General features: G+C 71.3%; 111 protein-coding genes (1 of these 111 cut by a window edge). 59 read left to right on the top strand and 52 right to left on the bottom strand.

Annotated elements, in window-relative coordinates; all coding sequences use genetic code 11:
* Nucleotides 1-88: 88 nt before the first annotated feature.
* Complete coding sequence (locus tag AB0I28_RS11090) at nt 89-892, bottom strand: pentapeptide repeat-containing protein (RefSeq protein WP_357492007.1); 804 nt, start codon at nt 890-892, stop codon at nt 89-91.
* Nucleotides 893-973: 81 nt separating this feature from the next.
* Entirely contained in the window at nt 974-1,768 is a 795-nt protein-coding gene (locus AB0I28_RS11095; RefSeq protein ID WP_357492008.1) for an SDR family NAD(P)-dependent oxidoreductase, read from the bottom strand.
* Between the two features lie 88 nt (nt 1,769-1,856).
* On the opposite strand from AB0I28_RS11095, the gene AB0I28_RS11100 reads away from it, so the two are divergent.
* Nucleotides 1,857-2,423: a helix-turn-helix domain-containing protein gene (locus AB0I28_RS11100; RefSeq protein ID WP_357492010.1), complete on the top strand. Its 567-nt coding sequence runs from the start codon at nt 1,857-1,859 to the stop codon at nt 2,421-2,423.
* A 436-nt stretch (nt 2,424-2,859) separates the two neighbouring features.
* Here the strand turns inward: AB0I28_RS11100 and AB0I28_RS11105 are convergent, their stop codons facing one another.
* From AB0I28_RS11105 to AB0I28_RS11115, 3 genes are all read right to left on the bottom strand, one after another.
* Nucleotides 2,860-3,516, bottom strand: coding sequence for a response regulator transcription factor (locus tag AB0I28_RS11105; RefSeq protein WP_357493255.1), 657 nt, complete (start codon nt 3,514-3,516; stop codon nt 2,860-2,862).
* A 32-nt stretch (nt 3,517-3,548) separates the two neighbouring features.
* A complete protein-coding gene (locus tag AB0I28_RS11110) occupies nt 3,549-5,126 on the bottom strand; it encodes a GAF domain-containing sensor histidine kinase (RefSeq protein ID WP_357493257.1) in 1,578 nt (525 codons plus the stop codon).
* A gap of 115 nt (nt 5,127-5,241) precedes the next feature.
* Nucleotides 5,242-7,035: an AMP-dependent synthetase/ligase gene (locus tag AB0I28_RS11115; RefSeq protein WP_357492012.1), complete on the bottom strand. Its 1,794-nt coding sequence runs from the start codon at nt 7,033-7,035 to the stop codon at nt 5,242-5,244.
* Nucleotides 7,036-7,129: 94 nt separating this feature from the next.
* On the opposite strand from AB0I28_RS11115, the gene AB0I28_RS11120 reads away from it, so the two are divergent.
* The 4 genes from AB0I28_RS11120 (at nt 7,130) to AB0I28_RS11135 (ending at nt 9,646) form a co-directional block, all read left to right on the top strand.
* A complete protein-coding gene (locus tag AB0I28_RS11120; RefSeq protein WP_357492014.1) occupies nt 7,130-7,489 on the top strand; it encodes a hypothetical protein in 360 nt (119 codons plus the stop codon).
* Nucleotides 7,490-7,555: 66 nt separating this feature from the next.
* Complete coding sequence (locus AB0I28_RS11125) at nt 7,556-8,002, top strand: SRPBCC family protein (RefSeq protein WP_357492016.1); 447 nt, start codon at nt 7,556-7,558, stop codon at nt 8,000-8,002.
* A 3-nt stretch (nt 8,003-8,005) separates the two neighbouring features.
* Nucleotides 8,006-8,950, top strand: a complete 945-nt coding sequence (locus AB0I28_RS11130) for an ROK family glucokinase (protein ID WP_357492018.1) — start codon at nt 8,006-8,008, stop codon at nt 8,948-8,950.
* Between the two features lie 78 nt (nt 8,951-9,028).
* Entirely contained in the window at nt 9,029-9,646 is a 618-nt protein-coding gene (locus AB0I28_RS11135) for a hypothetical protein (protein WP_357492020.1), read from the top strand.
* A 116-nt stretch (nt 9,647-9,762) separates the two neighbouring features.
* Here the strand turns inward: AB0I28_RS11135 and AB0I28_RS11140 are convergent, their stop codons facing one another.
* Nucleotides 9,763-10,446, bottom strand: coding sequence for an iron dependent repressor, metal binding and dimerization domain protein (locus AB0I28_RS11140; RefSeq protein ID WP_357492021.1), 684 nt, complete (start codon nt 10,444-10,446; stop codon nt 9,763-9,765).
* A 771-nt stretch (nt 10,447-11,217) separates the two neighbouring features.
* On the opposite strand from AB0I28_RS11140, the gene AB0I28_RS11145 reads away from it, so the two are divergent.
* Nucleotides 11,218-12,516 (top strand): S8 family serine peptidase, encoded by a 1,299-nt coding sequence (locus AB0I28_RS11145; RefSeq protein ID WP_357492023.1) that lies wholly within the window; start codon nt 11,218-11,220, stop codon nt 12,514-12,516.
* A gap of 35 nt (nt 12,517-12,551) precedes the next feature.
* On the opposite strand, the gene AB0I28_RS11150 is transcribed toward AB0I28_RS11145, so the two are convergent.
* Nucleotides 12,552-13,484: a carbohydrate kinase gene (locus AB0I28_RS11150; protein WP_357492025.1), complete on the bottom strand. Its 933-nt coding sequence runs from the start codon at nt 13,482-13,484 to the stop codon at nt 12,552-12,554.
* Between the two features lie 65 nt (nt 13,485-13,549).
* A complete protein-coding gene (locus tag AB0I28_RS11155; protein ID WP_357492027.1) occupies nt 13,550-14,731 on the bottom strand; it encodes an MFS transporter in 1,182 nt (393 codons plus the stop codon).
* A gap of 74 nt (nt 14,732-14,805) precedes the next feature.
* On the opposite strand from AB0I28_RS11155, the gene AB0I28_RS11160 reads away from it, so the two are divergent.
* Nucleotides 14,806-15,357 carry a CGNR zinc finger domain-containing protein gene (locus AB0I28_RS11160; protein ID WP_357492029.1) on the top strand — a complete coding sequence of 184 codons (552 nt, stop codon included), beginning with the start codon at nt 14,806-14,808 and terminating at the stop codon, nt 15,355-15,357.
* A 55-nt stretch (nt 15,358-15,412) separates the two neighbouring features.
* Here the strand turns inward: AB0I28_RS11160 and AB0I28_RS11165 are convergent, their stop codons facing one another.
* Nucleotides 15,413-16,876 carry a glycosyl hydrolase family 18 protein gene (locus tag AB0I28_RS11165; RefSeq protein ID WP_357492031.1) on the bottom strand — a complete coding sequence of 488 codons (1,464 nt, stop codon included), beginning with the start codon at nt 16,874-16,876 and terminating at the stop codon, nt 15,413-15,415.
* A 131-nt stretch (nt 16,877-17,007) separates the two neighbouring features.
* On the opposite strand from AB0I28_RS11165, the gene AB0I28_RS11170 reads away from it, so the two are divergent.
* The 3 genes from AB0I28_RS11170 to AB0I28_RS11180 are packed head-to-tail and all read left to right on the top strand — an operon-like array spanning nt 17,008 to nt 18,169.
* Nucleotides 17,008-17,610: a TetR/AcrR family transcriptional regulator gene (locus tag AB0I28_RS11170; RefSeq protein ID WP_357492033.1), complete on the top strand. Its 603-nt coding sequence runs from the start codon at nt 17,008-17,010 to the stop codon at nt 17,608-17,610.
* Nucleotides 17,607-17,981: a VOC family protein gene (locus AB0I28_RS11175; protein WP_357492035.1), complete on the top strand. Its 375-nt coding sequence runs from the start codon at nt 17,607-17,609 to the stop codon at nt 17,979-17,981. Before AB0I28_RS11170 ends, AB0I28_RS11175 begins: the two co-directional genes overlap by 4 nt.
* Nucleotides 17,982-18,013: 32 nt before the next feature.
* Complete coding sequence (locus AB0I28_RS11180; protein WP_357492037.1) at nt 18,014-18,169, top strand: hypothetical protein; 156 nt, start codon at nt 18,014-18,016, stop codon at nt 18,167-18,169.
* Nucleotides 18,170-18,252: 83 nt separating this feature from the next.
* Here AB0I28_RS11180 and sigB read toward each other — a convergent pair whose 3' ends face one another.
* The gene (gene sigB, locus AB0I28_RS11185; RefSeq protein WP_357492039.1) at nt 18,253-19,233 is read right to left on the bottom strand and encodes an RNA polymerase sigma factor SigB; all 981 of its coding nucleotides are present in this window, start codon (nt 19,231-19,233) and stop codon (nt 18,253-18,255) included.
* 219 nt (nt 19,234-19,452) lie between these two features.
* Between sigB and AB0I28_RS11190 the strand changes: the two genes are divergently transcribed.
* Entirely contained in the window at nt 19,453-19,827 is a 375-nt protein-coding gene (locus AB0I28_RS11190) for a BlaI/MecI/CopY family transcriptional regulator (RefSeq protein ID WP_357492041.1), read from the top strand.
* A gap of 25 nt (nt 19,828-19,852) precedes the next feature.
* Nucleotides 19,853-20,773 carry a M56 family metallopeptidase gene (locus AB0I28_RS11195; RefSeq protein WP_357492043.1) on the top strand — a complete coding sequence of 307 codons (921 nt, stop codon included), beginning with the start codon at nt 19,853-19,855 and terminating at the stop codon, nt 20,771-20,773.
* A 61-nt stretch (nt 20,774-20,834) separates the two neighbouring features.
* Here the strand turns inward: AB0I28_RS11195 and AB0I28_RS11200 are convergent, their stop codons facing one another.
* The 4 genes from AB0I28_RS11200 to AB0I28_RS11215 all read right to left on the bottom strand — a co-directional run bounded on the left by AB0I28_RS11200 (nt 20,835) and on the right by AB0I28_RS11215 (nt 24,612).
* Nucleotides 20,835-21,671 carry a MetQ/NlpA family ABC transporter substrate-binding protein gene (locus tag AB0I28_RS11200; RefSeq protein WP_357492045.1) on the bottom strand — a complete coding sequence of 279 codons (837 nt, stop codon included), beginning with the start codon at nt 21,669-21,671 and terminating at the stop codon, nt 20,835-20,837.
* 62 nt (nt 21,672-21,733) lie between these two features.
* Complete coding sequence (locus tag AB0I28_RS11205; protein WP_357492047.1) at nt 21,734-22,396, bottom strand: methionine ABC transporter permease; 663 nt, start codon at nt 22,394-22,396, stop codon at nt 21,734-21,736.
* Nucleotides 22,393-23,367, bottom strand: coding sequence for an ATP-binding cassette domain-containing protein (locus AB0I28_RS11210; RefSeq protein ID WP_357492049.1), 975 nt, complete (start codon nt 23,365-23,367; stop codon nt 22,393-22,395). Before AB0I28_RS11210 ends, AB0I28_RS11205 begins: the two co-directional genes overlap by 4 nt.
* Nucleotides 23,368-23,679: 312 nt before the next feature.
* Entirely contained in the window at nt 23,680-24,612 is a 933-nt protein-coding gene (locus AB0I28_RS11215; RefSeq protein WP_357492051.1) for a LysR family transcriptional regulator, read from the bottom strand.
* A gap of 71 nt (nt 24,613-24,683) precedes the next feature.
* Between AB0I28_RS11215 and AB0I28_RS11220 the strand changes: the two genes are divergently transcribed.
* Complete coding sequence (locus tag AB0I28_RS11220; RefSeq protein WP_357492053.1) at nt 24,684-25,301, top strand: LysE family translocator; 618 nt, start codon at nt 24,684-24,686, stop codon at nt 25,299-25,301.
* 1 nt (nt 25,302) lies between these two features.
* Here AB0I28_RS11220 and AB0I28_RS11225 read toward each other — a convergent pair whose 3' ends face one another.
* Nucleotides 25,303-26,709, bottom strand: a complete 1,407-nt coding sequence (locus AB0I28_RS11225) for a DUF2252 domain-containing protein (protein ID WP_357492054.1) — start codon at nt 26,707-26,709, stop codon at nt 25,303-25,305.
* Nucleotides 26,710-26,777: 68 nt separating this feature from the next.
* Here AB0I28_RS11225 and AB0I28_RS11230 point away from each other — a divergent pair, with 68 nt between their 5' ends.
* Nucleotides 26,778-27,389: a trimeric intracellular cation channel family protein gene (locus tag AB0I28_RS11230; RefSeq protein WP_357492056.1), complete on the top strand. Its 612-nt coding sequence runs from the start codon at nt 26,778-26,780 to the stop codon at nt 27,387-27,389.
* Between the two features lie 7 nt (nt 27,390-27,396).
* Here AB0I28_RS11230 and AB0I28_RS11235 read toward each other — a convergent pair whose 3' ends face one another.
* Nucleotides 27,397-27,639: a DUF3039 domain-containing protein gene (locus AB0I28_RS11235; protein ID WP_357492057.1), complete on the bottom strand. Its 243-nt coding sequence runs from the start codon at nt 27,637-27,639 to the stop codon at nt 27,397-27,399.
* A gap of 50 nt (nt 27,640-27,689) precedes the next feature.
* On the bottom strand, nt 27,690-28,043 hold the full coding sequence (locus AB0I28_RS11240; RefSeq protein WP_357492059.1) for a DUF3099 domain-containing protein: 354 nt from the start codon (nt 28,041-28,043) through the stop codon (nt 27,690-27,692).
* 85 nt (nt 28,044-28,128) lie between these two features.
* Here AB0I28_RS11240 and dtd point away from each other — a divergent pair, with 85 nt between their 5' ends.
* Both dtd and AB0I28_RS11250 read left to right on the top strand, forming a co-directional pair.
* Nucleotides 28,129-28,551 (top strand): D-aminoacyl-tRNA deacylase, encoded by a 423-nt coding sequence (gene dtd, locus AB0I28_RS11245; RefSeq protein WP_357492061.1) that lies wholly within the window; start codon nt 28,129-28,131, stop codon nt 28,549-28,551.
* Between the two features lie 56 nt (nt 28,552-28,607).
* Nucleotides 28,608-30,323 (top strand): DEAD/DEAH box helicase, encoded by a 1,716-nt coding sequence (locus AB0I28_RS11250; protein WP_357492062.1) that lies wholly within the window; start codon nt 28,608-28,610, stop codon nt 30,321-30,323.
* Between the two features lie 2,067 nt (nt 30,324-32,390).
* On the opposite strand, the gene AB0I28_RS11255 is transcribed toward AB0I28_RS11250, so the two are convergent.
* Nucleotides 32,391-32,966, bottom strand: a complete 576-nt coding sequence (locus tag AB0I28_RS11255) for a CGNR zinc finger domain-containing protein (protein WP_357492064.1) — start codon at nt 32,964-32,966, stop codon at nt 32,391-32,393.
* A 79-nt stretch (nt 32,967-33,045) separates the two neighbouring features.
* On the opposite strand from AB0I28_RS11255, the gene AB0I28_RS11260 reads away from it, so the two are divergent.
* Both AB0I28_RS11260 and AB0I28_RS11265 read left to right on the top strand, forming a co-directional pair.
* Nucleotides 33,046-33,927, top strand: coding sequence for an alpha/beta hydrolase (locus AB0I28_RS11260; protein WP_357492066.1), 882 nt, complete (start codon nt 33,046-33,048; stop codon nt 33,925-33,927).
* An 85-nt stretch (nt 33,928-34,012) separates the two neighbouring features.
* A complete protein-coding gene (locus AB0I28_RS11265) occupies nt 34,013-34,450 on the top strand; it encodes a hypothetical protein (RefSeq protein WP_357492068.1) in 438 nt (145 codons plus the stop codon).
* A 1-nt stretch (nt 34,451) separates the two neighbouring features.
* Here the strand turns inward: AB0I28_RS11265 and AB0I28_RS11270 are convergent, their stop codons facing one another.
* Nucleotides 34,452-34,790, bottom strand: coding sequence for a hypothetical protein (locus AB0I28_RS11270; RefSeq protein ID WP_357492070.1), 339 nt, complete (start codon nt 34,788-34,790; stop codon nt 34,452-34,454).
* 17 nt (nt 34,791-34,807) lie between these two features.
* On the bottom strand, nt 34,808-35,587 hold the full coding sequence (locus AB0I28_RS11275) for an IclR family transcriptional regulator (protein ID WP_357492071.1): 780 nt from the start codon (nt 35,585-35,587) through the stop codon (nt 34,808-34,810).
* A 136-nt stretch (nt 35,588-35,723) separates the two neighbouring features.
* On the opposite strand from AB0I28_RS11275, the gene AB0I28_RS11280 reads away from it, so the two are divergent.
* From AB0I28_RS11280 to larA, 5 genes are all read left to right on the top strand, one after another.
* Nucleotides 35,724-37,058 (top strand): MFS transporter, encoded by a 1,335-nt coding sequence (locus AB0I28_RS11280; protein WP_357492072.1) that lies wholly within the window; start codon nt 35,724-35,726, stop codon nt 37,056-37,058.
* Nucleotides 37,059-37,087: 29 nt separating this feature from the next.
* Nucleotides 37,088-38,383 (top strand): L-fuconate dehydratase, encoded by a 1,296-nt coding sequence (locus AB0I28_RS11285; protein WP_357492074.1) that lies wholly within the window; start codon nt 37,088-37,090, stop codon nt 38,381-38,383.
* A 70-nt stretch (nt 38,384-38,453) separates the two neighbouring features.
* The gene (locus AB0I28_RS11290) at nt 38,454-39,200 is read left to right on the top strand and encodes an SDR family oxidoreductase (RefSeq protein ID WP_357492076.1); all 747 of its coding nucleotides are present in this window, start codon (nt 38,454-38,456) and stop codon (nt 39,198-39,200) included.
* Between the two features lie 41 nt (nt 39,201-39,241).
* The gene (locus AB0I28_RS11295) at nt 39,242-40,075 is read left to right on the top strand and encodes a fumarylacetoacetate hydrolase family protein (protein WP_357492078.1); all 834 of its coding nucleotides are present in this window, start codon (nt 39,242-39,244) and stop codon (nt 40,073-40,075) included.
* Nucleotides 40,076-40,077: 2 nt separating this feature from the next.
* A complete protein-coding gene (gene larA / locus AB0I28_RS11300; RefSeq protein ID WP_357492080.1) occupies nt 40,078-41,349 on the top strand; it encodes a nickel-dependent lactate racemase in 1,272 nt (423 codons plus the stop codon).
* An 817-nt stretch (nt 41,350-42,166) separates the two neighbouring features.
* Here the strand turns inward: larA and AB0I28_RS11305 are convergent.
* Nucleotides 42,167-42,406 (bottom strand): hypothetical protein, encoded by a 240-nt coding sequence (locus tag AB0I28_RS11305; protein WP_184787728.1) that lies wholly within the window; start codon nt 42,404-42,406, stop codon nt 42,167-42,169.
* A gap of 357 nt (nt 42,407-42,763) precedes the next feature.
* Nucleotides 42,764-44,401, bottom strand: a complete 1,638-nt coding sequence (locus AB0I28_RS11310; RefSeq protein ID WP_357492082.1) for an RNA polymerase sigma factor — start codon at nt 44,399-44,401, stop codon at nt 42,764-42,766.
* A 272-nt stretch (nt 44,402-44,673) separates the two neighbouring features.
* On the opposite strand from AB0I28_RS11310, the gene AB0I28_RS11315 reads away from it, so the two are divergent.
* Nucleotides 44,674-45,501 carry an inositol monophosphatase family protein gene (locus AB0I28_RS11315; protein ID WP_357493258.1) on the top strand — a complete coding sequence of 276 codons (828 nt, stop codon included), beginning with the start codon at nt 44,674-44,676 and terminating at the stop codon, nt 45,499-45,501.
* Here the strand turns inward: AB0I28_RS11315 and AB0I28_RS11320 are convergent.
* Nucleotides 45,491-46,006 carry a LytR C-terminal domain-containing protein gene (locus AB0I28_RS11320; protein ID WP_357492084.1) on the bottom strand — a complete coding sequence of 172 codons (516 nt, stop codon included), beginning with the start codon at nt 46,004-46,006 and terminating at the stop codon, nt 45,491-45,493. The two genes, AB0I28_RS11315 and AB0I28_RS11320, sit on opposite strands and share 11 nt — an antisense overlap.
* Nucleotides 46,007-46,337: 331 nt before the next feature.
* Between AB0I28_RS11320 and AB0I28_RS11325 the strand changes: the two genes are divergently transcribed.
* On the top strand, nt 46,338-46,637 hold the full coding sequence (locus AB0I28_RS11325) for a DUF4193 domain-containing protein (protein ID WP_184787731.1): 300 nt from the start codon (nt 46,338-46,340) through the stop codon (nt 46,635-46,637).
* A gap of 35 nt (nt 46,638-46,672) precedes the next feature.
* Here the strand turns inward: AB0I28_RS11325 and AB0I28_RS11330 are convergent, their stop codons facing one another.
* The gene (locus AB0I28_RS11330) at nt 46,673-47,161 is read right to left on the bottom strand and encodes a DUF3093 domain-containing protein (protein WP_357492086.1); all 489 of its coding nucleotides are present in this window, start codon (nt 47,159-47,161) and stop codon (nt 46,673-46,675) included.
* 29 nt (nt 47,162-47,190) lie between these two features.
* Between AB0I28_RS11330 and dut the strand changes: the two genes are divergently transcribed.
* The 4 genes from dut to AB0I28_RS11350 all read left to right on the top strand — a co-directional run bounded on the left by dut (nt 47,191) and on the right by AB0I28_RS11350 (nt 49,676).
* The gene (gene dut, locus AB0I28_RS11335) at nt 47,191-47,676 is read left to right on the top strand and encodes a dUTP diphosphatase (RefSeq protein ID WP_357492088.1); all 486 of its coding nucleotides are present in this window, start codon (nt 47,191-47,193) and stop codon (nt 47,674-47,676) included.
* An 8-nt stretch (nt 47,677-47,684) separates the two neighbouring features.
* The gene (locus AB0I28_RS11340; RefSeq protein WP_357492090.1) at nt 47,685-48,392 is read left to right on the top strand and encodes a DUF3710 domain-containing protein; all 708 of its coding nucleotides are present in this window, start codon (nt 47,685-47,687) and stop codon (nt 48,390-48,392) included.
* A gap of 251 nt (nt 48,393-48,643) precedes the next feature.
* The gene (locus AB0I28_RS11345; RefSeq protein WP_357492092.1) at nt 48,644-49,009 is read left to right on the top strand and encodes an OB-fold nucleic acid binding domain-containing protein; all 366 of its coding nucleotides are present in this window, start codon (nt 48,644-48,646) and stop codon (nt 49,007-49,009) included.
* A gap of 16 nt (nt 49,010-49,025) precedes the next feature.
* Nucleotides 49,026-49,676: a DUF3159 domain-containing protein gene (locus tag AB0I28_RS11350; protein WP_357492094.1), complete on the top strand. Its 651-nt coding sequence runs from the start codon at nt 49,026-49,028 to the stop codon at nt 49,674-49,676.
* Here the strand turns inward: AB0I28_RS11350 and AB0I28_RS11355 are convergent.
* Nucleotides 49,673-50,344 carry a TrkA family potassium uptake protein gene (locus AB0I28_RS11355; RefSeq protein ID WP_357492095.1) on the bottom strand — a complete coding sequence of 224 codons (672 nt, stop codon included), beginning with the start codon at nt 50,342-50,344 and terminating at the stop codon, nt 49,673-49,675. The two genes, AB0I28_RS11350 and AB0I28_RS11355, sit on opposite strands and share 4 nt — an antisense overlap.
* Nucleotides 50,344-51,009 (bottom strand): TrkA family potassium uptake protein, encoded by a 666-nt coding sequence (locus tag AB0I28_RS11360; RefSeq protein WP_357492097.1) that lies wholly within the window; start codon nt 51,007-51,009, stop codon nt 50,344-50,346. Before AB0I28_RS11360 ends, AB0I28_RS11355 begins: the two co-directional genes overlap by 1 nt.
* A gap of 166 nt (nt 51,010-51,175) precedes the next feature.
* On the opposite strand from AB0I28_RS11360, the gene AB0I28_RS11365 reads away from it, so the two are divergent.
* Nucleotides 51,176-53,143 (top strand): APC family permease, encoded by a 1,968-nt coding sequence (locus AB0I28_RS11365; protein ID WP_357492099.1) that lies wholly within the window; start codon nt 51,176-51,178, stop codon nt 53,141-53,143.
* Nucleotides 53,140-54,348: a TRAM domain-containing protein gene (locus AB0I28_RS11370; RefSeq protein WP_357492101.1), complete on the top strand. Its 1,209-nt coding sequence runs from the start codon at nt 53,140-53,142 to the stop codon at nt 54,346-54,348. Before AB0I28_RS11365 ends, AB0I28_RS11370 begins: the two co-directional genes overlap by 4 nt.
* Nucleotides 54,349-54,448: 100 nt before the next feature.
* On the opposite strand, the gene AB0I28_RS11375 is transcribed toward AB0I28_RS11370, so the two are convergent.
* From AB0I28_RS11375 to AB0I28_RS11400, 6 genes are all read right to left on the bottom strand, one after another.
* The gene (locus tag AB0I28_RS11375; protein ID WP_357492102.1) at nt 54,449-55,153 is read right to left on the bottom strand and encodes a dipeptide/oligopeptide/nickel ABC transporter ATP-binding protein; all 705 of its coding nucleotides are present in this window, start codon (nt 55,151-55,153) and stop codon (nt 54,449-54,451) included.
* Nucleotides 55,150-56,055, bottom strand: a complete 906-nt coding sequence (locus tag AB0I28_RS11380; protein WP_357492104.1) for an ABC transporter ATP-binding protein — start codon at nt 56,053-56,055, stop codon at nt 55,150-55,152. Before AB0I28_RS11380 ends, AB0I28_RS11375 begins: the two co-directional genes overlap by 4 nt.
* A complete protein-coding gene (locus tag AB0I28_RS11385; protein WP_357492106.1) occupies nt 56,040-56,855 on the bottom strand; it encodes an ABC transporter permease in 816 nt (271 codons plus the stop codon). The genes AB0I28_RS11380 and AB0I28_RS11385 overlap by 16 nt, the downstream gene beginning before the upstream one ends.
* Complete coding sequence (locus AB0I28_RS11390) at nt 56,852-57,790, bottom strand: ABC transporter permease (RefSeq protein ID WP_357492107.1); 939 nt, start codon at nt 57,788-57,790, stop codon at nt 56,852-56,854. Before AB0I28_RS11390 ends, AB0I28_RS11385 begins: the two co-directional genes overlap by 4 nt.
* Nucleotides 57,787-59,340, bottom strand: a complete 1,554-nt coding sequence (locus AB0I28_RS11395; RefSeq protein ID WP_357492108.1) for an ABC transporter substrate-binding protein — start codon at nt 59,338-59,340, stop codon at nt 57,787-57,789. The genes AB0I28_RS11390 and AB0I28_RS11395 overlap by 4 nt, the downstream gene beginning before the upstream one ends.
* A 61-nt stretch (nt 59,341-59,401) precedes the next feature.
* Nucleotides 59,402-60,607: an ROK family transcriptional regulator gene (locus AB0I28_RS11400; protein WP_357492109.1), complete on the bottom strand. Its 1,206-nt coding sequence runs from the start codon at nt 60,605-60,607 to the stop codon at nt 59,402-59,404.
* A gap of 227 nt (nt 60,608-60,834) precedes the next feature.
* Between AB0I28_RS11400 and AB0I28_RS11405 the strand changes: the two genes are divergently transcribed.
* The 5 genes from AB0I28_RS11405 to AB0I28_RS11425 all read left to right on the top strand — a co-directional run bounded on the left by AB0I28_RS11405 (nt 60,835) and on the right by AB0I28_RS11425 (nt 65,403).
* Nucleotides 60,835-62,124, top strand: coding sequence for an ABC transporter substrate-binding protein (locus AB0I28_RS11405; RefSeq protein WP_357492110.1), 1,290 nt, complete (start codon nt 60,835-60,837; stop codon nt 62,122-62,124).
* Nucleotides 62,125-62,193: 69 nt separating this feature from the next.
* A complete protein-coding gene (locus AB0I28_RS11410) occupies nt 62,194-63,081 on the top strand; it encodes a sugar ABC transporter permease (RefSeq protein ID WP_357492111.1) in 888 nt (295 codons plus the stop codon).
* A complete protein-coding gene (locus AB0I28_RS11415; RefSeq protein WP_357492112.1) occupies nt 63,078-63,980 on the top strand; it encodes a carbohydrate ABC transporter permease in 903 nt (300 codons plus the stop codon). The genes AB0I28_RS11410 and AB0I28_RS11415 overlap by 4 nt, the downstream gene beginning before the upstream one ends.
* 46 nt (nt 63,981-64,026) lie before the next feature.
* Nucleotides 64,027-64,206: a hypothetical protein gene (locus tag AB0I28_RS11420; RefSeq protein ID WP_357492113.1), complete on the top strand. Its 180-nt coding sequence runs from the start codon at nt 64,027-64,029 to the stop codon at nt 64,204-64,206.
* 3 nt (nt 64,207-64,209) lie between these two features.
* Nucleotides 64,210-65,403, top strand: coding sequence for an ATP-binding cassette domain-containing protein (locus AB0I28_RS11425; protein WP_357492114.1), 1,194 nt, complete (start codon nt 64,210-64,212; stop codon nt 65,401-65,403).
* Between the two features lie 58 nt (nt 65,404-65,461).
* Here AB0I28_RS11425 and AB0I28_RS11430 read toward each other — a convergent pair whose 3' ends face one another.
* The gene (locus AB0I28_RS11430) at nt 65,462-66,127 is read right to left on the bottom strand and encodes a response regulator transcription factor (protein ID WP_357492115.1); all 666 of its coding nucleotides are present in this window, start codon (nt 66,125-66,127) and stop codon (nt 65,462-65,464) included.
* Entirely contained in the window at nt 66,124-67,254 is a 1,131-nt protein-coding gene (locus tag AB0I28_RS11435; RefSeq protein ID WP_357492116.1) for a sensor histidine kinase, read from the bottom strand. Before AB0I28_RS11435 ends, AB0I28_RS11430 begins: the two co-directional genes overlap by 4 nt.
* 197 nt (nt 67,255-67,451) lie before the next feature.
* Between AB0I28_RS11435 and AB0I28_RS11440 the strand changes: the two genes are divergently transcribed.
* Entirely contained in the window at nt 67,452-67,943 is a 492-nt protein-coding gene (locus AB0I28_RS11440; RefSeq protein ID WP_357492117.1) for a class I SAM-dependent methyltransferase, read from the top strand.
* Nucleotides 67,944-67,947: 4 nt separating this feature from the next.
* Here AB0I28_RS11440 and AB0I28_RS11445 read toward each other — a convergent pair whose 3' ends face one another.
* From AB0I28_RS11445 to AB0I28_RS11465, 5 genes are all read right to left on the bottom strand, one after another.
* A complete protein-coding gene (locus tag AB0I28_RS11445) occupies nt 67,948-69,966 on the bottom strand; it encodes a hypothetical protein (RefSeq protein ID WP_357492118.1) in 2,019 nt (672 codons plus the stop codon).
* Nucleotides 69,963-72,020 (bottom strand): hypothetical protein, encoded by a 2,058-nt coding sequence (locus tag AB0I28_RS11450; RefSeq protein WP_357492119.1) that lies wholly within the window; start codon nt 72,018-72,020, stop codon nt 69,963-69,965. Before AB0I28_RS11450 ends, AB0I28_RS11445 begins: the two co-directional genes overlap by 4 nt.
* Nucleotides 72,017-74,107, bottom strand: coding sequence for a hypothetical protein (locus AB0I28_RS11455; protein ID WP_357492120.1), 2,091 nt, complete (start codon nt 74,105-74,107; stop codon nt 72,017-72,019). Before AB0I28_RS11455 ends, AB0I28_RS11450 begins: the two co-directional genes overlap by 4 nt.
* Entirely contained in the window at nt 74,104-74,433 is a 330-nt protein-coding gene (locus tag AB0I28_RS11460) for a helix-turn-helix transcriptional regulator (protein WP_357492121.1), read from the bottom strand. The genes AB0I28_RS11455 and AB0I28_RS11460 overlap by 4 nt, the downstream gene beginning before the upstream one ends.
* An 87-nt stretch (nt 74,434-74,520) precedes the next feature.
* Nucleotides 74,521-75,651 carry an epoxide hydrolase family protein gene (locus tag AB0I28_RS11465; RefSeq protein ID WP_357492122.1) on the bottom strand — a complete coding sequence of 377 codons (1,131 nt, stop codon included), beginning with the start codon at nt 75,649-75,651 and terminating at the stop codon, nt 74,521-74,523.
* Nucleotides 75,652-75,810: 159 nt separating this feature from the next.
* Here AB0I28_RS11465 and AB0I28_RS11470 point away from each other — a divergent pair, with 159 nt between their 5' ends.
* The gene (locus AB0I28_RS11470; protein ID WP_357492124.1) at nt 75,811-76,956 is read left to right on the top strand and encodes an anhydro-N-acetylmuramic acid kinase; all 1,146 of its coding nucleotides are present in this window, start codon (nt 75,811-75,813) and stop codon (nt 76,954-76,956) included.
* A 31-nt stretch (nt 76,957-76,987) separates the two neighbouring features.
* Here AB0I28_RS11470 and AB0I28_RS11475 read toward each other — a convergent pair whose 3' ends face one another.
* Complete coding sequence (locus AB0I28_RS11475; protein WP_357492126.1) at nt 76,988-78,013, bottom strand: hypothetical protein; 1,026 nt, start codon at nt 78,011-78,013, stop codon at nt 76,988-76,990.
* A gap of 112 nt (nt 78,014-78,125) precedes the next feature.
* Between AB0I28_RS11475 and dxs the strand changes: the two genes are divergently transcribed.
* From dxs to AB0I28_RS11500, 5 genes are all read left to right on the top strand, one after another.
* On the top strand, nt 78,126-80,057 hold the full coding sequence (dxs, locus tag AB0I28_RS11480; RefSeq protein ID WP_357492128.1) for a 1-deoxy-D-xylulose-5-phosphate synthase: 1,932 nt from the start codon (nt 78,126-78,128) through the stop codon (nt 80,055-80,057).
* Nucleotides 80,058-80,086: 29 nt separating this feature from the next.
* Nucleotides 80,087-80,752: a response regulator transcription factor gene (locus tag AB0I28_RS11485; RefSeq protein WP_357492130.1), complete on the top strand. Its 666-nt coding sequence runs from the start codon at nt 80,087-80,089 to the stop codon at nt 80,750-80,752.
* Nucleotides 80,745-81,806: a HAMP domain-containing sensor histidine kinase gene (locus tag AB0I28_RS11490; RefSeq protein WP_357492132.1), complete on the top strand. Its 1,062-nt coding sequence runs from the start codon at nt 80,745-80,747 to the stop codon at nt 81,804-81,806. The genes AB0I28_RS11485 and AB0I28_RS11490 overlap by 8 nt, the downstream gene beginning before the upstream one ends.
* A gap of 17 nt (nt 81,807-81,823) precedes the next feature.
* Nucleotides 81,824-82,123: a YciI family protein gene (locus AB0I28_RS11495; protein ID WP_357492134.1), complete on the top strand. Its 300-nt coding sequence runs from the start codon at nt 81,824-81,826 to the stop codon at nt 82,121-82,123.
* A 93-nt stretch (nt 82,124-82,216) separates the two neighbouring features.
* Nucleotides 82,217-83,065 (top strand): hypothetical protein, encoded by an 849-nt coding sequence (locus AB0I28_RS11500; RefSeq protein WP_357492136.1) that lies wholly within the window; start codon nt 82,217-82,219, stop codon nt 83,063-83,065.
* A gap of 57 nt (nt 83,066-83,122) precedes the next feature.
* Here the strand turns inward: AB0I28_RS11500 and AB0I28_RS11505 are convergent, their stop codons facing one another.
* Entirely contained in the window at nt 83,123-83,527 is a 405-nt protein-coding gene (locus AB0I28_RS11505; RefSeq protein ID WP_357492138.1) for a RidA family protein, read from the bottom strand.
* Nucleotides 83,524-84,333: an NAD(P)-dependent oxidoreductase gene (locus AB0I28_RS11510; RefSeq protein ID WP_357492140.1), complete on the bottom strand. Its 810-nt coding sequence runs from the start codon at nt 84,331-84,333 to the stop codon at nt 83,524-83,526. The genes AB0I28_RS11505 and AB0I28_RS11510 overlap by 4 nt, the downstream gene beginning before the upstream one ends.
* Nucleotides 84,334-84,440: 107 nt before the next feature.
* On the opposite strand from AB0I28_RS11510, the gene AB0I28_RS11515 reads away from it, so the two are divergent.
* The 4 genes from AB0I28_RS11515 to AB0I28_RS11530 all read left to right on the top strand — a co-directional run bounded on the left by AB0I28_RS11515 (nt 84,441) and on the right by AB0I28_RS11530 (nt 88,565).
* Nucleotides 84,441-85,346, top strand: coding sequence for a LysR substrate-binding domain-containing protein (locus tag AB0I28_RS11515; protein WP_357492142.1), 906 nt, complete (start codon nt 84,441-84,443; stop codon nt 85,344-85,346).
* 209 nt (nt 85,347-85,555) lie between these two features.
* A complete protein-coding gene (locus tag AB0I28_RS11520) occupies nt 85,556-85,945 on the top strand; it encodes a VOC family protein (RefSeq protein WP_357492144.1) in 390 nt (129 codons plus the stop codon).
* Nucleotides 85,946-86,095: 150 nt separating this feature from the next.
* Nucleotides 86,096-87,628, top strand: a complete 1,533-nt coding sequence (locus AB0I28_RS11525; RefSeq protein WP_357492146.1) for an alkaline phosphatase D family protein — start codon at nt 86,096-86,098, stop codon at nt 87,626-87,628.
* A 133-nt stretch (nt 87,629-87,761) separates the two neighbouring features.
* Nucleotides 87,762-88,565, top strand: coding sequence for a class I SAM-dependent methyltransferase (locus AB0I28_RS11530; protein WP_357492148.1), 804 nt, complete (start codon nt 87,762-87,764; stop codon nt 88,563-88,565).
* Between the two features lie 67 nt (nt 88,566-88,632).
* Here the strand turns inward: AB0I28_RS11530 and AB0I28_RS11535 are convergent, their stop codons facing one another.
* The 3 genes from AB0I28_RS11535 to AB0I28_RS11545 form a co-directional block, all read right to left on the bottom strand.
* A complete protein-coding gene (locus AB0I28_RS11535) occupies nt 88,633-90,708 on the bottom strand; it encodes a 3-hydroxyacyl-CoA dehydrogenase NAD-binding domain-containing protein (protein ID WP_357492150.1) in 2,076 nt (691 codons plus the stop codon).
* A 1-nt stretch (nt 90,709) separates the two neighbouring features.
* Nucleotides 90,710-91,897 carry a thiolase family protein gene (locus tag AB0I28_RS11540; protein WP_357492152.1) on the bottom strand — a complete coding sequence of 396 codons (1,188 nt, stop codon included), beginning with the start codon at nt 91,895-91,897 and terminating at the stop codon, nt 90,710-90,712.
* A 73-nt stretch (nt 91,898-91,970) separates the two neighbouring features.
* Entirely contained in the window at nt 91,971-93,209 is a 1,239-nt protein-coding gene (locus tag AB0I28_RS11545) for a ribonuclease D (protein ID WP_357492154.1), read from the bottom strand.
* Nucleotides 93,210-93,416: 207 nt separating this feature from the next.
* On the opposite strand from AB0I28_RS11545, the gene AB0I28_RS11550 reads away from it, so the two are divergent.
* Complete coding sequence (locus tag AB0I28_RS11550; RefSeq protein ID WP_357492156.1) at nt 93,417-94,094, top strand: hypothetical protein; 678 nt, start codon at nt 93,417-93,419, stop codon at nt 94,092-94,094.
* Between the two features lie 19 nt (nt 94,095-94,113).
* On the opposite strand, the gene AB0I28_RS11555 is transcribed toward AB0I28_RS11550, so the two are convergent.
* Nucleotides 94,114-94,668 carry a DUF3000 domain-containing protein gene (locus AB0I28_RS11555; protein ID WP_357492158.1) on the bottom strand — a complete coding sequence of 185 codons (555 nt, stop codon included), beginning with the start codon at nt 94,666-94,668 and terminating at the stop codon, nt 94,114-94,116.
* Between the two features lie 127 nt (nt 94,669-94,795).
* Here AB0I28_RS11555 and hemE point away from each other — a divergent pair, with 127 nt between their 5' ends.
* The 4 genes from hemE to AB0I28_RS11575 all read left to right on the top strand — a co-directional run bounded on the left by hemE (nt 94,796) and on the right by AB0I28_RS11575 (nt 99,567).
* On the top strand, nt 94,796-95,845 hold the full coding sequence (gene hemE / locus AB0I28_RS11560; RefSeq protein WP_357492160.1) for a uroporphyrinogen decarboxylase: 1,050 nt from the start codon (nt 94,796-94,798) through the stop codon (nt 95,843-95,845).
* Nucleotides 95,842-97,236, top strand: coding sequence for a protoporphyrinogen oxidase (gene hemG, locus AB0I28_RS11565; protein WP_357492162.1), 1,395 nt, complete (start codon nt 95,842-95,844; stop codon nt 97,234-97,236). The genes hemE and hemG overlap by 4 nt, the downstream gene beginning before the upstream one ends.
* Before the next feature lie 26 nt (nt 97,237-97,262).
* Complete coding sequence (gene hemQ / locus AB0I28_RS11570) at nt 97,263-97,970, top strand: hydrogen peroxide-dependent heme synthase (RefSeq protein WP_357492164.1); 708 nt, start codon at nt 97,263-97,265, stop codon at nt 97,968-97,970.
* Nucleotides 97,971-98,091: 121 nt separating this feature from the next.
* The gene (locus tag AB0I28_RS11575; protein WP_357492166.1) at nt 98,092-99,567 is read left to right on the top strand and encodes an APC family permease; all 1,476 of its coding nucleotides are present in this window, start codon (nt 98,092-98,094) and stop codon (nt 99,565-99,567) included.
* 94 nt (nt 99,568-99,661) lie between these two features.
* Here the strand turns inward: AB0I28_RS11575 and AB0I28_RS11580 are convergent, their stop codons facing one another.
* Nucleotides 99,662-100,147: a hypothetical protein gene (locus AB0I28_RS11580; RefSeq protein WP_357492168.1), complete on the bottom strand. Its 486-nt coding sequence runs from the start codon at nt 100,145-100,147 to the stop codon at nt 99,662-99,664.
* A 257-nt stretch (nt 100,148-100,404) separates the two neighbouring features.
* Nucleotides 100,405-100,848, bottom strand: a complete 444-nt coding sequence (locus tag AB0I28_RS11585) for a GNAT family N-acetyltransferase (protein ID WP_357492170.1) — start codon at nt 100,846-100,848, stop codon at nt 100,405-100,407.
* 197 nt (nt 100,849-101,045) lie between these two features.
* On the opposite strand from AB0I28_RS11585, the gene AB0I28_RS11590 reads away from it, so the two are divergent.
* From AB0I28_RS11590 to AB0I28_RS11600, 3 genes are all read left to right on the top strand, one after another.
* Nucleotides 101,046-102,374, top strand: coding sequence for a C1 family peptidase (locus tag AB0I28_RS11590; protein ID WP_357492172.1), 1,329 nt, complete (start codon nt 101,046-101,048; stop codon nt 102,372-102,374).
* Between the two features lie 261 nt (nt 102,375-102,635).
* Complete coding sequence (locus AB0I28_RS11595; RefSeq protein WP_357492174.1) at nt 102,636-103,685, top strand: serine hydrolase; 1,050 nt, start codon at nt 102,636-102,638, stop codon at nt 103,683-103,685.
* 170 nt (nt 103,686-103,855) lie between these two features.
* A complete protein-coding gene (locus tag AB0I28_RS11600) occupies nt 103,856-105,745 on the top strand; it encodes a hypothetical protein (protein WP_357492176.1) in 1,890 nt (629 codons plus the stop codon).
* 9 nt (nt 105,746-105,754) lie between these two features.
* Here AB0I28_RS11600 and msrB read toward each other — a convergent pair whose 3' ends face one another.
* Nucleotides 105,755-106,144 carry a peptide-methionine (R)-S-oxide reductase MsrB gene (gene msrB, locus AB0I28_RS11605; RefSeq protein ID WP_357492178.1) on the bottom strand — a complete coding sequence of 130 codons (390 nt, stop codon included), beginning with the start codon at nt 106,142-106,144 and terminating at the stop codon, nt 105,755-105,757.
* Nucleotides 106,145-106,180: 36 nt separating this feature from the next.
* On the bottom strand, nt 106,181-106,558 hold the full coding sequence (locus tag AB0I28_RS11610; RefSeq protein ID WP_357492180.1) for a MerR family transcriptional regulator: 378 nt from the start codon (nt 106,556-106,558) through the stop codon (nt 106,181-106,183).
* Nucleotides 106,559-106,612: 54 nt separating this feature from the next.
* On the opposite strand from AB0I28_RS11610, the gene AB0I28_RS11615 reads away from it, so the two are divergent.
* The 4 genes from AB0I28_RS11615 to AB0I28_RS11630 all read left to right on the top strand — a co-directional run bounded on the left by AB0I28_RS11615 (nt 106,613) and on the right by AB0I28_RS11630 (nt 110,124).
* Nucleotides 106,613-107,731, top strand: a complete 1,119-nt coding sequence (locus AB0I28_RS11615; protein ID WP_357492182.1) for an alkene reductase — start codon at nt 106,613-106,615, stop codon at nt 107,729-107,731.
* A 157-nt stretch (nt 107,732-107,888) separates the two neighbouring features.
* Nucleotides 107,889-108,386 (top strand): hypothetical protein, encoded by a 498-nt coding sequence (locus AB0I28_RS11620; protein ID WP_357492184.1) that lies wholly within the window; start codon nt 107,889-107,891, stop codon nt 108,384-108,386.
* Between the two features lie 26 nt (nt 108,387-108,412).
* The gene (locus AB0I28_RS11625) at nt 108,413-108,949 is read left to right on the top strand and encodes a GNAT family N-acetyltransferase (RefSeq protein ID WP_357492186.1); all 537 of its coding nucleotides are present in this window, start codon (nt 108,413-108,415) and stop codon (nt 108,947-108,949) included.
* A gap of 2 nt (nt 108,950-108,951) precedes the next feature.
* On the top strand, nt 108,952-110,124 hold the full coding sequence (locus tag AB0I28_RS11630; protein ID WP_357493260.1) for a cytochrome P450: 1,173 nt from the start codon (nt 108,952-108,954) through the stop codon (nt 110,122-110,124).
* Here AB0I28_RS11630 and bioD read toward each other — a convergent pair.
* Both bioD and AB0I28_RS11640 read right to left on the bottom strand, forming a co-directional pair.
* Complete coding sequence (gene bioD, locus AB0I28_RS11635) at nt 110,072-110,731, bottom strand: dethiobiotin synthase (protein ID WP_357492188.1); 660 nt, start codon at nt 110,729-110,731, stop codon at nt 110,072-110,074. The genes AB0I28_RS11630 and bioD overlap by 53 nt on opposite strands.
* A protein-coding gene (locus AB0I28_RS11640) for an aminotransferase class I/II-fold pyridoxal phosphate-dependent enzyme (RefSeq protein ID WP_357492190.1) crosses the window boundary here: on the bottom strand, nt 110,728-110,887 show its 3' portion. Its footprint extends 968 nt past the window's final position; only the last 160 of its 1,128 coding nucleotides appear in the window; its start codon lies beyond the right edge, outside the window; it ends in the stop codon at nt 110,728-110,730. The genes bioD and AB0I28_RS11640 overlap by 4 nt, the downstream gene beginning before the upstream one ends.

The raw sequence follows: 110,887 nt of genomic DNA on the forward strand, positions 1-110,887 counted from the left end.
AGCAGAACCGACAGCACATCCCACTCGGCATCCGACAACTCATACCGACGAATCACCACACCATCATCCACCACTTTGACGACACGCCCTAGGGCGTGTGGGACGGCCAGTGCGCGGGCCGCTCACGGCCTTTCGGCAGGCGGGTCGCGCGGTCGCCGCGGGCGGCGTCGAGCTGCGCCTGTGTGCAGAACAGCGCGCCCGACAGGTCGGCCCCGGCCAGTTCGGCGCCCCGCAGATCCGCGCCGGTGAGATCGGCGCCGCGCAGGTCGGCACCGCGCAGGTCGGCGCCGATCAGCAGGGCGCCGCGCAGGCTCGCGTCGCGGAAGCGCGCCTTGCGCAGGGACGCACCGGCCAGGTCGGCACCGCGGCAGTCGCGTCCCTTTCCGCGTGAGAGTTCGCTGGCCCGCTGGAGCAGCGGGTTCACCGTCGCGCGCTGTTCCATGACGTCGACGGTCGCGAGTTTCTCCGGTGAACCCTCGGTGAGGCGCCGCAGTTCGTCGCGGGCGCGGGCGAGTTCGCGGTGGACGGGCCGGGCGGCGGGCAGTTCGAGGGCCTCGGTGAGGTACCAGAGGAGTTCGCGCAGGCCCCGCACGATGGGGAAGACGGTGAACATCGACCGTGCCCTGGCGGGGTCGTCCCGCCAGCCCTGTCCGCCGAAGGTGACCTGGGAGACCTGCTGGCCCGCGCCGAAGCAGTCGAAGACCGTACAGCCCGGGAAGCCTCGTTGGCGCAGTTCGGAGTGGATGCCGCAGCGGTGGTCGGGGAGGAGGTTGAGGCAGGGTTTCCCGGCGGGTTTGTCGATGGCGAAGTCGCTGGAGGCGGCGAAGGCCGGCGCGACGCAGCACAGCGCGAAGCAGCGCGAGCAGTCGGCGCGCAGGTCCGGGTCGGCCATCTCTCTCCCGTCGGGTGGATCGGGGCACCACTTTACGTCCGGTGACCGGCGGGGCATGGGCGGTGCCCCGCCGGCGTGGCCTCAGCCATGAGGCTCGGTCAGGCTCCGGGTCCGCGTCCACAGCCACTCCGCCTCGGCGACGTCCTCGGCGCTCGCGCCCAGTTCGACCCGGCGGTCGCGGTCGAAGGCGCTGTGGGGTTCGGCGGGCGGGTCGGCCAGGAGCGCCGCGGCCCTCGCTGCCGCCTTGGCGGGCGGGGTGCCGAGCAGGGCCGCCATGACGGTGACGCCCAGCCGCGCGAACCGGCCGAGCGAGCCGGCGTGGCTGCTGCGCACGAAACCGGGACTGTAGAGGATGTGCCGCGTGCCGCCCGGCCCTTGGGCGAGGTGGAGGCCGAGGAGTTCGTTGGCGCGGCGGCTGAGCTGGTTGGCGGTCTTGAAGGCGAAGCCCTCGCGGAGCTGGAGGTCGTCGTGCGGGATGGCGTCGCGGGCGGCGCCGGGGACGGACGTGTTGAGCACGAGGCCCGGCCGCAGCCCGGTCACCAGCAGCGCGCGGCTGAGGTAGTAGAGGGCGAAGGTGTGCTCGAAGCCCTCGGCGGTCTCGACGCGGTCCCAGCGCGCGTAGGCGGCGCACAGGATGAGGACGTCGACGGCGCCCACGAGCCGGGTGACGGTCTCGACGACGCGCTTGTTCTCGGCGACCAGGGTCAGATCGGCGGCGACGAAGTGAGCGGTGCCGGCGACGGCGCCGGCGGCCAGGGCCTCGAACTTCGCGCGGCTGCGGCCGACGACGACGACGGTCTGTCCGGCGTCGAGGTAGTGGAGCGCCAGGGCGCGGCCGAGGCCGTCGGTGCCGCCGGTGATGACGATGGTGGCCATGAGGGGACTCCCGGAGAAGTAGCGGAACATGCGTTCCGGAACGCTAACATGTTCGGAACGCATGTTCCGCTTCGGTTAGGCTCGACACATGACCGCACCGCCCGAGCCCCGCCGCAAGGACGCCCGCCGCAACCGCGCCCAGATCCTCGGCACCGCGCGCGAAGTCCTCGCCGACCGGGGCCTCGCCGCCGACATGCGCGAGATCGCCGCCGCCTGCGGTGTCGGCGTCGGCACCGTTTACCGGCACTTCCCGACCCGCGACGCCCTCCTGGCCGCCGTGCTCGCCGACGACGCGGCCGCCTGGACGGCCGCCACCACCCCCGCGCTCGCCGACCCCGACGCCTGGCGCGGGCTGCGCGCCTTCGCCGAGGCGACTCTGGGCATGATGGCGCGCCACCGGGCCATGCTCGACGGTCTGTCGGCCGCCGAGACGCAGGCCGCGTTCGACGCCTGCCGCGAACACCTCGCCGGGGTCCTCGGCGAACTGGTCGGACGCGCTCAGGAGCAGGGCAGGCTGCGCGTGGACGTGTCGGCCCGCGACGTGGTCGTGCAGGTCATGGCGCTGGGGCGCGCGGTGGAGATGACCGAGGCGGATGAGCCGGGTGCATGGCGCCGCCACCTCACGGTCGTGCTCGACGGGCTGAGGGCCGCTTAGGCGGGCGCGTCCAGCGCGGGAGCGAGCATGGCGAAGCGTTCCAGGGAGCGGGCGTGCGGCGCGGTCTCCCGGATCAGCCCGACCACCGGCCGTGCGTGCGCTCTACAACATGCTGTCGCAGCTGATCGCGGCCACGGCACCCGGAGTGCGGGGGGAATTCAGCGGGCCCGGCGGCCCGGCCGAGCTGCGAGGTCGTCCGGCACGCGTGAAGCCGTCCGCGCCGGCGGCCGATGGGGAGAACGGGCGCCGGCTGTGGGAGTTGCCGCAGGACGCGACGGGAGCCATCGGCTGGGCGGCGAGGGCGGCCGGGGTCCGGGGCCATTGAGGCGCCGCAATGGGTGAGCGTTCACCCGTTCGGGGTCCGGTTCTAGCCGGTTCGCTTAACTCGCGAGGCGGGGGGCCGGACCCTCTCGGGCCCGCCCCCGCTCACGGGCGGCTAGAACTTCGGGGCGTCGGGTGCTTCGAGCAGCCCGAGCCGCAGTGCGGTCATGAGGGCCTGAGCGCGGTTTCCGGCGCCGAGCTTCTCGTAGAGCTTCGAGATGTGGGTCTTCGCCGTCGACTCCGAGACGTAGAGCTGCTTGGCGATCCCCGCCACGCTCATGCCGTCGGCGAGCAGCTTCAGTACCTGCGACTCGCGCGGGGACAGCTGCGGGCCGGTGGGCGTGAGCCGGCGCTTCATCGCCTCGGCGAGGTCGCCGGCGGTGAACGCGTTGGGCGTGGCGGCGGCGTGGCGGGCGGCGGAGACGACGTCGTCGGCGGGCGCGCTCTTGGGCACGAACGCGCTGGCACCGGCCTCAAGGGCACCGAAGAGCTGGTCGTCACCGGCGTACATGGTCAGCACCACGATGCCCATCGACGGGTGTGCCTTGCGCAGTTTGCGGGTGGCCTCCAGGCCGCTGCCGTCGGGCAGACGGAGGTCCATGATCACCACGCTGGGCTGGAGCGCGGCGGCCTTGCGCAGCCCCTCGGCGACACTGGCCGCCTCACCGGTCACCTCGAACTGCGGGTCGCGCTCGAACGCGTGCCGCAGACCCTTGCGGATGAGGTCGTGGTCGTCGACGAGCAGGATCGTCATACGGTTGCCGGTCGGCATGGGGTTCGTCGCTGAGGTCATGGTCGATTCTCTCAATTCTCTTCTACCGTGTGTACGCTACCGCGTGCAGTGGGCGCGGCGAGGATGACGGCGACCGTCGTGCCGTGCGGCTCACGTGGACGGATCTCCAGTGACGCACGGATCCGCTCGGCGCGTTCGGACATGATCGTCAACCCGTATCGGCCGTCGGCGCCCGTTCCGGCGATCCCGCGCCCGTCGTCGCTGACTTCGACGCGCGCGTAGGGCGGGTCGACCTCACAGGTGACCCAGAGGTTGTCGGCACGTGCGTGCTTGCGGGCGTTGGTGATCGACTCCTGGGCGATGCGCAGCAGTTCGGCCTCGGTGGCCGCGGGAAGCCGCGCGGTGGACTCGTCGAGGGACAGGTGCACGCGCAGACCGGCCGACGCGCCGACCGTGCGCGCGTAGTCGGCGATCGCGGCGGTCAGGCCGCCGTGCCGGTCGACCTCGCTGCGCAGTTCGAACAGCGACAGCCGCAGCTCGGTGATGAGCCGCGTGACCTCCGTGCGCAGATCCTTGAGCTCCCCGGCCGCCTCGCCCGCGTGCGGTGGGAGCAGACCGAGGGCGTTGTCGATGCCGTAGCCGACCATGGCCAGCTCCTGCGCGACGCCGTCGTGGATCTCGCGCGCCAGCCGCTGCCGCTCCTCGGTGGTCGCCAGCGACCTGACCTCGTCGAACAGCAGCGCCGTCTCCAGCCGCAACGCGCCACCGGCGGCCGCGTCGGCCACCTCGCCGACCATCGCGGGGGTGTAGGCGCCGGGCTGGTCGGTCTCGCAGACCACCAAACCGACCGTGCGGACACCGGCGACCAGCGGCACGACGAGCACCGACACCGCGCCCACCGAGGACCGCGACCGCGACAGTGAACGCGCCGAGGTCTGCGGCTGCTGGCTCGCCCACGCGTCGGCGAGCGTCCCGTCGGTATTGAGCGAGGTCTCCCAGTCGACCCGGTCGGGCGCGTTCTGCGCCAGGATGACCAGCCGGTCGCCGCCGCCCCCGGTGAGGACGGCCGACCGCTCGGCCGGGACGTTGGCACGCACCTCGTCGAGCAGGTGCGTGGCGATCCCGCCCGGGTCGAGCGTGCCGCCCGGAAGCTGCCGCGCGACCGCCCGCAACTGCGTGAGCAGCGCGGTGGCCTCCTCGTACGGCTGCGGATTGGTCGAGGTGCTCGCCTGGAGCGCCCGGCGCAGCCAGCTCGCGGCGGCCGCGAACAGCGCCGCCAGCACCAGCCACTCCAGCGCGCTGACCCAGAACCTCTCACCGCCGCCCGGCGCCAGCACCGCCAGGCCCGCGGCGGTCAGCAGGAGCAGGGCGAGAGACTCGCCCAGGCCGTCCTTGATGCGGCGGCCGCCGAACAGCGCGGCCCCGCCGAACGGCACGGTCAGGAACGGCAGCAGCCATCCCGCGTGGTCGCTCGAAGCGGTCCCGAGGACCACGACGGCGACCTCCGCGACCCGCCCGAGCCGCCCGATCACCGGGTGGGCCGGCGCGAGCGTGCCCGGCACGTTCGCCGCGGCCAGCAGCGCACACCAGGTCAGAGTGTGCCACCAGCCGGTCTCGGCGAGACCGAGACCGGCGACGACCAGGAACATCGACAGCCGCAGCAGGAGCGTGGGCACCCGCCAGCGCTCCCTCGGAGTCGGCCACGCGCGATCGTTCATATGGCCAGTTCCATAGGTGACGGTGCCCCCGTTTCGGCGACGGCGGCTACCTGCCGCCGTAGATGACGTCGATCTCCCCCGCGTACTTCTCCAGCACTACGTTACGTTTCACGCTCTGCTTGGGAGTGACCTCCCCGGTGGCTTCGGTCAGATCGGCCGGAAGAATGCGGTAGGCCTTGATGCCCTCGGCCTTCGAGACGGTCGCGTTGGCCGCGTCGATGGCCTCCTGGATCTCGGCCTTGAGCTCCGGATCGTCGCGCAGTTCGGTGACGGGCGTCCCGGCGGGCTTGTCGTTGCGCTCCAGCCAGCCCGGCAGCGCCTCGCTGTCGATGGCGACCAGGCAGGCGATGAAGGGCTTGGCGTCGCCGATCACCAGCGCCTGGCTGACCAGCGGGTGCGCCCGGATGACGTCCTCAAGGGGAGCCGGGGCGACGTTCTTGCCGCCGGCGGTCACCAGGATCTCCTTCTTGCGGCCGGTGATGCGCAGGAAGCCGTCCTCGTCGATGCTGGCGAGGTCCCCGGTGTGCAGCCACCCGTCGATGACGGTCTCGTCGGTGGCCTCCTGGTTGCGCCAGTAGCCCTTGAAGACCTGGTCGCCCTTGATCAGCAGCTCCCCGTCCTCGCCGAGGCGGGCGGTGGTGTTCGGGACCGGGCGTCCCACCGTGCCTACCTTGTTGGCGGTGTCGAGGTTGAGCGAGATGACCGGCGAGGTCTCGGTCAGGCCGTAGCCCTCGTAGATCGTCACGCCGACGCCCCGGAAGAAGTGCCCCAGGCGCTCGCCGAGGGGGGCGCCACCGGAGATGGCGCGGTCGCAGCGCCCGCCGAGGGCGGCGCGGAGCTTGCCGTAGACGAGCTTGTCGAACAGCTTGTGGCGCAGGCGCAGCCCGAGCCCGACACGGCCGGAGTCGAGGGCCTCGCTGTACTCGATGGCGGTCGCGGCGGCCTTGTCGAAGATCTTGCCCTTGCCGCCGTCGGCGGCCTTCTGGCGGGCGCCGTTGAAGACCTTCTCGAACACGCGCGGGACAGCCAGCAGGAAGGTCGGCTGGAAGGTCGGCAGGACCGTGGCGATCTTCTTGGCGTCGGCGAAGTGGCCGAGCCGGACGCGGGCCTCGACGGCGCCGAGCTGCACGATCCGGGCGAAGGAGTGCGCCAAGGGCAGGAACAGGATCGTGGTGGCGTTCTCGTGGAACAGCGAGCCGACGCCGGTGATGGTGTTGGAGATGTCGCTGTACATGTTGCGGTGGGTCAGCATGCAGCCCTTGGGCCGGCCGGTGGTGCCCGAGGTGTAGATGATCGTGGCGAGGTCGTCGGCCTTGGCCGAGCGGCGCAGCTCGTTGATGTCGGCCGCGGCGGTGCCGCCGGCGGTCCGCAGGTCGTCGAGGCCGCCGGACTCGATCGTCCAGATCTGCTTGAGCTCGGGCAGGTCGGCGCGCACGGAGGCGATCGTCTCGGCGTGGGCGTCCTTCTCGGCGAAGATCGCCACCGACTCCGAGTTCGACACGATCCAGCGGACCTGGTCGGCGCTGGAGGTCTCGTAGACCGGGACGCTGACGGCGCCGACGGCCCAGATCGCGTAGTCGATGAGCGTCCACTCGTACCGGGTGGCCGACATGAGGGCGATGCGGTCGCCGGGCTGAATGCCCGCGGCGACCAGCCCGAGGGCGATCTCGACGACTTCGTCCCGGAAACGCGTGCTCGTCACGTCGCTCCACGTGCCGTCCGCCTCGGGCTTGGCGAACAGGACCGACTCGGGATAGTCCTCGGCGTTGGTCCACAGCGGATCGGTCAGATTGGCGTCGTCAGGGACCGTCACGGCTCGCGGCACTGAAAACTCGCGCACGGTTGTCTCCAAAATTTCCGGGGCGTTCCGGGGTGATTAATAAACGCTACCGCCTGGTAGGCGCAGGTTGGAAGACCCGGGGGACAATACGACCGTGCCCGTACTCGATCTGATCGACGACACGTACATGGCGTGTAGTCCCGAAACACTCGCCCCACTGGTTTCCCGACCGGGTCTGGCCGCCGAATTGTGGCCGGAATGGCGCGTTTCCGTTACCGAGGAACGCGGTGTCGAAGGAGTCAGATGGGAAGTCGGCGGCCCGGTCGTGGGGAGCACCGAGGTCTGGATTGAACGGTACCGCGATCGGGGGTCGCTGGTCCACGTATACGTCCGGGTGGATCCGGTGGGAAGGCCCTGGTCGGCCCGTGCGGCCGAGCGTCACCGGGAGCGCACGCGCCGCCGGGTGAAAGCGGTGATGTGGGAGTTGAAAGACCGTGTCGAGCGTGACTCCTGAGCCCGGCGGGCCGAGTGTGCGGTGCTGCACCGATCGCGCCTGGAGGGTCGAGTAACCTTCGTGCACATGACGGACTCGTCGACACAGTCAATAGGTGTGTCAGCCTCCCCGGGGCAAGTCGCGGCGGTGATCCTCGACTTCGCGGCCTACCCCGAGTGGGCGGCTTCGATCAAGTCGTCGGAGGTTCGCGAAACCGACGATCAGGACAGGCCGGCACTGGTCGGATTCGTCCTCGACGCGGGAGTGCTCAAAGACGAGTACGAGTTGCGTTACGACTACACCGAGGATCTCGGCCGGATCAGCTGGACCCTCGCCGCGCCCTCGGCGCTGCAGAAGTCCCAGCAGGGCTCCTACGAGATCACCGGGAACGCCGACGGCACCTCGACGGTCACGTACACGCTCGCGATAGACCTGAGCATGCCCATGCTGGGCATGTTCCGCCGCAAGGCCGAGAAAATGATCATGGATACCGCGCTGAAGGAACTCAAGCGCCGCGTCGAGTCGAGGGGATAGCCGATGTCACTGGCGATCGGAGTGGACATCGGGGGCACCAAGGTGCTCGGAGCCGTCGTCGACGACGAGGGCAAGGTCCTTGGTGAGGCCAGGCGGGACACCCCCGCCGACGACGTCTCCGGGGTGCACGACAGCATCATCGAGGTCATCCGCGAGCTGAGCGACACCCACGACGTCACGTCGGTCGGGATCGGCGCCGCCGGCTGGATCGACGCCGAACGGGCCACCGTCCTGTTCGCGCCCAACCTCGCGTGGCGCAACGAGCCCCTCCGCGACAAGATCGCCGCCGACGTCGACGTCCCCGTCGTCGTCGAGAACGACGCCAACGTCGCCGCCTGGGCGGAGTTCCGCTACGGCGCGGCCCGCGAGGCCGACTCGGCGCTGTTGTTCACCGTCGGCACCGGCATCGGCGGCGGAGCCGTCATCGACGGCCGCCTGCTGCGCGGGGCGCACGGCGTGGCCGCCGAGTTCGGCCACATGCTCGCCGTGCCCGGCGGGCACATCTGCGGCTGCGGCCGCTACGGCTGCATCGAGCAGTACGCCAGCGGCAGCGCCCTGGTGCGCTTCGCGCGTGAGCACGCCACGCACGACCCGGCCAAGGCCGCCGCCCTGCTCGAACTCGCCGGCGGCGACGTCGCCGCGATCGACGGTCCGATGGTGACCGCGGCCGCCCAGAACGGCGACCGGGCCGCCTGTGAGGCCTTCGCCCGCATCGGCGCCTACCTCGGTGAGGGACTGGCCGACATGGCGCAGGTCTTCGACCCGGAGGTGCTGATCATCGGCGGCGGCGTCATCGAGGCCGGGGAACTGCTCCTCGACCCGGCGCGCGCGGCCTACGGCAAGGCGCTGGCCGCCCGTTCGCGGCTCCCGGTTGCCGAGGTGCGCGCCGCGCAGCTCGGCGTGCACGCGGGAGTCATCGGCGCCGCTGACCTGTCGCGGGTTCGCTGACGCACGCTAACGTGGTCCGCGCGGTCGAAACGCCGTTCCCCTGCCGCCGTGAAGGCGGGTCCCCCCGAGGAGAGAACCGTGTCCCGTAAGCGCCTGCGCCGGCTTGCCGGCGTGTCCACGCTGCTGCTCGTCCTCGGCGCGGCGGCCGCCTGCGGCGGTGAAGGGGGCGGACAGCCGAGTTCGGCGGGCTCCTCCTCGGCGCCGGGGGCAGAGTCCTTCGCCGACCCCTCGGGCGAGCCCGAGGAGGAGAAGGACTCCGACGACGAGGCGACTGGTGCCTGTGAGTACCTCGACCCCGCGAAGGTCGCCGAGGCGATCGGGGTGGAGTTCCCGGTCGTGCAGCCCGCCGAGGGCAAGAACGCCCAGGTCTGCGTGCTGCAGACCACCAAGGGCTCCTACCCCGACCTGACGCTGGCCACGGCCAAGACGAAGGCCGACCCGGAGAGCTTCAAGGCCACGATGATGCCCGACTCGGCCGAGGAGGTCGGCAAGCTGGGCAAGTCGGCCTACCAGGTCGTGCTCAAGGCCGCCAAGGGCGGCGGGCCGGTCGCCGAGATCGGCTGGCTCTCCGAGTCCGACCGGTTGTTCACGCTGCGGTACACCTCCGCGGAGGGCACCAAGAAGGACACCGTTTCCAAGGACCTCAAGCCGCTGGTGGCGCTGGCCAAGGAGATCGAGAAGAAGGCCAAGGGCTGACCCTCCCTGTACAAAGTCGACCGCGGTCCCCGGTTCTCACCGGGGACCGCGGTCGTCTCACAGAATCTCCGAGCCCACCGGGCGAGGCCGTCGCTGCGGGGCGTGCTCGGGTCCGCTCAGGCGGCGGGTGCGACGAAGACGCGCGTGGCGGCGTCGCGCGAGAGCCGGACCGACTCCCCGCTGTGGGTGATCAGTACGGTGCCCTCCTCCTGCTCGACCTGCACGGTGGCGCCCGGGTTGACCCCGGCCTCGTGCAGCTCGCGGAGAAGGATGGCGTCGGTCTGGACGCTCTCGCAGATGCGCGTGACGGTCACCGAGCCGGGCAGACCGGACGAGGCCAGGTGCTGCTCGCCCTCGGGGGCGACCTCGACGTCGATGGCGCCGAAGGCGTCCAAACCGGGGATCGGGTTGCCATAGGGGGAGCGGGTCGGGCGCTTGAGCAGCTCGAACACCTTCTCCTCGACGGCGTCGCTCATCACGTGCTCCCACCGGCAGGCCTCGTCGTGGGCCTCCTCGTAGGACATGCCGATCACGTCGACGAGCAGCAGCTCGGCGAGTCGGTGCTTGCGCATCACGGAGACGGCCTGCTTGCGGCCGAGCTCGGTGAGTTCGAGGTGGCGGTCGCCCTGGACGGTCAGGAGCCCGTCCCGCTGCATGCGGGCGACGGTCTGGCTCACCGTCGGGCCGCTCTGGTGCAGCCGCTCGGCGATCCGGGCGCGCAGCGGGGTGACCCCCTCCTCCTCCAGTTCGAGGATCGTGCGCAGGTACATCTCAGTGGTGTCGACCAGGTCGGTAGTCATCTGTTGCGGCCTCTTCTCCCGTTGCGACGTCGCCACCTGCGCACTCGCCGGTCGCCGTGTCGGACGGGCGTTCGATGTTCGGGCTCTTATCTGGAGTGGGTCCAGTCTAGCCAGCGCTGACGGGACGATCGTGTTCCGCCGCTCACAGGTCTCCACCAGGGTCCCATGAGCCCCTTCGGCATCCGTGATCGAGGCTACCGGCCTGGTCTGACAATACCGGGGCCCGGTACGGCTCATCCCTCCCGGCGTCTCCGCAGCAGAAGGTACTGACCCTCCTCACCGGCGACCGCGTCCACATGACCGCGCCCGACAGCTTCACCTTCGAGCCCGCCCCCGGCCGCGAGAACGTCGGTCACCGCGCCACCACCGCCTGGAATGGCGACGAGCGCGACATCATGGTCGTGCCCACCGACGCCCCGCCGCTGCCGGCCGCCGGACGCCTCGACCCGCGCCTGTTCGACGTCTTCCGGCTCCTCCGCGAAGACCACACGGCCGACCTCCCGTTGATCGTGCGCACCTCCGGCGGAGCGCACCGGTCCTTCGGCGCGTCGGAATCACGCTCGCTTCCCGCCATCGACGCCGAGGCCGTGACCCTACCGCTGAGCAGGCCGGCGACATGTGGGCCGACATCACCGGACCCGACCCGCGCGCCCTCACCGGGGGAGTGGAGAAGGTCTGGCTCGACGCGGACTCGCACGTGTCCCTCGACCAGAGCGTCCCGCAGGTCGGGGCGCCGACGGCGCCTGCGCCGACAGCGACGTCATCGCGGGCATGCAGTGGGCCGCCGACAACGATGCCGCCGCGGTCAACCTCAGCCTCGGCGGCGACCCCACCGACGGCACCGACCCGCTCTCCCCCGCCGTCGAGGATCTGACCGCCGACACCCGTAATGACGGTCCGCACGTCAGCGCCGACGGCACCTCCATGGCCACCCCACACGTCACGGGCGCGGTCGCGATCCTCAAGCAGCGCCATCCCGACTGGACCGCCGCGCGCCTGACGTCGGCGCTCATGGGCGGCAGCGCCGGACTCGACGGGCTCGGCGCCTTCCAGATCGGCGCCGGCCGGCTCGACGTCGTGGTCACCGCCCACCCAGGCGGGAAACCCGACGGCGCCCATGGCGGCACGCTCGTCGCGGCCGCCGACGGCACGACCGTCCGCACGTCGCTGGGCATCTACGTGGAGCCCGAGATGTACGACCTCACCCTGAAGACCATCGGCCGCGACGGCGGAGAAGTCGCCGACTTCTACGCCGCCGTCTTCAACGTGGAGACCTGCGAGATCTACGAGATCGCACCCGGGACCGGCACGCTGCACATTCCGGCCGCCCGCTACGCGGTCTTCGGCGGAGTCGTCGAGACCGGCGGCACCCCCTCGCAGACCTCCTTCTCCGACGACGTCTACCTGACCGACGACACCACCGTCACCGGGGAGGCCGCCGAGGGCCGCCGCAACGGCGTCGACCTCGACCACGACGACGCGGTCCTCCACGCCGGCCTGTTCGACACCGCCGAGCGGGACTACTACACCGGCGACGGTGGTAGCGGGACGACGGTCGTCGCCGCCGACGGCGAGGAGATCCTCCGCTACGAGGAGGCGGTCTGCAGCGGGTACGGCGCGCCCCTGCCCGCGGGCTTCGACGGCACCGTCGCCGTCACCTGCGAAGCGCACCGGGACGTGGGCTGGTCGACGATCGGAACGGCGGCGAAGGCGGAGTGGACCTTCGCGTCCAAGCCGGGTGAAGACGCCCCGGCGGCCAACGCGGTGCGCCTGGACGCCTCGCTGGTGGTTGACGGCTACGCGCCCGCGAAGCTGCCGCAGGTCATCGGACTGGAGGTCTACCGCCAGGTCGGCGCGGCTCCGGCCAAGACCAAGTCGCTGACCTTCGAGGTCTCCTACGACGAGGGGAAGACCTGGAGGAAGGTGACCGTCCAGCGCAGCGGTGACCACGCCGTGGCGGTCCTGCGGCACCCGGCGGGGGCGACCTCGGTCTCCACCCGCCTGTCGGCCGTCGACGACACCGGGAGCACCGTCACGCAGACGATGATCCGCTCCTACGGCCTGAACTGAGGGAGACGGGTGTGCCGCGCACGCGGCACACCCCGTCAGGTCGCCAGCTCACGTGCCCAGGGCGGGTTCGCGCCTTCCGTGGCGCAGGTACGCGCCGAGACCAGCGCGGCGAAGTCGAGTGCCTCGCGCAGTTCGGTGGCGGTGAGCGCGTCGAGCCGCCCGCCCAGCCGCCCGAGCCGGCCGAGCGTGTGCAGCAGCCCGGCGGTGAAGGAGTCGCCCGCCCCGACGGTGTCGACCAAGTCCACCGGAACGGCCGGAACCTCCACGCGCTCCCCGCGAAGGGAGGCCGTGGCGCCCTCGCCCCCGCGCGTGACGACGACCAGCGCGACGCCCTGCTCGTGCCAGCGGTCGCAGACGTCGAGCGGGTCCTCACCCGGGTGGATGTAGGCCAGGTCCTCGTCGCTGACCTTGACGATGTCGGCCAGCGGCAGCCACAGCGGAAGCCGCTCGCGGTAGGTGGCCGCGTCGACGATGCCGGGCCGGGCGTTCGGGTCGACCGAGACGGTCGCGGAAGTGCGGGCCTCGGCCAGCGCGTCGCGGATCGCCCCGGCGCCCGGCGGGAGCGCCAGGGCGAGCGAACCGGTGTGAACCGCCTCGACCGGGACCTCCGCCAGCCGGGCGAGCTCCGCGGGTGTCCAGTGCCAATCGGCCGTGCCCTCGGCGTAGAAGTCGTAGTCCGCGCGGCCGTCGGCGTCGAGCGCGGCCACGGCGAGCGTCGCCTTCCGTTCGGTGTCCACCGACGCCGACAGGTCGACGCCGGACTCCGTCAGATGCCCCCGCAGCAGCCGCCCCAGTGGACCCGTCGACAAGCGGCCCAGGAAACGCGCGGAGGTGCCGAGGCGCGACAAGGCCACCGCGGTGTTCGCCGGACTGCCGCCGGGCGTGATGCGCAGATCGAGGCCGCCGGCGGCCTCGGCGGGAAGGAAGGCATCGGCGACGGCCTCACCGATCACCGCGATCACGGGCATGGGGACTCCAGCGTGGATTCTGTTCGTGGCGCGGTCCTCCGCCGGGCGGGGTCGCTCGCGGTGGGTCACGTTGTGGTGGGTCGGGTCGACGGTACTTTCGGCGAGGGCTTTCGCCTCAGGCGGGTCAGCGGGGATGCGGCCAGCACGATCACACCGATCCCGGCGAGCAGTGCCGGCGCGGGCAGGCCGCCCGCCAGGCCGACGAGGGCGGCACCCACCGAGGCCGCCGAGATCTTCAGCGCCGCCCCCAACGTGAAGACCTGCGCCCGGGTGCCCGGCGGTGCGTGCTCGGCCCGCAGATGAAGAGTCGCGCCGAGCAGTGGCCCGTCGCAGAAGCCGGCGACGGCGAATCCCACCAGGCTCAGCCAGTACACCGGCGCGAAGGCCGTGGCCGTGAGCACGGCGCCGGCGGCCAGCAGACACAGGCCGGCCAGGCGCAGCGGTGCCGGGGGCTTCGGCAGGCGGGTCAGGAGCATCGACCCGGCCAGCGCGCCGACCGCGAAGACCGTGAGCAGCGGACCGGCGCCGCTCGGGTCGCCGAGATGGGCGGCGAACAGCACGGTCGTCAGGGTCAGACCGCCGAGGCCGATGAAGGCCGCGGTGGTCGCGGCGGTGATCGCGCGCAGTTCGGGCACCGTCCACAGCGCGCGCAGCCCTGAGAGAAGAGCGGCCACCGTCGGCTGGGGCTCGGCCTCGACCCGGTAGGGGAGCGTCGTGACCAGCACGGCCGCGGCGAGGGCGCCTGCGGCCAGGACGGCGGTCGCCGGGCCCGGCGACCATAGGTGGGCGGCGCCGGCCGCGAGGGCCGGGCCGAGGATCGAGGCGGCGTTGTAGGTCGCGGCGTCCCACGCGTAGGCGCGGCGGGCCGCGGACCCCGCGATCCCGGCGACCAGACTGGACAGCCCGCCGGTGACCATCGGCCCGCACGAGCCGCCCGCGACCGCCACCGTCACCACGACCCAGGCCGGTGCCCGCCCGACGAGTCCGGCGAGGGCGACCAGGGAGGTGCCGAAACCGGTGAGCGCGGCCGCGTACAACCAGCGTGGGGATCGCACCCGCGCGGCGAGGGCGCCGGCGAGGGGGCCGGCGAGCAGGTGCGGCGCGGTGAAGGAGGCGAGGACGAGCGCGGCGAGCCCGGCGCTTCCGGTGCGCTCGACGGCGAGCAGGGCGATGGTGACGCCCACTCCGTCGTCGGCGAGGCGGGCGAGGAAGGCGGCGGCGAGGTAGCGGGGGAGGGCGGCGAACACCGGAACACTGTAACGTGTTGGAAGATAAAGACGTTACTATGTGCGTCCCGGCAGGTGAGGAGGACAATCGGCCCGTGAGCACCGGATTCCAGCCCGCGCGCCGTCTGGTCGACCTGGCCAACCTCGTCCACTCCCGGCCCGCCGCGACGCGCTGCGACTTCGTCGCCGTCCTCGCCGAGCACGGCGAGCGCTCCGCCGACCTCGTCGACAGCGCCCTCACCGACGGCGACCTCGACGAGCTGCGGGCCGCCGTCGTCCGGCTCACCGGCCTGCTCGCCGAGTCCGACGTGGACGAAGCGGCGAGGGTCGTCAACGAGGTGCTGGCCGGCAGCGGTGCCCGGCCGCGCCTGTCCCGCCACGACGGGCATCCCTGGCATCTGCACGTCGACGGCGAGGACGCCGGTTGGGGCGACTGGCTGCTGGCCTCCTCGGCGCTGTCGCTGGCGCAGCTGCTCAGCGAACGAGGGCGCCCCGCGTGGGGCCGCTGCCCGATGGACGGCTGCGCGGCCCCCTACTTCATCGACGACGGGCCGGGCTCGCCCCGTCGCTACTGCTCGACGACGTGCGCCAGCCGTGCCCGCGTCGCCGCGTACCGGCAGCGCAAGCGCGAGCAGGCGGCCGAGTAGCCCGCGCCATCGTTGTGAAGGCGCGGGCCACCGGTCAGGGCGGGGCGGTCCTGTGTCAGGGCAGGGCGTGCACGTGCGGGCCGACGGTGTTGGAGAAGGCCTCCCCGCCGTGCTTGTCCCAGTTGATCGACCAGGTCATCACGCCGCGCAGGCCCGGGTAGGTCCGCGGGGGCTTGAAGGAGCCGCAGTTCGTGCCGCGCGCGAGGCAGTCGACGGCCTGGTTGACGACCGAGGGGCCGACGTATCCGCCGCCGGCGGCCGAGGACGTCGCCGGGACGCCGAGGGCGACCTGGTCGGGCCGCAGCCCGTTCTCCAGCTGGATGCAGGCCAGCGCGACGATGAAGTTCACCGTGCCCTGCGAGTACGCCTGGCTGTTGTCGCAGCCGAGCATGGTGCCGGAGTTGTAGAACTGCGTGTGGACGGTGGTCAGGATGTCCTTGATCGCCAGCGCCAGCCGGAAGTAGGAGCCGCCGGTCGACTGCATGTCGATCGTCTGCGGGGCCATCGTGATGATCAGGTTCGCGCCGACCTTCGCGCGGATCTGCCGCAGCGCGTTGCCCATCGCGTCGGGGTTGAGGCCGTTCTCCAGGTCGATGTCGACGCCGTCGAAGCCGAAGGACGTCATGATCGCGTGGATGTTGCTGGCGAAGGTGGTGGCCGCGCCGGAGTCGCCGACCGCGACGTTGCCGCGTTCCCCGCCGACGGAGATGAGCACCTTGACACCCCGGGCGCGCAGGGTGGCCACGTCGGACCTGAACTGCGCGTCGGTGTAGCCGCCGAGCGCCGAGGACAGGCCCGGGTCCACGGTGAAGGAGACGCCGCCGGGCTGGCCGGTCGCCTCGGCGAAGGCCACGATGACGACGTCGTAGTCGGTCGACACGTCCCGCAGGCGCAGGTTGGTCGAGCCGTTGACGAAGTTGTGCCAGTAGCCGGTGAGCGTGTGCTTCGGGAGGGTGCCGGTGGGCGGCGGGTCCGTGGGGCTCGGGCTGGGACTGGCCGTGGGGCTCGCCGTCGGGGTCGGGCCGGGGCCGCCGGGGCCGTCGAGGGCGATGTCGTCGGCGTAGAAGGTCGGCTGGCCGTACCAGCCGTGCACGTAGACCGTGACGCTCGACGTCGACGGGGTGAAGGTCAAGGTGAGGGCGGCGTACCCGGTGCCGGTGCCGGGAGTCCAGGTCGAGCCGCCGCCGTTGACGCCGATGTAGACATAGGAGCCCTTGACGTGGGCGGTGTAGGTGTACGCGGTGCCGGGGGTGACGGTCACCGTCTGCTCGCAGCGGGCGTTGGACGAGCCCGCGGGTGAGCCGGCGAGCGCGTAGCTGCCGGTGCGGGCCTGTCCGGAGGCGACGGCGGCGCCGGTGCCGCAGGCCCAGCCGCCGAGGGTGCCGCTCTCGAAGCCGCCGTTGGTCAAGACGTTGGCGGCCCCGGCCGGGAGCGTGGTGACCAGGACGGCCGTAACGGCGGTCACCACGACGGCGAGGGCGGCGATTAAGAGCCGGAATCGTTGCTTTCGGTGCTGCATGGCGAGCTCCTTCATGAGTCGTTGCGGATAATTGAACACTTTCTTGGCTGTTTCTCAAGAGTTTCCCGCCGATCAGTTTCGGTGGGTGCTCGCGGTTGCCGGAGTGAGTACTCACTCCGTACAGTCGGATCATGACCGAGACCCGAAAACGCGCGCCCGGGATGACCCCCGACCAGCGCCGCGACATGATCGTGCGGGCCGCCCTGCCACTCGTCGCCGAGCTGGGCGCGGCCGTGACCACCGGAAAGATCGCCCGCGCCGCAGGGATCGGGGAGGCCACCGTCTTCCGGGTCTTCGCCGACAAGGACGAACTCCTGCGCGCCTGCCTCACGCAGGCCTTCGACCCTGAGCACGTCCTCGCCGAGATCGCCGACATCCCCCTCGGCCAGCCCCTCGCCGACCGCCTCACCGAGGCCGCCGAGTCCATGCGCGCCTACATGGAACGCATGGGCGCCCTCATCGGCGCGATCGGAGCCACCCGCCGCCCTGCACCCGACGACGACCGCCCCCACCCCGGCGCCGACCGCGACGCGGCCATGGCCCGGACCGTCGAGGCGCTCGCCGGCCTGTTCGAACCCGAGCGCGACAGTCTGCGCCTCACTCCTGAGGAAGCGGCCGAACTGTTCCTGCGCCTGACCTTCACCCGCCCGGCGCCCGAGGGCGTCCACGCCCTCGACCTGCCCCGCACCATCGACGCCTTCCTCAACGGCGCCGTCGAGAGAGGATCGGCATGACCGTCACCCTCAACCACACGATCGTCCCCGCCGTCGACAACGAGCGCGCCGCCGACTTCTTCGCCGAGGTCATGGGCCTGCCTCGACTGCCCGCCGTTGGGATGAACGGCCACTTCGCGCCCGTGCGCGTCAACGAGCAGCTGACCCTCGACTACATGACCGTGGAGGAGCCGGAGGGGCACCACCTCGCCTTCGACGTCGACGAGGCCACCTTCGACGCGGTGCTGGCCCGGCTGCGCCGGATGGGCGTCGCCTACGGCAACAGCCCACGGGACCCCGCCAACGGCCGGGTCGACCACCCGTTCCGCTCGCGCGGACTGTTCTTCGTCGACGACGCCCGCAACCTCTACGAGGTGATGGCGCCGGAGTGAGAGGTGTCGCAGGCGTGACGCAGGATGGCGACATGCCCGTCACCTACCTTCGCGGCGACGCGACCTCCCCGCAGGCGAAAGGCCCGAAGCTCATCGCCCACATCTGCAACGACGCCGGCGGCTGGGGCAAGGGCTTCGTGCTCGCGGTCTCGAAGCGCTGGCCCGTCCACGTCTACGACCACGACTGACCCTCGCCCGGCACCTTGCCCAACGCCCGAGCCCACGACCAAGGGCCGCCCCTCACAGGGCGGCCCTTGGTCGTCTGAAGGCGTCAGCAGCCGACGTACTCCGACAGCCGCTCGGCGCGCGAGGGGTGACGCAGCTTCAGCAGCGTCGTCTTCTCGATCTGGCGGACCCGCTCACGGGACAGCCCGAAGTCGCGGCCGACCTCCTCGAGGGTGCGCTGGCGACCGTCGTCGATGCCGAAGCGCAGCTTGATCACGGCCTGCTCGCGCTCGGTGAGCGTGGTCAGGACCTCGGCGATCTCGTTGCGCAGCAGCGCGTACGAGACGTTGTCGGAGACCGGACGGGCCCGGTCGGAGCAGTCGAGCAGGTCCGACAGCGGAGTGTCGGAGTCGTCGCCGACCGTCTGGTCGAGCGAGAGCGGATCGCGGTCGTAGGACATCAGCTCCAGCACCCGGAAGGGCTCGACCTCGAGTTCGGCGGCGATCTCGAAGTAGCTCGGCTCACGGCCGATGCGCATCGTCAGCTCGCGCCGCACCCGCGCCATCTGGTTGACCTTGTCGAGAGTGTGGGCCGGGATGCGGATCGTGCGGGCCTGGTCGGCCATGGCGCGGGTGATGGCCTGTCGGATCCACCACGTCGCGTAGGTCGAGAACTTGAAGCCCTTGGTGTAGTCGAACTTCTCCACGGCGCGGATGAGACCCAGATTCCCCTCCTGAATCAGGTCCAGCAGCGCCATTCCCCGCCCGGTGTAGCGCTTGGCGACGCTCACCACGAGCCGAAGGTTCGCCTCAAGGAGGCGGTTCTTCGCCGCGCGCCCCTGCGCGGCGATGGTCTCGAGATCTTTACGCAGCTGCTCTTCGAGCACCGGGCTCTCCGGGTCGGTGAGCCGTACCTGCGCGAACAATCCGGCCTCGATGGCCTTGGCCAGCTCGACCTCTTCGACGGCGGTGAGCAGCTTGTGCTTGCCGATACCGTTGAGGTACGCACGGACCAGATCCGCGGAGGTTCCCCGTTCGGTTCGGTCAACCGTCGACGAGACTTCGTGTTCGGTAACCGGAAGTGCCACGTTTCTTCGCCTCCCCAAGTTCTCAGCACGCCTTTCGTGCCGGGCTTGGTCCCAGCTTGCCGAGTAGCGCGTGAAACCCCGGTGAGTCAAGCCTCGCCGTGGCACAAACACGGGAGACACAAGTCGGAGAAGTCGGGCAATTCGGTCGGTGCGGCGACCTTTCTACCAGCGGTAGAATCGTCCTGAGCCGTCCGCCACCCGCCGGAGAGACACCACAACATGGCCCGACTTGGAGAGCTGGAACGCGCCGTCATGGAGGTCCTGTGGACCGCCGGACGTCCCGTCACCGCACGTGAGGTAGTCGACGCGCTACCCGACCGCAGCCTCGCCGCCACCACCGTCCTGACCGTACTGTCCCGCCTTGAGCACAAAGGATTCGTCGCCCGTGATCGTAACGGGCGCGCGCACCACTACCGCCCCGTCGCCGGACGCGAGGAACACGTCGCCGCTCTCATGCGCGAAGCCCTCGACACCGCCTCCGACCGCGGAGCGGCGCTCGCCCGTTTCGCCGAGGAGGTGAGCCCGTCGGAGGCCGCCGCGCTCGCCGACGCCCTGACCGAGGCGGTGCGACGCCGAAGCGACGGCGAGCCGTGACCGCCCTACGCCCCGGCGGTGGGTCATGAGCGTCTCCGTCGCCGGATACTCCCTGGCCGTCCTCGCCGTCGCGCTCATCGGCCCCGTGCCCGCCCTGCTGGCCCGGGCCCGCTGGACGCACCGCGAGCCGCGAGCCGCGCTCGTCTGCTGGCAGGCCATCGGCCTGTCCGGCGGTCTCGCGTTGCTCGGATCGATCACCGCGATGGCCCTGGCACCGCTCGGCGGGGGCCTCCTCGCCGCGCTCGGCACCTGGGTGACCCGCCTGGCCGGAGGCGACCTCACCGGTGGCCTCGGCACCTGGCACCAGGTGCTGCTGGTCGCCACCTTCGTGGTCTACGCCCGGCTCGTGGGCGTGCTCGCCGCGACGGTGTACCGGACCTGGAACGACCGCCGCCGCCACCGCGACCTCGTCGACCTGGTCGCCGATCCGTGGCCGACCGGTCGCCCCGGTAACGGGCACGTGCTCCAGCACCCCGGCGCGGCCGCCTACTGCCTGCCGGGACGCGCTCCCCGGGTCGTGATCACCTCGGGTGCCCTCGACGCCCTCGACGACGCCGAACTGCGCGCCGTGCTGGCTCACGAGGACGCGCACCTGCGGGAGAGGCACGACCTGGTCGCGCTGCCCTTCGCCGCGTGGACCCGGGCCCTGCCCTGGTTCCCGGGCATCCGCCGCGCCCGCTCGGCGGTGGACTCGCTGCTGGAGATGGTCGCCGACGACACCGCCGTGCATCGCTGCGAACGCAACGCCCTGGCCTCGGCCCTGGCGCGCATCGCGACGATCGGCGGCGCGGCGACCCCCGACGGGGCCTTCGCCTCGACGGGTGGGACGACTCTCGCGCGCGTCCGGCGGCTGCTCGACCCGCCGGAGCGTTCAGGTGCACTGCGCGCTGTTTTGTACGGGACGGCGGCACTGCTGTTCGTGCTGCCGGCCTTGGTGCTGTTGTAGAGGTAGAGAACGCAAAAAGGGCCGTCCCCTCCGCTTGCGGAGGGGACGGCCCTTTTTCAGGCTAGAACGCGGGAATGACGGACCCCTGGTACTTGTCCTCGATGAACTTCTTCACCTCGGGCGAGGTCAGCAGGGTCGCGAGCTTCTGGATCCGCTCGTCGTTCTCCTGTCCGGTCTTGGTGACCAGCAGGTTGGCGTACGGGTTTCCTTCGGCCTTCTCGATCACCAGGGCGTCCTTGGCCGGGTTCAGGTCGGCCTGGAGTGCGTAGTTGCCGTTGATGATGGCGATGTCGACGTCCTCCAGCGAGCGGGGGAGCTGCTCGGCGGCGAGGGGCTGGAACTCGAGGTTCTTGGGGTTGCCGGTGACGTCCTTCTCGGTGGCGTTGGTGCCGACGCCGTCGGCGAGGGTGATGAGGCCGTTGTCGGCGAGCAGCTTCAGCGCGCGGCCGCCGTTGGTGGCGTCGTCGGGGAAGGCGACGGTGGCACCGTCGGGGAGCGCCGCGAGGTCGGTGACCTTCTGGGAGTAGGCGCCGAGGGGTTCGACGTGGACGGGTTTCACGCCGACGAGGCTGGTGCCGTTCTCCTTGTTGAACTCGTCGAGGTAGGGCTGGTGCTGGAAGTAGTTGGCGTTGATCTCGCCGGTGTCGACGGCGGTGTTGGGCAGGACGTAGTCGTCGAAGATCTGGACCTCGAGTTCGAGGCCGGCGCCCGAGGCGAGGGCGTCGCGGACGTATTCGAGGATCTCGGCGTGGGGTACGGCGCTGGCGCCGACGATCAGTTTGGCGTTGGGGTCGTCGCTGGCGGCGTCGTTGCCCGCGCCGCAGGCGGAGAGCAGACCGACGGACAGGACGGCGGTGGCGGTGATGGCGGCGGTGCTGAGCAGCCGGCGGCGGTTCATCGTGGTGCCTTTCGGTTTCGTGTGAGTGGGACGTTGCGTGTTCGTGGAGGTCGGGCGGTGGTTCACCGGCGGTCGAGGTGCCGGGAGACGAGGTCGCCGGCGAACTGGATCAGCTGGACGAGAACGACCAGGATGATCACGGCGACGATCATGGTGTCGTACTGGAAGCGCTGGTAGCCGTAGCGAACGGCCACGGCGCCGAGTCCCCCGCCGCCGATCGCGCCGGCCATCGCGGAGTAGCCGATGATGGCGACGACCGTGACGGTGAGGCCGCGGATCAGCGAGGGCAGCGACTCGGGGATGAGGACGCGGGAGACGGTGCCGAAGCCGTGGGAGCCCATGGCGCGGGAGGCTTCGATCAGGCCGGGGTCGACGTCGAGGAGTGAGGACTCCACGAGCCGGGCGAAGAAGGGGACGGCCGAGACCGCGAGCGGGACGACGGCGGCGGCGCTGCCGATGCTCGTGCCGACCAGCAGTCGGGTGAGCGGGATGATCGCCAGCATCAGCAGGATGAAGGGGACCGAGCGCCCGACGTTGACGATCAGGCCGAGGACCTTGTAGACCGAGCCGACGGGCCGCAGTCCGCGCGGGGACAGGGAGAACAGGGCGACGCCGAGGGGGAGTCCGGCAAGGACCGTCCACAGTGTCGCCAGGCCGACCATCTGGAGGGTCTCCAGACACGCGGGGCCGAGCAGTTCGGCGAGTTCGCTCCAGTCGAGGTTCATCGCTCCTCCACCCCGTATCCGCGCGTCCGCAGCCAGGTGAGGGCGTCCTCGGTGCGCGGGCTCTCGGGGACGGCCAGGCGCAGGCGCCCGACGGTGACGCCGCCTTCGGCCGAGGCGGTCTGGACGGCCGCGTCGAGGATGGACACGTCGAGGTCGAAGCGGCGGACGAGCGCGGCGACGACGGGTTCGCCGACTTCGGCGCCGGTGAAGGTGATGTCGACGGTGCGCGCGTTGCCGGGGGCGCCGGCGTCGCCGAGGTGGAAGGCCTGGCGGCCGAGCTCGGATCCGGGTTCGGCGAGCAGGTCGACGACCTTGCCGGTCTCGACGACGCGGCCGGCGCGCAGGATCGCCGCGGAGTCGCAGATGCGGGTGACGACCTGGAGTTCGTGGGTGATGAGCAGGATCGTCAGGCCCAGGTCGCGGTTGAGCCGGCGCAGGAGGTCGAGGATCTCGACGGTGGTCTGCTGGTCGAGGGCGCTGGTGGCCTCGTCGGAGAGCAGCACGTCGGGTTCGGCGGCCAGGGCGCGGGCGATGGCGACGCGTTGCCGCTGCCCGCCCGACAGCTGCGCGGGGTAGGCGTCGGCCTTGTCGGACAGGCCGACGACGTCGAGGAGCTCGCGGACGCGGGGTTTGCGGTCGGCGCGCGACTTGCCGGCGATGCGCAGCGGGAGGGCCACGTTGGCCGCGACGGTCTTGTTGCGCAGCAGGTGGAAGTGCTGGAAGACCATGCCGATGCGCGAGCGGGCCGCGCGCAGTTCGGCGCCGCCCAGGGCGGTGATCTCGGTGCCGGCGACCTTCACCGAGCCCGAGTCGGGGCGTTCGAGGGCGTTGACGGTGCGCAGGAGGGTCGACTTCCCGGCGCCGGAACGGCCGAGGACGCCGAAGACCTCGCCTTTCCCGACGGTGAGGTCGACGCCGTCGAGGGCGGTCGTGTCCCGGTATTTTTTGCGCACTTCGGACAGTTCGATCACAGTGTGGTCCTTCGACGCGTCCATGCGGACGTGGGGGATCCATGGCTGTGGTCAGCTCATGGATTTGCGCGCGGATCCGTCAGGGACGGTCGGCTCGCGGGGATGCCTGCTTCGGGGCGCTAGCGGAAGGGGGCCCTCAGCACTCGCACATTCGGCGCATCATGCGCCGGCGGGAACACTGGCACGCGCTCATCGCCGGCATCGAGACGCGCTTGGCGGCGTCGCGGCGGCAGGAGGGGGTGCTGTGGGTGTTCACGGCTGGAAGTCTGCCAGTGCGATCGCGCGGGCTCCAAGGACTAGTGAGATATGTCGCTAGCCGTGCCCGTGGCGCCATCCAGCGTCCTCGGCGACGTCGTGCAGGAGGCCGAGGAACTCCGCGACGAGGGGTGTCGCGGACGTGTCGGCCAAGGTCACGGCGAACAGTTCCCGGTACGGGCCGGGCTGCGCGAGCTCGCGGTAGGCCGTGCCGGGGACGCCGGTGAGAGCAAGTCGGGAGACCAGGCCCACACCGATTCCGGTGGCGATGAGGGCCTGCATGACGTCGTAGGACTCGGTCTGGAAGCGGACGCGCGGGGTGAACCCGGCCTCGGCGGCGGCCTTGTCGAAGTGCCGCCGGGCGGCGTACCCGGCGAGGATCGTCACCCACGACTCGTCGCGCAGCTCGTCGAGGTGCAGCGCAGCGCCGGCGGACCGGGCCGCGGCCAGCGGGTGGTCGTCGGGCAGCACGACGACCATGGGGTCGACGAGCAGCCGGTGCACGGCGACCTGGTCGGGCGGCACGAGTGGCGTTCCCCAGGAGGCGATCACGGCCATGTCGAGCGCGCCGTCCGCGACCTGGTCCATGCCCTGCGTCGACACGATGTCCATGACCGACAGCTCGGCGTGGGGCCGTCGGTGCCGCAGTGCGGTGAGGGCCGGCGGGAGCAGGTGCAGCGCGGCGGCCTGGAAGGAGCCGATCCGCAGTCGCAGCGAAAGATGGCCCAGCAGGGTCGCCAGCCCCTCGGCGGCCTTCACCGACTCCGCGTCGACGACCCGGCCGTGCGCGGCCAGCAGGGATCCGGCGGCGGTCAGCGACGCGCCGCGCGGCCCGCGCCGGACCAGCGGAACCTGCCACTCGCGCTCGGCCTTCGCGACCTGCTGCGTCACCGCCGCGGGCGTCAGCCCCAGTTCCCCGGCCGCGCCGGAGAGCGAACCGTGCCGCTCGATGAGCGCGAGCAGCCGCAACCGTCCTGGATCGATCGCCATTCATAAATCTTAAGGCCGACCGTCATCAAATTAACTTCTCTAAGGGGCCGTACCTGGGCAGTCTTGGCCGCATGCTCGCCAACCTGCCCGTGTTCGTCCTCACCACCGGGCTGCTGGCCATGCTCCCCGGCGTCGGCCAGGCCCTCATGGTCCGCCAGACCCTCCACGGCGGACTCCGCACCGCCTGGGCCAGCGTCGCGGGCACCTGCACCGGTCTCCTGATCTGGACCACCGCGGCCGCCGTCGGCCTCTCGGCCGTCCTGACCGCCAACCCCGGCGCCTACACCGCGCTGCGCGTCGGCGGCGGCCTCATCCTCGCCGTGCTGGGCGCGGCGACCCTGTGGTCGGTCCGCAAGACCGCACCCGCCAAGGTGAGACCTGAGCGCCGTTTCGGCCCCTGGGGCGCCTACGCCGTCGGCCTCGCCACCAACCTCGGCAACCCCAAGGCGGGCGTCTTCGCCGTCTCGCTGCTCCCGCAGTTCATCACCCCCGACGGCCCAGTGCTCGCCGAGAGCCTCGTCCTCGGCGTCACCTGGGCGGTCGTCACGGGCAGCTGGTATCTGCTGTTCACCTGGGCGGTCGACCGCGGCCGCGTCCTCATGGCGAGGCCCGCCGTGCAGCGGCGCGTGCAACTCGCCACCGGCGGCGTCCTCATCGTCCTCGGCGCGGCGGTCGCCGCCGGTGCCTGAGCTAGCCGGCGTCGATCTCGCCCCGCCGCACCGCCGCGGCCAGGTCGGCGTGGTCTTGCTCGGTCCGCTCGGCGTACGCGAGGGCGTAGCCGACCATCGAGTCGTCGAGGCCGTCGCCGTCGCTGCAGTAGCCCGCCAGCAGCCGCGCGTCGAGCGAGCGGGCGTGCGCCCGCGCGAGCAGCGCGCCGGCCAGGCGGCCGTAGTCGTCGAGGTCCTCGCGGTCGAGGGACTCGGGGTCGATCTTCCCCTTGCGGTTGCGGAACTGCCGCACGATGTAGTGGAGGCCGTCGATGGTCGTCCAGCCGAGCAGGACGTCGGTGTCGGCCTGCACCAGCCGCGCGCCCCGCACGATCCGTTCACCGTCGTGGGCTGCGGGCGAGGAGGTCAGGTACGGCGTCAGGGCCGAGGGAATCGCCTGCTTGACCTGCAGGATCAGCGGCTCGTCGCCGTTGCCGCGCAGCAGGATCAGGTAGTTGCGCAGACCGACGCTGCCCGTCCCGACGATGCGGAAGGCCACGTCGCACACGGCGTACCGGTTGATCAGCTCGTGCAGCGAGTCGGGGAGAGTGTCGGCGTAGTCGTCGAGGCCGCCGATCACGTGCTCGGCCGTCCGGGGCGTCACGGCGGTCAGGACCGGCGGGTCCGGCACGAACCTCCACACGCCGTTGCCGTCGCGGCGGGTCCACTTCGCGGCGGCCTTGGCGCTGGTGTTCTTCCGGGCCTTCGCCGTCGCCACGCCGATCTCGTCGAGGAGGTCGGTGGTGTCGACGCCGGCGAGCACGGAGCGGTCGCCGAGGGCGTACCAGGAGTCGAGGAAGGGATGGCCGGCGAGCAGCCCGACGACCGTCCGGTAGGAGTGGACGGTGTCGGCGACGGCCCCGCGGCAGCCCCTCTCCGACACGCCGCCGGCGCGCCCGGCGAGCACGAGGCTCGTCACGAGGCGCTTGAGGTCCCACTCCCAGGGACCGGGGACGGTCTCGTCGAAGTCGTTGAAGTCCATCACGATCTCGCCGTCGGGACGCCCGAAGAGGCCGAGGTTGGCCGCGTGGGCGTCGCCGCACAGCTGCGCGGTGATGCCGCTGGTGGGGTCGTCGGCGAGGTCTTGGGCCATGAGCCCGGCGGCGCCCCGGAAGAACGCGAAGGGGGAGGCCAGCATCTTGCCGGTCCGCACCGGCACCAACTCGGGGATGCGCCCGCGCGCCGAGGCCCGGATGAACTCCGCCATCGTCGGACGGCCCGGCGTGGGGCTCACATGGCGATGGGCCGCGTGCTCGACCTTGTCCCGCAGGGCCCGGCCGTGCGCGAAGACCTCCCGTGGGTCGGTCCAGCGCGTCCAGTGCGTGTTCGTGGCGTCCTCCTCGTGTCGGCTGCCGGCCCGTGCGGGCCCTTGTGTGCGACGCAACGCCACCGCCCGGTTTCCCGGGGCGGGCGACTGCGCACACATAGTCTGATCGGAGCGCAAACCTGGGAGTGGCCATGCTCGTACTCGACCTGCTCGGCGTCGCCGTGTTCGCCGCATCGGGTGCCTCGGCCGCGGTGGCCAAACGCCTCGACCTCTTCGGCGTGGTGTTCATCGGCATGGTGACCGCGCTCGGCGGCGGGGTCGTGCGCGACCTGGTGATCGGAGCGGTGCCGCCGCTGGCCTTCACCGACTGGGAGTACGTGACCACCGCCTCGGTGACCTCGCTGGCGGTGTTCTGGCTGCACCCGCAGGTGGACCGGCTGCGGAGGACGATGCTCGTCCTCGACGCGGCCGGACTCGGGTTGTTCAGCGTCGTCGGCGCGCTCAAGGGCGTCGACTACGGTGTGCCGTTCGTGGGGGCGATCCTGGTCGGGATGATCACCGGTATCGGCGGCGGCGTCCTGCGCGACGTGCTCACCAAGGAGATACCGGTCGTCCTGCACCGGGAGATCTACGCCTCCGCCTCGCTGCTCGGCGCGGCCGTCATCGTGGCCAGCACCAGTCTCGGCTGGCCGAAGCAGGTGCCCATGGCCGTGGCGATCGCACTCGTGTTCGGACTGCGACTGCTCTCGCTGTACCGTCGCTGGTCGGCGCCGACCCCGAAGGTCGGCCCGACGTCGGGGTAGGGCGGCGTCAGTCGCCGAGCATTCCCTCGTGGATCTCCTTGCACTCCGGGCAGATCGGGAAGCGCTCGGGATCGCGCGAGGGCACCCACAGCTTGCCGCAGAGTGCCCGGATCGCGGTTCCGTTCACCATCGCCTCCATGAGCTGGTCCTTCGGCACGTAGTGCGCGAACCGCTCATGGTCACCCTCGTCGTAACGGAGATCGGCGTCGGTCCGCTCCTGGATGATCGTGCCGCCGTCGGGGTTGGTCACGTGTGGCTCCAAAACTCTGTCGCAGATCTGTCACAACTAGTGTCGCACGCCTATTCGTCCGGATCGACAACCTGGTGTTCGCGCTGCGTGAGCGCTCGCGGGTCGTCCGGGGAGGGCGTGCGTCGCAGCCACGAGCGCATCCGGTGCTGCTCCTTGGGCGGACGGTCGTTGGCGACGAGGACGGCGACCCACGGCAGCAGCGCGCCGCCGGCGACGCACAGCGGGATCCACACCCACAACAGGGGCGCCTCCGCCATCACCAGCACCGTCGCCACGATCAGCAGCACGACGCGAGTACCCATCAGCAGCACGTACCGGACCTTGCGGTCGTGCAGCTGTTCGTCCTGGCTCTTCTCCGCGCTCGTGATGAGCACGGGCTTGCCTTCGGACCGGGCTGTGGCCATGCCTTCAGCCTGCCAGATCGCGGCCGGGACCGGCGTGCCAGGATCGCGCGTACGGGTGGTGTGATTTCGCAGGGGAGTTGATGTCGTGCGCGCCGTGGTGCAGACGGTCGGGGAAGCAAGGGTCACCGTCGAGGGCGAGATCGTCGGCGAGATCGGGGAGGGACTGCTGGTCCTGGTGGGTGTGACGCACACCGACGGGCCGGCGGAGGTCGAGAAGGTCGCGCGCAAGATCTGGGAGCTGCGCATCCTCGACGGCGAGAAGTCCGCCTCCGACGTCGGCGCGCCGATCCTCGTGGTCAGCCAGTTCACACTTTACGGTGACGCGCGCAAGGGCCGCCGCCCCACATGGACCGCCGCCGCGCCCGGGCCGGTCGCCGAACCGCTGGTCGAAGCCGTGGTGGAATCCCTGCGCAACAGGGGTGCCACGGTCGAGACGGGACGCTTCGGAGCCTTCATGTTGGTGTCGAGCGTCAACGTAGGTCCCAGGACCGTCCTCCTCGATGTCTGAGGACTCTTAGACTCGTACGGCCGTCCGAATAACCGCCGCCGTCCGGGAGCTGATGCATGTCCACGACCGTCGATATCGATGCCCTGCCGCCACTGCGTGCCTGGCAGCGAAAGGCTCTCGTGATGTACCTGCGGCAGCGGGACCGCGACTTCCTCGCCGTGGCCACGCCCGGCGCGGGAAAGACGACCTTCGCGCTGCGCCTGGCCGCCGAACTGCTCGCCGACGGGACGGTCGAGCAGGTCATGGTGGTCGCCCCCACCGAGCACCTGAAGGTCCAGTGGGCCGGGGCGGCGGCGCGGGTGGGCATCTCACTCGACGCGGCCTTCCGCAACGCCGACATGCACCAGTCCCGCGACTTCCACGGCGCCGTGGTCACCTACGCGCAGGTCGGCGCCGACCCCGGCGTCCACCGCCGCCGCACGATGACCCGCAAGACCATGGTCATCCTCGACGAGGTCCACCACGCCGGCGACTCCCGCAGCTGGGGCGAGGGCGTCCGGCTGGCCTACGAGCACGCCGAGCGGCGCCTCCAGCTCACCGGAACGCCGTTTCGCTCCGACGACAACCCCATCCCCTTCGTCCACTACGAACGCGGCCCCGGCGGTGTGCTGACCTCGCGCCCCGACTCCGTCTACGGCTACTCCGAGGCGCTCGCCGACGGCGTCGTGCGGCCGGTGATGTTCCTGGCGTACTCCGGCGAGGCACGCTGGCGCACCAAGGCCGGCGACGAGCTCGCCGTGCGGCTGGGCGAGCCGTTGACGAAGGATCTGACCTCCCAGGCGTGGCGGACGGCGCTCGACCCGACGGGGGAGTGGATCCCGCAGGTGCTGCGCGCGGCCGACGCGCGCCTGACGGCGCTGCGCACCGCCGGTATGGGCGACGCCGGAGGGCTGGTCATCGCCTCCGACCAGACCGCCGCGCGCGCCTACGCGCGCATCATCGAACGTGTGACCGGGCTGCCCCCGGTCGTGGTCGTCTCCGACGACGCCGGCGCCTCGGAGCGGATCGCGAAGTTCACCGAGTCCGACGAGCGCTGGATGGTCGCGGTGCGCATGGTCAGTGAGGGCGTGGACATCCCCCGCCTGGCCGTCGGCGTCTACGCCACCAACGCCCACACGCCGCTGTTCTTCGCGCAGGCCATCGGCCGTTTCGTGCGCGCCCGCCGCACCGGGGAGACCGCGACGGTGTTCGTGCCGAGCGTCGCGCCGCTGCTGGAACTGGCCGCCGACCTCGAACGGCAACGCGACCACGTCCTCGGCGGCCCCAAGGACGACGACCCCGAGGCCCTCCTTCGCGAGGCGAACCGCGAGGAGAAGGAACTCGGTGAGGACGACCGCAAGACCACCGAGACCCTCTCCACGACCGCCGAACTCGACCAGGTCATCTTCGACGGGACATCGTTCGGGACGCCCGTCGGCGCGGGTTCGGCCGAGGAGGAGGAGTTCCTCGGCCTGCCGGGACTGCTGACGCCCGACCAGGTGTCGATGCTGCTCAACAAGCGCCAGGCCGAGCAGATGGCCCGCAACGGCGGCCGCACGAACGCCGACCGCGGACTGGCCCCGTCGAGCGTCATGCGCTCCCAGACCGCCGCCGAGAAGCGCATCCTGCTGCGCAAACAGCTCAACGCCCTGGTGGCCTCACGACACCACGCGACCAACGAGCCGCACGGCAAGATCCACGCCGAGCTGCGCCGCCTGTGCGGCGGGCCGCCGAGCGCGCAGGCGAGCATCGAGCAGTTGCAGGAGCGGATCGAGAAGATCCGGGAGTGGTGACGGGGACCGGATGAAGGGCGGGGTGGGGCGGAGGGGGCAGGCGGGGTGAAGGGGTTAGGTGGGGTGAGCGGGACGGTTGCGGAGGGGCAGACGTGACGGGGCGGGCTTCGGAGGGGCAGTTCTCGCCGGCTCGGCGGAGGTGATTCGCTGCCTGCCCTGGCTCGTGCACCTTGGGCCGGCCTGGGCCGCGCCACCCAGCCGCCCGCGCTCGCCCTGACCCAGTTGACTGCGCAGCATCCGCCCACGCGTCCACGCCCGCGCTCGCGCTCGCGCGCGTCGTGCGCCCTGGTTCGCCCTGGGCCGCCCCACCCACCCTGGCCCGCCCTGCGTCGCGCCACACACCCTGAGCCAGTTGACTGCGCAGCATCCGCCCACGCGTCCACGTCCACGCCCGCGCTCGCGCGCGTCGCGCACCTCCGCCCGCACTGGGCCGCGCCCACTCGCACCCGCCCACCCGTACCCGCGCTCGCGCACCCGCCTACCGCCCCACCCACCTTGGCCCGCCCTGGGCCGCGCCACCCAGCCGCCCGCGCCCGCCCACACACCCTGGCGCGTGCTCGCCCTGGCCCGGCTGACTGCGCCTCGCCGGATGCGGGCGCGCGCGGTGGGAGTGATGTTGCGGGACTCGTGGCACTGCGAACACAGCGGCACGGCCGGTGTGACGTGTTCGGTTTGGAAAGTCCGGCGGGCTGGCCAGGTTGGCCAGGCTGGGCCGCCGGCTCCTTCGTGCGGCCGGGCCACTTGTCGGCAGCTCGCGGGGGCGGGTTGCTGTGCGGCGAGCGGCCCACGAAACGGCTTCTGTTCGGGTTCGTCGCCGTGCGCGCTGGCCCGGCTCAGCAGACGCCTCCTTCGCGCGCGGGCCGGTTGCGCCGAGGCCACCGGCTTCGGCGAGGCGAAACGCGGCTTCTTCGCGCGCGGGCCGGTTTCCCGGCAGCCCGCGCAGGCGGCTCGCTGTGCGGCGAGCGGCCCACACGGCATGGGCCCCGCCAAGCCGCCACACGGTAGAAGCCGGTCCACATGGCCGTCATGCTCGCGGCCGCCGGAGCCGACTGCGCCCCTCAGGCCAGCCTCGCCGCCGAGCCGAGGCCGCCTGCCAGCCTGCCCGCAGGCGCTCGCCTTGACCGGCCCACTGCGCCGCGTCCAGGCCGCCGCACGTGAGCGGAGGCCGCGTGGTGCGGGCAATGCGGGCCGCCGGTCATCACACTCTGCCGGGCGCTCGTGGAGCCGTCGCCGATCCGATATATGCGCGACGCCGGTCCGCCGTTGAGGTGCCGGGCCTCACTTCGGATCGGCTGTTTCGCCGGGCGACCGAGTGGGTGGCCACGGCAGGGCGGGGAGTGCCGCGCAGAGCCGTTGCCAGGCCGTCTGACTGCCGACGCGGACCCGCGCAGACCTTTCCGTGGTGCCCGGCGGCGAGTTGGGCGGTCTCCGCCGACTGGGCCCCGTCGGTCCGTCGCACGGCGGGGACTTTCCGACCCGTCTCGTCGCGCGTGGATCTCCGGGCGTGAGCGGTGGCGCTGCGTGGGAAGCCGGGACCGCTGCGGAGTCGCTCGCCACGCGTGCCCAGCCGGACGGCGGGCGGCGGGTGGCGGTGGGGGTGGACAGCCTTTGCAGCTGGTCCAACCGCAGCTGGTCCCAAGACACTTGCTGCTCCCCGCCTTCCCGCCTGCGGGCGCCGTGCTTCGCGCTCAGGCGTGTCCGTCCGGCCTCGTCCAGGCCGGACACCGGCGGACGGCTGCGCTATGAAGCGTCTTCGGGATGATCTCTCGGCTCGGCGTCGGCCCGCCTAAGGACGCCGGTCGCCCTTGGAAGGTCGGCTTGCGCTGACCTTGCGCCGCGACTCGTCGACGCGTGAGCGGTGGCCGCAAGGCGTGTGGCGCCGGGCGGCCGGTCGCCGCCGGTCCAGGTTGACGTTGGTCAGCGCGGCGGCAACCGCTTCCCACCCTGCCCTGCCGCTCTCATCCATCCCCTTCACCCCGCCGCGTCGCGCTGACCCTCACCTATCGCGCCCCCGCCTCCCAGCGCGCTTCTTCACGCCACCCGGGCCACCCACCCACCCCGCCGCCCCTACCCCTCCCGCCGGCGCCGGTAGTGCCGCGCAACCCGCACGCGGTTCCCGCACCGCGCCGCCGAGCACCACCGTCGGCGCGGGTGCGCCGGCACGAAGAGCAGCACGCAGTCGCCCGCCTCGCACTCGCGCAGCCGCGCGACGGCGGGGTCGGCGGCCAGCTCCGCTGCGGCCTCGGCCAGCGCGGCCGCCAGCCGCGCACCCGGCCCTCCGGCACGGCGCCGAGTCGTGACCACGGCGGAGCCGTCCCACGCCGGAGCCGTCACTGCCGGCGCGGCGTGTTGGGCGTCGGTGAGGCCGGCGAGGGCGGAGGCGGGGGGTTCGTGCCCGTCGAGGAGTGCCCTCAGCACGGCGGCGGCGTCATCGCGCACCGAGCGCACCGCCAGGAGGTCGGCCTCCGACAGGTCCGCCGCCTGGGTCCCGGTGAGCTCGGTGAGCTCGGTGATCCGCGCGCCTTGGAGTGCGAGCCAGTCGCGAAGCTGTTGCGGCGTGGCCAGCACGTCGCCGTCGGCGGTGCGGGTGTTCACCAGGTCGAGGGCGAGGTGCTCGCCGGTGAGGGGTGTGGCGTCGGTCATGCACTAATGCTAACTCACCCCCTTGACGCATTAGGTTTCCCCGACTAGAAATTGAGCCGACACCCCAGGAGGAACCGAGATGACCCACCCCGCCATCGCCCGCACCGCCCACCGCAGCATCGACGTCGACGGCGTCGAGGTCTTCTACCGCGAGTCCGTCCCCACCCGCCCCGACGCCCCCGTCCTGCTGCTCCTGCACGGCTTCCCCTCGGCCTCCCACCAGTACGCCCGCCTCATCGACACCCTCGGCACCGACCACCGCCTCATCGCCCCCGACTACCCCGGCTTCGGCCGCACCACCGCCCCCGCCGACTTCGCCTACGACTTCGACGCCCTCGCCGAGGTCACCGAAGCTTTCGTCCAGGCGCTCGGCCTGACCCGCTTCGTCATGTACGTCTTCGACTTCGGCGCCCCCGTCGGCTTCCGCCTCGCCCTGCGCCACCCGGAGTGGATCGCCGGCATCGTCGTCCAGAACGGCAACGCCTACACCGACGGCCTCACCCAGGGCGCCCGCGACTTCATCGCCCTGCGCCCCGAGGACGACGGCGCCGAGGAGACCATCCGCGGGCTGCTCACTCTCGAAGGCACCAAGGGCCAGTACCTCGCCGGCACCCGCGACCCCGCCTCGATCGCACCCGACGGCTGGACCCTCGACCAGCACTACCTCGACCTCCCCGGCCGCAAGGAGGCGCAGATCGCGCTCGCCTTCGACTACCGGACCAACGTGAACTGCTACTCCGCCTGGCAGGCGTGGCTGCGCGCGCACCGGCCGCCGACGCTGATCGTGTGGGGCACCGGTGACCCCTTCTTCGGCCCCGACGGCGCCCGCGCCTTCCTGCGCGACGTGCCCGGCGCCGAACTGCACCTCCTCGACACCGGCCACTTCGCGCTCGAAGAGGACCTCGGCCCGATCGCGGCGCTGGTCGGCGACTTCCTCGACCGGACCTGGCCCCGGGACTAGCGACGGTGTCGCCTTGCGCACAATCGTTTGTCCGGCGTGAGGCCACTGGAGACGATGACCTTCCGGCGAGGGAAAGGCCGCTCACATGAGGATCCGCTACTCCGGACGCGTGGCGCTGCTCGTCTCGGCGCTCATCGTCGCGATCACCGCGGCCGTCAACGCGTTCCGCTCGGCGCCGGAGCCGTTCTGGCCCTTCGTCGTCGCGGGGCTCGCCGCGGTCCTCATCGTCTTGGTGAACCTGTTCTTCCTGGCCTACGGCTGGGCGAAGGTCGACGAGAGCGGTGTGGCCTACCGGGGCAGGTACGGGGGCTTCCAGAGCGGGCGGTTCCTGGCCGAGGGCGAGTGTCTGGTGATCGCCGGTGCCCGGGTGTTCGTGCGCAAGCCCGACGGGACTCTGGAGGGGACGGGGCTGGTCCGCTGGATGGTCGCCGGCCGCGACTGGCGCCGCCTGGAGGGCATGCTGCCGACGGTGGAGCGCGGCTCGGGCCCGGTCGTCCCCGCGTCCCGGCCCACGTCGCGCTGACTCAGTCGCAGCACCACGGTCCGTCGCAGGGGTCGCCGCGCTCGCTGCCGTAGGCGGCGAACCCGGAGATGGGAGCCACGGCCTCCCATGCCTCGTCGGCGTCGAGCGGCGGCGCGGCGCGCGAGGCCGGTGAGCGCAACGATGCCGGGGTGCTGTCCAGGTCGCACAGCGGTACTCCGCCGACGAACAGCGTCCACATGGGATGGTCGGGGAAGCCGTTGAGCCGCAGGACGCACCACGCCCCGCCGGCCCGCAGTGCGGCGGGGAAGCGCCCCTGTCCGGTCTCGCGCCAGACCGCCCGTTCGCCGGTGAGACCGTTGAGCCCGGTGAGTTCGTCCACCCGTCGAGTCTGCCGGGTCAGACGTGCCCCATGCCGCCGACCAGTCCGCGAATCAGCCCCACCAGGGTCTCGATCCGCTCGCGGGTGGCGTGCCCGGTCAGCAGTGAGGTGCTGACCGCGAACGGCTGCGTCTCGGCGGGAAGGCCGGGGACCGCGACGGCGAGGCAGGTGATGCCGTCGGTGGTCTCCTGGTCGTCGACGGCGTAGCCGCGCTCCCGGGTCTCGTGCAGTGCTTCGATCAGCGCGTCGATGCCGGTGATGGACCGGCCGGTGTAGGCGGGAAACGGCTCCAGGCCGGCGAGCATTTCCCGGACGCGGTCGTCGGGGAAACCCGCGAGCATCGCCTTGCCCAGCGCGGTGCAGGTCGCCGAGATCCGCGACCCGACGCGGCTGGTGATGCGCAGCGGCTGGCGCCCTCCGTGGATGGCCAGGTAGACCACGTCGGTGCCTTCGAGGGTGCCCAGCTGGAGGGTCTCGTCGATGGGCGTCATCCGCCGCGTCCAGGTGCCGAACTCGCGCACCGGGTCGAGGGTGTCGAGGTAGGCCTGGGACAGGGCGACCAGGCCGGGACCGAGGACGAAGCCGTTGCCGCCTGCGCGGATCAGCCCGATGGCGGCCAGGGCCGTGCACACGTTGACCGTCGAGGAGCGCGGGATGCCTCCGGCGGCCTTCGCGAGTACGGCGGGGGTGAGGGGCTGTCCGCCGGCGTCGGCGAGCGCTCGGAGGATGGCTCCGGCGCGCAGGACGGCGGGTGCGGGGGTGGCGCTGTCCCAGCCGTTGAGGTCATGAGTGCCCATGGTCGCCCAATCTACGAGGCGGAGGCGAGTCCTCTGCCGTCAATATATTGACAGGTGTGCAGTATATTGACAACCCTGGTCGTGATCATTACCGTCGTGTGGCACCGGACTCGATCCCCGAACAAAGGAGTTCGCGATGTCATCCCCGGCACCCGCCGCCGCACCGGCGTCCCGGCCGGCACCCCGAGGCGCGAGCCGCATGCGCTGGGCGATCATCTGGCTCGCCTTCGCCGGCCTCACGATCAACTACCTCGACCGCTCCAGCATCAGCGTCGCGCTGCCCTTCATGGGCGAGGACATCCACCTCGACAAGACCCAGCAGGGCCTCATCCTCGCCGCGTTCTTCTGGTCGTACGACTTCTGCCAGCTCGCGGCCGGCTGGTACGTCGACAAGGTCGGCCCCCGACGCTCCTTCAGCATCGCCGCCGTGTGGTGGTCGATCTTCACCATGGTCACGGCCGCAGTGCACAGCTTCTGGACCCTCATCGCCGCCCGGCTCCTCCTCGGCATCGGCGAGAGCCCGGCGCCGGCCACCTCCGCCAAGGTCGTCGCGACCTGGTTCCCCCAGCGCGAGCGCGGCCTGGCCACCGGCATCTGGGACTCCGGCTCCCGCGTCGGCGCGGTCATCGCCATTCCGGTGGTCACCCTGATCATCCACTTCGCCGGCTGGCGCACGACCTTCATCATCATCGGCATCCTCGGCCTCGCGTGGGCCCTGGGCTGGTGGAAGGCCTACCGCGACCCCGACAAGCACGCCCGCGTCAACGCCGAGGAGCTCGCCTACATCCGCGAGGGCGGCGCGCGCGTCGCCGAGGCCGACGACGAGGCGGCCGCGAAACTCCCGTGGCGCAGGCTCTTTCGCTACCGCACGGTCATCGGGATGATGTTCGGCTTCTTCTGCCTCAACAGCGTCATCTACTTCTTCATCACCTTCTTCCCGACCTACCTCGTCGAGGAGCGCGACTTCAGCCTCCTCAAGCTCGGCTTCTTCGGGATGATCCCCGGCATCTGCGCGGTGCTGTCGGGCTGGCTCGGCGGCTGGCTCGCCGACCGGGCGATCCGCCGCGGCGTGTCGGTCACGAAGGTCCGCAAGACCATCATCGTCGCCGGCATGGCGGGCGGCTCGGTCATCATCGCGGCCGTGATCGTCCCGCAGGCGTGGATGGCGCTGGCCCTGCTGTCGCTGGCCTACGCCTCCCTCACCTTCGCCGGGACCGGCATCTGGGCCCTGCCCGCCGACGTCGCGCCCAGCTCCGCGCACGTCGCCTCGATCGGCGGTATCCAGAACTTCGCCTCGAACTTCGCCGGGATCCTCACCCCGATCATGGTCGGCTACCTCGCCGACGAGACCGGCTCGTTCGTCATGCCGCTGACCATCATCGGCGTCATCGCGCTCATCGGCGCGCTGAACTACCTGTTCGTCGTCGGCAAGATCGAACCCCTACCCGTGGCGCGCGCCGCCACCCGCTAGACAGTTCAGAGAAGAGAGGAAGCACCCGCATGCCACGCATCACGGCGATCGACACGCACGACGTGCGATTCCCGACCTCGGCGGAACAGGCCGGCTCGGACGCCATGCATCCCGACGGCGACTACTCCGCCGCCTACCTGACCCTGCGCACCGACCACCCCGAAGGGCACGAGGGGCACGGGTTCACGTTCACCATCGGGCGCGGCAACGACATCTGCGTCGCCGCGATCGAGGCCATGGGAGCCACCCTCATCGGCCTCGACCTCGACGAGGCCTTCGCCGACATGGGCGCCTTCGCCCGCCGCCTCACCGGCGACTCCCAGTTCCGCTGGCTCGGCCCGGAGAAGGGCGTGGTGCACCTGGCCGCCGGCGCCCTGATCAACGCGATGTGGGACCTCTACGCCCGCGTCGAGGGCAAACCGGTCTGGAAGCTCCTCGCCGACATGACCCCCGAGCAGATCGTCGCGCTCGTCGACTGGCGCTACCTCTCCGACGCGCTCACCCCCGCCGAGGCCCTCGAACTGCTGGCCGCCAAGGCAGGCGGAAAGGCCGAACGCGAGGCCGAACTCATCGCCACCGGCTACCCCGCCTACACCACCTCCCCGGGCTGGCTCGGCTACGACGACGCGAAGATGGTCACCCTCGCCAGGCAGGCCGTCGCCGAGGGCTTCACCATGATCAAGCTCAAGGTCGGCGGCAACGTCGAGGACGACGTGCGCCGCTTCCGCGTCGCCCGTGAGGCCGTCGGACCCGACATCCGCCTGGCCAGCGACGCCAACCAGAAATGGGACGTCGCCGAGGCCATCGACTGGATGGGCCGCCTCAAGGAGTTCGACCCGTACTGGATCGAGGAGCCCACCGCGCCCGACGACATCCTCGGCCACGCCGCCATCCGCCGAGGCGTCGCGCCGATCAAGGTCGCCACCGGCGAGCACGCCCACAACCGGATCCTGTTCAAGCAGCTTCTCCAGGCCGAGGCCCTCGACGTCGTCCAGATCGACGCCGCCCGCGTCGCCGGCGTCAACGAGAACATCGCGATCCTGCTGCTCGCCGCCAAGTTCGGTGTCCCGGTGTGCCCGCACGCCGGGGGAGTGGGGCTGTGCGAACTGGTGCAGCACCTGTCCATGTTCGACTTCATCGCCGTCTCCGGCAGCCGCGACGACCGCGCCATCGAGTCGGTCCCGCACCTCCACGAGCACTTCGAGGACCCCATCGTCGTCGAGAACGCCGCCTACCGCGCGCCGACCGCCCCCGGTTTCAGCGCGAAGATGAAGGAGACCTCCCTGAGCGCCCACGCCTTCCCCGGCGGGAAGGTGTGGTCGTGACCATGTCGAAGCAGCACGCGGCCCTCGCCCCTCGCACAGCGGATCCGGTGACCGCGGGAAAGGACAAGTCATGAGCGACCGGCCCCTCGCGTTCGTCACCGGTGCCGCCTCCGGCATCGGCTACGCCACCGCCCTGCGCCTCGCGCGCGCCGGCTACGGCATCACCGCGGCCGACGTCGACGCCGTCGGCCTCCAGCGCACCGCGCACGCCATCGAGGAAGCGGGCGGGTCGGCGACCGTCCACGCCTTCGACATCCGCGACGACACCGCCCTGGCCGCCGTGCTCGACGAGACCGGCACCCCCGCCGTCCTGGCCAACATCGCCGGCGTGGGCGTCGCGGCGCCGCTGGCCGACACCAGCACCGAGGACTGGGACCGCATCATCTCCATCAACCTCACCGCGGTCTTCACCACCTGCCGCGCCGTCATCCCGCGCATGCTCGAAGCCGGCGGCGGCAACATCGTCAACGTCGGCTCGGTCGCCGGGGTCGTCGGCGTCGCCAACCGCGCCGCCTACTGCGCCTCCAAAGGCGGCGTCATCTCCCTGACCCGCTCCATCGCCGCCGACTACGCCGCCAAGGGCATCCGCGCCAACGCCATCTGCCCCGGCACCGTCGCCAGCGAATGGATCGGCAAGATCCTCGCCGACGCGCCCGACCCCGAGGCCACCCGCCGCGCCATGGAGGCCCGGCAACTCGACGGACGCATGGGCAGCCCCGACGAGGTCGCCGCCGGAATCGCCTTCCTCGTCAGCGAGGACGGCCGCTTCGTCAACGGCACCGCCTTCGTCATGGACGGCGGCATGACCTCCGTCTGACCCGCGGCCCCCCACCCACAGCCTCCACAAAGGACACCACCATGCACCTCGTCACCCACGACGACAACGGCACCGAGACCCTCGGCGTCCTCCGCGACGGACACGTCCACGCCGTCACCGGCGCCGCTACCATGGCCGAACTCATCGAAACCCCCGGCGCCCTCGACAAGCTCACCGTCGCGCCCGAAGGCACACCCCTGGCCGACGTGCGCCTCCTCGCGCCCCTCCCGCGTCCCCGCAACGTCATCTGCATCGGCCGCAACTACCGCGAACACGCCGACGAGGAGGGCACCGAGACACCCGCCGAACCCGCCGTGTTCCTCAAGACCACCACCAGCGTCGTCGGACCCGGCCACGACATCACCTGGGACCCCGCCTATACCGCCCAGGTCGACTACGAGGCCGAGCTCGCCGTGATCATCGGGCGCACCGCCCGGCACGTCGACGAGTCGCAGGCGCTGTCGTACGTCTTCGGGTACACCTGCCTCAACGACGTCAGCGCGCGCGACCTCCAGTTCGGCGACCTCCAGTGGTCGCGAGGGAAGTCCCTCGACACCTTCTGCCCGATGGGGCCCGCGCTGGTGACGGCCGACGAGGTCGCCGACCCGCAGAGCCTCGACATCCGCTGCGTCCTCAACGGCACGACCGTCCAGGAGGCCAACACCGAGGTCATGTACCACTCGGTCGCCAAGATCATCGCCCACTGCTCGCGCGCCTTCACCCTCCACCCCGGCGACGTCATCGCCACCGGGACCCCGGGCGGCGTCGGCATCTTCCGCGACCCGCCGCTGCTGCTCGGCGACGGCGACGAGGTCGTCATCGAGATCGACGGCATCGGGCGCCTGGTCAACCGCTGCCGCACCGAGAAGGCCTGACCGTGCGCGTCCGCCTCGCCTACGGCGAGCACGGCCTCGATGCCGACTTCCCCGCCGAGCGGACCGTCGTCGTCGAGCCCGCCTACGTCGACGGCGCTCCCGACCCCGCCGCGCTGCTGCGGCGGACCCTGCGCGAACCCGTCGCCGGGCCGCCTCTGCGCGAGATCGTCCGGCCCGGGCAGACCGTCGCCATCTCCATGTGCGACGGCACCCGGGCGCAACCACGGCATCTGATGATCCCGGCCGTCCTCGCCGAACTCGACGGGATCGTCGACCTCGACGACGTCGTGATCCTCGTGGCGACCGGCACCCACCGCGGCAACTCGCCCGAGGAGATCGCCGCGATGCTGGGCACCGACCTGGCCGCACGGGTGCGGGTCGTCAATCACGACGCCCGCGACGAGTCGTCGCTGGTCTGGTGCGGAACCCACGGCGACGGGGTCCCCGTGTGGCTGAACCGGCTGTGGGTCGAGGCGGACGTGCGGATCACCACCGGCTTCGTCGAGCCGCACTTCTTCGCCGGCTTCAGCGGCGGACCCAAGCTAGTCGCCCCCGGCCTGGCGGGCTTGGAGACGGTGCTGACGCTGCACGACGCCAAGCGGATCGGCCATCCCTCGGCGACGTGGGCGATCTGCGAGGGAAACCCCGTCCACGACGACATCAGGGCCGTGGTCGCCGGTGCGGGGAAGGTCGACTTCGCCTTCGACGTGCTGCTCAACCGGGAGCAACAGGTCGTGGCCGCCTTCGCCGGGGAGTTGTTCGCCATGCACGCCGCCGCCCGCTCCGCGGCCAGAGAACTGGCGATGCGTCCCGTCGACGGACTCTTCGACGTCGTGGTGACGACGAACTCGGGTTTCCCGCTGGATCAGAACCTTTATCAGGCGGTGAAGGGCATGACCGCCGCCGCGACCGTCGTCAAGGAGGGCGGCGTGATCGTCTGCGCCGCCGAATGCCGCGACGGTTTCCCCGACCACGGGTCCTACCGCGAGGTGCTCTCCTCGGCGGAGTCGCCGAGAGCGCTGCTCGACGGGATCATGGCCAGGCCGGACACGCGGCCCGACCAGTGGCAGGTGCAGATGCAGGCGAAGGTGCAGTGCAAGGCGCGTGTGGTGGTGTGCGCCGACGGGTTGGGGGAGGAGGACCTGCGCGCGGCGCACCTGGAGTGGACCGACGACGTGGGCGCGACCGTGCGGGAGGCCCTGGCGACGGCGGGGGAGGGAGCACGGGTGTGCGTGCTGCCGGAGGGGCCGCAGACGATTCCGTACGTGGGGTAGCGCGGGTAGGGCGGGGCAGGTGGTCAGGACGGGATGAGGCAGGGGCAGGCATGCGGTAGGTGCCTGGGTGGAGTGGCGTCTGGGCCGGCGGGACTGGCGTGCTCGGAAATGCCGGTGGTGGGCGCGGAGGGGACGGTTGTAATCTAGTCGGTCGATAAGGCTTAGTTATGTCATACCCTGCATCCATGCGGAGTGTTCCACGAAGGAAAGCCCGCAACGGCTGGAGAGGCCCATTTGTCCCGGTCGGCGACGGGTAGGAGTGGCGGCGGCCGCCGGGGCGTCGGGCCGTGCTTCGCCGCCGACGCCAACACGGACGGCGGCGTCGACTCGCGGGCGCCCTCGCGCCGTCTCCGCCGGACGATCCGCGGCGGCCTCCTCCCGCAACTACCGAGAGCGAATCCCGGGTCAGGCCGTGCATTCGCCCCAGCGCCCGGCTGAACCTCTATCCCTCGCGCGCGACCATCCCACGCCCGTCACCATTTCGTCCCGCGCCTCCCACGAACGCTGAGGCGAACGCGGAGCCGGCGCGCCGCCCGGCTCCACTCCCGCAACCTCAACCGATCCAGCCGGCTCGGCCCAACCTCACCTTGCTCGACCCACCCCCACCCGCCACCTGACCTGAGCCGGCCCCGCCCGCCTTGGCTCAACCCCCTCCGCCCACCTGCCTTTCAATCAGCCCCGCTTGGCATGCGGCCCAGCCCCGCCCGCCCGCACGCATCACTCACACGCACCCCCCGCCCACGCAAAACACCACGCCCCCGGCCGAAGCCGGGGGCGTGGTGGTCAGTCTCGCCGGGAGAGTCTTTGTGGACCCAACCTAGTTCTTAGACATCAGGTCGCTGCCGCGCCAGGTGAACTCGGGGTCGGCGACGAAGTCGACCGCGATCTTCACCAGCTGCTCGGCGTACTTGTTGGCGTGGTGTCCGCAGAACACCAGGTCGCCGGCTTCGTCGGCAAGGACAATACGTACCTTGGCCGCTGCGGAGCACCGGTCGCAGCGCTCACCGGTGATAGGACGCGCCGCCGTCTCCGGCGGGGGCATCAGGGTCGGGGTCATTGACTCCTCCTCGTCCGCTGTGACCGGTCAACGCCACTCGTCCTGACGTGGGCTGGTCCGGGGGTTACATGACTCAAGGTCCAACACGCATCCGACGCCAATGCCTTCCCCAATCTCGTCGTCGGCGACGTGTCTCACACCGCCTTGCGCTTTCTTCTTCCATTGTCACCGATCGGACCGACAGTTCCGTGGGCCCGGCGTGTACGAAGTGGGTACCCGATCTGACGACCGGGCATACCTCTCGTAGCGCCATGACCACTGGCAGATCACGGTATACAACCGATGCCATGATCGGCAACCCATGACCACGGACGATCCGCGTACCGATGACGGACAGTGACCGAAGGGTTGAAATACTCAGTCCAAATAGTCGCGAAGTACCTGCGAACGTGACGGGTGCCGCAACTTGGACATCGTCTTCGACTCGATCTGGCGGATCCGCTCGCGGGTCACACCGTAGACCTGGCCGATCTCGTCGAGGGTGCGCGGCTGGCCGTCGGTCAGACCGAACCGCAGCCTGACGACACCCGCCTCCCGCTCCGAGAGCGTCTGCAGAACCTGCTGAAGCTGGTCCTGAAGCAGAGAGAACGACACCGCATCGACGGCGACGACCGCCTCGGAGTCCTCGATGAAGTCACCGAGCTGGCTGTCGCCCTCGTCACCGATGGTCTGGTCCAGCGAGATCGGCTCGCGAGCGTACTGCTGGATCTCCAGAACCTTCTCGGGGGAGATGTCCATCTCCTTGGCGAGCTCTTCCGGGGTGGGCTCGCGGCCCAGGTCCTGGAGGAGTTCACGCTGTATGCGGCCGAGCTTGTTGATGACCTCGACCATGTGCACCGGTATACGGATGGTGCGGGCCTGGTCTGCCATCGCCCGTGTGATGGCCTGTCGGATCCACCATGTCGCGTAGGTCGAGAACTTGAAGCCCTTGGTGTAGTCGAACTTCTCGACGGCACGGATCAGGCCGAGGTTCCCCTCCTGGATGAGGTCCAGGAAGGCCATGCCGCGACCGGTGTAGCGCTTGGCGAGCGATACGACCAGGCGGAGGTTGGCCTCCAGGAGGTGGTTCTTGGCGCGGTCGCCGTCGCGGGTGATCCACGACAGGTCCCGGCGAAGCTGCATCGGCAGCTTCTCGCCGGCCTCCTCGGCGGTGCGCAGTCGTTCGACCGAGTAGAGCCCGGCCTCGATGCGCTTGGCGAGCTCGACCTCCTGCGCCGCGTTCAGCAGAGGCACTTTGCCGATCTGCTTGAGGTAGGCGCGGACGGAGTCGGCCGAAGCGGTCATCTCGGCGTCTTTACGAGCCTGCTTGAGGGCTTCGGAGTCCTCGTCGTCCCAGTCGAAGTCGAGACCGTCGGACCCGAGGTCGGGTTCGTCGTCGTCCTTCTTCGAGCTCGTCTTCTTGGCCGTGGTCTTCTTCGCGGTCTTCTTGGCGGCGGTCTTGCGTGCCGTCTTGCGCGGAGCTGCGTCCTCGGCCGCCATTTCGGCTTCGAAGGCGGCCTCGTCGAAGTCGTCGCCGGGCTCGTCGACCAGGTCGGGGTCGGCGGGCTTTGCGGCGGCGGTCTTCTTGGCGGTCGTCTTCTTCGCCGCGGCCTTCTTGGCGGTGGCCTTCTTGGCCGCCGCCTTCTTCGCCGGTGCGGAGGTCTCGTCCGGGGAGTCGCCCTCGGGGTCGGCGTTGACCGAGCTGGTCGTCACCTTCGCCGGGGTCGCCCGCTTGCGGGTTGTGCGCGCGGTGGTCGCCTTGGACGCCGGTGTGGCGGCCCTGGCGGCCGGCACCCGGCGGCGGGAGGTGTTTGCCGAGCCGTCGACGACGACGGTGACGTCGGCGTCGGCGAGCGCGCGGAGGATCTTCTTCCCCTGTGCCGGGGTCACCCCCGCGCTCTCGAGTGTGTGGGCGACTTCTCCGGAGGTGACCTGCCCGCCGTTGTTGGCGGCCTGCTCCAGAATGGACTCAGTGAGAGAGCGGATGTCAATGCCGGTGGGGCGCGCTGCTGTCACGAACTACCTTCCGAGGCGTTGGCGGGCACACCGAACCGTAGCCGGTTCGATTGGGTTTCTTGGTCTGCGAACCCCCGCGTCGCTTCGGCGTCGCGTGGGCAGGCGTGAATTGTAACGCCCTACTGCCCCGATCATCTTCTGTCAAGGCCGCTGTGATGAAAAAACCCACCTGAAGATCGACGTGGGTCCTCACTTGGCACGATGGGTCCGTGGACAGCGAAGAATTCTCCGATCATCCCATCACGCCTGAGTGGCCCCTGCCTTTCGGGTCGATTCCGGGCGAATACGACATCGATCTGCTTCTGGATCTGGCTCTGGAGGTGGCTGCCGAAGCGGCCGGCCTCGCCCGGGCCGAGCGGCTCGCGGCGGTGTCGCAAATCAGCACGAAGTCGACAGTTAACGATGTGGTCACAGCTGCCGACAAGGCGGCCGAGGAGCTGATCGTGTCCCGGCTGTCGGCGGCGCGCCCTCACGACGCCTTCATCGGCGAGGAGGGCGGCGCCCGGACGGGTTCGGGCGCCGACGGGGTGCGGTGGATCGTCGACCCCATCGACGGGACGGTCAACTACGTCTACGGGATGCCCTTCTACGCCGTCTCGCTGGCCGCTGAGGCCGGCGGGAGGCTGCTGGCCGGGGTGGTGCACAACATCGCCACGGGGACCGTCTATCACGCCTCGGCGGGGTCGGGCGCGTTCCGCGACGGCGAACGGGTCACCTGCAACGCGCCGGTTGACCTCGGGCGGTCGATGCTGGCGACGGGGTTCGGTTACGACCCGGAGCAGCGCGCCCGTCAGGGGGCGGTGCTGGCCGGTGTGCTGCCGCATGTGCGCGACATCCGGCGCACGGGGTCGGCGGCGCTGGACCTGTGCATGGTCGCCGACGGGACGGTCGACGCCTACTACGAGAGCGGCCCGAACGTGTGGGACTACGCCGCCGGGGGGATCATCGCCGCCGAGGCCGGTGCCGTGGTGAGCGGACTCGACTCGGACGTGCCCGGGCGGGCGATGATCCTCGCGGCGGCTCCCGGTGTGCACGGTCCACTTCGTGGACTTCTGCGAAGTCGGAAAGCCGACAGTGCCTTCCGGAGTGTCACGGGTTGATCGGGCAGGTTCCCGTCGGAGCGGTCGGCCGGCCGATCTCTCCGAGGGACTGCACCTTCTCGCTCTCGGTGTTGACCTGGCGGAAACCGGTGCCGATGATCACATCGACGACGGCGTCATCGCGCTCGGGATCGAACTTGCGGGCCGAGTCGAGGAAGTAGGCGCTCAGCACGTGGCCGGCGCCGACCGCCTGCGGTCCGAAGCGGACCTCGGCGCTGACCTCCAGGTCATCGCGCTTCTTGTTGCCGACCTTGACGACCTTGTAGCCGTACTCTTCGAGATCGCCCTTGACCTGCTCGGCGAGTCCCGGTTCGCCCGTTCCGTTGAACACGCGGACCTCGACGTCCTTGGGTTCGGGCATCTCCAGGCTCACGCGGACCTTGTCGCTGGCACATCCCCCGAGGTCGGCCTGCGAGTCGTTGAGGATCGCCCAGCCGGCGGTCGCGGTGGCCACCAGAGCGAGCACGCCGACGATGATCAGCGCCCGGACGCGAGCGAGCCGCATGAGGCCTCCCCTTTAGTTGACGACGGCAAGAGGCTATCTTGTCCCGGCGCCCCTACGGATTCGCATGGTCGACTCCGGCGCGCCGAACTTCCCTCTGACCGCGCGAACACCTAACCTTCTGAGTCGCCTGGGTCACATTGGGAACATTTTTTGGGCGGCGGGTGTAACTAGGATGCGCTGACGCGGTAAGGTACCGCGCCTCAGGGGGAACCCCGCCGGGTGACCGTGGACCGCAGTGTTGTCGACAAGGGACGGCGCGGGAGCTTGCCGCGGGCAGGAATATCAGTGCTCGGATGCCGGGCGCGAACAAGACATGGGAGTGTGAACACCAATGGCTACCGACTACGACGCGCCGCGTCGGGACTCGGACGACTCGAGCGAAGACAGCCTCGAAGAGCTCAAGTCGCGTCGTACCGATGCGCAGTCGGGCAGCGTGGATGTTGACGAGGCGGAGGTGGCCGAGAACTTCGAGCTGCCCGGGGCGGATTTGGCCGATGAGGAGCTGACGGTCAAGGTCCTGCCGATGCAGACCGACGAGTTCCGTTGCTCAAGTTGCTTCTTGGTCCATCACCGCAGTCAGCTTGCCTCGCAGAAAAAGGGAAAACTCATCTGCCGAGACTGCGCCGCCTAACGCGGGGCCGTCACCGGGGCGTGGGGCCCGACAGATCAGGACACAGGGTGTGCGTCGTCCACGGGACGGGGCGCACCCTGTGCGCTACGCAAGGCCTCGGCCAGCCGTTCGGGACGGCGGGTCGACACGATCCAGTACGGGGTGGGGTCGTCGGCGTCGTTCACCTCGACGCGGACGGCGCCGCGCACCCACGGACGCTGAACCACGAAGGCCAGGGGGTGCAGGCCGACGCTGAGGGCGTCGCGCAATGCCGTCCCCTCCAGGGGCGTCACCTCGCCGATGAACTCGACGGGGAGGTTGGCGTCGTCGACCTCGAGGCGTCCCCCGACCACCGACACCCGCAGGCGCCCGAGCCACAGCAGCAGCGCGGTCGCGGCCGGCAGGCCCACGGCATAGGGAAGCCACACGCGCACGCCGGGCGCGCCCATGTGGATCTCGGCGGCCAACAGTGCGACGATCGCCAGGGTCACTGGCCAGGCCCACCATGGCACGTACATGCGTTCACGAAACGAACCGTCGGTCACGGTTCGAGGTTAGCGAGAGGCTTGACGACATGTCGGAGCGGACCGAAGAGGTCACGGTCGGGTTGCGGTTGATCGACGCCGGGCTCCCCGCGCCGGCCTACGCCCACGACGGCGACGCCGGTGCCGACCTGTACGCCGCGCAGGACGTCGAACTGCCCCCGGGACACCGTGCCCTGGTGCCCACCGGTGTGGCCGTCGCGCTGCCGGACGGTTACGTAGGGCTGGTCCATCCCCGCTCGGGGCTCGCCGCCCGGCTGGGCGTGACCGTGCTCAACGCACCGGGTACGGTCGACGCCGGTTACCGTGGCGAGATTCTGGTCAACCTGATCAACCATGACCGAGACGACACCGCGAAAATCGCCCGCGGTGACCGCATAGCGCAGCTAGTCGTCCAGCGCGTCGCGCGAGCCCGGTTCAACGTCACCGAGACGCTGCCCGACACCGAGCGAGGCGCCGGCGGGCACGGATCGACCGGCGGCCACGCGGCGCTGGACCGGACTGATCGGAAGGACTGAGGGAAACGGTGTTTGGACGCCGCAAGAAGAAGGACGCCGGCCGCGGCGAGCCCACGCCGGTGGAGAAGGACGTCGCCGACGACGACCTCACCGAGACCGAGGACGAGGAAGGCGGCGCCGGTCCCTACGACGCCTCCGAGGCGCCCAAGGACGGCGTGAAGCGGCTCGACCTGGGCAGCCTGCGCGTACCGGTCGTCGAGGGCGTCAACGTCCAGATGCAGGGCGACCAGCAGGGCAACATCAAGCAGATCGTGCTCGTGCACGGCGAGAGCGCCCTGCAGCTCACCGCGATCGCCGCACCCCGCACCGAGGACATCTGGGACGAGGTCCGCGAGGACATCCAGGCCCAGATCCACCGCGAGGGCGGCAGCGTCAAGGAAGGCGAAGGCGAGTGGGGCCCCGAACTCCACGCCCGCCTCAAAGGCCCCAAGGGAACCGTCCAGGCGCGGTTCATCGGCATCTCCGGGCCGCGCTGGATGGTCCGCGCGGTGTTCCAGGGCAAGGCCGCCATCGACGACGAGGCCGCAGAGGTCCTCGACGGATGCCTGCGCGGCGTGATCGTCGACCGCGGCACCGAGGCGATGCCCGTGCAGGAGATCCTGCCGATGCAGCTGCCCAAGGAGGTCGCCGAACGCGCTCGCGCGCAGGCCGAGGCCGCGCAGAACGGCGGAGCGCGCAAGCCCTCACCGGGACCGTCGGCGGCCGCCGACGAGTGACCCCCGGCGGGGAGACACACCACTGACGGGACGTCCCACGAGTGCCCCACGGCACCCGTGAGACGTCCCGTTCGCATACCGGCTGAATACCCTGCGCACACACGGTTGTGGCGCACATCCCCTCCGGGGACCCCCGGTCTGCACCCCCGATCACAGCCCCCGCCACCCTTTGACCGCCCGGCGTACGCTGGATCGAGGAAGTCCTCTCACAAAAGGGAGCAGGAGTCGTGCCGGCCACGAGAGAACGTCGGTTGTCACCGCTGAGACGGGCGATCGCACGCCTGTCGGCCGACGACTCGGAACTCGACGCCCAGGAGCTCCAGCGAGAGTGCCTGCGCGCTTCGTGCAAGCCCATGGGCCTGATCGCCGCCGGCGAACAGGTCGCGGTCACCGGACGCCTCAAGTCCGTCACCTTCACCCCCTGCACCAACCTGCCGCTCCTCGAAGCCCTTCTGTACGACGGAAGCGACATGATCAGCCTCGTCTGGCTGGGCCGTCGCAGGATCGCCGGAATCGAACCCGGACGACTTCTCACGGCACGCGGACGGGTGGCTCTGCGGGAGGAACGTAAAGTTATCTACAACCCGCACTACACCCTGGCGGCGCCTACGTCGTGACCGGATGAGGAGCAACGTGACCGAAGAACAACGCGCGACCGCGAGCGAGCAGGCAGAGCAGCCCTTCGGCGAGCAACTGGCCGCCCAGCTCGGGGGAGTCCGCGGCCTGATCGAGGCCAGTGTGCCCGTCGGCGTGTTCGTCGTGGTCAACCTCATCTGGGACCTGCGCCCCGCGATCATCACGGCGGTCGCCTCGGCGCTGGCCATCGCCGCGTGGCGGCTGTTCCGCAAGGAGACGATCCGGCACGCCCTCAACGGCCTGTTCGGCATCGCCGTCGGCGCCTACCTCGCCTGGAAGAGCGGTGACGCCGAGGACTTCTACCTCCCCGGCATCCTCATCGGCCTCGTCTACGGCGTCGCCATGCTCATCTCGGTGGTGTTCCGCCAGCCGGCCATCGGCTGGGTCTGGTCGGTCGTCGCCGGCGGCGGCAAGGGCGAATGGCGCGCCAACCCGCGCCTGCTGCGCATCTTCACCTGGCTCACCGTCTTGTGGGGCGTGGTGTGGCTCGCCAAGAACATCGTCCGCTGGGCCCTCTACGCCATGGGCGCCGACACCCCCCTGGGCGTGGTCACCATCGCCGCGGGATACCCCGTGACGGGCGCGCTGGTCGCCATCACCATCTGGGCGGTGCGCAAGGACCTCTCGCTGAAGTCCAAGCCCGCCTAGGGCCTGCCCGGCGAGCCCAGCAGCACGACCTTCAACGCCTCCTCGGCGTCCTCGGCGCACACGAACACCAGCTCGTCACCGGCCTCGATCGGGTCGTCGGGCGTGGGCGTGATGACCCGCCGCCCTCGCAGGATCGCCGTGAGCGCGCTGTCCGGCGGCATCGGGATCTCCCGCACCGGCCGGCCCACGTAGGGCGCGTCGTCGGGAAGCGTGATCTCCACGAGGTTGGCCTGCGACTGCCGGAAGGTCATCAGGCGCACGACCTCGCCGACAGACACCGCCTCCTCGACGAGCGCCGCCAGCAGCCGGGGCTTGCTCACCGACACGTCGACGCCCCACTGCTCGGTGAAAAGCCACTCGTTCTCGGCGCGGTTGACGCGCGCCACCACGCGGGGGACACCGAACTCGGTCTTCGCCAGCAGCGACAGCACCAGGTTGGCCTTGTCATCACCGGTCGCGGCCACCACGACCTCGCAGTCGGCCAGCCGCGCCGCCTGGAGGCTCGACAGCTCGCACGCGTCGGCCAGCAGCCACTCCGCCTCCGGCACCCGCTCGGGCCGAAGCATCTTCGGGTTGCGCTCGATCAGCAGGATCCGGTGGCCGTTGTCGGCCAGTTCCGCGGCGATGGACCGGCCGACGTTGCCCGCCCCCGCGATCGCCACCCGCATCACTGTGCTCCTTCCGGCGCCGCGGCCGCCACGCGCCGCACGTTCCTGGCCAGGTCGTCGGTGACCAGCGCGAACAGCTGGTCCCCGTCCTGGATCACCATCGAAGGAGTCGGCAGGACGCCGAGCCCGAAGCGCACGACATAGGTCGTGCGCACCCCGGTCGCCGTCTCCAGGCGCTCCAAGGGCTGGCCGATCCAGTCGGCGTGGAGGAACAGCTCGATCATCGCCACCGAACTCGTCGAGTCGCGCCACACCTCGATGTCGGGGCCCGGGTCGAGGTGGCGCATCAGGCGGCTCGCGGCCCACCGGACCGTCGCCACCGTCGGGATGCCCAGCCGCTCGTAGACCGCCGCGCGCCCGGAGTCGTAGATGCGGGCCACGACGTTGCCGACGCCGTAGACCTCGCGCGCGACCCTGGCGGCGATGATGTTGGAGTTGTCGCCGGAGGAGACCGCGGCGAAGGCGTCGGCGCGGGAGATGCCGGCCTCGGTCAGCACCGTGCGGTCGAAACCGACCCCGGTGATCATCTGACCCTCGAAGTCGCGGTCGAGCCGCCGGAACGCCTCGGGGTTCTGGTCGATGACCGCGACCGAATGCCCGCGTTCGGTGAGCCCGCGAGCGAGGGTCGAACCGACCCGCCCGCAACCCATGATCACCACATGCACCCGTGTGTCTCCCGTTTGACGTGCGTGGACGCGCGCACGGCCCGTCCCTGTTCCTGACAGCCTGCCACGTGACCCATCGTGCCCGGTCGTTCACGTGGGAACGCGCCTGCGACGAGTTGCGGCCGGGCGGGCGCGCGCCGCCGTCACCGGTGGCTACTCTGTCGCAGTGGCAAGTCCAACTTCGCTGGTGAAGCGTCTGCTCCTGGGCCGACCGTTTCGCTCAGACCGGCTCTCGCACGCCGTGCTACCCAAACGCGTCGCGCTTCCGGTGTTCGCCTCCGACGCGATGTCCTCGGTCGCCTACGCGCCCGAGCAGATCTTCCTCGCGCTGAGCATCGCCGGTGCCGGCGCCTACGTCTACAGCGGCTGGATCGGCCTGTTCATCTCCCTGGTCATGATCGCCGTGGTCGCCTCCTACCGGCAGAACGTCAACGCCTACCCCTCCGGCGGCGGTGACTACGAGGTCGCCACCGTCAACCACGGGCCCGCCTTCGGCCTGGTCGTGGCCAGCGCCCTGCTCGTCGACTACGTCCTCACCGTCGCCGTGTCGATCTCGGCGGCCGCCGCCAACATCGGCTCGGCCTGGAACCTCGTCGACGAGCACAAGGTCGCCTTCTCCCTGATCGCCATCGCCCTGCTCGCCGCGGTCAACCTGCGCGGCATCCGTGAGTCGGGCGTCGCCTTCGCCGTGCCGACCTACGCGTTCATCTTCGGCGTCGCGGCCATGATCGTCTACGGGCTGTTCCGCGTCTTCGTCCTCGGCGACGAACTGCGCGCCGAGAGCGCCGACTACGGCCTCATCGCCGAGGAACCCGACCTGGCCGGCGCGACGCTGGTCTTCCTCCTGCTGCGGACCTTCGCCTCGGGCTGCGCCGCCCTCACCGGCGTCGAAGCCATCGCCAACGGTGTCCCGTCGTTCAAACCGCCCAAGGGAAAGAACGCGGCCACCACCCTGCTGCTCATGGGCGGCATCGCGGTGACCATGTTCATGGGCCTGGTCGCCCTGGCCAGGATCACCCAGGTCAAGATGGCCGAGAACCCCGCCGACCTCACCGGCACCCCCGACGGATTCATCCAGAAGACGCTCCTGGCGCAGCTGGCCGACACCGTCTTCGACCACTTCCCGATCGGTTTCGTCTACGTCACGGCCGTCACCGGGCTCATCCTCGTCCTGGCCGCCAACACCGCCTTCAACGGCTTCCCGGTCCTCGGCTCGATCCTCGCCCAGGACCGTTACCTGCCGCGCCAGCTGCACACCCGCGGCGACCGGCTCGCGTTCTCCAACGGCATCGTCATGCTCGCCCTGGCAGCAATGGTCCTCGTCGCCATCTACGACGCCGACGAGCACAAGCTCATCCAGCTCTACATCGTGGGCGTGTTCGTGTCCTTCGTGATGTCGCAGAGCGGCATGATCCGCCACTGGAACCGGCTGCTGCGCACCGAACGCGACACCAAGGCACGCCACCGCATGCGCCGCTCCCAGGCCATCAACGCCTTCGGCCTGCTGATGACCGCGACCGTTCTGGTCATCGTCATCATCACGAAGTTCACCCACGGCGCGTGGCTGTCCATCGTGTTCATGGTGATGTTCTACCTGCTCATGCGGGCCATCCGGAAGCACTACGACAAGGTCTCCCACGAGCTCGTGCCGCCCGACGAGCGGCCGCCGCTGCCCTCGCGCAACCACGTCGTCGTCGTGGTCAGCAAGCTCCACCTGCCGACCCTGCGCGCCCTGTCCTACGCCCAGGCGACCCGTCCCGACAGCATCGTCGCGCTCACCGTGAACGTCGACGACGCCGAGACCCGCGCGCTCCAGGCCGAGTGGGACCGCAGGCGCATCCCGGTGCCCCTGTCGGTCGTCGAGTCGCCCTACCGCGAGATCACCCGCCCGATCATCGACCACATCAAGTCGCTGCGAAAGGCCTCGCCGAGAGACGTGGTGACGGTCTTCATTCCGGAGTACGTGGTGGGCCGCTGGTGGGAGCATCTCCTGCACAATCAGAGCGCCCTGCGCATCAAGAGCCGCCTGCTCTTCGAGCCGGGCGTGATGGTCACCAGCGTGCCCTGGCAGCTGGTGTCCAGCGAGAACCGTGATCCAGACCGCTTCGACGACAGGATGACCCCGCACCGATGAGCAACGACAGAGACCTCCTCACCGTCGAGGTCGGGGCGGTCGCCCACGGGGGGCACTGCGTCGCTCGCCACGACGGCCGTGTCATCTTCGTCCGGCACGCCCTCCCCGGCGAGACCGTCCGGGTCAAGATCACCGAGCGCAAGACCGGGTACCTCCGCGGCGACGCCGTCGAGATCCTCACCCCCGCTCCCGGACGGCGCGAGGCGCCCTGCCCCTACGCCCACCCCGGCGGCTGCGGCGGCTGCGACTTCCAGCACGCCGACCCCAAGACCCAGCTCGACCTGAAGACGGCGGTGCTGCGCGAGCAGCTCGTGCGCCTCGGCGGGATGAGCGTCGAAGAGGTCGAGCAGTACGAGGTCGAGGCCCTGCCCGGCGGCGAGGCCGGCTGGCGCACCCGGATGCAGTACGCCGTCGACTCCACCGGCCGCGCAGGCCTGCGCGGCCACCGCTCGCACCACGTCGTCCCCATCGACAGGTGCATGGTCGCCACCCCGCGCATCCAGGAAGCCGACGTCTTGGAGACCGACTGGAGCGGCTTCGGCTCCGTCGGCGTCGTCGACTCCGCCGCGCCCGAACTGTCCGTCCACGCCACCCGCGGGCGCCAGGAAGGGCACGGGCGCCGCGCGCACGCCGAGCAGATCAGCGGGCCGGCGCTGATCGGCGAGAACGTCGGCGAGCGCCGCTTCGAGCTCATGTCGGAGGCCTTCTGGCAGGTCCACCGCCACTCCGCGAGGACCTTCACCCAGACCGTGATCGAACTGCTGGACCCCCAACCCGCCGAGAGCGCGTGGGACCTCTACGGCGGGGCGGGGCTGTTCGCCGTCGCCCTCGCCGAAGCGGTCGGCGAGCACGGAGACGTGACCCTCGTCGAGACCGACCGGCGGGGGAACGCCACCGGCAACCTCGCCGACCTGCCGCAAGCGCGCGCGGTTTACGGGGACGTGGCCGCGCTCGTCGACGAGCTGCCGCAGCCTGACGTGATCGTGCTCGACCCGCCGAGGTCAGGTGCGGGGGAGCGGGTCATCACGGGGATGGTGGACGCGGTGCCGCGGGCGATCGCGTATGTGGCGTGCGATCCGGCGGCGCTGGGGCGTGACGTGAAGACCTTCGCGAAGCTCGGCTGGGGGCTGCGGACGCTGCGGTCGTACGACGCGTTTCCGATGACGCACCACTTCGAGACGATTGCTTTGTTCGAGCGGGTGTAGGGAGCGGGAGGGGCTGGGTTCGGCCGTGGGCGGGGCTCATGCGCCGGCTCGGCGGCGCTTTTCGCTTCGCCTTGATGGCTGCGAGATCCGCAATGCCATCTCACAGCCCATCCCTCCGAACCCTCTGGCCACCCGCCCCCTCACCCATCAGCCTCCCTGACTCCATGCGCGCGACGCGGTCGGCGAGCACGGCGAGCCGGTCGGCGTCGTGGCTGACGACGACCAGCGCGGTGCCGTGCTCGTCGGCGGCCGTCCGGAGGAGGCGGGTGATGCCGGCGGCGGTGGTGGTGTCGAGGCCGGCGGTGGGTTCGTCGGCGAAGACGACGCGGGGGCCGGCGATGAGGGCGCGGGCGATGGCGACGCGCTGGCATTGACCGCTCGACAGGACCGTCGGCCGGGCGTGTGGGTCGAGATGGGCGAGCCCGACGCGCGTGAGCCAGTCCTCGGCGGCGGCGCGGCGGGCTGCCTTGTCGCCGGTGGTGGGGATGAGAGGTTCGGCGACGGTGCGCCAGAGGGGCCAGCGTGGATCGAGGCTTCCGCGCGCGTCCTGGAACACGGGCATCGCCCAGCCGGGCGGCGGCCTGCGCTCGGCGGGGCGGCCGTCGCGGAGGATTTCGCCGGCGTCGGGCCGTTCGACGCCCATGAGCAGGCGCAGCAGCGTCGACTTGCCGGACCCGGATCTGCCTTCGACGCCGAGGATCTCGCCGGGCGCGAGCGCGAGGTCCACATCGGACACCGCGTGCACGGTGAGGCGTCCTTTCCGGTATGTGCGCGACAGTCCGCGCGCCTCGACGACGAGGTTCATCCGCTCACCACCGGGCAGGCCACGCCGTCGGCGAGGGCCGGATCGCTGTGGTGGCAGGCGTTGACGGCCAGCGGGCAGCGGGGGGCGAAGGCGCAGCCGACGATGTCCGCCCGCAGATCGGGTGGGGTGCCGGGCAGTTCGGTCGGCAGTCCGTGGCCGGGCCGGGGTGTGGCGGCGACCAGGGCGCGCGTGTAGGGGTGCCGGGGTGCGGTCAGTGCATCGCGCCCGACCTCGACGACGCGGCCGGCGTAAAGGACCGCGACCTGGTCGGCGACGGCGGCCACGTGGCGCAGGTCGTGGCTGACCAGCAGCAGGGCCCGGCTGTCGCGGCGGAGGACGCCGAGTGTGATGGCGGCAAGTTCGGCGTCGAGGGCGCTGGTCGGCTCGTCGGCGAGCGTGACGAGCGGGCCGTGGACCCCGGCTCCGGCGATCTGCGCGCGCTGGAGCATCCCGCCCGACCACTGGTGCGGGTGCTGCCGCAGGCGCTCGGCGGGGCGGTCGATGCCGACGGCGCGGGCGCGTTCGGCCGGGGCGCCCGGTGGCGGGCGCAGTCGTCTGGCGCGCCACGCTTCCCGCAGACTGCGGCCCACGGTCCATAGTGGATCGGCGGCGGTGTGCGGGTCTTGGGCGACGTGACCGAGCAGGCCGCCGCGCAGGCGCCGCATGGCCGCACGGTCGGCGCCGACGGCCTCGACCCCGCCGACGATCGCCGAACCCGTGACCACGCTTGCCCTGGGCAGCAACGAGAGCAGCGCGCGCAGGAGCGTCGACTTGCCCGACCCGGATTCGCCGACGAGGGCGAGGCACGCGCCGTCGGCGAGCGCGAGGCTCACGCCGCGAAGCGCGCGCGTGCCGTCGGGGTAGGTGACGTGGAGGTCGTCGACGGTCAGAACCTCGGCCACGCTCGCCTCCCCGGATCGACGCGCTCGCGGGCGCCGTCGGCGACCAGCGAGACCGCGGTGACGGCGAGGAAGATCGCCGTGGTCGGGACGATGATGAGCCAGGGGGCGGCGATCACGTCATGGCGGCTGTCGGCGAGCATCCGGCCCCATTCGGCGGTGGGCGGTGCCGCGCCCAGCCCGAGGAACGACAGGGCCGCCAGGGACAGGATGAGCTGTCCGACGCCGAGGGTGGCGACCACGACGACGCGCGCGGCGGCCCCAGGGAGCACGTGGGCGCACATGGCGCGGACCGGGCCGATGCCCGCCATGCGCGCGGCGATCACGTCGGGGCGCTCGCGGGCGGCGTGGACGTAGGTGTGCGCGAGCCGCGCGGTCGGCGCCCACGCCGTGGCCGACATGGCCAGCACGAGCTGCCAGAGTCCCGGCCCGAGGGCGCCGGCGATCGCCAGGGCCACCACGGTCTGGGGCAGTGCGAGCGCGAGATCCACCACGCGGGCGACGACCTGTTCCCCGAGGCGTCCGGCGAGGGCGCCGAGGGTTCCGGCGAACAGTCCGACGGCGACCGAGACGAGCCAGACCGCGCCGACCGAGCCGAGGGTCGTGCGCGCGCCGGCGGCGAGGCGGGCGGCGAGGTCGCGGCCGAGCTGGTCGGTGCCGAGAGGGTGGGCGGCGCCGGGCGCGGTGAGTTCGGCGGTGTAGTCGACTCGGTCGGGGTCGGGCAGGGCCAGCGGTGCGGCCACGGCGAGAACGGCGAGCGCCACCAGCAGCCACGCTCCTATGTGGAGGGAACGGGGGATCACCGGGTCCGGCTCCGCAGGCGCGGGTCGACGGCCGCGGCGAGGAGCCGGGCCGCCAGGTCGGCGGCGAGGTAGGCGATGACTCCGAGCAGCACGATCGCCTGGACGACGGGCAGGTCTCCGGCGTCGATGGAGGTGATGAGAAGCCTGCCCACGCCCGGCCAGGTGAAGAGGGTCTCGATGACGGCGGCGCCGGCGAGGAGGCCGCCGGTGCTCATCGCCGCGACGGTGAGGAAGGGCGCGGCGGTGTGCGGGAACCCGTGCAGGAGCAGCAGTCTGAGCCTTCCGGACCCGCGTGCTCGCGCGGTGTCGGCGTGGGGCGCGTCGAGGGCGTCGCGCAGGCCGCCGCGCAGGACGCGCGCCCACTCGGCGCCGATGCCGACGGCAAGGGGGATCGCCGGGAGGAGAGCCCCCGACCAGCTCCCGTCGGCGACGACGCGGCCGATCCCGGCGCCGACCACGACGAACTCCAGCAGCACCACGCCGAGGGCGAAGGACGGTACCGCCGAGCCGCCGAAGACGAGTCCCCGTGCGGCCAGATCGGTGCCGCCGCCCGGATTCCCGACGCCGGGCACCGCCAGGGCCACGGCCAGGACGACGGCGAAGAGGAGCGCGACGAGGGTCAGCCGGATTGTCGGGGGAAGCCGTTCGGCGAGCTCGGCGGCGACGGGATCGCCGGTGCGCCAGGAGATCCCGAAGTCGCCGTGGGCCGCGGCGGTCAGCCAGCGGCCGTACTGCACCAGGTAGCCGTCGTCGAGGCCGAGCGCGTGCCGGGTGGCGTCGACCTCGGCGGGGGTCGGGGCCGGATCGCCCTGGGAGAGCAGGATCTGGCGTGCGGGATCGACGGGCGCCAGCAGCATCAGCGCCCACACCAGGGCGCCGGCGGCGAGCAGGATCGCGACCGTGGTCGCCAGACCGCGCAGGACCAGCCGGGTCATCGCTCGCCGGGAGAGGTGCCGCCGTCGACGTGCTGGAGTACCGAGGACACGCGGTAGCCGGCGTGGGCGGGGGACGCGACGACGCGGACGGGCCGGTCGGCGATGAACAGGGCGTAGGTCCGCTCGGCGACGGCGATGCGCTGGACCTCGCCGAGGAGCCGGGCGCGTTCGGTCTCGTCGAAAGCGGCCGACAGTTCGTCGAGGATCCGGTCGAGTTCGGCATCGCCGACGGCGCCGAAGTTGTACTGGCCCCCGGTGTGCAGGAAGTCGTGCAGGCGGCCCAGCGGGTCGTAGGTGGTGCCGAGGGCGCTGTCGAAGCTCATGCCGACGTCCCAGCCGCTCGGGTCGGCCATGGCCTCGTAGTTGGCGGGGACGTCGCGGACCTCGACGGCGAAACCGGCGGGCGCGAGCTGGGCCTGGAGGGCGGTGGCGATGACGGCGGTGTCGGGCTGGCTGCCGTAGGACAGGATCGTCACGGTCAGTTCGCGGCCGTTCTTGACGCGGATCCCGTCGGCGCCGGGTGTCCAGCCGGCGGTGTCGAGCAGGTGGGCCGCTTCGGCGGGGTCGGTGCGCAGGTCATCGCGTGCGTAGGGCACCGAGGTCGGGAACATTCCCACCGGTGGGGTGTAGAGCCCGTCCATGGCGTCCTCGGCGAGGGTCCGGTAGTCGATCGCCAGCGCGAGGGCTTTGCGGACGTCGGTGTCGCCGAGCACGCCCCGGGTGTTGACGAAACCGCGCAGGGGAGATGGATTGGCCGGCGCGGTGAGGATCCGGGCGTCGTCGCCGAGGTTGCGCAGGGCCTCCGACGGCGGGTAGAAGGCCAGATCGGCCTCGCCCGAGCGCACCGCGAGCACCCGGGCCTGGCCGTCCTCCACAAAGGACACCTCGACGCCGGTGAGCAACGCGGGGCCGAGCCGGTAGTTCTCGTTTCGCTTCAGGGTCAGGCGATCGGAGGTCAGCGAGGCGACGGTGAACGGCCCGGTGTAGATCCCCAGCGCGGCCAGGGCGGCGTTGTCGGACAGGTCGGGCGCCTCGGCCAGCGCGGCGGCGTCGAACACGGGCAGGACGCCCTCGTCGGCCAGGAGGTTGGGGAGGTTGGGCCTCGGCTCGCCGGTGTCGAGCACGACGGTCAGCGGACCGTCGACGGACGCCTTCGCCTTTCCCAGCAGTGATCGCGCGCGCTTGTTGTCCGCGAGGTTGGTCTCGATGAGGCTCGCGAGGGCCTCGGCGCCGAGCTCGTGACCATTGTGGAAGGCCAAGCCGGGCCGGAGTGTGAGGTGCCAGGTGGTATCGGTCGCCCGGTACAGCTTCTCCAGCAGCCAGGGCTCGACCGTGCCGCTCTCGGTGGCGCGCATCAGAAGTTCGCCGTAGCCCCACTCGGGCGCCCACAGGCCCTGCTGTAACGGGTCGAGGGACTTGACGCTGTAGGGCGTCACGACCCGCAGGACGCCCGCGTCGGCGTCCTGCGCGGGGGAGGAGCAGGCGGTCAGCGTCGCGGCGGCCAGTAGCGCGAGGGCGCCGGCCAGGCGGGTCAAGGGGCGTCGGGGCAAGGTCTCGACCTCCAACTCGTCAAGAGACGACCCTGCCACAGAGAGTGGCCGCGGGGAAGGCTCAGACCGTCAGCGCGAGCACCACGCCGCCCAGCGCCGTCGCCCGGTCCCCGAGAGTGGCCGGCGCGATGTGCACCGCCTCGGCCGCCGCGGGCATCGCCGTGCTGGAAAGCCCGGTGCGCAAGGGATCCAGGAACAGCTGCGCCGCCGCGCCCAACTCGCCGCCGACCGCGATCAACTCGGGGTTGACCAGGTTCACCAGGCCGCCCAGCGCGATGCCCAGATGCCCGCCGGCGTCGTTGAGGAGCCGCCGCAGTCGCAGATCGCCCTCGGCGGCCAGCGCCGTCAGGTCCGAAAGGGACGTCAGCGTCGGATGCGTGTGCCGGGCGTGGTCGAGCAGTGCCCGGCCGCCGACGTAGAGCTCAAGGCAACCGCGGTTGCCGCACTGGCAGACCGGACCGTGCGCGTCGAGCGTGATGTGCCCCAGTTCGCCGGCGGTGCCGGTGATCCCGCGAAACAGCACGCCGTCGAAGACCAGCCCGGCACCGACGCCGGTGGCGAGCTTGACGTAGACGAACACCTTCGTTCCGCGTCCCGCGCCCCAGCGCTGCTCACCCAGGGCGCCGAGGTTGGCGTCGTTGTCGGCGTGCACCGGAACACCCAGACGCGCCGACAACTCCGCGGCCGGCGCTAGATCGGCCCAGGCCGGCAGCAGCGTCGGCGAGCCCAGCACTCCCGCCCGCGTCAACGGCACCGGGATGCCCAGCCCGACTCCGACGATGTCGCCGCGCACCGCGCCGACGTCGGCCAGCGCGTCGTCCACCATGGACGCCGTGTGGTCCAGGACCTGCGCCGGGCGGTCGTCGGCGTCGCGGTCGAGCGGCTCGGAGCGCTCGGTGAGGATCCGCTGCCCGAGATCGGCCACCGCCACCCGCACGTGCCTGCGCCCGATGTCGACTCCGACGGCCAGGCCCGTCTTCCGGGTCAGGCTCACCACCGCCGCGCGGCGCCCGCCGGTCGCCTGCGCCGAGGCCTTGGACTCCTCGGCGGCCAGACCGCCGTCGATGAGCTCCACCAGCGCCGCCGACACCGTCGGACGCGACAGGCCCGTCCGTGTCACGAGTTCGGCGCGCGTGCTCGGCCCCGACTCGCGCAGCGCCCGCGCCACCCGCGAAGTGTTCCCGCGCAGGCCGTCCCGCCACAGCCCGGCCGCCTTCGAGCCGGCGGCGCGAGGTCGGGTCGATGGGGAGACGTGGTCACTCGGCACGGATGTCCTCCGGTCTCGCCGTCCCCGCTTCAAGGGGGACTCGGTCGGGAAAGTTTAGTCAACCGTTCACAGAACATCGTCCGGCATAGGCGACTTGGCCCGCTTTTCCGGGGCCGAACCTGGCGCGGCTTAACGGATTCGCAACAGAATCATGGCATCCGTTGACAGATCTGACGACCCGTGGTGAGGTTCGCCTTGCGTAAGTATCCAACACCTGGGAGGTGGCAATGGGCCTTCGACGGAGAGGGTTCGTCGCGCTGGCCATGGCGGCCGCGCTCGTGGCTTTGCCGGCCTGTTCGAAGGACGCGGACGACGGTGGCGGGGGTGACAACACCAAGGTCGAGGTCTTCTCGTGGTGGACCGGCCCCGGTGAGGAAGAGGGTCTGGCGGCGATGATCGCCGACTTCAAGACCAAGAACCCCGACATCGAGTTCGTCAACGCGGCGGTCTCCGGCGGTGCCGGTTCCAACGCCAAGGCCATCTTGCAGACCCGTCTCAAGGACGGCGACGCACCGGACTCGTACCAGCGGCACGCGGGCCTCGAACTGCAAGACGACATCCGCAACGGATGGGTCTCCGACATCACGAGCCTCTACGACTCCGAGGGCTGGCGGGACGTGTTCCCGGCCGAGCTGCTGGAGTACCTGACCATCGACGGCAAGCTCTACGCCGTCCCGGTCAACATCCACCGCTCCAACCTGATGTGGTTCAACCCCAAGACCCTCAAGGATCTCGGCATCGACGAGAAGGTCCCGGCCACCTGGTCGGAGTTCCTCACCGTCGCCGAGAAGATCAAGGGCGAGGGCAAGATCCCGCTGGCCATCGGCCCGGGCTGGACGCAGAAGCACCTGCTGGAGAACGTCCTGCTCGGTGAGCTGGGCAAGGCCGGCTACGACGGCCTGTGGAACGGCACCACCGACTGGACCGGCCCGGAGGTCACCGAGGCCCTCGGCGTGTTCGCCAAGGTGCTGGAGTACAGCGACATCAAGTCGCCCTCGGCCGACTGGCAGCCGATGATGGACAAGGTTGTCTCGGGCGACGCGGCCTTCGCGGTCATGGGCGACTGGGCCGACGCCTACCTCAAGGGCGACAAGGGCCTGGCGGTCGACACCGACTACAAGGTGGCGGCCTCCCCGGGGACCGACAACATCTTCAACTTCCTCTCGGACAGCTTCACGCTGCCGGCGAAGGCGAAGAACAAGACCGCCGCAGAAGCGTGGCTCAAGGAGGCCGGTTCGAAGAGCGGCCAGGACGCCTTCAACCCCAAGAAGGGCTCGGTCCCGGCGCGCACCGACGGTGACGCCGCGCTGTACACCGGCTACCTCAAGTGGGGCCTGGAGCAGTGGCAGGGCACCAAGGACGGCTCGGTGCAGCTGGTCGGCTCCCTCGCCCACGGCGTGGTGGCCAACAACGCCTGGAACGCCGAGATCGACACCGCGCTCGGCCTCTTCATCGAGGACGGTGACGTGGCGAAGTTCGCCGCGGCCGTCAAACAGAAGTACGAAGAGACCAAGTAGTCGCGACCAGGTGTGCCGTGCCGCGCAGGCACGGGCGGCACGGCACACCATCCTTTGTGGAGTTACCTGATGAGACGCTTCCGGCGCTGGGGTCCGGCGCTGCTGCTGGTCACACCGTCACTGCTGCTGATCGGCGTGTTCGTCTACGGCTTCGCCGGATGGAACGCCAAGGTGTCGACGTCGACCTCGCGCGGCTACCAGATCACCGATGACAGCGTGGGCCTGGAGAACTACCAGAACCTGCTCAAGGACGAGCGCTTCGGCTTCGACGTGCGCAACGTCTTGATCTTCACCCTGGTCTTCGTGCTGGGCGCGCTGGTCACCGGGCTGATCCTGGCCATGCTGCTCGACCGCGGCGTGCGCTTCGAGTCCTTCTTCCGCAGCTCCTTCATCTTCCCGATGGCGCTGTCGCTGATCGCGGTGGGCATCATCTGGCGCTGGCTGCTGCAGAACGGCGACCCGCCCGGCGGGCTCAACAAGCTCCTCGGCGACGTGGGCCTGGGCTTCCTCGCCGGCGACTGGTACAACTCCGACTCCAGCTGGGCGATCGCCTCGATCGCGCTGCCCGCCGGATGGGCCCTCTCGGGCTACATCATGGCGCTGTTCCTGGCCGGGATTCGAGGCGTGCCCGACGAACTGCGCGAGGCCGCGCGCGTCGACGGCGCCAACGAGCCGCGCGTGTTCTGGCACGTCGTGCGGCCGATGCTGTGGCCGGTGGTGATGAGCGCGCTGGTGATCCTCGCGCACATCTCGCTGAAGACCTTCGACCTGCTGCTGGCCATCGTGCCCAAGGGCGACCTGGCCCTCGACACGCCCGCGATGTACATGTGGTTCACCACCTTCGACGGCGGCTTCTACGGCCGCGGCGCCACCATCGCGACGCTGCTGCTGGTCGGCATCGCCGTGGTGATCGTGCCCTACATCTGGTACTCGGTGCGATCGGAGCGACGCAAGTGACCGTTACCGCCGAGAAGGCGACCGGCAAGTCCGCCGCGAAGGCGGGAGGCTCCCCGCGCCAGTACCGCATCCAGTCGAAGTACGCGCCTTACGCGCGTTTCGGCAAGTACGTGGCGCTGCTGGCCTTCCTGGTCTTCTTCCTCATGCCCATCTACGCGCTGATCGTGACCTCGCTGAAGGATCCGTCCGAGGTCAGCGTCCAGCGGGTGTGGGAACTGCCCTCGACGTGGTCCTTCGCCTCCTTCGAGGCGGTGTGGCCGAAGCTACAGGACGGGCTGCTCAACAGCGTCATGCTCGCCGTGCCGGCCAGCATCATCTCGGCCTTCCTGGGCGCCGCGAACGGGTTCGTGCTGTCGAAGTGGCGCTTCCCGGGCGCCGACTTCGTGTTCCCGCTGATCCTGTTCGGGATGTTCATCCCCTACCAGTCGGTGCTGATCCCGATGACCGAGACCATGTCCTTCCTCGGGCTCAAAGGCGGCCTCGACGGGCTGATCCTGGTGCACATCATCTACGGGCTCCCGCTGACCACGCTGATCTTCCGCAGCTACTTCTCCGGGATCTCCGACGAGATCATCGAAGCGGCCGAGGTCGACGGCGCCGGAATGCTGCGCACCTTCTTCCACGTGGCGCTACCGGTCGCCCCGCCGGCATTCGCGGTGGCGATCATCTGGCAGTTCACCTCCGCCTGGAACGACTTCCTGTTCGGGGCGGTGCTGACCACCGACAAGACGTACTGGCCGGTCACCATCGCGCTGAACAACATCGCCGGCGGCCAGTCCATCCCCTTCAACGAGGCGATGGCCTCGGCGCTGATCGCGTGTCTGCCGACACTGCTGGTCTACGTCCTGCTCGGCCGCTTCTTCATGCGCGGCCTGATGGCGGGAGCGCTGAAGGGATGAACTCGCCCCGCGAGCGACACCGACCCGAGCCGATGGGAGCCCGAGGATGAGCACGGTATTCGAAGACGTCGGCCATCCCCGACTGCTGCGCGGCCTCGCCGCCGGCGAGGCCGAACACCTCATGGACAGCATCGTCGCGGAGTTCCGGGAACCGGACGGCTCCGGCGGCAACGACCACCACGGCGCGGGCGGCACGGGGCCGTCGGCGGCAATCCGGAAAGGCTGACTCGTGTCCGACACCGAAGCGATCGCCGAGACCGATGTGGCACTGCCCTCGGTCGGCGTCTCACTGTCCAAGGTGGACAAGGTCTACCGCGGTGGCGTGCGCGCCGTGGACGGCGTCGACCTGGACATCGAGCCGGGCGAGTTCATGGTCCTGGTCGGGCCCTCGGGCTGCGGGAAGTCGACGCTCCTGCGGATGATCGCCGGCCTTGAGGAGGTCAGCGGCGGGCAGATCCACATCGGAGGGTCCGAGGTCACCAACAACCTCCCGCAGCAGCGCGACGTGGCCATGGTCTTCCAGAGCTACGCGCTCTACCCGCGCATGTCGGTGCGCCGCAACATGGAGTTCGGGCTGCGCATGCGCGGTACCAAGCGCGACGCCCGCGAGCAGCAGGTCACCGACGTCGCCGAGACACTCGGCCTGTCGCACCTGCTCAAACGCCGGCCGGCCGCCCTGTCCGGCGGGCAGCGCCAGCGGGTCGCCATGGGCCGCGCGATCGTGCGCCGCCCCAAGGTCTTCCTCATGGACGAGCCGCTGTCCAATCTGGACGCCAAGCTGCGCGTCAGCATGCGCGCCGAACTCTCCCGGCTGCACAAGCGCCTCGGCGTCACCACGGTCTACGTGACCCACGACCAGATCGAGGCGATGACGCTCGGCCAGCGCGTCGCGGTGCTCCGCGACGGCGTCCTCCAGCAGTGCGACACCCCGTCGAACCTGTTCCACAAGCCGGTGAACCTCTTCGTGGCCGCCTTCATCGGCTCCCCGTCGATGAACTTCGTCGCCGCGAACGTCGCCGGCGGCAAGGTTCGCTTCGGCGAGGTCGAGGTCCCGCTGCCGGAGGGTTCCTCGCTGGCCTCGGCCGACCGCCCGGTGATCCTCGGCGTGCGCCCGACCGGTCTGAGCACGGCCGGCAACGGGCACCCGACGATCCGCGCGGTCCCCGAGATCATCGAGGACCTCGGCGACGAGCGCCACGTGGTCTTCCCCGTGGCCGCTCCCCGCGTCGACACCGACGCGACGCGCGCGGCCGTCGACGCCGAGACCGCCGACGATGTCGCGCTGCTCCCCGACGACCACGCGCGCTTCACCGTCAAGCTCGGCATCGAGGTGCCGGTCGCCGTCGGCGAGCCCATCGACCTGGCGATCAATCCGTCGAGGCTCTACTTCTTCGACCCCGAGACGGGCGAGGCGCTTTCCTGAGACCGGCGCAGGCCTGCCGGGACCGGTCCACAGACGGTCCCGGCAGCTCGGCCGCTCCTCACGCGCGTTCGCGTGGTGCCACCAGGCCCGCCTCGTAGGCGAAGACGACCAGCTGCGCCCGGTCGCGCGCGTCGAGTTTGACCATCGCCCGGCTCACGTGCGTCTTGGCCGTCGCCGGGCTGATGACCAGCCGGTGCGCGATGTCGTCATTGCTCAGGCCGTGCGCGACCAGGGCCACGACCTCCCGCTCGCGCCGGGTCAGCACTTCCAGGCCCGGGCCGTGCTGCACGTTCGGGGGCCGGGACACGAACTCCGAGATGAGGCGCCGGGTGATCGCCGGCGACAGCAGCGCGTCACCGCGAGCCGCCGTGCGCACCGCCTGGACCATGTCCTCGGGCTCGATGTCCTTGACCAGGAACCCGCCCGCCCCAGCCCGCAGGGCGTTGTAGACGTACTCGTCGATCCCGTAGTTGGTCAAGATCACCACCCGCACCGCCGCGAGGCCGGGTTCGGCGCTGATCAGCCGGGTCGCCTCGATCCCGTCCATGACCGGCATCTGCACGTCGATGACGGCCACATCGGGCACCAGCTCGCGGACCAGCTCGAAGGTCTGCCGGCCGTCGGCGGCCTCGCCCACGACCTCGATGTCGTCCTCGGCGTCGAGCAGGGCGCGGAAGCCGCCCCGGATGAGCGCCTGGTCGTCGGCGAGCAGGACCCGGATCACACCGCCCCCAACGGAAGTACGGCGTGCACGGCGAAGCCGCCGGCCTCGGCCGGTGCGGCCTTGAGCGTCCCGCCCAGGGCCGTGACGCGCTCGCGCATCCCGGTCAGGCCGACGCCCGGTGTCGGTGGAGACGCCACGACGGCCGGGCCGTCGTCGGTGACGCGCACGTCGAGTCGGTCGGCGGCGTAGGCGAGCTGGACCCGGGCGGTCGCCGGTCCGGCGTGGCGGGCGACGTTGGTCAGCGCCTCCTGCACGATCCGGTAGGCGGTCTGGCCGACCTCGGCGGGCACCGCCCGCTCGGTTCCGGCCGTCTCCAGCGAGGCCGCGATGCCGGCCGAGGAGGCCCTGGCCACGAGCGCGGGGAGCCCGGCGAGGCCGCCGACCTCACTGCCGGGGCGCCGATCGCGCAGTACGTCGAGGGTCTCGCGGAGCTCGCGGGTGGCGACGGTGCTCGCCTCCTGTATCGCCGCGAGGGCGGTGGGGACCTCCTCGCCGCGTTTGCGGGCGAGGTGCACCGCGACACCGGCCTGCACCTTGATGACCGAGATGCTGTGGGTGAGCGAGTCGTGCAGGTCGCGGGCGATGCGCAGCCGCTCCTCGCCCGCCCGCCGCAGCGCGGCCTCCTCCTTGGTGCGCTCCGCCTCGGCCGCGCGCTGTTCGACCGCCTGGACGTAGGCCCGGCGCTGCCGCGACACCTGCCCGAGAACGGCGGCGGCCACGAACCAGCCGAGCGGCAGGCCCGCCTCCTGAAGGTGTTCGCGCAGCGAGGTTCCGTCGTCGGTCAGCACCCCGGCCACCGTCGTCAGGAGCAGCACCGGCGCGACGATCGCGAGGACCGGCTTCCAGTGGCCCGCGTCGATGACGGCGTACACGGCGAACAGCAGCGGGATCGCCTGGATCATCGAGGGCGGCTCGATCGTCCCGTAGGCCATCAGCGTCGCCAGCGCGACCAGCATGACGACGCGCGGGAAGCGGTGCAGGAAGAGCACGGCGACCGTCGCCACCCCGGCGAGGACGAACGTGAGCGGAGGTATCGGGCCCCCGGCGAGCAGCATGTCGGTGACCTGCGCGGAGCCGACCACCACGGCGAGTCCCAGGTCGGACCGGGAGGAAGAGATCTTGCCCATGTGGGCACGCTATCCCGCCGGTCAGGGCCGCGCCTCGGCCCAGGCGGGGAGATCCCGGCTACCCCAGCGGGAGTAGGCGTCCGCCGGCCTACCGTGCGGCGCGCAGCGCGAAGAGCCGCCGCGCATCCGACGACACCGCCCGCCTGCGCCCGTCAGGATCACTGCGGCGCGAACACCGCCGGAGAGGACCATCAGCCATGACGACGGAATCGGCCCGCACCGCGCTGCCCGCCCTGGCCCGGATCGAGGCCTTCGACTGGGTGCTCGTACTCGGCTGCGGCACCGGCTGGACGAGCCGCCGCGCCGCCCGCAGCGCCTACCGGGGCCAGGTCCTCGCGCTGGACGCGAGACCGGAGAACCTGGCCAGGGCACGCGAACTCGCCGCCGCCCAGGACATCGGCAACCTCCGCCACGCCGACGCGGCCCTGTTCCCCGAGGCCCTGGGGGCCGGCGACTTCGACCTCGCCATCGTCCACGACGGCCTGCCACCGGACGGTTTCCGCGCGCTCGCCGGGCTTCTCGCGCCTGGCGGGCGGGTGATCGTCGAGACCGGGGAGCCCGCGACCGTCGGCGTGCTGCTCACCGGGGCGGGCTTCGACGCCGTGTCCACGGGGCCGGGCGTGGCCACGGGAACGGTTGCGCTGCTCGGGGCCGGCCCCGGACCGGAGCCCGGGGCCGGCCTTCGTTGACCGGTCAGGGGAGTACGGGTGGCCCGACCCTGCCATCGGTGACCCGAGTCTTGGCCCGTTCGACCGGGCGGTGCCCGGTGACCGCGGTGACCAGGACGGCCGAGCCGATGCCGACGAGCACGCTTCCCGGCAGGAAGGGGAACGGGTGCTCGATACCCGTGTGCCCGGAGGCGGCCAGCAGACGACCCATCATCGGCTGCGCGAGCGCCGCGCAGAGGATGGCCAGCGGCATGCCGGCGACGGCGGCACCGACCAACGCCCCCGCCCAGCCGGCGGCCGAACGCGCTCGGCCGTTCCAGCGGATGGTGAACAGCGTCCAGACCGCCAGGACGGGACCGACGGCGAGTACGAAACCGAGACCGCCACTGAAGGTGGCCAGAATGGTGAACAGTGCGGTCTTCCCCGCCAGCGCGGGGATCACGACGAACGGGTTGGGCCGACGCTCCCGGGCTCCCAGAGCGGCGCTCCCGGAGAGCACGATGAGCATGGCGACGACCGCGTGGGTCAGGAGTGGGTAGCTTCCCGGCACGTCCACCGAGTATCCATCGGCGTCGGCCTGTACGAGCCCGGCGCCCAGGCCGGTGACGGCGAAAGCGGCCAGCAGCGCCACGATGGTCAGCGTCGTTCGCGTCGCGTCCGTGCGGCCGGGGAGGATCCGTGCGCTCAGCCACCAGGCGGCGGCCAACAGGAGAGCGGCGAGTCCCATGGCCTGCGCGATTCCCGCCGGACCGGTGACACCGAGGCGGTCGAGGAGGAGGTCGGCGCCCAGTAGCGGCAGTGTGACGACGGCCGCCGCGAGCAGAGGGCGGCCGAGGCCGCTGAGGGCCGTCACTCCACTCAGGACCACGACCAGCAGCGCCGCCAGACGGGTCTCGACCGCCCACGGTTCGAGGATCGAGCCACCGCCGAAGTTCTCGGCGTGCCCTGTGGCGACGGCGAGGGTGAAGGCCCAGATCCCCAGCGCCATGGTGCCGACGGCTCCGGCGGTCCATCGAACGGCGACCAGCCGCCGCTCGCCCGCTGTCGCCGTGGACGTCGCGGGATTGGTGACCACCTTGGCGGCCTTGGCGTAGCGCGACCGCAGGACGTAGCCCATGGTGAAGGCCGTGACCCCCAGCAGCGAGCTGGTCAGACCATGGGCGGCACTGGCGATGGAGTTGTTGGCGAGGTCGCTGGTGACGCCGTGAATCTCGGTGGACACCAGGGACATCGGGAACCAGAGCGGGGCGTCGGCCATGTCGAGGACACCCGATCCGCCGGTCTCCGTCTGGAAGGAGAGGCCGATGAAGGAAAGGGCGATCATCGGCGCGATCAGTTCGAGCAGTATCAGGGAACCGAGGGCCGCGGTGAGGACGGCCGCGATCCGCCGTCGGATGACCCTTGTGGACAGTGCGGTCAGACCGGCCGTCGCGAGCCCCCAGGCCGCGATGGCGATGACGGGAGCCGGCGGTTGCCGACCGGTCAGGTTCGGGGCCACGAACGCCATGACGGCCATGGTCGCGGTCACCGTCGCGAAGGCGACGAGCACCGCCCGAGTGCGGCCCCCCTTCGTGCGAAGCGGGAGCCTCACGGCGAGCCGTACCCCCAGCAGAGCGAACGCCACGGTCGTCACGAGGACGGCACAGGCCACGGAGAAGACGGCCCACCCGCTCAGGATGAGGTTGCCGGCGTGGTCCTCGGTCGCGCCCCCGGAAAGAGAGCTGACCAGTTCGGGGAGTCTCGCCGCGGCTCCTGCGGCGACCATCGTCCCCACCACCAGCAGCAGCAGCGGTGTCAGCCGCCGCATCCGCTCGGGCAGCACTTCACGCCAGCCGCGGGGCACCCCGTTCTCGTCCCCGACAGGTGGTGACGCGGCCAGACTGAAGGCGAAGCGCAGCCGGCGAAGACGGCGCAGCAAGGGACCGGTGGACATGTCGTGGCGGATGGCGTGCATCTCGGCCTCCCATTCCATGGCTTGCTCGGTACGGATGTCGGCCGGCCAGCGCCGGGCGGCGACGGCCAGGAGTCGGTGCGACAGGCTCATACGGTCGTCAGCTCCTTCACTTCTGCGGGCTGGTTCCCTGGCGGAGGCGCGGTGCGGCGGGCGGCGACGATCGCCGTCGGAACGCCGAAGAGCATGGCGCCGACGAACATGGGGATCCCGTCGTGCGGCAACCCGATGCCCGCGGCGTACAAGAGCGGGTCGGCCAAGGTCATTCCCAGGTAGATCCCCAGGTAGACGGCGAGAATCTGGACGGCCACGGCCGGCACCAAGGCCACGACGGTCAGCCCGATCCGCAGCGCCGGGCGCCGGGTGCGGTCCCAGCGGATCACCGTGAAGGCGACCAGCAGCAGCGGGAAGGCCAGCGACCCGGCGAACATGAGCGAGCCGGTGGCCTCGGTACCTCCGGCGAGCCCGATCCCGGCGAACAGCAGAGCCGGTAGGACGACGAGGATCGCGGCCTTCACCCTCGACAGTGGACGAACGCGCGCGGCGCTCGCGGCGGTCATGGCGAGCGCGGCCAGCGCGGCGCAGACGATCGCCGTCCCGAGCCGCAGCGCCGGCGGTGTCCCGCCCTCATCGGTGTCGGCCCAGGTCATCTGAAGGAACACCAGGGGAGCGGCGTAGGCGGCCAGTAGCGCGATGAAGACCCGCCCCCGGCGTGCGGACGCGGCATCCGGCCCGCCGCCCGCCAGCGCCAGCGCCAACCACCACACTCCCCACGCGACACCGGCGGCCACGGCCAGCGCGACGGCGAACGCGGTCGGATCGGGGATCACGTTCGCGTCGAGGACGAGGTCGGTGATCAGCAGCGCGGTCCCCCCGAACAGCGACGGCACGAGCGGGCGGGCGCGCCCGTTGAGGGCATGGGCCAGCGACAGCATCGCCAGCAGGATCGACGCCAGCCGCAGTTCGAAACCCCAGATCATGAACTCGGGGTCGCCCGGCAGCGACTCGGCCTCGGACGAGGTGAACGCGACGGTGTATGCCCAGACACCGAGCGCGGCGGCGGCGCTCGCCAGGGTGGCGAGTCGCGCTCGCCGGGGTGTCCCTGGTGCGGGTGCGGGGGTCGCGGTCCTCGCCGGGACCACGATCGGCCGGGCCGTCCGTGCCGAGCGCACCGTGTAGCCGACGAGGAAGACCAGCGCGAGCAAGTAGGCCGTCATGGTCCCCGACAAGCTGGTCGCGATCGCTCCGGTGAAGGTCGCGTCCTCGGGGAAGAACAGGAAGGGGTGCGGCTGGGTCAGGGAGAGCGGGAACCATACGGGGGCGGTGGCCATGTCCAGGAACTCGGCGGGGACGTAGGTCTCGGGCGTCGGCGCGCCCTCGATGGACGTCATGGCCCAGCGCATGCCCACGTCGACGGCGACCAGGTCCAGCAGGACCAGTCCGCCGGCGACCCCGAGGATCCGCGCCGTCCAGCGCCTTCCACCACGCGCGATGAAGACGGCGCCGACGCTGACGGCCGCGCACACCGCGCACCACAGTGCGAGGCCCGCCCAGTCGTACCAGCCCGGTGTTCCACCCAGGGCGACCGCGAGGGCCGCGCCCAGCGCCACCAGGCCGACGGTGCCGACGGTCGCCAGGACCCGGCGCGAGGCGGTCCTCGGCGCGGCGACCAGGGCAAGGCGCCGGCTGACGGCGGTGCCCAGCCAACCGGCGAGGAAGGCGCCGGCGACGGTGAGGGCGAAGCCGACCGCCAGCCGGGCCGTGCCCTCCTGCGGTGCGGAGGCGTAGACCTCGACCTCGCCGAAGGCGATGCTCCCGATGAAGGCGGCCAGCTGCCCGAGCATGAAGGCGACCTGGCCTGCGGCCACGCCGATTCCGATCAGGACGAGCGAGGGCCACAGCAGTCGGCCCCGGGCGGGCAGGAACTCCCGCCAGCCACGCGGCACGCCGTTCTCGTCCTCGACGGGCGGTGAGGCGGCCAGACTCACCGCGAACCGCAGCCGCCGCAGTGTGCGAAGTAAAGGGCCCGCACCGGGGTCGGTGCCCATGGCGTGCATCTCGGCCTCCCACTCGGCCGCCTGTTCGGCGCGGATCTCGGCCGGCCAGCGCCGGACGGCCAGGGACAGGAGTCGGTCGGGCAGCGTCATATGGTGGTCAACCTTCCGACTCGGACGGCACGGACATGCGGCGGCGGGGCGACTTTTCGCGTGAACGCGATCGCGAGGGGCACACCGAAGATCATGGAGCCGAGGAAGAACGGGACGCCGTCATGGCCGATGCCGGTCCCGGCCGCCTCCATCAGCGGTCCGGTGAGGGCCACCCCACCGAGGTAGACCCCCGCGAGGACGGCGGCCATCTGAACGGCCATCGCGGGCACGAACAGCACGGCGACCGCCGCGGCCCGAAGTCCCGGACGGCGCACGCGGTCCCAGCGGACCACGTTGTAGGCGATGACCAACATGGGCAGGGCCAGGCAGCCTGCGGCCACCAGGAACCCGGCCGACTCGCCGCCGGCCGCGAGCCCGATCCCCGCGAACAGGACGGTCGGCAGCCCGACCAGCAGCGCCCGCCGGACTCTCGCAAGTGGACGGACGCGGGCGGAGGTCGCCGCGACCATGCCCAGGCCGATCATGGCGGCCGCGACGACCGCCGTCCCGACGCGCAGAGCGTCGGGCGAATGCGCTGAACCGCCCGAGTCCATCGAGGTCGTCTGCAGGAACACCAGGGGAGCGGCATAGCTGGCGAGCAGTGCGATGAGCACCTGCCCGCGGCGCGCGCTCGCCGCGTCGGGCCCGGTTCCGGCGAGCGCCTGCGACAGCCACCACACGGTCCAGGCGGTGCCCGCCGCGAGGGCGGCGGCGACGGCGAAGGTGGTCGGGTCGGGGATGTCGTTGGCACTCAGCACAATGTCGGCGATGAGCAGCGCCGTGCCGCCGGCGAACGCCGGGACGAGCGGTCGGCCGCGTCCGTTGAGCGCGAAGGCGAGGGCGAGCATGGCCAGCAGGATCGACGCCAGCCGCAGCTCGAAGCCCCAGACGAGGAGTTCGGGGTGGTCGACGCGGGGTTCGATGGCCGAGGCGGTGAAGGAGACGGTCCAGGCCCACACGGCGAGCGCGGCGGTGGTTCCGGCCAGCGCGGCCAGGCGCGGTCGCAGAGGGATCGTGCGGCGGCGGGCGGGCGTGGGTGTCGCCGCGATCGTCGCCGGGACGGTGAGGACGGCCAGTGCGGTGCGCACGGTGTAGCCGACGATGAAGACCAGGGCCAGCAGGTAGGTGGTCATCGTGCCCGACAGCGCCGAGCCGATTTCGCCGGTCACGGCGGTGGTGGTCCACTCGGGCGCGTTGAAAAGGGACGGATCGTGGCTGCCGAGCGCCAGCGGGAACCACAGGGGCGCGGCGGCCATGTCGACGAGGTCGGCGGGGACCATGGTCTCGACGCCGGTCTGGGCGCCCTCGACCGGTGTGGTGGCCCAGCGGACGCCGATCTCGACGGCGACGAGGTCGAGCAGGATCAGTCCGCCGACGATCCCGAGGATCCGGGCGAGCCAGCGCATTCCGCCCCTGGCGATGAACACCGCGCCGACGGCCACGGCGGCGCAGACCACGGTCCACAGGACGAAGCCGAACCAGTCGTGCCACCCGGCCTGGCCTTTCCAGGCGACGCCGAGGGCGGCGCCGAGCGCGACCAGGGCGACCGCGCCGAGCGCCGCCGCCGCTCGGCGCGGGGCCGTTCGGGGTGCCGGGACCAGGGCGAGGCGGCGGCTGACGACGGTGCCGAACCAGCCGAGGAGGAAGGCCCCGGCGGCGCACACGACGATGCCGACGGCGATCTTGCCCGCGACGGCCGCGCGCGAGTCGCCGTAACCGGAGCCGTCGCCGAACGCGAGCCGGCCGATGAATCCGCCGGTGACCGCGACGAAGGAGGCGAGGATTCCCGAGGCCATGCCCATCGCGACCAGGACCAATGCCGGCCACAGGGTGCGGCCCCAGGCGGGCAGGAATTCCCGCCAGCCGCGCGGGACGCCGTTCTCGTCCTCGACCGGCGGGGCGGCGGCGAGGCTGAGGGCGAAGCGCAGGCTCCGGACCGTCCGGGCGAGGCGGCCGGAGCCCGGGTCGGCCGACATGGCGTGGAGTTCGGCACGCCACTCGGCGCGCTGTTCGTCGCGGATGTCGGCGGGCCAGCGGCGTGCCGCGAACTCCAGGCAGTGCCCGGCCACACCGTCGACGAGGCTCATGCCGTCCTCGGTTTTCCGGTGGCGCCCTCGGCCTTCGACAGGTGCTGGTAGAGCGCGGCGAGTTCGGTGCGGGCCGAGGCGAGCCCGTCGGGGGTCAGGCGGTAGTAGCGGCGGGCGGGGCGGCCGGCCTGCTCGGGGTCGATGTCCTCCCATTCGGCCGTGACCCATTCGGCGCGCTGGAGGCGGACGAGGATCGGGTAGAGGGTTCCGCTGGGCAGACCGGTGTCGCCCATGAGGTCGAGGCCGTAGCGGTCCGAGGATGGATCGGACAGGAAGGCCGCGAGGACCTTCGCCACGGCGGCGGTGACACGAACTTTCTCAGGCATAGCAGAAACTCTACATAGGGTAGGGCCAGCCTGTCCACCGTCGGGTCGGGGGCGGCGGCCCCGGCGCGTGCCGGGGCCGCCGCGGTGTCAGGCTCCGGCGAGCGGGCCGAAGAAGGCCCGCAGCTCACCGGTGACCAGCTCCGGCTGCTCGATGGGCAGGAAGTGCCCACCGAGCTTCGGCTCACTCCAGTGGCGCAGGTCGGTGGCGGCGCGCTCGGCGATACTGCGCGGGAAGTTCGCCATCACCGGCTCATGGGCCAAGGTCACCGCCACCGGGACGGTGATCGGCCGGCCGGGCTTGTTGTGCTCGTAGTCGAAGTACTGGCGGAAGGACGAGCCGATCGAACCGCTCGCCCAGTAGACGGTGAGCATCGTCAGCAGGGTGTCGCGGTCCCAGGTGGCGTCGAAGTCGTCGGTCCAGTCGCGGTACTTGTCCACGATCCAGGCCGCCAGCCCGGCGGGGGAGTCGACCAGCGCGGCCGCGATCGTGTCCGGCCGCGAACCCATGATCTCGCTGTAGCCCTGGTCGGTGACGTCGTAGGCCTCCTCGGCGTCCATGAAGGCCTGCTCCTCGGCCGTCGGCGGCGGGTCGAACTTCCCCGGGAACGGCGGGTGGATCGTATGCACCCCGGCGACGGTTTCGGGGTACTGCGCCGCCGTGCGCATCGACACGGCACCGCCGATGTCGCCGCCGAAGACGCCGAAGCGCTCGTAGCCCAGGACGCCGGTGACCAGCTCGTGCCACAGGTCGGCGACACCCCCGCGCGTGAAGTGGCCCGCCATCGTCTGCGACCAGGCGAAGCCCGGCAGCGAGGGGACGATGACGTCGAAGGAGACCGCAGGGTCGAGTCCGTGCGCGGCCGGGTCGGTCAGCGGGCCGACCAGCGGCAGCATCTCCACGAAGCTGCTGGGCCAGCCGTGCGTGAGGACCAGCGGCAGCGCGTCGGGCGAGGCCTTGCTCTTGACGTGCACGAAGTGCACGTCGCGGCCGCCGGCCTCGGCGAGGAACTGCGGGTACTCGTTGAGCCGCGCCTCGGCGGCGCGCCAGTCGAAGCCGCCGGCCCAGTGGGCGATCAGCTCGCGCAGGTAGCCCGGGTCGGTCCCACCGGCCCAGTAGGCGTCACTGGAGGCGGTGGTGAAACGGGAGTTCAGGAGCCGGGTTCGCAGGTCGTCGAGGACGGCGTCGGACACGTTGATCCGGAAAGGTCGAACAGACATGGTTCTCCACATTCGAAAGCGGTGTGGACCCGCGTCCGGCGAGATTCAGCCGTTGGTCTGGGAGACGCGCGCCCGATCGTTGTTGTTGATCATCGCGGTCACCTCCCGTAAATGTCGTGGACCGTGGATGAGTCTAGCCCACGGACTACGCTCGCCGCCATGCGGATCATCGGGATCATGTCCGGCACCTCGCACGACGCCATCGACGTCGCCGCGGCCGAGTTCACTCACACCGGCGCCGAGCTGCGGCTGAAGCCGCTCGGCGACCTCGCCGTCGAATACGACCCGGACCTGCGCGCGGCCGTCGTGGCGGCCCTCCCGCCGGCGAAGACGACGATCGGCGACGTCTGCGAGCTCGACGCACGCCTCGGCAGGGCATTCGGCGCCGCCGCCGCGCGTGGCCTCGCCGAACTCTGCGACGGGCGCGCCGACCTCGTCGTCTCCCACGGCCAGACCGTCTTCCACTGGGTCGCCGACGGCCGCGCCCACGGCACCCTCCAACTCGGGCAGCCCGCCTGGATCGCCGCGGCCACCGGACTCGCCGTGCTGTCCGACCTGCGCAGCGCCGACATCGCCGCCGGCGGCCAGGGCGCCCCGCTGGTCCCCGTCCTCGACGCCGCCCTCCTCGCGCCGGGGCAGGCCGCCCTCAACATCGGCGGCATCGCCAACCTCACCGCCATCGCCGCCGACGGCACCGTCACCGCCTACGACATCGGCCCCGGCAACGCCCTCGTCGACGCCGCCGCCCGCCGCCACTTCGGCCTCGCCTACGACGAAGGCGGCGCCCTCGCCGCCCGCGGCACCGTCGACGAGGCCCTCCTGGACCGGCTCCTCGCCGAGCCCTACTACCGCCTGCCCGCGCCGAAGTCGACGGGCAAGGAACTGTTCCACCCCGGCTACCTCGACGCCCTCGACTGGCACGGCGAAGCCCACGACCTGCTCGCCACGCTCACCGAACTGTCCGCCGCCACGATCGCCGAGGCGCTCGCCGGGCAGGGGGCGGCGGTCGTGTTCGCCTCCGGCGGGGGAGTGCACAACCCGCTCCTGCGGTCGCGGATTCTCGTGCGCGGCGACAGGCGCTTCGAGCTGCGCGAGACCGGCGAGCTGGGCGTGCCGGTGGACGCCAAGGAGGCCTACGCCTTCGCCCTGCTGGGATGGCTGACCGCCCACGGACTGCCCGGCGCGCTGCCGGAGGTGACGGGCGCGTCGAGGGCGGCGGTGCTGGGATCGCTGACGCCGGGGACGACGCCGCTGCGGCTGCCGGAGCCGCTGGAGGGGTGGGGCGGGCGGGTGGTGGTGGGTTGACCGCCCACCCAGCCCGAAGGGTCGTGCCTTCCTAACCCCTCCGCTGCCCCATCACCCGCATGTCCCCCGCGTCGGCGCACTCCCGCACGTGGAACCCGTCCAGGTACCCCAGCAGCTCCGCGCGGCGTTCGGCCGACGTGAATCCGGCGCGCACCGCCGTCCTCGTCAGCTCCAGCAGCTCCTCGTCGCCGAGTCCCAGCTGGGCGGCGGCGGCGTACTCGTCGCCGATGGTGGTCCCGATCTGCACGGGGTTGTCGGTACCGAGGGCGACGGCGATGCCGTGCGCCTGGAAGCGGCGCATGGGGTGTTCGGCCAGCCTCGGCACGGCGCCCAGCAGCACGTTGCAGCTCAGGCAGCACTCGACGGTGAGCCCGCGCTCGGCGAGCACGTCGAGCAGCCACGGGTCACGGAAGGCCTGGGTGGCGTGCCCGATGCGGGTCACGCCGTCGAGGTGGGCGACGGCGCCGATGTTGGCGGTGGAGAACTCCCCGGCGTGCACGGTGACCCCGAGACCGGCGTCGACGGCCCGGTCGACGACCTGCCGCCCGACCCGCCAGTTCGCCTCGGTCGCGTAGGGCACGTACAGCAGGTCCATCCCCGCGAGGCCCTCGGCGGCCGCGCGGACGCACTCGTCGACGATGGCGGCGAGCCGGTCGGGCTCGTACCAGAGGAGGACGCTGGCGATGGCCTCGGCGTAGAACATCGGGTGCTCGTCGCGGACCTTCGCCTCGGCGCGCCGGAACAGTTCCATGAAGCCCGGCCGCAGCATCGACTCGTTGCCGAAGCGGACTTCGGTGAACACCGAACCGGCCTCGGCGCTCTCCCGCAAGGTATCTGTGACGCGGTCGACGAAACCCCCGTCGTCGTCGGCTCCGATCGGCGCGGGGAAGACCTGCGAGAGCCGCTGCAACCTCGCCATGCCGGGAGGAGCCTCGTCGAGCAGGTCCCTTCGCCAGGCGGACCAGTCGTACGGCGCCCGCCCGGCGCGTCGGGCGAGCACGCGGTCCAGTCGCGGGGACCACTCCTGGTGAAGGTGAACATCGGCCTTAGGCATCATGGGCGGATCCTCTCACTTTCTCCGTTTTGCAGTGGTATATAAGCCCCGGCGCGTCCATCGGACGCGTGTGTTGTCGGGAACATGACGATCGACACGGATAGACTTTGCCGCTATGAGTTCACGTGACGAGGCCGACCGGCCGGCTGGGCCGGGGAGCATCCTTCCGCGCATCACGGACGCCGCCGCCTTCCGGAAACTGCCGGTCGAGGCGCTGCCCACGCTCGCCGGCGAGATCCGCGACTTCCTGGTCGCCTCGGTCTCCAAGACCGGTGGACACCTGGGCCCCAACCTCGGGGTCGTCGAGCTGACCATGGCGGCGCACCGCGTCTTCGAGTCCCCGCGCGACCGGATCCTATTCGACACCGGCCACCAGTCGTACGTGCACAAGATCCTCACCGGCCGCCAGGACGGCTTCGTGGGCCTCCGCCAGCGCGGCGGCATCTCCGGCTACCCCGCGCAGAACGAGAGCGACCACGACGTCATCGAGAACTCGCACGCCTCGACCGTCCTGTCCTACGCCGACGGCCTCGCCAAGGCGTACCGCCTTCGCGGCGAGGACCGCCACGTCGTCGCCGTCGTCGGCGACGGCGCCCTGACCGGCGGCATGTGCTGGGAGGCGCTCAACAACATCGCCGCCGGCAAGGACCTGCCGCTGGTCATCATCGTCAACGACAACGGCCGCTCCTACGCGCCGACCATCGGCGGTCTCGCCAACCACCTGGCGACCCTGCGCCTCAACCCGACCTACGAGAAGGTCCTCGACTCGGTCAAGGAAGCCCTCGGCCGCACCCCGCTCGTCGGCCCGCCCATGTACGAGGTCCTGCACGCCATCAAGCGCGGCATGAAGGACGCCGTCGCCCCGCAGGCGATGTTCGACGACCTCGGCATCAAGTACGTCGGCCCCGTCGACGGCCACGACATCGACGCGATGACCAGCGCCCTGGAGCGCGCCAAGCGCTTCGGCGGCCCGGTGATCGTGCACGCCGTGACCCGCAAGGGCTTCGGCTACCGTCCCGCCGAGGACGACGTGGACGACTGCCTGCACTCGCCGTCGATCTTCGACCCGCAGACGGGCCTGCCGCTCAAGTCCGGCGGCACCCGCTGGACCGGCGTCTTCGCCGACGAGCTGGTCGCCGTCGCCGACGAGCGGCCCGACATCGTCGGCATCACCGCCGCGATGGCGATCCCGACGGGCATCCACAAGCTCGCCGCCAAGCACCCCGAGCGCGTCTACGACGTCGGCATCGCCGAGCAGCACGCCGCGACCTCGGCCGCCGGCCTCGCCATCGGCGGGCTCCACCCCGTCGTGGCCGTCTACGCGACCTTCCTCAACCGCGCCTTCGACCAGGTCCTCCTCGACGTGGCGATGCACAAGCTGCCGGTGACCTTCGTCCTCGACCGCGCCGGCATCACCGGCCCGGACGGGCCCAGCCACTACGGCATTTGGGACCTCTCGGTCTTCAGCGTCGTCCCGGGTATCCGCATCGCCGCCCCGCGTGACGCGGCGACCCTGCGCGAGGAGTTCCGCGAGGCCGTCGCCGTCGAGGACGGCCCGACCATCGTGCGCTTCCCGACCGGCGCGGTCCCCACCGACATCCCCGCGATCGAGCGCGTCGGCGGTGTCGACGTCCTCGGCCGTGACGAACGCAAGGACATCCTCCTCGTGGCCGTCGGCGCCTTCGGGCAACTGGCCATGGAGACCGCCGAGCGCGTCCGGGAACAGGGCTTCGGCGTCACCGTCGTCGACCCGCGCTGGGTCACCCCCGTCCCGGGCGTGCTCGCGGACATGGCCGCCGAGTACCGCCTGGTCGTCACCGTCGAGGACGGTGTCCGCAGTGGAGGCTTCGGCGACTCGCTGGCCCGCACCCTGCGCGACAACGGCGTCAACGTGCCGCTGCGCGACTTCGGCGTGGCCCGCGACTGGCACCCCTACGGCACCCGTCAGGAGCTGCTGACCGACCTCGGCCTCAACGCCCAGGACCTGTCCCGCGACGTCATCGAGGCCGTACTCCGTCTCACCGAGGCGTCCGAGGTGCGCGTCTAGGCGCGCACCGGACCACGAAAGGCGGGGCGGTGCGGATCCTGGTCATCGAGGACGAGTTCAGCCTCGCCGACGCCATTGCCAGAGGGCTGCGCAAACGCGGCTTCGCCGTGGACGTCGCCTACGACGGGACCACGGGCTACGAGGCCGCGACGATCACGCGCTACGACGTGATCGTCCTCGACCGTGACCTGCCGGGCATGCACGGCGACGAGATCTGCGCGTCGCTCGCCCGCAACGGCGCCCTCACCCGCGTCCTGATGCTGACCGCGTCCAGCAGCGTGGCGGCCCGGGTGCAGGGCCTGGGGCTCGGCGCCGACGACTACATGTCGAAGCCCTTCGCCTTCGACGAGCTGGTCGCCCGCGTGCGCGCCCTCGGGCGCCGCGCGACCCCGGCGGCACCGCCCGTGCTGTCGGTCGCCGACGTGGAACTCGACCCCGCGCGGCACAAGGCGACCCGCGCGGGAGTTCCGCTCGACCTGACCCGCAAGGAGTTCGGCGTGCTGGAGGAGCTCATGAAGGCCGGCGGGGCCGTGGTGTCCAGCGAGGAACTGCTCGACCGCGTCTGGGACGCCAACACCGACCCCTTCACCACGATCGTGCGGGTCACCGTCCGCACGCTGCGCCGCAAGCTCGGGGACCCGCCGATGATCGAGACCGTCATCGGCGCGGGGTACCGCATCCCGACCGGTGAGTGAGGTGCCGGGGCGGTGGCCGTGGGCGCGGCTGCCGCGCCCGACGCTGCGACTGCGGCTGGGCATCTGGTACGGCGTGGTCGCCGTCGTGGCCGGCACCATCGGCCTGATCCTGCCGCTGGCATGGGTGACCATCCCCGTGGTCATCGTCGGGGGCATGGGCCTCGGCTACTACGTCGCCGGGCGCGCCCTGCGGCCCCTCCACGACGTCACCGCCACCGCCCGCAGGCTGTCGGCGGAGACCTTCGACGAACGCATCCGCCACGACGGGCCCGACGACGAGATCCACGAACTCGCCGACACCTTCGACGACATGCTCGACCGCATCTCCTCGGCCTTCGAGGCGCAGAAGCGCTTCGTGGCCAACGCCAGCCACGAACTGCGGACACCCCTGGCGGTCATGCGCACCGAGATCGACGTGACGACCTCGGATCCCGACGCCGACATCGACGAGTACCGGCGCATGGCCGAGGTCGTGCGCGGTGCCACCACCCGCGCCGGGGACCTGATCGAGGCGCTGCTCCTCCTGGCGCGCACCGAGATCGAGATCGCGCGGCGGCTCACCACACGGGTTCCGACCGATCTCGGCGAGTGCGCGACGGGCGCGATCGGTTCGGCGCAGCGGCTCGCCGACGAACTCGGCCTGGCGATGGCGACGTCGATGATGCCGGCGCCGGTGATCGGCGATCCGTCCCTTCTGGAGCGGCTGGCCGGGAACCTGATCGAGAACGCCATCCGCCACAACGTTCCCGGCGGGCGCCTGTGGGTGCTGGCGGGCGCGCACTCGACGGCGGCCTGGATGGTCGTCGGCAACACCGGATCCGACGTCGAGGCCGACGCCGTGCCGACGCTCTTCGAGCCGTTCACCCGCGGCGGGGTCGAGCGGGTCGGCGCGCGCGGGGCAGGGCTCGGCCTGTCGATCGTGCGGGCCGTGGTCGCCGCGCACGGCGGGACCGTCGCCGCACACGCCCTGCCCGACGGCGGCGGCCTCGAGTTCCGGGTGGAGATCCCGCTGCCACCGGCGGACAGCGCGATCCCCGACCGGACAGGCCTCTGACCTGCTTGAATGACCACATGCTGCACTTGCTGCTCTTGACCTTCACCGGTGCGCCCGAGGACGCCGCGCCCTACACCGCCGCCCACATGGAGTACCTCGAACGGCACTATGGGGCCGGCACCTTCCTGGCGTACGGCCCCACAGTGCCGGCCTCGGTGGGCGGCGGGATCATCGCGCGGGGCGTCGGCCGCGAAGAGGTGGAGCGGATCACGAGCGAGGACCCGTTCGTCGCCGCCGGCGTCATCTCCTACGCGATCACGACCATCGACCTGGCCCAGGCGCATCCCGCGCTGGCCGACCTGCTCGCCGGCTCCTAGGGCGTGTCCTAGACCGCCGGTCTGCCTGCGCGCTGCCGCGCCACGGGACCGAGCGCTCGAAACGAGTTGCACCGGACCGCGACACTGGGGGGCATGTCAGGCACACCGCCGCTGCCGTTTCGGTGGGACCTCGCGCGTCCCGACCGGCTGGGCCCGCTGGTCCCGCCCAACACCGGGCGACCGCTTCTGTGGGCCGCGGAACTCGCGGCCTGCGCGGCGAAGGTCCTCGCGCGCGCCGGCGACGCCGAGCTCTACTTCGTCGGCAGGTCCGCCGACAGCGTGCACGACATCCTGCGGGGAGCACTGCGGAACACTTCGTGGCACGGGAGGGTGCGCCGCCTGCCGGTGTCACTGGATTCCTACGACCGCTACACCGACGCCGAGCGGCGCCGTCTGCGCGAGATCCTGGCCGCGACGCTCCCGTCGCCGGCCGGCATGGCGAGCGGCCGCGACCTCGCGTTCGTCGACATCGTCGCCGAAGGCCGAACCTACGAGAGCCTGTTCCGCGCGGTCGAGGGCTGGGTCGGCGCCGAGCGCGGGAACTGGCCGGTCATCCGCCGCGGGCTCCGCTTCCTCGGCCTCACCGAGGAACTGCACACCAGCCCGAAGACCTGGCGCTGGTGGCAGCACGCCGAATGGACGCGGCGGCTCGCCCCCGGAGCGATCGTCAACGTCTCCATCGACAGCCACCTGTTCCACTACCTCGGCGGCAGGCAGTCCAAGACCGCCCCGTCGTTTCGCGTCTCGCGCTGGTGGGACGAGTCCGTGGCGCGTCCTTCCCGTGAGGGCGAGGCACTGCTCGGTTTGACACTGGCGGCGGGATACACCGAGTTCGGCGCGCTGGCCTCGACGCGCGCGGCGCTGGCGCGGGGGATCGAGGCGGAGCCGGCGGTGCGCGAGGGGTGGGCGCGACGGCTGGCGGGGGAGCTTCGGCGGGGTTAGCGGCGGTTCCCCGGCGCCGCGTCCGGCCTCATCGGACGCGCCGCCGGGCGACCGGTTCTAGTTGGTCACCACCGCCACGACCTCGACCTCCACCAGCAGTCCCGGCCGGAACAGTCGCGAGACCTCGACCAGCGTGCTGGTGGGCGGCGTGCGCCCCTCCAGCCACCTCATCCGGACGGCGCCGTGCTCGGGGCGCAGGTCCATGTCGGTGATGAACGTGCGGATGTTGACGATGTCGCCGAGCGTCGCGCCCTGCGCCTCCAGGAGTGCCCGGAGGCCCGCGAAGACGTGCTCGGTCTGCGCGGTCATGTCACCCTCGCCGACGACCTTGCCGTCGTCGTCGAGGGCGACCTGCCCGGACACGAAGATCATCGCGGTGGCGCCGAGGTCGACGCGGGCGGTGTGGGTGTAGGCGCCGCCGGGGGCGGGGACGTTGTCGGGGTTGAGGTAGGTGACGGTCACAGGGTGCTCCCCAGGTTGTGGTGGACGTGTGCCACGACGCTGCTCAGGTCGGCCTCGCCGTCGGCTCCCCGCAGGACTTCACGTGCGGCGGTCGACATGGCGAAGGTGTGACCGGAGGCGGCCTCGGCCAGAGCCAGGTCCTTGGCGGCGTGGGCGACGGGGAAGGCGGCGGTGGTCGAGCGGGCGCGGGTGAGGGCGGCGGCCAGCGGCCCCGCCGACAGGGTCTTCTCGATCAGATCGGCGGGCAGTCCCAGGGCCTCGGCGAGCGCGAGGGTCTCCGCCACGGCCGCCACGGCGGTGATCATCGCGGTGTTGACGACGAGCTTCAGCGCCGCTCCGGCGCCGATCTCGCCGCAGCGCACGACGGCCCCGAGGTCGCCGAGCACCTCCGCGTCGGCCGAGCCGCCGACCAGGACGGTCAGCGTCCCGGTCGCGGCCTTGTCGACGCTGCCCATGACCGGCGCGTCGACCATCGCGACGCCCTCGGGCAGCCGGGCGGCCAGTGCGCGGGCGGCGTCCGGGCCGACCGTCGACATGTCGATCAGCGTGCAACCGTCCGGGAGGGCCCCGATCGCCTCGTCGGCGACGGCCTCCAGGGCCGAGGGCCCCGAGAGCATGGTGATCACGAATTCGGCCTCGGCGACGGCGAGCGCCGGGGTCTCGGCGACGACGGCGCCGGCCTCGGCGAGCGGTGCGGCCTTGGCAGTGGTGCGGTTCCACACGGTCACGTGGTGGCCGGTGGAGAGGAGGCGCCCGGCGATGGCGGCGCCCATGCGCCCGAGTCCGAGCACGGCGATACGCGGCATGGTGGTTCCCTTTCGAGGTGGTCGCCTCGAACGGTAGGCCGGGTGCAGTCATTCGACCAACGAATGTCTAGCATGTATCTCATGCGTATTGAGCATGGCTCGACTCGATGGACCTGACCTGGCTGCGCGTTTTCGAGGCCGTCGCGCGCATCGGCTCCTTCACGGCCGCCGGAGGGGAACTGGGCTACACCCAGTCGGCGGTCTCCCGGCAGATCTCGGCCCTGGAGGCCGAGCTCGGCGCGGTGCTCTTCGACCGCCTCGCGCGCGGTGTCGTGCTCACCGAGGAGGGTCGCCGCTTCCGGGCGCACGCCAAGGGCGCGCTGGCGCAGGTGGACGCGGGGCGCCGCGAGCTCGGCGAGCTGCGCGACCTGACCGCCGGGCGGCTGCGCGTCGGCGCCTTCGCCACCGCCAACGCCGCGCTCGTCCCGCGCGCCATGGCCGCCTTCCAGGCCGTCCATCCGGCCGTCCGCGTGTCCCTTGTGGAGGGCAGGACGCCCGACCACGTGGCCGGGCTCGCCGACGGGAGCGTCGACGTCGCCGTCGTCAGCGGTTACACCGACCAGCTCGACGCACTGGACGCGCTGGACCTTCGTCCGCTGGGCGCCGACGCCATCCTGGTCGCCCTGCCGCGCGGGCACCGCCTCGCCGGGCGTCGCCGGCTGGGCCTCGCCGAACTCGCCGACGAGGTCTGGATCGCCGGTTTCCCCGACGCCGAGCGCACTCTCTTCGCCACCGTCGCCGGGGCGGGCTTCGAGCCGCGCATCGACTTCGTCGTGCAGGAGTGGACCGCCAAACTCGGCTGCGTCGCCGCAGGGCTGGGCGTCACCCTCGTTCCCGCGCTGGCCGCCGGGGCCGTCCGCGACGACGTGGTCCTCGCCGAGCTGGAGGCCGCCGACGCGCCGGTCCGCGCCGTCTTCGCCGCCACCCTCGCCGGCCGTTCCGTGCCGGCGGCGGTCGAGGCGTTCCTGCCTTTCCTGACCACGGCGGCGATCGACGTCCTCGCCGGGGGTTGACAGAACCGGGTGTGCCGTAGGTATGCTTCCCCGCGATGCCAGACAACGAGAGGAGGTGCGGAATGATCAGCAGCTCGCTTATGACGAGCAAGTCCGCGCCTCGGCGGGTGCAGTCTTAACCGACGCATCGAAAGCACTTCGCCGAGGCGCGGGCCTAGCCCGCAACCAGGCCCTTCCAGCGGCCGCCTCGAAAGGCTCTCCTTAGATACATGGCTTCCTCCTCCATTCGGCACGTCACCATCGACTGCGCCGACACGTACAAGCTCGGCAGCTTCTGGGCCTCGGTGCTCGGGCACCCGCTCGCCGAGGACGACAACCCCGGTGACCCCGAGGCGCTGCTGCGCCTGCCCGAGGGCCCGGACCTTCTCTTCATCGCCGTCGACGACGCCAGGAGCGTCAAGAACCGGCTCCACTTCGACATCGCGCCCGACACCTCCCGCGATGAGGAGGTCGAGCGCCTGATCGCGCTGGGCGCCACGGTCCACGAGGATCACCGCAGGCCCGACGGCCCCGGCTGGGTGACCATGAAGGACATCGAGGGCAACGAGTTCTGCGTCGAGCGCAGCCAGGCCGAACGCGACGCCGCTCCCGCCTCCTAGACCGAGCTTCCGAAGCCGCCCGGACTTCCCGTCCGGGCGGTTTTTCGATCTTTTCGCCGCCGGGGGCAACCTGATGCCCCTCTGGGGTCGTCTGTCATGTATCTAGGATGTCTACATAGGTCAGTCCCCTCCATCCCTTCAGGAGAATCGATGCGACGAAGGAACCTCCTGCGCGGCGCCGCTCTCGGCACCGGCGCGACCCTCATCGGAGCCGCCGCGACGGCGTCGACGGCCAACGCCGCGCCCGCCCTGCTCAAGCAGCGGCCCCAGCTGATCTACGGTGCCCAGAGCGGGGAGGTCGGCGCCGCGAGCGGCATCGTCTGGACCCGTGCCGACCGCCCCTCGCGCATGTGGGTCGAGGTCTCCGACCGCCCGGACTTCCGGCACTCGCGCCGCCTGCGCGGTCCCGCGCTGACGCCCGAGACCGACTACACCGGCAAGGTGCGCGTCGACCGCCTCTGCCCCGGCGAAACCGCCTACTACCGCGTCTGGGCCGATGGCGAGACCGCCAGCCTGCCCGTCGAGGGCAGCTTCCGCACCACGCGCACCGGCGGGCAGGACGTGCGCTTCGTCTGGTCGGCCGACCTCGCCGGACAGGGCTGGGGCATCAACCCCGAGTTCGGCGGCTTCAAGATCTTCGACGACATGGCCGCCCGCGACCCCGACTTCTTCCTGTGCAGCGGCGACTTCTACTACGCCGACAACGTCATCCCCGAGACCGTGACGCTGGCCGACGGCCGCGTGTGGCGCAACATCGTCACACCCGAGAAGTCGAAGGTCGCCGAAACGCTCGACGAGTTCCGCGGCCAGTACAAGTACAACCTTCTCGACGAGAAGCTGCGCGCGTTCCTGCGCAAGGTCCCCGTCGTGTCGCAGTGGGACGACCACGAGGTCATCAACAACTGGTACCCCGGCAAGGTCCTCACCGACGACCGCTACACCGAGAAGAACGTCGACGTCCTGGCCGCTCACGCGTGGAAGGCGCTGGCCGAGTACACCCCGAGCGTGCTGCGCTCCGACGGCGACGGCCGCATCTACCGCAAGGTCGCCTACGGCCCGCTGCTCGACGTCTTCACCGTCGACATGCGCTCGTTCCGCAACGCCAACGACGCCAACAACGACCCCGCCGCCCCGAGCGGACTGCTCGGCCGCACCCAGCTCGACTGGCTCAAGCAAGCGCTGAGCGAGTCGACGGCGACCTGGAAGGTGCTGTCGGCCGGCATGCCCCTCGGCGGGATCGTCAGCGACGGCAAACCCAACCAGGACGGTGTTCCGCAGGGCGACCCCGGTCAGCCTCTCGGACGCGAGCTGGAGATCGCGGAGCTGCTGACGCACGTACACCGCGAAGGGATCGCCAACCTGGTCGTGGCCACCGCCGACGTGCACTACACCTCGGCGCAGCACTACGATCCGGCCCGGGCGTCCTACACCGAGTTCACGCCCTTCTGGGAGTTCGTGGCCGGTCCGATGAACGCCGGCTCCTACGGCCCGGTCAAGTTCGACAAGACCTTCGGTCCCGAGGTCCGCTTCCACAAGCCGCCGGCCACCGCAGGCACCGGCCCCATGGACGGCGGTCAGTTCTTCGGTGAGATGTCCATCGACGCCCAGACCCGTGCCTTGACGGTGAAGCTCGTCGAGATCGGCGGCACCGAGCTGTACAGCGTGGAGATCCCGGCCGCCTGAGCGGGCGGCCCCGACGACCGGTTCGCCTCATCGAGGCGAACCGGCCGTCGTCTTCCGATAGGGTCGCCGGCCAGGGCCCGGTGGCGACCGCGTCCGGCCCGGACCCGCCCAGGACACGACCAAGGAGCCGCACATGACCGACGACCGCGCCGCGCTGCTCGCCCGGGGATGGGACGAGGCCGCCGACGGCTACGAGCGGTACTTCGTGCCGCGTTTCGCGCCCTGGGTCGCCGACGCCGTCGCGGGGCTGCCCGGCACGCTTCCCGACGGCCCCGTCCTCGTGCCGTGCTGCGGGACCTTCCCCGAACTCCCCGCGCTGGCCGCCGCCCACCCCGACCGCGAACTGGTCGGCGTCGACCTCTCCCAGGGAATGATCGACCGGGCACGGCGCCGCGCCGACGGGATGCCACGGGTACGACTCATCCGCGGCGACGCGACGGCCCTGGAATCGCGGTGGCCGGGAACCGCCGCCGGCGTCGTGTCGGTCTTCGGTCTCCAGCAACTGCCCGACCCCGTCGCCTCCATCACCGACTGGACCGCCGCCCTGCGCCCCGGCGGTCACCTGTCGGTGGTCTACTGGCCGCCCTCGACCGAGGCCGAAGGGCCCTTCGCGCTCGCGCGGACCGTCGTCGGCGAAGCCCTCGACGACGATGCCGAGGACGACGACCCGGCCTGGCCGGATCGCCTCGCGGGGGCCGTCACCGAGGCGGGCGGCGTCGTCGGTCGTGACGGCGAGCTGGCCCACACCATCGTCCATCCGGACGCGCGGGCGTACTGGACCGCCGTGACCGCGGCCGGGCCGATGCGCACCCTCGTCTTGTCCCGAGGGCAGGACTTCGTCGACCGGCTGCGCGCCGAGTATCTTCGCCGCGCTCCCGAAGGCCCGTGGAGCCACCGCCCGGGCGCCCGCCTGCTCACCGCGCACCGCCCGGCCTGACCGCGAACAGCGCGAAGGCGCGGCCGGTTTCCGGCCGCGCCTTCGCGCTGCAGTCGTGCCGAGGCCCTCAGGCCTCGTGGAACTTGCGCCCGTTGACCTTCTCCGAGACGCCGGTGCGGTCCAGGTACGGCGTCACGCCGCCCAGGTGGAACGGCCAGCCGGCACCCAGGAGCATGCACAGGTCGAGGTCCTCGGGAGCGGCGACGACGCCCTCGTCGAGCATCCGGCGGGCCTCGTCGGCGACGGCGGCGACCGCGCGCTCGCGCAGCTCCTCCGAGGTCGACGGCTTCCCGTCGGTCACCAGCAGCGCCTCGACCTCGGGGTCGACGTAGGGCTGCCCCTTCTCGTTCCACAGGTAGATGCCCGTCTTGCCGGCCTCCACGATGCGGTCGAGGTTCTTGCTGACGCCGAAGCGGTCCGGGAAGGCCGAGTGCAGGGTGCTCGCGACGTGCCGCGCGACGGCCGGTCCGACCAGCTGCAGGAGCACGAAGGGGCTCAACGGCAGACCGAGCGGCTCGACCGAACGGTCGGCGGTCACCGGGTCGGTGCCCTCGTCGACGGCCTTGAGGATCTCGCCCATGAAACGGGTGAGCAGGCGGTTGACCACGAACGCCGGAGCGTCGGCGACCAGCACGCCGTTCTTCTTCAGCTGCTTGCACACCGCGAAGGCGGTCGCCAGCGTGGCGTCGTCGGTGGCCCCGCCGCGGGCGATCTCCAGCAGCGGCATCATGCCGACCGGGTTGAAGAAGTGGAAGCCCACGACCCGTTCGGGGTGCTTGAGGTCGGCGGCCATGTCGGTCACCGACAGCGAGGACGTGTTGGTGGCCAGCACGCACTCGTCGGAGACGATCGCCTCCAGCTCCGCGAAGACCTGCTTCTTGATCGACAGCTCCTCGAACACCGCCTCGATCACGAAGTCGGCGTCGGCGAAGACCTGCTTGTCCACCGAACCGGTCACCGCGGCCTTGAGCCGGTTGGCCTTGTCGTTGGACATGCGGCCCTTGCCGAGCAGCTTGTCGATCTCGCCGTGCACGTAGGCGACGCCCTTGTCCACGCGCTCCTGGTCGAGGTCGGTCAGCACGACCGGCACTTCGAGGCGGCGCGCGAACAGCAGCGCGAGCTGCGAGGCCATCAGGCCCGCGCCCACGACGCCGACCTTGCCCACCTTGCGGGCGAGGGACTTGTCGGGAACGCCGACCGGGCGCTTCGCGCGGCGCTGCACCAGGTCGAAGGCGTAGAGGCCGGCCTTCAGTTCGGGGGAGAGGATGAGGTCGGCGAGGACCTCGTCTTCGACCTTGGTGCCCTCGGTGAAGTCGATGTCCTTGGCCAGCGACATCAGTTCGAGGGCCTTGTACGGGCCGGGCGCCGCGCCGTGGAGCTTCATGTCCGCCACGGCCTTGCCACGGCCGAGCGCGGCGTCCCACGCTTCGCCCTTGTCGACCTCGGGACGCTCGACGGTCACCTCGCCGGAGACGACCTGAACAGCCCAGGCCAGCGACTCCTCGATGAAGTCGGCCGGTTCGAGCAGCCGGTCGAACATGCCGAGCTTGTAGGCCTCGGCCGGGCGCAGCATCTTGTTCTGGTTGAGCGGGTTCTCGATGATGACCTTGACGGCCTTGTCGGCGCCGATCAGGTTGGGCAGCAGCATCGTGCCGCCCCAGGTCGGAGCCAGGCCGAGGAAGGTCTCCGGCAGGGCGATGACCGCCGCGCCGGAGGACAGGGTCCGGTAGTGGCAGTGCAGCGCGAGCTCGACACCGCCGCCCAGTACGGCGCCGTTGACGAAGGAGAAGGTCGGGATCGAGGAGTCCTTCAGCCGCGCGAAGACCCGGTGGCCCTCGCGGGCGATGGCCAGCGCGTCGGCGCGGTCGGTGATCAGCGGCATGCCGGTGATGTCGGCTCCGGCCAGGAAGATGAACGGCTTGCCGGTGATCGCGATCAGCTTCGGCTCGCGGGCGAAGACCTCGTCGAGGGCCGCGTCCAGCGAGGCCAGACCGGCCGGGCCGAAGGAGTTCGGCTTGCGGTGGTCGTGGCCGTTGTCGAGGGTGATCAGCGCGGCCTCGCCGTCGAGGCCGGGTACGCGCACGAAGCGCACGAAGCTCTTGGTGACGACCTCGTTCGGGAATTCCTTCAGTGCGGAGCTCACGTCACTTCCCTTCCCAAGCGGGGTTCTCCCAGATGACCGTTCCACCCATGCCGATGCCGATGCACATGGCCGTCAGGCCGTAGCGCACCTCGGGGTGGGCGGCGAAGTGACGCGACAGCTGCGTCATGAGGCGCACGCCGGAGGCGGCCAGCGGGTGGCCCATGGCGATGGCACCGCCGCTGGGGTTGACGCGCGGGTCGTCGTCGGCGATGCCGAAGTGGTCGAGGAAGGCCAGGACCTGCACCGCGAAGGCCTCGTTGAGCTCGTAGAGGCCGATGTCGGAGATGGACAGGCCGGCCTTGGCCAGCGCCTTTTCCGTCGACGGGATCGGTCCGGCGCCCATGACCTCCGGCTCGACGCCGGCGAAGGCGTAGGAGACCATCCGCATCCCGACCGGCAGGCCGAGCTCGCGGGCGACGTCCTCGGCGGCGATGATGCTCGCCGTGGCGCCGTCGTTGAGTCCGGCGGAGTTGCCGGCGGTGACCCGGCCGTGCGGACGGAAGGAGGTCTTGAGCTTGGCGAGCGCCTCCATCGTGGTGCCCGGGCGGGGCGGCTCGTCGCTGGTGGCCAGTCCCCAGCCGCTCTCCGCGGAGCGGGTGGCGACGGTGACGAAGTCCTTCTCCAGGTCGCGCGCGGCCGCGGCGTACTTGGCCTGGCTGGCCACCGCGAAGGCGTCGGCGCGCTCCTTGGTCAGGTGCGGGTAGCGGTCGTGCAGGTTCTCCGCCGTGGCGCCCATGATCAGTGCCGAGGGGTCGACGAGCTTCTCGGAGATGATGCGCGGGTTCGGGTCGACGCCCTCGCCCATCGGGTGACGGCCCATGTGCTCGACGCCGCCGGCGACGGCGATGTCGTAGGCGCCGAAGGCGATGCCCCCGGCGACGGAGGTGACCGCGGTCATCGCGCCGGCGCACATCCGGTCGATGGAGTAGCCCGGGACGCTCTTGGGCAGCCCGGCCAGCAGCGCCGCCGTGCGGCCGAGGGTCAGGCCCTGGTCGCCGATCTGGGTCGTGGCCGCGATGGCCACGTCGTCGACGCGCTCGGGCGGCAGCTGTGGATAGCGGCGCAGCAGCTCACGGATGCAGCGGATGACGAGGTCGTCGGCGCGGGTCTCGGCATACATGCCCCCGGCCTTGCCGAACGGTGTTCGCACACCGTCGACGAAGACGACCTCTCGGACGGTACGGCTCACAGGTGCCTCCCTGAAGGGCTCAACGATGAGACTCTCCGCCGAATGTTACTCCCCAGTAACCGAGCTCGGTAGCTCAGTCCTGGACCGCCTCGGACAAGGCCGTGGCCAGCAGTCCGATCTGCCACTCCCGGGCGCCCTGCCCGCGCAGGAACTCAGCGACGGGCTCGGCGCCGGCCTCCGCGGGTGGCGTCCAGCACAGCGCGCGGACGGTCGCGGGGGACATGAGGTTCTCGGTGGGGAGATTGTGCTCGGCGGCGGTCTCGGTGACGATCGCGCGGGCCCTGGCCAGCCGGGCGGCGGCGACCGGGTCGCGCTCCGACCAGCGGTGGGCCGGGGGCGGCCCGTCGTGGGAGGGACTCGTGCGCGGGAGTTCGGCGTCGGGGAGGTCGCGGGCCTTGGACAGCGCGCGCAGCCAGTACCGGGCGTGGCTGCGGCCGAAGCGCCCGCGGAAGCCGGCCAGGCCCACGAGTTCGCGTTCGGACTTCGGGTCGGCCTGCGAGGCGGCGATGATGGCCGCGTCGGGGACGATCTTCGACGGCGCGAGGTCGCGGCGGGAGGCGAGCTCGTCGCGGGCGTGCCACATGGCGCGGACGCGCGCCAGGGCGCGGGCGCCGCGCACCTTGTGTATTCCCGACGTGCGTCGCCACGGGTCGTTGCGCACCGTCGCCACGGGGGTGTGGGTGAGGGCCTCGAATTCTTCGGCGGCCCACTCCTGCTTGCCCTGCGCGGTGAGCTCGGCGGCGAGGGAGTCGCGCAGGTCGATGAGCAGTTCGACGTCGAGCGCGGCGTAGGTCAGCCAGGAGTCCGGGAGCGGACGGGTGCTCCAGTCGGCCGCCGAGTGGTGCTTCTCCAGGCTGTAGCCGAGCAGCCGCTCGGTGATGGCGGCCAGGCCGACGCGTTCGAAGCCGGCGAGGCGGGCGCCGAGTTCGGTGTCGAAGAGCGTCTGCGGGCGCAGGTCCAGCTCGCTGAGGCAGGGGAGGTCCTGGCTGGCGGCGTGCAGGATCCACTCGGCGTTGTTGATGGCCGCGCCGAGGGTGCGCAGGTCGGCGAAGGGCAGCGGATCGATGAGGATCGTGCCGGTTCCCTCGCGCCGGAGCTGGATCAGATAGGCGCGGGCGCTGTAGCGGTATCCGGAGGCGCGCTCGGCGTCGATGGCCACCGGGCCGGTTCCGGCGGCGACCGCTTCGACGGCACGCGCGAGTGCCGCAGCGGTGTCTATCGTGTCGGGCACGCCTTCTCGTGGTTCGGTGAGGAGCACCGGGGCCACGGTGATGGCGGAGGCGTCGCCCTGAGTCGGGGGTTGGTCGGTCACGCTGCAAACTTACGGGTGATCGGGAGGCAATGGGGGCTCTACCCCTCAGCCGGACGGTTGCTTCTCCCGTTCGAGTCGCAATCGAGACGTGATGTTGACGTAGGTCGATCGTTGCGTCACGTGTCTACAGTGACTCCAGGCTGCCAGAGGGTGCAACGCAGCGTGGTGGCCCCGACCTCGCCCGCTCAAGTCGCCAGGAGCCCATTCATGACCACTCCGTCCGGTGGCTGGAACCCCTACGACGGACCCAGTGCCACGCCGGCGCCGGGGCAGCCGTACCAGCCGCCTCCGCAGCCCGCGCCGTACCAGGCTCCGCAGCCCCAGCCCGCGCCGTACCAGCCCGACTACTCCACCGCCCAGCTTCCGCAGGCCGGCACCGACCCGACCTCGGCCCCGCCGGCCTGGTCGGCGACGCAGCCGGTGACCGGCCCGCCCGCTTTCGGCGAGCCCGCGCAGGGCCTGCCGCCCGCCGGCGCCAAGAGCGGCCGCTCGCCACTGCTGCCGATCGTGAGCGGGGTGGGGGCGCTGTTCTTCATCGTCTCGGTGATCCTGCTCGTGCTGCTGCTCAACACCAACGGGAAGCTCGACGACACCCGCGCCGACCTGTCGGCCTCGGAGACCACCGTCGGGGAGCGCGACACGACCATCGCCGACCTCAGCGGGCAGGTGAGCGACCTGGAGGACGACGTGGAGGAGCTCAACGGGCTGCTCGACGAGTCCGGTGACGACCTGGAGTTCCAGAAGGAGGCCAAGGCCGCCATCGAGGAGTGCCTCGTCGAGGTCGAGTCCTTCCTGGCCGCCTTCGCCGACGGGGATCAGGACGCCGCCGAGAAGGCCATCGAGCGCACCGACAAGGAATGCGGAGAGGCCGAGGCCTACCGCTGATCCCGTCGGGCCTCACACCCTAGGAGATGCGCGCGACGCCGGGCGGGGGAAGCCCGGCCATCGTGGCGAGCAGCTCGCACCAGGCGCTCAGGTGCCTCGACAGGTCCTCGCCCACCGGGGTCCAGGACGCGCGCATCTCCACTTCGGCGGTGGCCGGCTGCCCGGCCAGGTCGCCGAAGCGGGTCGACGAGGTCTGGGTGACCGTGCCGCCGGCGGCACGGTAGCCGGCCTCGGCCGCGGTGAGCGCGTCGGTCAGCCATGACCAGGCGACCGTCGGCAGCAACGGGTCGGCGGCGATTTCCGGGTCGAGGTCGGCGCACACGTAGGTGACCAGGCGCAGGGTCCCGTCCCATGCCTCGTGCCCGGCCGGGTCGTGCAGCAGGATGAGCCGGCCGGTCGCGGCCTCCGGGTCGCCCTGGCTGTCGACGTTCGCGGTGAGCGCGAAGGAGTACGGGGCCAGGCGCTGCGGCGCGGTGATCTCGTCGAGGCGGATCTCGGCACGCGGGCGCAGCGCGCGCAGTCCGGTGACGGCACGCGCGAACGACTCGGGAGGGGACGCGGTCGACGGCGTCATACCGGAGACCTTAGGGCCTCGGGACCGCGTCGCGGGCATCCGGCGCGCCGTGGCCTGTGTCGCGCCGGGCGCTCCCGCAGGGTGGCGGACGCCGGAGGCGTGGAATCATCCGACATTGATGACTTCGATGACTCCGGCCGATGGCCGCAACGCAGCGCCCGCCGACTCCGCGTTCATCCGTGCCTGCCGGGGTCTGCCCGTCGAGCACACTCCCGTGTGGTTCATGCGGCAGGCGGGGCGCTCCCTACCCGAGTACCGGGCCCTGCGCCAGGGCGTGGCGATGCTCGACGCGTGCGCGCGTCCCGACATGATCACCGAGATCACGCTCCAGCCGGTGCGCCGGCACGGCGTGGACGCCGCGATCTTCTTCTCCGACATCATGGTCCCGCTGCACGCGATCGACCTGGGCGTCGAGATCGTCCCCGGTACCGGCCCGGTCGTCGAGAAGCCGGTGACCGGTGAGGCCGACCTCGACCGCCTTCGCGACCTCGCGCCCGAGGACGTCTGGTACGTCACCGAGGCCGTGCGGATGCTGGTCGCCGAGCTGGGCTCGACACCGCTGATCGGCTTCGCCGGCGCGCCGTTCACGGTCGCCAGCTACCTCATCGAGGGCGGCCCTTCGCGGACCTACACCAAGACGAAGGCCCTCATGTACGGCCGCCCGGAGCTGTGGAACGCGCTGTGCGAGCGGCTGGCGGCCATCACGCTGTCCTTCCTGCGGGTCCAGATCGCCGCCGGCGCCAGCGCGATCCAGCTCTTCGACTCCTGGGCGGGCGCGCTGTCGGCGCGCGACTACGAGCGCTTCGTCGCGCCCCACTCCCGCGCCGTGTTCGCCGGACTGTCCGACGTGGACATCCCGAAGATCCACTTCGGGGTCGGCACCTCGCACCTGCTGGAGTCCATCGCCGAGGTCGGCGCCGACGTCGTCGGAGTCGACTGGCGCACGCCGCTCGACGCCGCCGCGGCCCGGGTCGGCGACCGCTCCGTCCAGGGCAACCTCGACCCCACGGTCCTCTTCGCGCCCGGCGAGGTCCTGGAAGCCGAGGTCCGCCGGATCCTCACCGAGGGCAAGGCCGCGCGCGGGCACGTCTTCAACCTCGGCCACGGCGTGATGCCCGACACCGACCCCGACGCGCTCACCCGCACCGTCGAGCTGGTCCACGAGCACTCGTCATGACCCGCGTCCTGGTCATCGGCGGCGGCATCACCGGACTCGCCGCCGCCCTGCGGCTCCGCGAACTCGGCGGACCCGCCCTGGAGATCACCGTCGTCGACCGTGCCGACCGCCTCGGCGGGAAACTCCGCACCGGCCAGATCGCCGACACACCGGTCGAACTCGGCGCCGAGACCTTCCTCGTGCGCCGCCCCGAAGCCCTGCGCCTGGCCGCCAAGGTCGGCCTCGCCGAGGCCGTCACCCATCCCGCGGGACTGCCCGCCGCGCTCGCCGTCGACGGAGCCCTGCGGCCCATCCCGAAGGGCACGCTGCTCGGCGTTCCCGGCGACTTCGACGCCGTCGCCGAGGCGGGCGTGCTCACGCCCGATGGCCTGGCGCGGCTGCGCGCCGAGGAGACCTCCGAGGGCCCCCTCCTGACCGGCGAGGACACCACCGTCGGCGCACTCGTCCGCCGCGCCTTCGGCGACGAGGTCGCCGACCGGCTCGTCGACCCGCTCCTCGGCGGCGTCTACGCCGGTCGCGCCGACGAGCTCTCACTGCGCGCCACGGCCCCCGCCCTGGCCGCGGCCGCCCGCGAACACGACCGCCTGTCCGACGCCGTCCGCGCCGCCGCCAAACCCGCACCGGCCGCGCCCGCCCCCGTCTTCGGCACCATCGAAGGCGGCTTGAGCATGCTCGTGGAGGCCACCGCGCTCGCCTCCGGCGCCGAACTGCGCCTCGGCCTGCCCGTCCGCGAACTCGCCCGCGAGGGCGAGCGCTGGCTGGCGACCGTCGGCGACACCCGCGATCCTGAGGTCCTGGAAGCCGACGCGGTCGTCCTGGCCGTCCCGGCCCGCCCGGCCGCCCGGCTGCTGGCCGGGATCGACGCGGGGGCCGCCGACCAGGTCGGCGTGCTGGAGTACGCGAGCATGGCGCTGGTGACCATGGCACTGGACCTCGACGAGGAGCTGCCGCGCCTGTCGGGCTTCCTCGTCCCGGCGACCGAGGGCCGCGCGGTCAAGGCCGCCACCTTCTTCTCCCGCAAATGGCCGCATCGCAACGACGAGCTGACCGTGCTGCGCTGCTCCATCGGCCGCCACGGGCAGGAGGCCGAGCTACAGCGCACCGATGCCGAACTGATCGAGCTGGCCCGCACCGAACTCGGTGAACTGATCGGGCGGCCGCTGCCGGAGCCGGTCGAGGCGCACGTCACGCGCTGGGGCGGAGGCCTGCCGCAGTACGGGCCCGGCCACGACGACCGGATCGCGAGCGTGCGCGAGGCGCTGTCGGCGCACCCGACGCTGGCCCTGGCCGGCGCGGCATTCGACGGCGTGGGCATCCCGGTGTGCGTCGCCTCGGGGGAGCGCGCCGCCGAGCGAGTGCACGCCGCTCTGGCAGCCCCCGGAAACGGCTGAACGCGCGGCGGGGGGAGAATCGCGGCATGGCCGAGTCGATCAATCCGAACGCCGCCCGTATCCGCGAGCTGAACGACACCATCCGCTACACGATGTGGTCGGTCTTCAAAGCGGTCACCCCGCTGCCCGGCATGCGCGACGACCTCGCCGAGGACGTGGAGGCGCTGTTCAAGTCCCTCGCCGAGAAGGACGTCGTGGTCCGCGGCACCTACGAGGTCTCGGGCCTTCGCGCCGACGCCGATCTGATGATCTGGTGGCACGCGGAGTCCTCCGACGAGCTGCAGGCGGCCTACGCGGCCTTCCGGCGCACCTCGCTGGGGCGGCACCTGGAGCCGGTGTGGTCGTCGATGGCGCTGCACCGCCCGGCGGAGTTCAACAAGAGCCACATCCCGGCCTTCCTCGCCGACGAGGACCCGCGCGCCTACATCTGCGTGTACCCCTTCGTGCGCTCCTACGAGTGGTACCTGCTCCCCGACGAGGAGCGCCGGGCGATGCTGGCCGAGCACGGCAAGCAGGCGCGCGGTTTCCCCGACGTGCGGGCGAACACCGTCGCGGCCTTCGCCCTCGGCGACTACGAGTGGATGCTGGCCTTCGAGGCCGACGAGTTGCACCGCATCGTCGACCTGATGCGGGAGCTGCGGGCATCCCGGGCGCGCAGGCACGTGCGCGAGGAGATCCCGTTCTACACTGGTCGCCGCCGCTCGGTCGCCGAGATCGTCGGCGCGCTTCCCTAAGGGGATCGGCTGAAACAAAACGGTGCCGACCGGCGCAATTCGCTCCTCGCGCACCGTTTTTGTTCCTCCCGTGCCGGGGTCAAGGGTGGCGCGGGTCACGCAAATCTGGTAACTGTCTCGCATGACAAATACCGATGTGACCGAATCGCCCCCACCGGACGGAGAGGCTCCGCCGACGGAGTTGAAGCGCGCCATCGGGCCGAAGCTGCTGCTGCTGTTCATCATCGGCGACATCCTCGGCACCGGTGTGTACGCGCTGACCGGAAACGTGGCCAAACAGGTCGGCGGCGCGTTGTGGGTCCCGTTCCTGTTCGCGTTCGTGTCGGCCTTCCTGACCGCGTTCAGCTATCTCGAACTGGTCGGGAAATACCCCCGGGCCGCCGGTGCGGCGCTGTACACGCACAAGGCGTGGGGAATCCACTTCTTCACCTTCATGGTGGCGTTCACGGTGATGTCGTCGGGCATGAGCTCGGCATCCTCGGCGGCGCGGGCCGTCGGTTCGAGCTATCTCCCGAAGCTGTTCAATTTCAGTGACCACTTCCCCGACCTGTACAACGCCGACGGGACGCCGAGCGAGGCGCTGATCATCCCGATCGCGATCGCCTTCCTGCTCATCTTCGCCGCGCTGAACCTGCGCGGGGTCAGCGAGTCGGTGAAGGCGAACGTGGCCTTCACGATCATCGAGATGTCCGGTCTGGCGATCGTCGCCGTCGTCGCCGTCATCGGCATCTTCGAGGGGAAGGGCGACGCGGGGCGTCTGACGGAGTTCAACACGGCCGACTCGCCGGTGTTCCTGGCCGTCATCGGGGCGACGTCACTGGCATTCTTCGCGATGGTCGGCTTCGAGGACTCGGTGAACATGGCCGAGGAGACCACCAACCCCCGGATCTTCCCGCGCGCCATGCTGCTCGGCATGTGCATCGCGGCCGGGATCTACCTGCTCATCGCGATCCTGTCGTCGACCCTGCTCAGCTCGGCCGACCTCAGCAAGGGCGAGGCCGGCGCGCTGCAGAACGTCGTGCAGTACGCGGTTCCGGGCTTCCCGCTGTGGATCTTCCTGGCGATCTCGATCTTCGCCGTGTCGAACTCGGCCCTGATCAACATGATGATGGCCAGCCGGCTCGTCTACGGCATGGCCCGCCAGCGCGTGATCCCCGCGGTGCTCGGCAAGGTCGCCCCGACCCGCCGGACCCCCTGGACGGCGATCATCTTCACCTCGCTCATCGCGATGGCCCTGACCTCGTACTCCAACACGCAGACCCTCGGCGCGACGACATCGCTACTGCTGCTCGCGGTGTTCACCGTGGTCAACGTCGCCGTCCTGGTGCTGCGCAAGGACCGGGTGGAGCACAAGCACTTCCGGACCCCGACGCCGCTGCCGATCCTCGGGATGATCATCAGCCTCATCCTGATCGTGCCGTGGTCGTCGATCTACAAGGGGGAGTGGGTCGCCTCCGAGCGGGACAAGTTCGCCCTGGCCGGATACCTGCTGGCCATCGGGCTCGTCCTGTGGGCGGTCACCTTCATAACCCAGCGCATCACCGGTCAGCGCCAGACGCGCGGTGACGTCCCCATCGACGAGGAGCCGCACCCCTGACCACGTCGGAAGCGGGCGAAGGCCCCGGGTCGAGCAACCCGGGGCCTTCGCGCTGTCCGCGGTGGCCGGTGGTGGGCGGCCGGTGCGGAGCCGATCAGACGGGGAGCACTCCGAAACCGATTCCGGGGCAGGAGTCGTCGATCTTGTTCGAGTTGTCCTCGTAGGCGTCGACCGCCTTGTCGTCGATGCCCTCGGCCTCGAGCTTCTCGATGGTGTCGTAGTCCTCGGCCTCGACGGCCTTCTCGTACTCCTCCATCTGCGGGGTCTCCTCACCCCACGTGGTGACCCGGGTCCCGAGGTCGGGGTCCTCGAAGTCCTTGCCGTTGGCCGCGGCCCACGAGGCGAGCGCGAGGATCTTCTCGGGCTCGAACTCGTCGAAGGACGCCGTGGCGTTCGGAGCGTTGTCGTCCACCTGCTCCTTGAGGTCGGAGCAGTCCAGCGAGGGACTGTCGTCCGAGCCCGCCCCGGTACCGGTCCCGGCACCGGTGTCGGAGCCGGTCAGACCGCAACCGGCCAGGGCCGCGCCGACGATCGAGACGGCGGCGGCGGTGGACAGAACGCGTCGTGCGAGGTGACTCATAACTTCCTTTTGTCTTTGTTGAAAGGGTTGTGGGGCAGCAGGCACCATATTCGGCTGATGCCACATTCGGCCGCACTCGTCTACGCTTCCTTGTGGGGAGGGCACAAAGACGGTCTCCGTTGTATGTGGGAAGGCGCCCTGCCGGGGCGAAGTCGGCGCCCGAAACCTACAAAGGATTTCGATGGAACCGATAGTGTCGAGGGGTTCTCACGCAAGGCGATCGATGCTACGAGCCGTGAACGGATGATCGGGATCGGTCAGGGGGTCGCCGGGCGGCGCATCGGGATGTGCGGGATGCCGTCCTCGTCGAGGTACTCGGCTCCGGCGTCCTCGTAGCCGAAGCGCGCGTAGAAGTCCCGGGCGTAGGTCTGGGCGTCCAGGACAGATTCGCGGGCTCCGATCGCCTCCATCGCCGCCGCCATGAGCCGGCCGCCGACGCCTGTCCCACGCGCGGAGAGTTCCGTGCAGACCCGCCCGATGCGCGCCACTCCGTCGGCGTCGGACAGCACGCGCAGGTATCCGGTCACCCGCCCGCCGTCCTCGGTCCACACGTGCAGAGTGCCGGGTTCGGTGTCACGGCCGTCGAGCTCGGGATAGACGGCCTTCTGCTCCACGACGAAGACATCGACGCGAAGGCGCAGCAACGCGTAGAGAAGGGACGTGTCGAGTTCACTGAAAGGCGCGCTGTGGATCGTCGTCATCCGCACATGACAGCACAATCGAAGTAGCGTCGCAGGGCCAGGTCAAGTCAGTGAAACTCTTCGCGAACGACCAGGTCACCACCGTGTCACAGCATGATCTCGCCCTCGCCGTTACTCACTCGTAAGCGCTAGGGTGCCAGAAAGCTCGTTACCAGCCTCACAAGATCCAACACACGCGATCCGCAAGGAGCCACCCGATGGACGCAGCGCTCACACAGTCGCAACTCGACGCGCTACACAAGGAGTTCACCGCCAACCGGGCCTACAAGGTGGCCCAGAACGCGGTCGCGAAGACCTCCCTGCACAACGTTGTCCTCGACAACGTCAAGGCCAAGGGCGTCGACCACACGATGTCCCACCACCTCGACGACTGGAAGGTCACCAACCAGAAGCAGAGCGGCCGCTGTTGGCTGTTCGCCGGCCTCAACCTGCTGCGCCCCGGCGCGATGGCGGCCATGAAGCTCAAGGACTTCGAGTTCTCCCAGAACCACATCATGTTCTGGGACAAGATCGAACGCGCCAACTACCTGCTGGAGCAGGTCATCGACATGGCCGACCGCGACCTTGAGGACCGCACCCTGCACAAGGTGCTCGCCACGGCCGCCGAGGACGGCGGCCAGTGGAACATGTTCGTCGCCCTGGTGCAAAAGCACGGCCTGGTCCCCAAGTCGGTGATGCCCGAGACGCACGCCTCCTCCGCCACCCGCGAGATGAACAACGTCCTGCGCAAGGTCCTGCGCGAGGGCGCGCTGCGCCTGCGCGAGCAGTCGGCGACCGGCGCGGCGATCGAGGCCCTGCGCGAGACCAAGGAGGAGATCCTCCAGGTCGTGCACCGGGTGCTCTGCATCCACCTCGGCACGCCCCCGGCGTCGTTCAACTGGCAGTGGATCGACTCCGACAAGGAGTTCCACCGCGACGGTGAGCTGACGCCGCAGGAGTTCGCCGCCAAGTACGTGACGCTGCCGCTGGAGGAGTACGTCTGCCTCGTGCACGACCCCCGCCACGAGTACGGCCGCACCTACACCGTCGACCGCCTCGGCAACGTCGTGGACGCCCCCGGCGTCGTCTACCTCAACGTCGACATCGACGTGATCGCCGACATCGCCGCCAAGGCCATCGTCGACGGCGAGCCGGTCTGGTTCGGCTGCGACGTCGGCCCGCACATGTCGGGCGACGAGGGCATCTGGGACACCAAGCTCTTCGACTACGAGTCGCTGTACGACACCGACTTCGACCTCGACAAGGCCCAGCGTCTCCACTACCAGGAGACCGCGATGACGCACGCCATGCTCTTCACCGGCGTCGACGTCCGCGACAACGAGCCGGTCCGCTGGCGCGTGGAGAACAGCTGGGGCGACGAGAAGGCCCAGAGCGGCTACTGGACCATGACCTCCGACTGGTTCCGGGAGTACGTGTTCGAGATCTCGGCCCGCCGCTCCGCCCTCCCGGCCGAGCTCGCCGCCGGCCTGGACACCGAGCCGATCGTGCTGCCCGCGTGGGACCCGATGGGGTCGCTCGCCCGCTAGCCACAACAGACACGACCGGAGACCCACCGGGGCGGCGGCGTCCGCCCCGGTGGGTCTCCGTTTTGCCGTGTCCACAATGGATCGTCATCCGCCGGAAGGCCGCTTTCGGCGGCCGACGGGACAGTGGGTTCTGCGTCGATGAGGCAGGGCGTGCCGGTCGCCGACTTCTGTTCCCGGACAAGAAAACCCGCGCCGGCAGCGAACCAAAGAAGCGGTGCGGGCCATCTGTATGTTTGATCCACTCAACCGAAAGGGACACACGTGTCACCGAAGATCAACCGTAGGGGTGCGCTGGGCTTCGGCACCGCCGTCGCCGCCGGAACCGTCCTCGCCGGCGGGAGCGCCGTCGCCGCGGCGACCGGCGCCTCGGCCCTCGAAGCCGGGGAGACCGCCGAGGAGATCTCGCCCGCGACGAGCGTCAGCCAGGCCTGCGAGCGCGTTCGCCGCATCTACGAGCGGCACAGCGCGGTCGCCGGTGGGACCTGGCGTGCCCACATCACCGTCGCCGACTCCGCCGGCAACCAGCACGTCGCCGTCTCCGACGAGTCCGACACGGTCGTCGACGCCCTCAGCGTCAACAAGATCGCCATCGCCACGGCGGTGCTGGACAAGGCCGACCGCGGCCTGATCGCCATGACGGACCTGATCGACGTCACCCAGGAGATCATCATCCCCGGTGGGGACGGGATGTTCCGCTTCGACGGCTGGTACCCCAGTCATGTGACGGTCGGCCACGCCCTGGCCAACCTGCTCACCATCTCCTGCGACACCTCGGTCCGGCTCTCCGGACTGAAGGCGCCGACCCTGGAGATCAACGAGATCATGGTCGCCAAGGGCTTCCCGAAGACCCAGGTCGAGCCCGGCTCCAACCCCAACCGCATGTTCATGGGCTGGACCACCCCGCGCGAGATGCACGACCTCTTCTCCGCGCACATCCGCGGGCAGCTCCTCTCGGAGACCGCGACGACCTTCCTGTTCAACCTGCTGCGCTCGCCGATCGCGTTCACCGACGGCATCCGCCTGAACCTGTCCACCAATGACCGCATGCGCATCGCGACGAAGGCCGGGTGGCTCGACAACGACCGCCACGAGGCCGGGATCGTCTTCGACGCCGCCGGCGCGCCGATCCTGACCTACTCCATCTTCGCCACGCTGCCCGACAGCGACCCCGAGAACTACGGCAGCACCCACCCGCTGAACGCCGCCCGCGCCCGCATGGGCGAGCGGTTCTTCAACGTGGTGAGCCGCCTGTCCGGACCGGCCCGCTTCGCCGAGGCCGCGCCGGAGTACCAGCCGACCAACGGCGGCTGAGCCGGATCGCCCGGCGGCCGGGACCCACCCGCAAGGGCGGGTCCCGGCCGTTTTCACCGCCGCCGACGGCGTGGGGCATCACTCACCCGCGCGCGCCGGACCCTCCGCGCGGCACCGGTCGGGAATAATCACGATCGTGCCCGCTCGTCGGAGTGTGGGGGAGGAGCCCGATGCCCTACCTGTGCGAGATCGAGATCACCGGTCCCCGAAGCGACGACGAGGGAACGGCGGTGGCCGAGGCGGTCCTGGCCGCCGTCGAGGAGGGCTGGCGCTCGCCGCCCATCGAACGTGACGTGGAGGCCGAGGCCGCCGAAGGCGACACCGACACGGTCCTCGACTATCGCGTCCTCGGTTACCCCGGCGGCGCCTTCGTTGTCGTGGTCCTGCCCGACGTGGGGCTCGAAGCGGCCGCGCTGGCCGCCGCCTCGCTCGCGCGGCACGTCGTCACGTGGAGCCCGGGGCTGCTGGAGTACTCGGTCGGCAAGCTCAACATCGCTCCGCTCGACGAGCCCTTCGACGCCGAGAACTGGCTGCCGCCGTTCACCGACGAGATCGCCTTCGCCGCCGGCCCTCTTCCCGACCTGCTCAGCGAGGAGCTGCGCGCGCTGTGCGCCCGCTACCTGATCGTCTCGGCGCTGCCGTCGCTGTGGGACCCCGCCTCGCCGGAGGGCGCGCTCGACGCCGCCGACGTGGTCGCCGGTGCGGCCGAACAGCCCTGGGACCGTGACCTGGTGACCCAGCTGGGCATGCTCGTCGTGCGCGCGGCGCGCCTAGAGGCACGCCAGGACGGCAAGGCGCGCCTGGTGGTGCGGGGCAGCGGCGAGCTCGACCTGGCCGAGGACCTGCTGGCCAGGGCGCGCGGCATGGCCGCCGCCGAGGAGCCCGGGTGGCAGGACGACGAGGTCCGCGGCCACGAGCTGCTGAGTTACTTCACCGCCGACCACGGCCTCGAATGGCGCCGCCCGGTCGACGCCGACGACGACCGAGAGCACCGCACCCGCCGTCTCCACCATGTCCGCGAACTCCTGTGGGCGGGCCTTCGGACGCTGGCCACGCTCGCCTCGGGACTGTCGGAGGTCAAGGGCGCCTGGCGGGTGCTCGACGCGCTCGGCGACGATGACGTCGTGGCGGCCTACGCCGCGTGGGAGACCGGCCGCCTGGAAATCTCGGGGGAGCACGACGAGGAGGAGATCTACTCCGCCTCGACGGCGCTGGCCCTGGTGTGGACGGCGATTCGGCATCCGGCCCTGCTCGACGCGATGGGCGAGGCCGAGGGCTTCCGGGAGGTGTTCGTCCACGACCCGACGCCCTTCCACTTCTTCACCTGCTCGGCGCTGATCATGGCCGGCGCCAAACCGACGGCCGCGGCCGTCGATGCCTCCGAACTGCCCGAGGTCCTGCGCACCTCGCTGCGCGAGTTCGCCGCGGCTCTGGAGGAGACCGAGCGCGACGGCGGCGCCCGCGAGGATCCCTACGACGACATGAACGACGCCCTGGAGGCGGTCATCACCGCCGAGGACGACCGCGCGGGATCCATCCTCGCGGTGCTCGCGGTGATCGGCGCCGCCGCCCGGCTCATCCCCACCGACCTGGCGCAGCGCGCCTCCGCCGGCATCCGGGCGCCCGGTCACCTGGCCGTCGAGCTGGTCGCGCACCCGTCCATGCACGGCACGGTGCTCCTCGACGACGACACCGACGGGGACAACACCATCCGGCTGCACACGCTCGCCTTCGTCGCCGCGATGGACTCCGTGGCGGCGGGGGACCTGGCCGCGGACTTCCCCGACCTCGCGGGCGCCGACCCGCGGATGGAGCCCGCCGCGCTCGAACGGGCCCGTACCTGGGTCCTCGCGGCCGCGCGGCTCGCTGAAGGCGACGCGGAGGTCGCCTACGCCACCGAGGACGCGCGGGCCTACGCCGAGTCGGTTCTGGGAGAGAACTCTCCGCCGGCGGACTGGCCCATCAGGCGGGCGGTGTCCGCCGCCGCGACGGCGGCGGCGGACCTGCTGCGCTCGGCGGGTCGCGAGGAGGCCCTCACCGAGGTGTTCGCCGTCGGGTGAACCCGGCCGTTATTCCTTCTCGTGCAGCCGCAGGCTGATCGAGTTGATGCAGTACCGCTGGTCGGGCAGTTCCTTGGGCGCGATGCCCTCGCCCTTGAACAGGTGCCCGAGGTGCGAGTCGCAGTTGGCGCAGCGCACCTCGGTGCGCACCATTCCGAGGGAGCGGTCCTCGATGAGGCGGACCTTCTCCGGGTCGGCGTCGGCGAAGGAGGGCCAGCCGCAGCCGCTGTGGAACTTCGTACCGCTGGTGAACAGCTCGCTCCCGCAGGCCCGGCACACGTAGACGCCCTCGGTCTCGGTGTCGGTGTACTCGCCGGTGAAGGCGGGTTCGGTGCCGCCCAGGCGCAGGACCTGGAACTCGGCGGGGGTGAGCTTCGCGCGCCACGGATCTTCGGTCATGCCTACGACAGTACGTCGCCGCGCACGCGCCGGTCCTTACGACCGGCCGACCCCGGCGGGCCCGTGCGCGGCGCCGAGGATGCGGTCGAGGACGACGAGGGAGTCGCCGAGCTCGCCCATCTGGCGGACGATGCGCTCACGGACGGTCGTGAGTTCGGCGACCAGGTCGGGCGCGGGCTCGGCGTAGGGTTCGCTGCCGTCGCCGCTGACGCAGCCGAGTACCTCGCTGATGCAGGAGCTGCGCAGGCCCGCGGAGTACAGCAGCTGGATGCGCGCCACCCGGTTGACGTCCTCGGCGGAGAAGTCCCGGTAGCCGTTGGCGCCGCGCGCGGGCTTGAGCAGACCCTGCTCCTCGTAGTAGCGCAGGGAGCGGATGCTCACGCCGGTCCGCTCGGCCAGTTCCCCGATCCGCATGTGACGGATACTACCTTGACCCTCACGTCGGTGTGAGGCTTTATCGTCACTTACATGTATGAGCAAATAATTCCCTCGCCGCTGCTGACCCCCTACCGCTCGGCCCACCTCAACCTGCCCAACCGCGTCGCGATGGCCCCGATGTCGCGCGCCAGAGGCGACCTGGCCGGCCTACCGCACGCCCTCACCGGCGCCTACTACGCCCAGCGCGCCGGCGCGGGGCTCATCGTCACCGAAGGGCTGTGGCCGAACTGGCACGGCCGTGGCGGCCCGTGGATCCCCGGCATGGCCTCGCGGGAGCACTCCGAGGCGTGGAAGCCGGTCACCACCGCCGTGCACGCCGCCGGCGGCCGCGTCTTCGCGCAGCTGTGGCACGTCGGACGCCTCAGCCACCCAACCCTCAACCCCGACGCCGACGCGCCACTGGCGCCCTCCGCCGTCGCCGCCCCCGGCCAGACCCACCTCGAACACGGCAAGGCCCCCTTCGTCACACCACGCGCGATGACCCTCGCCGACATCGACCGCACGATCGCCGACTACGCCGCCTCGGCGAAACTCGCCGTCGACGCCGGCTTCGACGGCGTGGAGATCCACGGCGCCAACGGATACCTCATCTCGCAGTTCCTCTCCGACAACGCCAACCTCCGCGCCGACGGCTACGGCGGCGACGCGACGGGCCGCATCCGCCTCGCCGTCGAGATCACCGAGGCCGTCGCCGACGCGGTGGGCGCCGGCCGCGTGGGACTGCGCCTGTCGCCCGGCAACCCCGAGAACGGGCTCGTCCAAGCCGACCCGGCGGCCACCGCCCGCCCGCTGGTCGACACCGTCGACCGCCTGGGCCTGGCCTACCTGCACATCAGCGAGAAGAGCGCCTACCCGGCGCTGGCCGACCTGCGACCGCGCTGGAACGGCACCCTCATCGGCAACTACGACCCGGCCGAGGCGACCACCCGCGAACAGGGCGAGCGAATGATCGCCGAAGGACTGGCCGACGTGGTCGCCTTCGGGCGGCTGTTCATCGCCAACCCCGACCTGCCGCTGCGGTTCGCCACCGGCGCCGCGCTCGCCCCGGTCGACGAGCCGAGCGTCTACATCGGCGGCGCCCGAGGCTATGCGGACTATCCGGCGGAGGCGGCGATGCGTCTCCACGCGGGCGAATCCGCGCGAGTGTGAGGCGACGGGGGCGGTCCGCCGCCCCCGAACCGCCACACCCGGGTGAGTCCGGCCTCCACCCTTGTGGCGTATTACCCACTGAACGGGGACATTCGCGCCGACCACATGGGACGATCACCCGAAACCACAAGGGTGTGCACGTGTCAGGAGGCGGCCCGTGGCAGGTGGGAGCACGTCGTTGTACTTCCGCCCGACCTGGAGACAGGTATGCGGGCGGGGACTGTTCGCCGGTGTCCTGGTGGCCGCGGTCGCGGCGCTCTTCCTGCTGTGGGAGGTGTTCGCCGGAACCGTCGAGCCGCCGGACTTCCTGCCGATCCCGGCGGGCTTCCTGCTCGGCGCGGCCTTCGCGATGCCGCTGGCCTACCGAAGCGGCGCGAGCGTCGACGAGTCGGGCGTCCACCCGATCGCGGTGGGGCGGGCCGCCGCCGGGTACGCGCCCTGGACGAGCATCGTCGAGATCCGCCCCGAGCGGCGCGGCACCCGGACCGTGCCGGTGATCTACCTGAAGGACGGCCGGACGCTGCGCATGCGCGCGCCCTACACCGGCCGGGTCTTCGCCGCCGACTCCCACTTCGACGAGAAGGTCTTCATGCTCCGCAACCTCTGGGAGACCTACCGCTCGTGGCTGCCGCAGCCCGGCGGCGGCGGTCGTTGACGACCGTCGCCGGTAACCTTTCGCGCATGTCCCACGATCTGAGCGGCCTGGTCCTGCGCCCCTGGCGGGTCGAGGAGGCCCCGCTCCTCCACGCCTTCCACCACGACCCGCTGATGCGCACGCAGGCTCAGTTCGACGACGTCGAGGGCGCGCGGGCCTGGATCGAGTGGGTCAAGGGGCTCGACAACGGATACGCCTTCGCCATCGCCGGTCCCGACGACAGGCCCTGGGGATCGATCGGCGTCACCAACATCGACAAGCACGACAACGCCTGGGTCTGGTACGCCACCCACGCAGAGGTGCGCGGCAAGGCGGTGGCCACCGACGCGCTGCGCGGCGCCTCCGCCTGGGCGCACGGCCTCGGCGTCCACCGGCTCGAACTCGGCCACCGGCTCGACAACCCCGCCTCCTGCAAGGTCGCCACCCGCGCCGGATACGCCGCCGAGGGCCGCCAGCGCGGCAAGCTCGTCCACGACGGCGTGCGCTTCGACACCGAGATGCACGCCCGCCTGGCAGGCGACCCCCTGCCCGAGCCGGGCCGGCCGGTCACCGTGCGCCCGTGACGCTGCACCGGCTCTGGGAGCGGGAGGCCGCCGCCCCGGTCTGGCGGCAGGGCGGACAGGTCGTCGTCGCCGACCACGCCCTCGTCCGCCGGGTCCTCAACGACCAGGCCGCCTTCGCCCCCGACAACGCGCTGGACGCGGTCACCCCCGTCCCGGTGGCGGCGTTGCGGGTCCTGTCCCGCAACGGCTTCCGGTTGCCGGCGACCCTCGCCAACAACGGCACCGACACGCACCCCGCCCTGCGCGCGATCGTCGGGGAGGCCATGACCCCGGCACGCGTCGACGCGCTGCGCCCCTGGCTGACCGGCGTGGTCCGCCGCCGCGTCGCCGGCCTCTCGGCACGGTTGCGCGAAGGCGGCACCGTCGACCTCTACGACACGCTCGCCGCCGACCTGCCCCTGCTCGCCCTCGCCCGGCTGATCTCCATGCCCGCGCAGGACGTCGCGGTCGTCAAGGCCTTCTCCCGCGCCGCCCTCGAACTGTTCTGGGCGCCCCTCGACACCCCGCGCCAGGAGCGCCTGGCACACATCGTCGGCGAGCACCACGCGCGATTGCGCGAACTGGCGCGCACCGCGCCGGAAGGGCTCGTCGCCGACCTGCGCGCGCACTGCGGCCCTGGCGGCGAGGACCAGGTCGTCGCCGCGCTGTTCTTCCTGCTCGTCGCCGGCCAGGAGACGACTTCGCAGTTCCTGACCCTCCTCCTGCACCGCCTGGCAACCGAGCCGGACGTGTGCGACGGCCTCGCCGACGGCCGCCACGAGGTCGCCGACGTCGTCGAGGAAGGACTGCGGCTCGTACCGCCGATCGTCAGCTGGCGGCGGGTCGCGGCCGGCGACACCGAACTCGGCGGCCTGCGCGTCCACGCCGGAGAGAGCGTCCTGCTCTGGCTCGGCGCGGCCGGACGGCAGGCCGCGAGCGGCGACTTCACGCCCGGCCGGCGCGGATCCCGGCGGCATCTCGCCTTCGGCGCCGGCGCCCACCGCTGCCTCGGCGCGCACCTGGCCCGGATGGAGTCGGCCGTGGTCGTCGCCGAGGCGGCGCCACTGCTGCGCGGCGCCGAAGTGGTGAAGGCGCCGGACTGCCCGGACAACATGTCCTTCCGCATGCCCGACGCCCTCGTGATCACAAAGTCCCGTACAGCGCCCCGGTCAGCCAGCCCGGAGCGGCGGCGCTGAACTCCGCGAGCGACAGCCTCCCGGCGTTCTCCGGGACGACACCGGCCAGCCCGCCCGACATCTCCGCGAGCGTGACCAGGTTCGTCTCATGCACGGCCTCCGGCTCCGACGGCATCGCGCCGACCACCACGTGCGCGCCGATACCGCGCGCGTCGAGGGCCTCCAGGGTCAAGGCGGTGTGATTGAGCGTCCCCAGACCGGCCCGGGCCACGACGATCGCGGGCGCGCCCAGCGTCGAGCACAGGTCGGCCACGGTCCACCCGCGCTCGCCCATCTGGACGAGCAGCCCGCCGGCGCCCTCGATGAGCAGCACGTCGGCCTCGGTGGCGTAGACCGCTTTGATCACTTCGGTCATCGGCAGGGGAGCGGCGCCGCAGGCGCGCGCCGCCGCCAGCGGGCTCAGCGCGTCGGGGTAGGCGGCCAGCGCCCGGACGTCGGTGATCCCGGTGAGGCGGGCGACGGTGCCGGCGTCGTCGTCGCCTCCCGACTGCGCCGGTTTGAGGACGGCGACGCGCAGCCCGGCCGACTGCGCGGTGGCCGCGATTGCGGCGGTGACGATGGTCTTGCCGACTCCGGTGTCGGTGCCGGTGACGATGAGTGGGGTCATGGCCGTGCCTCCGCGATGGTCTTGAGGGCGCGCTCGAAGTCGGTGCGGTCGATCCCGGCGTTGACGGTCAGCCGGAGCCGGGAGGTCGAGTCCGGTGTGGACGGCGGCCGGAAGCAGCCGACGGCCACGCCGGCGTCCCGGCAGCGCGCCGCCCAG

The sequence above is a fragment of the Phytomonospora sp. NPDC050363 genome (assembly GCF_040655735.1).
Taxonomy (GTDB): Bacteria; Actinomycetota; Actinomycetes; order Mycobacteriales; family Micromonosporaceae; genus Phytomonospora.

Coding starts and splice junctions, on each gene's coding strand:
- AB0I28_RS11090 (WP_357492007.1), bottom strand. CDS start 892: ATGGCCGACCCGGACCTGCGCGCCGACTGCTCGCGCTGCTTCGCGCTG.
- AB0I28_RS11095 (WP_357492008.1), bottom strand. CDS start 1,768: ATGGCCACCATCGTCATCACCGGCGGCACCGACGGCCTCGGCCGCGCC.
- AB0I28_RS11100 (WP_357492010.1), top strand. CDS start 1,857: ATGACCGCACCGCCCGAGCCCCGCCGCAAGGACGCCCGCCGCAACCGC.
- AB0I28_RS11105 (WP_357493255.1), bottom strand. CDS start 3,516: ATGCCGACCGGCAACCGTATGACGATCCTGCTCGTCGACGACCACGAC.
- AB0I28_RS11110 (WP_357493257.1), bottom strand. CDS start 5,126: ATGTTCCTGGTCGTCGCCGGTCTCGGTCTCGCCGAGACCGGCTGGTGG.
- AB0I28_RS11125 (WP_357492016.1), top strand. CDS start 7,556: ATGACGGACTCGTCGACACAGTCAATAGGTGTGTCAGCCTCCCCGGGG.
- AB0I28_RS11130 (WP_357492018.1), top strand. CDS start 8,006: ATGTCACTGGCGATCGGAGTGGACATCGGGGGCACCAAGGTGCTCGGA.
- AB0I28_RS11140 (WP_357492021.1), bottom strand. CDS start 10,446: ATGACTACCGACCTGGTCGACACCACTGAGATGTACCTGCGCACGATC.
- AB0I28_RS11145 (WP_357492023.1), top strand. CDS start 11,218: ATGCAGTGGGCCGCCGACAACGATGCCGCCGCGGTCAACCTCAGCCTC.
- AB0I28_RS11150 (WP_357492025.1), bottom strand. CDS start 13,484: ATGCCCGTGATCGCGGTGATCGGTGAGGCCGTCGCCGATGCCTTCCTT.
- AB0I28_RS11165 (WP_357492031.1), bottom strand. CDS start 16,876: ATGCAGCACCGAAAGCAACGATTCCGGCTCTTAATCGCCGCCCTCGCC.
- AB0I28_RS11170 (WP_357492033.1), top strand. CDS start 17,008: ATGACCGAGACCCGAAAACGCGCGCCCGGGATGACCCCCGACCAGCGC.
- AB0I28_RS11175 (WP_357492035.1), top strand. CDS start 17,607: ATGACCGTCACCCTCAACCACACGATCGTCCCCGCCGTCGACAACGAG.
- AB0I28_RS11180 (WP_357492037.1), top strand. CDS start 18,014: ATGCCCGTCACCTACCTTCGCGGCGACGCGACCTCCCCGCAGGCGAAA.
- AB0I28_RS11190 (WP_357492041.1), top strand. CDS start 19,453: ATGGCCCGACTTGGAGAGCTGGAACGCGCCGTCATGGAGGTCCTGTGG.
- AB0I28_RS11195 (WP_357492043.1), top strand. CDS start 19,853: ATGAGCGTCTCCGTCGCCGGATACTCCCTGGCCGTCCTCGCCGTCGCG.
- AB0I28_RS11200 (WP_357492045.1), bottom strand. CDS start 21,671: ATGAACCGCCGCCGGCTGCTCAGCACCGCCGCCATCACCGCCACCGCC.
- AB0I28_RS11205 (WP_357492047.1), bottom strand. CDS start 22,396: ATGAACCTCGACTGGAGCGAACTCGCCGAACTGCTCGGCCCCGCGTGT.
- AB0I28_RS11215 (WP_357492051.1), bottom strand. CDS start 24,612: ATGGCGATCGATCCAGGACGGTTGCGGCTGCTCGCGCTCATCGAGCGG.
- AB0I28_RS11220 (WP_357492053.1), top strand. CDS start 24,684: ATGCTCGCCAACCTGCCCGTGTTCGTCCTCACCACCGGGCTGCTGGCC.
- AB0I28_RS11230 (WP_357492056.1), top strand. CDS start 26,778: ATGCTCGTACTCGACCTGCTCGGCGTCGCCGTGTTCGCCGCATCGGGT.
- AB0I28_RS11240 (WP_357492059.1), bottom strand. CDS start 28,043: ATGGCCACAGCCCGGTCCGAAGGCAAGCCCGTGCTCATCACGAGCGCG.
- AB0I28_RS11250 (WP_357492062.1), top strand. CDS start 28,608: ATGTCCACGACCGTCGATATCGATGCCCTGCCGCCACTGCGTGCCTGG.
- AB0I28_RS11255 (WP_357492064.1), bottom strand. CDS start 32,966: ATGACCGACGCCACACCCCTCACCGGCGAGCACCTCGCCCTCGACCTG.
- AB0I28_RS11260 (WP_357492066.1), top strand. CDS start 33,046: ATGACCCACCCCGCCATCGCCCGCACCGCCCACCGCAGCATCGACGTC.
- AB0I28_RS11265 (WP_357492068.1), top strand. CDS start 34,013: ATGAGGATCCGCTACTCCGGACGCGTGGCGCTGCTCGTCTCGGCGCTC.
- AB0I28_RS11275 (WP_357492071.1), bottom strand. CDS start 35,587: ATGGGCACTCATGACCTCAACGGCTGGGACAGCGCCACCCCCGCACCC.
- AB0I28_RS11280 (WP_357492072.1), top strand. CDS start 35,724: ATGTCATCCCCGGCACCCGCCGCCGCACCGGCGTCCCGGCCGGCACCC.
- AB0I28_RS11285 (WP_357492074.1), top strand. CDS start 37,088: ATGCCACGCATCACGGCGATCGACACGCACGACGTGCGATTCCCGACC.
- AB0I28_RS11290 (WP_357492076.1), top strand. CDS start 38,454: ATGAGCGACCGGCCCCTCGCGTTCGTCACCGGTGCCGCCTCCGGCATC.
- AB0I28_RS11295 (WP_357492078.1), top strand. CDS start 39,242: ATGCACCTCGTCACCCACGACGACAACGGCACCGAGACCCTCGGCGTC.
- AB0I28_RS11305 (WP_184787728.1), bottom strand. CDS start 42,406: ATGACCCCGACCCTGATGCCCCCGCCGGAGACGGCGGCGCGTCCTATC.
- AB0I28_RS11320 (WP_357492084.1), bottom strand. CDS start 46,006: ATGCGGCTCGCTCGCGTCCGGGCGCTGATCATCGTCGGCGTGCTCGCT.
- AB0I28_RS11325 (WP_184787731.1), top strand. CDS start 46,338: ATGGCTACCGACTACGACGCGCCGCGTCGGGACTCGGACGACTCGAGC.
- dut (WP_357492088.1), top strand. CDS start 47,191: ATGTCGGAGCGGACCGAAGAGGTCACGGTCGGGTTGCGGTTGATCGAC.
- AB0I28_RS11355 (WP_357492095.1), bottom strand. CDS start 50,344: ATGCGGGTGGCGATCGCGGGGGCGGGCAACGTCGGCCGGTCCATCGCC.
- AB0I28_RS11370 (WP_357492101.1), top strand. CDS start 53,140: ATGAGCAACGACAGAGACCTCCTCACCGTCGAGGTCGGGGCGGTCGCC.
- AB0I28_RS11375 (WP_357492102.1), bottom strand. CDS start 55,153: ATGAACCTCGTCGTCGAGGCGCGCGGACTGTCGCGCACATACCGGAAA.
- AB0I28_RS11390 (WP_357492107.1), bottom strand. CDS start 57,790: ATGACCCGGCTGGTCCTGCGCGGTCTGGCGACCACGGTCGCGATCCTG.
- AB0I28_RS11405 (WP_357492110.1), top strand. CDS start 60,835: ATGGGCCTTCGACGGAGAGGGTTCGTCGCGCTGGCCATGGCGGCCGCG.
- AB0I28_RS11410 (WP_357492111.1), top strand. CDS start 62,194: ATGAGACGCTTCCGGCGCTGGGGTCCGGCGCTGCTGCTGGTCACACCG.
- AB0I28_RS11420 (WP_357492113.1), top strand. CDS start 64,027: ATGAGCACGGTATTCGAAGACGTCGGCCATCCCCGACTGCTGCGCGGC.
- AB0I28_RS11435 (WP_357492116.1), bottom strand. CDS start 67,254: ATGGGCAAGATCTCTTCCTCCCGGTCCGACCTGGGACTCGCCGTGGTG.
- AB0I28_RS11440 (WP_357492117.1), top strand. CDS start 67,452: ATGACGACGGAATCGGCCCGCACCGCGCTGCCCGCCCTGGCCCGGATC.
- AB0I28_RS11445 (WP_357492118.1), bottom strand. CDS start 69,966: ATGAGCCTGTCGCACCGACTCCTGGCCGTCGCCGCCCGGCGCTGGCCG.
- AB0I28_RS11450 (WP_357492119.1), bottom strand. CDS start 72,020: ATGACGCTGCCCGACCGACTCCTGTCCCTGGCCGTCCGGCGCTGGCCG.
- AB0I28_RS11455 (WP_357492120.1), bottom strand. CDS start 74,107: ATGAGCCTCGTCGACGGTGTGGCCGGGCACTGCCTGGAGTTCGCGGCA.
- AB0I28_RS11460 (WP_357492121.1), bottom strand. CDS start 74,433: ATGCCTGAGAAAGTTCGTGTCACCGCCGCCGTGGCGAAGGTCCTCGCG.
- AB0I28_RS11465 (WP_357492122.1), bottom strand. CDS start 75,651: ATGTCTGTTCGACCTTTCCGGATCAACGTGTCCGACGCCGTCCTCGAC.
- AB0I28_RS11470 (WP_357492124.1), top strand. CDS start 75,811: ATGCGGATCATCGGGATCATGTCCGGCACCTCGCACGACGCCATCGAC.
- AB0I28_RS11475 (WP_357492126.1), bottom strand. CDS start 78,013: ATGATGCCTAAGGCCGATGTTCACCTTCACCAGGAGTGGTCCCCGCGA.
- dxs (WP_357492128.1), top strand. CDS start 78,126: ATGAGTTCACGTGACGAGGCCGACCGGCCGGCTGGGCCGGGGAGCATC.
- AB0I28_RS11495 (WP_357492134.1), top strand. CDS start 81,824: ATGCTGCACTTGCTGCTCTTGACCTTCACCGGTGCGCCCGAGGACGCC.
- AB0I28_RS11500 (WP_357492136.1), top strand. CDS start 82,217: ATGTCAGGCACACCGCCGCTGCCGTTTCGGTGGGACCTCGCGCGTCCC.
- AB0I28_RS11510 (WP_357492140.1), bottom strand. CDS start 84,333: ATGCCGCGTATCGCCGTGCTCGGACTCGGGCGCATGGGCGCCGCCATC.
- AB0I28_RS11515 (WP_357492142.1), top strand. CDS start 84,441: ATGGACCTGACCTGGCTGCGCGTTTTCGAGGCCGTCGCGCGCATCGGC.
- AB0I28_RS11520 (WP_357492144.1), top strand. CDS start 85,556: ATGGCTTCCTCCTCCATTCGGCACGTCACCATCGACTGCGCCGACACG.
- AB0I28_RS11525 (WP_357492146.1), top strand. CDS start 86,096: ATGCGACGAAGGAACCTCCTGCGCGGCGCCGCTCTCGGCACCGGCGCG.
- AB0I28_RS11530 (WP_357492148.1), top strand. CDS start 87,762: ATGACCGACGACCGCGCCGCGCTGCTCGCCCGGGGATGGGACGAGGCC.
- AB0I28_RS11550 (WP_357492156.1), top strand. CDS start 93,417: ATGACCACTCCGTCCGGTGGCTGGAACCCCTACGACGGACCCAGTGCC.
- AB0I28_RS11555 (WP_357492158.1), bottom strand. CDS start 94,668: ATGACGCCGTCGACCGCGTCCCCTCCCGAGTCGTTCGCGCGTGCCGTC.
- hemE (WP_357492160.1), top strand. CDS start 94,796: ATGACTCCGGCCGATGGCCGCAACGCAGCGCCCGCCGACTCCGCGTTC.
- hemG (WP_357492162.1), top strand. CDS start 95,842: ATGACCCGCGTCCTGGTCATCGGCGGCGGCATCACCGGACTCGCCGCC.
- hemQ (WP_357492164.1), top strand. CDS start 97,263: ATGGCCGAGTCGATCAATCCGAACGCCGCCCGTATCCGCGAGCTGAAC.
- AB0I28_RS11575 (WP_357492166.1), top strand. CDS start 98,092: ATGACAAATACCGATGTGACCGAATCGCCCCCACCGGACGGAGAGGCT.
- AB0I28_RS11580 (WP_357492168.1), bottom strand. CDS start 100,147: ATGAGTCACCTCGCACGACGCGTTCTGTCCACCGCCGCCGCCGTCTCG.
- AB0I28_RS11585 (WP_357492170.1), bottom strand. CDS start 100,848: ATGACGACGATCCACAGCGCGCCTTTCAGTGAACTCGACACGTCCCTT.
- AB0I28_RS11590 (WP_357492172.1), top strand. CDS start 101,046: ATGGACGCAGCGCTCACACAGTCGCAACTCGACGCGCTACACAAGGAG.
- AB0I28_RS11600 (WP_357492176.1), top strand. CDS start 103,856: ATGCCCTACCTGTGCGAGATCGAGATCACCGGTCCCCGAAGCGACGAC.
- msrB (WP_357492178.1), bottom strand. CDS start 106,144: ATGACCGAAGATCCGTGGCGCGCGAAGCTCACCCCCGCCGAGTTCCAG.
- AB0I28_RS11610 (WP_357492180.1), bottom strand. CDS start 106,558: ATGCGGATCGGGGAACTGGCCGAGCGGACCGGCGTGAGCATCCGCTCC.
- AB0I28_RS11615 (WP_357492182.1), top strand. CDS start 106,613: ATGTATGAGCAAATAATTCCCTCGCCGCTGCTGACCCCCTACCGCTCG.
- AB0I28_RS11625 (WP_357492186.1), top strand. CDS start 108,413: ATGTCCCACGATCTGAGCGGCCTGGTCCTGCGCCCCTGGCGGGTCGAG.
- bioD (WP_357492188.1), bottom strand. CDS start 110,731: ATGACCCCACTCATCGTCACCGGCACCGACACCGGAGTCGGCAAGACC.